The following is a 115,343-nucleotide window of genomic DNA, read 5'->3' on the forward strand; positions in this document are numbered from 1 at the left end:
CACAGACTATAGCGAAGCCACTTGGGAGCATGATGAGCTGTTGCCTGCGCTAGATCCATCCTAGTCACTACCGAGCTTTCCAGCCATTTGTTGTAACTGCATGGCAATAATAGATGAAATCAAAATAACAAATAAGAGACTATATTTGTAAGAAGCACCACCAACCACACTGGTAATCCAGTTCCCAGGATCCATATAACCAACTGACACAAAAGCTCCAGGCCCCAAAAATACTTTTAGATTGTGCCAAAATGATTATTATTCGGAGTTTCAATAGATTGGTTGATCTCAGAAAGAGAGACCTTTTTGTAAGAAGACATCGGAATATTCACTTTCTAATCTTGTCTTTACCTATTTTATTAATGGAGTCTTTGAAAGAAATGTTGAAAATAGTTTCCTATTTCCAATTTAGTCTTATTGCATCACATTTTGGAATGATTCTTCAGGAAAGCATGATAGTTGAAACAAGCAACAGCAGTATTGCAAAAGCCAGCGTCAGAAAACACTGGCTTTAAAAATGTGAAAAAATTTTTCTCAACTAAATCGCTTCTGTGACAAAACTACGGCTTTCCAATACTTTGAGCATGGCGTTAGCTGTATCTAGGGCTGTGAAGAGAGGCACTCCGTGTTCAATAGCTGAACGGCGAATCTGCTCACCATCTTCGTCTGCAGTTCGTTTGGTTCCAACTGTATTAATGATAGCTTGAATTCTTCCTTTGCGAACAAAACTTGGAATATCCTTATCGTCATCACCAATCTTACCAACAGGTTGAGCTTGTAATCCATGACTGGCAAAGAAGCCTGCTGTCCCTTCTGTCGCGAGGATTCCATAGCCAATATTTTGGAAACGACGAGCCAAGTCCAAGGCTTCTTCTTTGGCATCATCAGCGATGGTAAATACAACGTTACCAAAAGTTGGTAAGTGTAAGTAAGAAGCTTCAAAGGCTTTATAGAGAGCTTTTTCCAAAGTCGTATCAGAACCCATAACTTCACCTGTTGACTTCATTTCAGGACCAAGCAAGCTGTCTACCTTAGCTAGTTTGGTAAAGGAGAAGACAGGTGCCTTGATATGAACGCGAGTACTTTCAGGGTAAAGTCCATCTTGGTAGCCCAGTTCTTCAAGTTTTTGACCAAGAATGAGCTTGGTTGCTACTTGAGCCATAGGGATATTGGTCACTTTAGAAAGAAATGGAACCGTACGGCTGGCACGTGGATTGACCTCAATAACGTAGACTTTTTCATTCTTGATAACAAACTGGATGTTCATCATTCCAAGACAGTTAAGGCCGATTGCTAGGCGTTTAGTATAGTCTGCGATGGTTTCCTGAACCTTTTGCGACAAGGTTTGTGGTGGGTAAACGGCCATTGAATCACCTGAGTGGACACCAGCTCGTTCGATATGCTCCATGATACCAGGAATAAGGACATTTTCCCCATCTGAAATGGCATCAACTTCACATTCTTGCCCAACGATGTAAGAGTCAACAAGAACTGGGTGGTCTGGACTAGCCTTAACAGCTGTACGCATGTAAGAACGAAGGTCTTCCTCGTTTTCTACGATTTCCATGGCGCGTCCACCCAAAACATAAGATGGGCGGACAAGAACTGGGAAGCCAATCTTGCGAGCTGCAAGAACTGCTTCTTCTTCATTGGTAGCCGTTTGTCCTGGTGGCTGTGGAATGTCCAAGTCTTTTAGAGCTTGCTCAAAGAGGTCACGGTCTTCGGCACGGTCTAGGTCAGCGACCTGTGTACCAAGGATGGTCACACCTGCTTTTGCCAATGGCTCCGCAAGGTTGATAGCTGTTTGACCACCAAACTGAACGATAACCCCTTTTGGTTGTTCCAAGTCAATGACATTCATAACATCTTCGAGTGTCAATGGCTCAAAGTAAAGCTTATCTGATACAGAGAAGTCTGTTGAAACGGTCTCTGGGTTTGAGTTCATGATAATAGCCTCATAACCAGCAGCTTGAATAGCCTTAACCGAGTGAACAGTTGCGTAGTCAAACTCGACCCCTTGACCGATACGGATTGGACCAGAACCTAGAACAAGTACAGATTCTTTATCAGACTTGATAGACTCATTTTCCCAACCATAAGTTGAATAGAAGTATGGTGTTTCAGAGTCAAACTCTGCCGCACAGGTATCGACCATCTTATAAACTGGAACAATCTTGTTTTCCAAGCGAAGTTGGCGAACTTGGTCTGCAGTCGTTTCCCAAAGTTCCGCAATCTTACGGTCTGAAAATCCATTTAGTTTAGCTGTTTTCAAAACGTCTATATCTTGTGGATGGGCACCTAATTCTTGCTCAATTTCAAAGATATGCAAGAGTTTATCCAGATAGAAGATATCAATCTTGGTCAATTCAGCAATCTCTTCAGGTGTATAACCACGACGAATAGCTTCTGATACATAGAAGAGACGATCGTCTTGGGCTTTCACAACCTTTTCAATCAAGGCATCATCAGAAACTGATGCAAGTTCAGGTATTTCATTGTGATGAACCCCAATTTCAAGGGAACGACAAGCCTTAAGGAGAGATTCCTCGATGTTACGACCGATTGCCATGACTTCTCCAGTCGCCTTCATCTGGGTACCAAGACGGCGTTCACCCTTTTCAAACTTGTCAAATGGGAAACGTGGAATCTTGGCAACCACATAGTCAAGGGCTGGTTCAAACATGGCATAGGTTGAACCTGTAACTGGGTTAATAACCTCATCCAAGGTCAAACCTACTGCAATCTTAGCAGCCAACTTAGCAATTGGGTAACCTGTCGCCTTAGAGGCAAGGGCTGACGAACGCGACACACGAGGGTTTACTTCGATGACATAATACTTGAAACTGTGTGGGTCAAGGGCTAGCTGAACATTACATCCACCTTCAATCTTGAGGGCGCGAATAATGCTCAAGCTCGCGTCACGTAGCATTTGGTTTTCATAGTCTGACATGGTTTGGGCAGGGGCAAATACAATGGAATCCCCTGTGTGAATCCCAACTGGGTCAAAGTTTTCCATGTTACAAACAACCAAAGCATTGTCAGCTGAGTCACGCATCACTTCGTATTCGATTTCCTTGAAACCAGCAATTGAACGCTCAATCAAACATTGGGTCACAGGTGACAATTTCAATCCATTTTCAGCGATTTCACGTAATTCTTCCTCATTGGCACACATACCACCACCAGTACCACCTAGGGTAAAGGCTGGACGAACGATGACTGGGTAGCCGATTTTCGCTGCAAATGCAACTGCTTCTTCTACTGTGTTAACAATTTCAGATTCTGGAATGGGTTGTTCCAATTCTTCCATCAATTGTTTAAAGAGGTCACGGTCCTCGGCTTGGTCAATAGCAGATAATTTAGTTCCCAGAAGTTCAACCCCAAGCTCATCGAGGATACCATTTTTAGACAATTCCATGGCCATATTAAGACCAGTTTGCCCACCGAGAGTAGGCAGCAAGGCATCTGGACGTTCCTTACGAAGAATACGTGTCACAAACTCAAGTGTAATTGGTTCAATATAAACCTTATCAGCAATTTCCTTGTCCGTCATGATGGTAGCAGGGTTTGAGTTAACCAAGACAACCTCATAACCTTCCTCTTTCAAAGACAAGCAGGCCTGGGTCCCAGCGTAGTCAAACTCAGCAGCCTGACCAATAATAATCGGACCAGAACCAATCACCATAATTTTTTGAATATCAGTACGTTTAGGCATTTATAAGATATTAAGGGCATAAAGCGGACAAAGCTAAAATAGGAGTTATGACGCAGAACTATCAGTTCTAGGAATAACTATCTTTTTAGCACAGTCCGTAGCCCGTATTCAGTTCAGCAAATACGGACCCCCCTTCTCCTTTCTATTCGTCGCCTCACAGAGCGACATTAAATAAATTCTCCGACGATTTTTTAGCGAAACGATACTTTTCGGTAAAAAATCTAGTGCAGGGAGTTTTTAGTTCGCCTGATAGCGACTAAAAGAAACGACCTGCCTTTCTATTTGGCAACTCTCGGGTTGCCATTAAATAAGATACAAAGGACAAATAGAAAACGATTGAATTTTAGGAAAACAAGGAAGGAATGACAATCCAAATTGGTTTCTCTAAATTCCGAGCTTTCCGTCCGTGTTCAGTTACATAAATTCTTCGACAAGCTTTTACTCGTTATTAATTTGATTGTTTAAATGCTTCCATCATCTCGATAAACTCGTCAAATAGGTAACTTGCGTCGTGTGGACCAGGGGCTGCGTCTGGGTGGTATTGAACAGAGAAAGCAGGTTGGTATCTGTGACGCACACCTTCAACTGACTTGTCATTGATTTCTTCGTGGGTAATGATCAAGTGCTCTGGTAAATCCTCACGGCTAACTGCATAACCATGGTTCTGGCTAGTAAAGTCTACACGTCCTGTAGCAATCTCACGTACCGCGTGGTTAAAGCCACGGTGACCAAACTTCATCTTGTAAGTCTTTGCCCCGTTTGCCATTGCAAAGAGTTGATGTCCCATACAAATACCAAAGATTGGAATTTTCCCTTGCACACCGCGAATCATGTCGAGTGCTTGTGGAACATCTTCTGGGTTACCTGGCCCATTTGACAACATAACTCCGTCAGGATTAAGATGAAGAATTTCTTCTGCAGTTGTCGTGTATGGAACCACGGTCACATTACAGTTGCGCTTAGAAAGTTCACGTAAGATTGAGTGCTTGAGGCCAAAGTCCACTAACACCACGCTCAAACCAACTCCTGGAGCTGGATAGGATGTTTTAGTAGAAACCTGCTTAATATTGTCTGTCGGCAATACTGTTGCTTGGAGCTGGTCCGTCACATGGTCCATGCTGTCCCCAACATGGGTCAAGGTTGCACGCATGGTACCATGCTTACGGATAATCTTGGTAAGTGCACGCGTATCAATCCCTGAAATACCAGGAATTTTCTTGGCTTTCAAAAATTCATCCAAGGTCATTTGATTACGCCAGTTACTTGCTCTACGCGCTTCTTCGAAAACAACAACTCCCTTACAAGTTGGAATAATGGATTCATAATCATCACGGTTAATTCCATAATTTCCGACCAAAGGATAAGTAAAGGTCAAGATTTGTCCATTATAAGACTGGTCTGTAATGGATTCTTGGTAGCCGGTCATGCCTGTATTAAAGACAATTTCACCAGTTACATCAATATCTGCTCCGAAGGCCTTGCCTTCGAAAATTGTTCCATCTTCTAATACTAGAAGTCTTTTTGTCATATTTTCACCTCTCGTGGACGCTCACTGGCGTCTTTTAACGTCTTGTGTTTTAGTTGGCGTTTCTACTCGCCAATACGGATTCTAAGATTGCCATTCGAACAAAGACACCATTGGTCATTTGTTGGACAATCCGTGATTTTGGTGCTTCAACCAAGTGATCTGCGATTTCTACATCACGATTGACTGGAGCTGGGTGCATAAGGATTGCTGTTTCTTTCAAACGATCGTAACGTTCTTGAGTCAAGCCATGTTGGGCATGGTAGTCTTCTTTTGAAAAGATAGCTCCACTATCATGACGTTCATGTTGCACACGGAGAAACATCATGACATCCACCTGATCAATGATTTCATCAATGGTTACAAACTGTCCATAGTCTGCAAACTCTTGACTTCTCCATTCCTCAGGTCCAGCAAAGTAAAGTTCAGCTCCCAAGCGTTTCAAAATCTGCATATTAGATTTGGCAACGCGTGAGTGGTCCAAGTCACCTGCAATCGCAACCTTGAGCCCCTCAAAGTGACCAAATTCCTCATAAATGGTCATCAAATCAAGCAAGCTCTGGCTAGGATGTTGTCCCGAACCATCTCCACCATTGATGATGGAAGTCGTAATCGTCGGACTAGCAATCAACTCTCTGTAGTAGTCGACCTCTGGGTGGCGAATCACACAGACATCCACTCCTAAAGCAGACAGAGTCAAAATGGTATCATAAAGTGTCTCACCCTTATTGACTGAACTAGTCTTCACATCAAAGTCAAGTCGCTCCAGCCCCAGTTTAATCTCTGCCACTTCAAAGGACTTATGCGTCCGTGTAGAATCCTCAAAGAAAAGATTGGAAACAATCGGATGATTTTCATAAGGAAGCTGAGCTCCGTTTTTAAACTCAATTCCTCGCTTGATCAATTTCATCACTTGATCGACAGTGAGGTATTCCATGGACACCACATGGTTCAATGCTTGTTGATTTTCTGACATGGCTACTCCTTTAGCTTTCTAAGCTTCTTCAGTAATCAGAACTCTATCTTGGCCATCAAGTTCTACCATCTCTACGATGATTTCTTCAGAACGACTGGTTGGGATATTTTTCCCAACATAATCTGGACGGATAGGCAATTCTCTATGTCCACGATCGACTAGAACTGCTAAACTCACGCGCGCAGGACGACCATGACCTACAATATTATCAATAGCAGCGCGGATGGTACGACCTGTATAAAGCACATCATCCACCAAGATAACTTCACGGCCTGTCACATCAACAGAAACCAAAGAAGTATCTTCTCCACTTTTAATATCATCACGGAAAGGTTTCGTATCCAATTCCACAACAGGAACTGAAAGGTTTTCTAGTTGCTCCAAACGTTCTTGGATACGGTGGGCGATAAAGACACCGCGAGTTTTAATACCAGCCAAGACGATTTTATTCAAATCTTTGTTGCGTTCGATAATCTCATAAGTAATACGCGTAATCGCTCGTTTGACGGTCAATTCGTCTACAACTTCTTTTGTCTTCATGACAAACCTCCAAAAAGAAAAGTCTCCTTAAACAAGGAGACTTGAAATGTATAGCTAAGCGAGCCCTACTGCAGATAGTATAGACTTCGCCCTTCTACTTTATCGCGCTCCTTGCCTGCCTCACGGGACAGGTTTAAAGGAATATTTAGTTATCAAATACTATAGCACAAAGAGGGCCTAAAATCAAGCAAAAACTTTTGAGCCCCCATCTTATAAATTGCTAAAATCATATAACTGTGGGTACTGATCACACTCTGGATTTTTAGGGTGACAGATAGCTCTTCCAAAATAAATCATGGCCTGATGGGCAGCTAACCACTGCTCAGGTGGCAAGATATCCATGACACGCTTTTCCACCTCAAGTGGCGTTGCTGATTTTTTGACAATATCGTGGTGTTTACAAATACGCTCCACATGAGTATCAACTGCAAAGGCTGGAATCCCAAATCCTACACTCATGACAACATTAGCTGTCTTGCGACCAACTCCTGCCAGACTCTCCAATTCCTCACGTGTCTGAGGAACTTGACCATCAAAATCATCTAGTAACTGTTGGGCACATTTTTTAAGGAATTTAGCCTTATTCCGATACAGTCCCAGACGAGAAATATGTGAAGCAATCTCACTCTCAGTTGCTACGGACATAGCTTGTGGCGTTGGAAAGGCAGCAAAGAGACCTGGTGTGGCCTTATTGACTGCTGCATCCGTCGTCTGAGCTGATAACATGACCGCAACCAGTAGTTCAAAATGATTGGTAAAATCAAGACTAGGCTTGGCATCTGGGAAGAGGGCAATGATTTCTTCTAGCACCTTTCGTGCGCGTTTTTTTGACAAGACCATTATTCGTCTCCATCAAATAGTCCTTGTAAGCCAGCAAAAGGACTGTTTTCTTCTTTCTTAACTGCTTGTTGGGCTTGATATTCTTCCTCTGTCATGATTTGCCAGTCATTTCCTGACACAAATCCTTGACCAGCTTCTTCTTCAGCCGTCAAGACCTTGATAGGGATATTGAGTAAGATATTATCTGATACACTCTCAGCAAGGTCAAGTTCTCCATTTTCGATAGGCAAGACCAAATCATCATCGAGAACCTCTTGATCTAGCTGGTTGGTTGCGCCTTCCATGAAAACTTCTGTGACTGGATAAGATTCAACTAACTCAACTGGCTCCATACTACGACTTGAAGCAAGGATAATGGTGTAAGACAACTGGTAATCTAAGAAATACATACGGTCTTCATACTGTACTTTCCCAACTGCAAGAATATCTTTCACATCTAAAATTTCTTGATTGCGTGCACGCAGGTCTGCAACTAGATCTAAACTTTGTTCAAAATGCAAGCCCTCAGACTGCTTGCGAATCTCTTGAATATTTAATTTCATACTTCCTCCATAAAGATTTACTCTCTTGATTATACCATGAAAAAGCTACAAATCAGCCCACCAAACTTTGTAATTAAAATTCGATTTTTTAACATGTTTACTATGATATTTTTGTTTTTTAGTACTATACTATAGGCAAGAATACATCAGAGCAAGGAGGATGCTCATATGGAAGACAAAGAACTCATTACTAATGCTTACCACGCGGATTTTAGAGCTTAGAATTGTCAGTTTTCTGTTGACAAAATATCCTGAAAGGTATAGGATAGAAGTACTAATACTCGGAGGTAAGGGAGACATGAACAACTAAGTCTATCAAATAAAGAACCTTTATTTAGTAGATCTTGTTTTTGTCTCTTTTTGTGTGCTCTTTTATGCTCTTTTTCTGGCATTTTAATAGAGTTTTTTTTGACATAGACTTTGGGCTCTACTAGGTAAAGTAGAGCTTTTTGTTATGCACTATTGACATTATAGAAAGGGCAACAATATGATAAAAATCAATCACCTGACCATCACACAAAACAAAGATTTACGGGATCTTGTATCCGACTTAAGCATGACCATCCAAGACGGGGAAAAGGTAGCTATTATTGGTGAAGAAGGAAATGGCAAATCAACCTTACTTAAAACTTTAATGGGGGAATATTTATCTGATTTCACTATCAAGGGAGACATCCAGTCTGACTATCAGTCACTGGCTTACATTCCTCAAAAACTCCCCGAAGAGTTGAAAAAGAAAAGTCTACAGGACTACTTCTTTTTAGATTCTATTGATTTAGACTACAGTATCCTCTATCGTTTGGCTGAGGAATTGCAGTTTGATAGCGATGGTTTCGCTAGCGACCAAGAGATTGGTAGTTTATCAGGGGGCGAAGCTTTGAAAATTCAGCTCATCCATGAGTTAGCCAAACCCTTTGAGATTCTATTTTTAGATGAACCTTCAAATGACCTGGACCTTGAGACGGTTGATTGGCTAAAAGGTCAGATTCGCAAGATTAGGCAAACTGTTATTTTCATTTCACATGATGAGGACTTTCTTTCTCAAACGGCAGACACTATTGTCCACTTGCGACTGGTCAAGCACCGTAAAGAAGCTGAAACGCTAGTCGAGCATTTAGACTATGATCGATACAGTGAGCAGAGAAAGGTTAATTTTGTCAGACAAAGCCAGCAAGCTGCTAACGACCAGAGAGCCTATGACAAAACCATGGAAAAGCATCGCCGAGTCAAGCAAAATGTAGAAACCGCTCTTCGAGCTACCAAAGACAGTACTGCCGGTCGCCTATTGGCTAAAAAGATGAAAACTGTACTCTCTCAAGAAAAACGCTACGAAAAGGTAGCTCAGTCCATGACCCAAAAGCCACTTGAAGAGGAAGAAATCAGACTTTTCTTCTCAGACATCCAACCATTACCGACTTCTAAAATCTTAATCCAGCTGGAAAAAGAAAGTTTGTCCATTGACGACCGTGTTTTGTCTCAGGAACTGCAACTAACTGTCCGTGGCCAAGAAAAAATCGGTATTATCGGGCCGAATGGTGTTGGAAAATCAACTCTGTTAGCCAAGTTACAGCAACTATTAAGTACCAAAAGAGAGATTGCTCTTGGTTTTATGCCACAAGATTACCACCAAAAACTACAATTGGATTTATCACCAATAGCCTATCTCAGCAAAACTGGAGAAAAAGAGGAACTACAGAAAATCCAATCTCACTTAGCCAGTCTCAATTTCAGTTATCCAGAAATGCAGCATCAAATTCGCTCCTTATCTGGCGGACAACAAGGTAAACTCCTGCTTTTGGATTTAGTCTTGCGCAAACCAAACTTTCTCCTGCTAGATGAACCCACACGAAACTTTTCTCCCACTTCTCAACCCCAAATCAGAAAACTCTTTGCTACGTATCCAGGCGGTCTCATCACTGTTTCGCATGACCGTCGTTTCTTAAAAGAGGTCTGTTCAATCATCTATCGCTTAACAGAACATGGTCTGGAGATAGTTAATTTTCAAGATTTATAAATTTGCAACATAGCAGATAGGTGGGGCAAAAACACAATTTCAGGAGAAAAGGAAGCAAATCTCCCCATAATAAAACGCATAATATCAAGTTTTTTCTGTACTGACCCCCAAAAGTTAGATTTTTTCTGTCTAACTTTTGGGGTGCAGTTCATTTCACCTGATATTATGCGTTTTTAAGATTTTAAAGACTTTTTCCCAGCCTACATTTTACATATGTTTCAAACGTTCAATCCGTTCTGAAATAGGTGGGTGGGTATAAAAGAGTTTTTGGAACCCTCCACCTTTCTTGGGATCATTGATATAAAGTGCGCTACTAGCATCATCGACATGGTGATGCATCGGCTCGCTATTGTCCAGCTTACGTAGGGCATTAATCATCCCTTGAGGATTGCGCGTCAACTCGACACTGGAAGCATCAGCTAGGAATTCCCTCTGACGAGAAATAGCTAGTTGCACCAAGGTTGCAGCAAGAGGGGCCAGCACGATAGCTAGTAGGGAAACCACTAGCATAATAATTTCTAAGCCATTTCCTTCTCGGTCATCGTCACTTCGTCTGCGACCTGCGTCACCCCACCACATCATACGACCTGCCATACTAGAAAGCAGGGTAATGGCACTAGCAAGGGCGACAGCAATAGTTGAAATGCGGATATCGTAGTTACGAATATGACTGACTTCATGTCCCATAACAGCTTCTAGTTCTTCACGATTCATGATAGCAAGGAGACCTGACGTCGCAGCAACCGCTGCGTTTTGAGGGTTAGAACCTGTCGCAAAGGCATTTAAGGCTGGATCATCAATGATGAAAACACGGGGCATAGGAATCTGAGCGACCATAGCCATATCTTCCACTACATGGTAGAGGTCTGGTGCCGTTTGTTCATCAACTTCACGAGCGCCATTCATAGACATGACAATCTCTGTTGATTGAAAAATCATGGACAAGGCATAGATAAAGCCGATAATCAGTGCAATAACCAAACCGCCGAGCCCAGACCTCATAAAGAGGTAACCAACCGCATAGCCAACAAGAGCTAAGAGTAGGAAAAATACCAGCAACAAAATCCAGGTTCTTCGTTTATTGCTTGCAATTTGATCAAACAACATCTTAGTCACCTAAACCGCTAAAATCAACTTTAGGAACTGCCTTTTCCTCTTCAGGTGTTTGAAGGAAATCTGCTGCTTTAAAGCCAAACATTCCAGCGATAATATTGCTTGGGAAAGTTTCTAATTTTACATTGTAGTTGCTGACAACACTGTTGTAGAGTTGTCGAGAGTAAGAAATTTTATTTTCTGTATTAGTCAACTCCTCTTGCAATTTAACAAAGTTAGCACTGGCTTTCAAATCTGGATAGCTTTCTGCAACTGCAAAAATACCTGAAACCTGACGAGTGAGGGCATCACTAGCTTTCATAGCTTCTACTGGTGAAGTCGCTGCCGCCACTTGGTTACGAAGTTCTGCCACCTTTTCAAGGGTAGAACCTTCATATTTAGCATAACCTTTTACAGTTTCGATCAAGTTTGGCAAGAGATCGTTTCGACGTTTCAACTGAACATCAATCTGACTCCAAGCCTCCTTTGTTTGCATACGATTCTTAACCAAACCGTTATAGCTAACAATCACAAAAATAACAACAAGAGCGATAACTCCAAGAATAATCCAAGTCATTATATAAGTCCTTTCTACTTTTAGATTAGTACCAGTATATCAAATTTTTAATGATTGTGGTAAAATAAGATGATACTAAAGAAGGAAATAACTATGAAACCAGAAACATTTTACAACTTGCTTGCCGAGCAAAATCTTCCACTTTCGGACCAGCAAAAAAAACAATTTGAACGCTATTTTGAGCTCCTGGTCAAGTGGAATGAAAAGATTAATTTAACAGCCATTACGGACAAGGAAGAAGTTTATCTCAAACATTTTTACGATTCGATTGCACCTATTCTGCAAGGTTTGATTCCCAATGAAACTATCAAACTTCTTGATATCGGGGCTGGGGCAGGATTTCCTAGTCTACCAATGAAAATCCTCTATCCTCAGTTAGATGTAACTATCATTGATTCTCTCAACAAGCGCATCAACTTCCTCCAACTTTTGGCTCAAGAACTGGATTTGGATGGTGTTCATTTCTACCATGGACGTGCAGAAGACTTGGCCCAAGACAAGAACTTCCGTGCTCAATATGATTTTGTAACAGCTCGTGCGGTTGCCCGTATGCAGGTCTTGTCTGAATTGACTATTCCCTACCTTAAAGTTGGCGGAAAACTATTGGCACTCAAGGCTAGCAATGCGCCTGAGGAATTATTAGAAGCTAAGAATGCTCTCAACCTCCTTTTTAGTAAGGTCGGAGACAATCTCAGCTACGCCCTACCGAATGGAGATCCGCGTTATATCACAGTGGTGGAAAAGAAAAAAGAAACACCAAATAAATATCCAAGAAAGGCTGGTATGCCCAACAAACGCCCGCTTTAAATTTTTTAGTAAAAAATATTTACAAAATCAGCCTCGCTCTTTTATTTCTAGGCTCGGGAAAAAATGATTTACAAAATCAGCCTCGCTCCTTTATTTCCATGCTCGGGAAAAAATGATTTACAAAATCATTTTTTTCTGCTATACTATCACAAGCAAAGGTTTTTAATGTCATCCCGTGAGGTGACGAAGACGAAGAAATACTTGAAACTCTTTAAAGTCTAGATTTTAGAGAAGTCTTACTCTGAGGGCCTATTGCTGTAAAATAATGGGCTCTTTTTTGATGCCCAAAAGTGAGGTTTATATGAAACAAGAATCAACTGTTGATTTGTTACTAGACGTTGACCAACGTCCTTCGGCTGGAAAAGGAATTCTCCTTAGTTTCCAACACGTTTTCGCCATGTTCGGTGCGACCATCTTGGTACCATTGATTTTGGGAATGCCTGTATCTGTTGCCCTTTTTGCTTCAGGTGTTGGAACACTCATCTACATGATCGCAACTGGTTTTAGAGTTCCAGTTTATCTAGGATCATCATTCGCCTTTATCACAGCAATGTCACTAGCTATGAAGGAATTAGGAGGGGATGTATCAGCTGCACAAACAGGGGTTATCCTTACAGGTTTTATCTATGTCCTTGTCGCTGCTGGTGTTCGTTTTGCGGGTACAAAATGGATTGATAAACTCTTGCCACCAATCATCATCGGACCTATGATCATCGTTATCGGTCTTGGACTTGCAGGTTCAGCTGTTACCAACGCTGGTCTTGTAGCTGATGGAAACTGGAAAAATGCTCTTGTAGCAGTTGTTACTTTCTTGATTGCTGCCTTTATCAATACTAAAGGAAAGGGCTTCCTACGAATCATTCCTTTCCTATTTGCCATTATCGGTGGTTACCTCTTCGCTCTAGCTCTTGGGCTAGTTGACTTTACACCAGTTCTTAAAGCTGACTGGTTTGAAATTCCTAGTTTCTACTTGCCATTTAGTACTGGTGGTGCCTTTAAAGAGTACAGTCTTTACTTTGGTCCAGAAACCATCGCTATCTTGCCAATCGCTATCGTAACAATTTCTGAACATATCGGAGACCATACTGTTTTGGGTCAAATCTGTGGTCGTCAATTCTTGAAAGAACCAGGCCTTCACCGTACTCTTCTTGGTGACGGTATCGCAACTTCTGTTTCTGCCTTCCTTGGTGGACCAGCCAATACAACTTATGGAGAAAATACAGGGGTTATCGGTATGACTCGTATCGCTTCTGTCTCAGTTATCCGTAACGCTGCCTTCATCGCGATTGCCCTTAGCTTCCTTGGTAAATTCACTGCCTTGATTTCAACCATTCCAAATGCTGTTCTTGGTGGTATGTCAATCCTTCTCTATGGAGTTATCGCCAGCAACGGTTTGAAAGTCTTGATTAAAGAACGTGTTGATTTTGCTCAAATGCGTAACCTAATCATCGCAAGTGCTATGTTGGTTCTTGGACTTGGAGGAGCTATCCTTAAACTTGGTCCAGTTACCCTTTCAGGAACTGCCCTATCAGCCATGACAGGAATCATCTTGAACTTGATCTTGCCATACGAAAATAAAGACTAAGAGTCTAAACGTACCTAATCCACTTAGACAACTGAGTGGATTTTTCGTATACCGCAATAAAAATGTTTTGACAAATTTGTTAAAATCAAAAACGCATAATATCAGGTGTTCATAAACCTTGACACTATGCGTTTGTTTATAATATTTGCTTTATTTAACTCAATCTCTTGTCTTACTTACGTTTCTTCTTCGCTTTCTTCATTTTATTCGCCATGCGTTTCATAGACTGTTTCATGGCAAATTCACCGATTTTACCTTTGAGTCCTCCACCAAACATCTGGCTCATATCTGGCATTCCTGCTCCTCCAAGAGCTGACAAGTCAGGCATACCACCTTGTCCCATCATGCCTTCAAGGGCAGACATATCCATTCCTCCCATATTTGGCATATTTTTAGGAAGGTTATTTGGATTGATACCCATTTGCTTCATCATCTTGTTCATATCGCCAGACATAACACCCTGCATGAGCTGTTTAGCTTGGTTAAAGTCTTTGATGAATTTATTGACTTCGACAAAGGTATTTCCAGAACCTGCAGCAATACGACGGCGACGGCTTGGATTTAACAAATCTGGATTTTCACGCTCTTCAGGTGTCATGGAAGACACAATAGCACGTTTGCGCGCAATCTGACGCTCATCCACCTTCATGTTTTGAAGTGCTGGATTGTTGGCCATACCTGGAATCATCTTGAGCAAGTCTTCCATTGGCCCCATGTTTTGCACCTGATCCAACTGATCAATGAAATCATTGAAATCAAAGGTGTTCTCACGCATCTTCTCAGCCATTTCAAGGGCTTTTTGCTCATCGTATTCTTGAGAAGCTTTCTCAATCAAAGTGAGCATATCCCCCATGCCAAGGATACGACTAGACATACGGTCTGGGTGGAAGGTTTCGATATCTGTAATCTTTTCACCTGTACCAGTGAACTTGATTGGTTTTCCAGTAATGTGACGAACCGATAGAGCCGCACCACCACGAGTATCCCCATCAATCTTAGTAAGGATCACCCCAGTCACTTCCAACTGAGCATTAAACTCACGCGCAACATTGGCTGCTTCTTGACCAATCATAGCATCAACGACGAGCAGAATTTCGTTTGGTTGAGCCAGTGCTTTCACGTCACGAAGCTCATTCATCAGAAGCTCATCAATCTGCAAACGACCTGCCGTATCAATCAAGACATAGTCGTTGTGATTGGCTTGGGCTTGTTCCAGACCTTGACGTACAATCTCAACAGCTGGAACCTCTGTCCCTAGAGCAAAAACTGGTACATCAATCTGTTGCCCCAAAGTCTTAAGCTGGTCAATGGCAGCTGGACGATAGATATCCGCCGCAATCATCAAAGGGCGGGCATTTTCTTCCTTCTTGAGTTTGTTGGCCAGCTTACCAGCAAAGGTTGTTTTACCAGCCCCCTGCAAACCAACCATCATGATGATTGTAGGAATCTTAGGTGACTTGATAATCTCCGCTGTGTCAGAACCTAAAACAGCTGTCAGTTCCTCATCAACGATTTTAATAATCTGTTGCGCAGGATTAAGGGTATCAATGACCTCATGCCCGACTGCACGCTCACGAACTTTCTTGATAAAATCCTTCACAACAGGCAAGGCAACGTCGGCCTCAAGCAAGGCCAAGCGAATTTCTTTGGTTGCCTCTTGGACATCAGCTTCAGAGATTTTTCCTTTTTACGTAGATTTTTAAAGACGTTCTGCAAACGTTCTGTTAAACTTTCAAATGCCATTTTTCTTCCTCTTATTCTCTATTATCAATGCTTGTTAAAATTTCTATCTGCTCCTGCAGAAAGTCATCCTTGGGATAGCGCTCCAAAATCTGGTCAAAAATCTGACTGCGGACAATGTAGTCCGAGTACATGTGCAATTTCATCTCATAATCTTCCAGAATCTTTTCTGTTCGCTTGATATTGTCATAGACAGCCTGACGACTGACACCAAACTCCTCGGCAATTTCAGCAAGGCTGTAATCATCAGCGTAGTAGAGTTCTATATAATTCATTTGCTTATCTGTCAAAAGCGCTGCATAAAATTCAAAGAGCGCATTCATACGATTGGTTTTTTCGATTTCCATAACTTTTATTATACCAAAAATTAGCCTAATCTACCACACTAGAAAGCCAATCCGAGAAGATAGCAAGCTAAACTTGAAAAAGACAAGAGACTAGCCCCAAGTAATTTCCAATTGATAGCTGGCAAAGGGATGTCCCTCTTGGTTTTGTAGTTGATAGTCTAAATAAATCTTTTGTCCATCCACTTGATAACGATTCGTTTGGATAATAAACTCCTGCATGCCCATGGGGGTGGGAATATAGGCCAAACTATCACTATCCTTTAGGAAGCGCATAATGGTCTTGGGATTGGAAAATCGGCTCATCACCAGTTCTTGACCATGAAATTTAATCACTACTTTTTCTTTTTCCTCATTATAGAAAAGCAAATAGCGATAATCTCCCTTTTCATGCACTTCTACATCATAAAGCTGGTCAATCACTTCCAACTGCTCATCAAACTGAATCGTATTTCGCATCCGAATCTTCACATCAGGTCCTCTTTCTTCTCTCTTGTCCTACTATTTTACCAAAAACTCTAGCTTTTTGCTATAATGGTCATATGAACGAAAAAGTATTCCGTGACCCAGTTCACAACTACATCCATGTCAATAATCAGATCATCTATGACTTGATTAATACAAAAGAATTTCAACGTTTGCGCCGTATCAAGCAACTAGGAACTTCCAGTTATACCTTCCACGGTGGAGAACACAGCCGCTTCTCCCACTGTCTAGGAGTCTATGAAATTGCACGACGTATCACGGAGATTTTTGAAGAAAAATATCCTGAAGAATGGAATCCTGCTGAATCGCTCCTCACCATGACTGCTGCGCTCCTACATGACCTTGGACATGGTGCTTACTCCCATACTTTTGAAAATCTCTTTGATACAGACCACGAAGCCATTACTCAGGAGATTATCCAAAATCCTGAGACGGAGATTCACCAAGTCCTGCTACAAGTGGCACCAGATTTTCCAGAAAAGGTAGCCAGTGTCATTGACCATACCTATCCTAACAAGCAGGTCGTGCAACTCATTTCTAGTCAGATTGATGCAGACCGCATGGACTATCTCTTGCGCGACTCCTATTTTACTGGAGCTTCCTATGGAGAATTTGACCTAACTCGCATCCTCCGAGTCATTCGTCCTGTCGAAAACGGTATTGCCTTTCAGCACAATGGCATGCATGCCATCGAAGACTACGTCCTCAGTCGTTACCAGATGTATATGCAGGTTTATTTCCACCCAGCAACACGCGCTATGGAAGTTCTCCTACAAAATCTTCTTAAACGCGCTAAGGAACTATATCCTGCGGACAAGGACTTCTTTGCACGAACTTCCCCACATCTCCTGCCTTTCTTTGAAAAAAATGTGACCTTGTCTGATTATCTGGCTCTAGATGATGGTGTGATGAATACCTACTTCCAGCTCTGGATGACCAGTCCTGACAAGATTCTTGCAGACTTGTCGCAACGCTTTGTCAACCGCAAGGTCTTTAAATCCATTACCTTTTCACAAGAAGATCAAGAACAACTCGCTAGCATGAGAAATTTGGTTGAGGACATTGGCTTTGATCCCGACTACTATACTGCCATTCATAAGAACTTCGACCTCCCTTATGATATCTATCGTCCCGAATCTGAAAATCCACGGACACAGATTGAGATTTTACAAAAAAATGGAGAACTAGCCGAACTCTCTAGCCTGTCTCCTATCGTCCAATCCCTTGCTGGCAGTCGCCACGGCGATAATCGTTTCTATTTCCCAAAAGAAATGTTGGATCAAAACAGCATCTTCGCAAGTATCACCCAGCAATTTTTACACTTGATTGAGAACGATCATTTTACGCCAAATCAAAACTAGAAGAGGAAATTTATGAGTATTAAACTAATCGCCGTCGATATTGACGGAACCCTAGTCAATAGCCAAAAGGAGATCACTCCTGAGGTCTTTTCTGCCATCCAAGATGCCAAAGAAGCTGGTGTCAAAGTCGTGATTGCAACTGGTCGCCCTATCGCAGGTGTTGCCAAACTTCTAGACGACTTGCAGTTGAGAGACGAGGGTGACTATGTGGTAACCTTCAACGGGGCCCTGGTCCAAGAAACTGCTACAGGACATGAGATTATCAGCGAATCCTTGACCTATGAGGATTATCTGGATATGGAATTCCTCAGTCGTAAACTCGGTGTCCACATGCATGCCATTACCAAAGACGGTATCTACACTGCCAATCGCAATATCGGAAAATATACAGTGCACGAATCAACCCTCGTCAGCATGCCCATCTTCTACCGCACACCTGAAGAAATGGCTAACAAGGAAATCGTCAAATGTATGTTCATCGATGAACCAGAAATTCTCGATGCTGCCATTGAAAAAATTCCAGCCGAATTTTACGAACGCTACTCCATCAACAAATCCGCTCCTTTCTACCTCGAACTCCTTAAAAAGAATGTAGAAAAGGGCTCAGCCATCACTCACTTAGCTGAAAAACTAGGATTGACCAAAGATGAAACCATGGCGATTGGTGACGAAGAAAATGACCGCGCCATGCTGGAAGTCGTTGGTAACCCAGTTGTCATGGAAAACGGAAATCCAGAAATCAAAAAAATCGCCAAATACATCACTAAATCTAATGATGAATCTGGCGTTGCCCATGCCATCCGTACATGGGTACTGTAAAATAATTTGAGTGTAGAAAAAGCACTCCAGAAGTTAGAGATAAGGTACTGCCCCCAAAAGTTAGACAGAAAAATCTTACTTTTGGGGTGCAGTTTAAGATTCAGTATTTTTGGTTTCTAGTTCTATCCCCTCAATAATTATTAAATCTGAAAAAGGTAGTACATTATGTAAAACCTTTTTCAATTTTTTATTTTACTACAATTTAATATTATTTTTTCTAATGATAATTGATTCACTAATCTTACTTTATAAATATTGCAGTGCTTTTCTTAATTAGCTTTTTTTCATAACTCTTTATAAGAATAACCAATAAACTACTTAGTAATCCCAAAATAACTAGACTTAATCTCGGGTTTAAAAGCCAATTAAAATAAGCAGCCAGTATCCCTCCAAAAGGAGCAAAAATGGTAGCTATTACAAAAGAACTAGAAAGTATTTTACCAATATTATACTCAGTACTTTCTTGTTGCTGTATTGTTGTAATTGAGACAGAAGCTATTGTAATTAGTCCACTTAAAATTGAGTAACAAATTCCAAAAAAAATCCAATTTTCTACTATTCCGCTTGCCATAATGACAAGTGGGATAGTTGCCATTGATATATTCATTAAGATAAAGGTATCCTTCTTATTTAAAAAAGTAGAAAGAAGGGTTACTGCTATCAAACTACCAAATCCAGCAATGGAGTAAACAATCCCAACAAGACTATTTGATAATTTTAATTACGTCCATTTTTTTCTCTCATTAATTGGACATAGCCCTTTGTTTCTATTTTTGAATTTAAAAACGAGAACTCTCCGCACATTTTATCATAAAAATTACTATAATCTTCTTTTGAAAAATCTCCTAAAATCTCTATCTCAAGATAAAATCCAAGACCATCAATCTTATCTAGATTAATCGTTTTATTTTCTAATTCATCATGATAAGTCTTTCTATATTTACTTATTGTGAAAATATTTGAAAAACCATCTTGCAAGATATTCCTTACAAATTCTAATTTTTCAGATTCTAACTCTATTTCACTTTCACTCCACATTCCTTGTTTTATCGTATCTTTTCTTGTGAAAACACTTGCTCTATTATCATCTTCTTGACGAATTCTGTAGATAAAGCTACCTACCTCATCATTTTCAAATTCTCTTCCTTTTGTTTTAAAATACTCATCAACTTGCTTATTTTCACTCTTAAATTTATAAGATTTTTCTAAATATGAAATAGCATTATTATAATCTCTCTCATCGTTGAGTTCAAATCTCACTTCTAATTCATTCATTAATTTTACCTCTCAATTCTTTAAAGGCTGAAGTCTCTATACATTCACTCAGTCTATAGTAAGTTTCTGTAGATGTTTTATGGACAAAAAGCCTAATATTTTCTTGTACTCATTTTAGCACTTCAATATAATAATGTCAAGAATTTTAATAATGTTTTTTATTTATTTTTATTAAATACATATTTGTATCTTTCTGGATTAAAAAAACGATGCTTAATTGAACATCGTCTTTACTATTCTGTTATATCTGCAATATAATGCTCGATTTTAAGAGCCATTGACATATTGCCCTCAAGCTTATACAGGAAATAAGCCGTTTCAAAGTACTCTTTTACTGCAACTTTAGAAGAAAAATTCTTACTGATATTTCCCATCAATAAATACAAATCAGCCAAAAGATATGTTGTTCTATACGTCTTACATTGCTTTATCGTATCTGTGATTTTAGTAATAGCCTCTTCAGTATTATTCTGCAACCATAGATAGCGACAAACATTATAATTAAATTTAATAGAAAGGTTTAATTCTTCGATGGTGTTTAACTTGAGTTGATTTACTTGACACTCTAACTTTTCTCGAATTTCATTAAAACTCTCTACATCTTCAATATCATAATAAAAATTAAATAGAGTATTTGAAACTTGAAGGTAGATCAGGTCAGTTACATTTAACTGAGACAGTACCTTCTCCAATCTTGCCACACCCTCCTCTTTTTGCCCATAGAGATAAAAATCTATAAGAGATTTTATCCACTCCATATAAAACTTATCTACTAGAGACAAGCGATGTACCTTTACACTCTCTAATTCATATATATATTTCAAAGACTCATAATTTCGATTTGCGATAAATGTCTGGGCTAACTTCTTAAACTCTGATAACTCATCAATCTCCTCTCCAATCTGCTCATTAAAAAAATAATCTATACTAACTTTTAACTTCTTAGACAGAGCATATAAAAAGTCTGCTCCTGGAGTAAATTCTCCATTCTCTAATCGACTAATCTGCCCCTGTTTACATATCCCCTCAGCCAATTCTCGCTGAGACATTTTTAATTCTTTTCGTCTATTTTTTAATCTTGTTGCTAATAGTGTACCCACGTTTGCATTTTCCTTTTCTTTTCTATTCGATTTCAATTTCAATTGTAACATGATTAAATTTTAAATACAAATTAATAAACCAAAAGATACAAATTATATATAAGCAATGACTAGATAGGTTACCTTTGAAAACCTATCCCTTCTTCTTTTGAAATTTTCTTACTCAAGCGATTGATAAAACTATTAACATTAAATGTACTAGATGTTAGACTATCACGTTTAGATTTTGCTATTGATAGATTTAACAGACCAGAAATAGTCTTTTACAACATATCAAATTCAGGAGAATAATAACGATTTTCCCCATTTTTTACACTCTCTAGTTCATAACAATCAATTCATCTTGTCACAAACCTTAGCCCAAAAAATCCACACCAAATCTTTTCGAAAGCTGTTTAAAGCTTTGTACTTACTTTCTGAATTCATAAATCTGAACCTTTACCTCATTTGTCCAATTCCATAATAAAAATAAGGACATTCTAATAAAGGAAGTCCTTATTTTTCCTATTTAATTGGTCAAAATTATTTTATCCTTTTACTAACATTCATTCTCTTACTAAATCATACTTTTTATTAATAACCCTATTTTAGAGTATGTCCGTAAGTTTGAATAATTTGTTGTATATCTTTACGCCTTAGTAATCTTGAAACAGCCTATATATCAACACCTTTTGATAATAAATATGAACCGTAAATATGCCTTCCTGCTGTTGCTATCATGGTTTGACTATCTATCCCAAGTTCGGATAAAAATACTTTCAAGCATTTATTCAATCCATAATTTGTAGAAAGTTTATACCTTCTATCACAAAAGACCAAATCATATTTCTTTAATTCGTCACGATTATAAAGAACCTTATCTTGTTCCTCTTTCAATGCATCCAATACAGATATTAAATCTTTATCAATAAGAATTTCTCTTATGGAAGTATTCGTTTTTTGAGGAACATAATTTGTCGATTTCTAGCAAATCTTTCATACGTCTTTATAGTTTGTCTTTCTGAAAAATAATATTTTCTATTTTATGATTCACCTTCTAATTCTCTTATAATCGAATATAAAGATTCTTTAGTTTTGGGAACAGATTTCTTCAATATAACCTCTACAATTTTAAAATTTAAGTTGGAATAATTATGATAAATAAAATTTCTAAAACCTTTTATCTGAATCCAGTTTATCCTATCTGAATACTTCTATTTTACTTCCTCTGACAATTTGCCTAACGATAACTATTCTCCTACTTATCCCAAATTCATTGCGATAGAATCAACTACCATATCATCATCTAAAGGTAAATTATATCTTCTTGTTTTTTCCAAAACAGCAACAGCCTTATCAAGATATAAAACCATATCCTTCAAATATGCTATATCAGTTTCAAGAGATTGACTTCTCATAAATAACCTCTCTATCATTCAAAAAATTTTTCTTGACTAACTTCCCAATATTTGTTTTTGGAGAAAGTAAATCACTAACCAATAGAATATCTATATTACCATCAAAAATAGTCAAAAGTCTACCATATACATCAAAATAGATCGAATCATCCTCTAACTCCAAAGCAATATCAACATCACTTTTCCCATCAGCTTCGCCCCTAGCATAAGAGCCAAATAGATAAATTTTAGATAAATCATATTGTTTAGCAATAGGAGCAATTTTTTCCTTTATCTGATCTATTGTATAAACCATAGCTTCTATCCTTTTTTTATATTGTCAATACATTACAATCATATCCCTATTAAATAAAGGCTTTAAACTTGTAACTTCTTCTCTAATGCTTGTGCCAAAACTTCTGAATAGTTAATCTTTTCTCGATCAGCAAGACGAACTAGCCATTCAGGAACGGTCACGTTCTTTCTAATCGCCTTGTTACTTCTCACAAAAGGCGCAGGATCTACTTGAATCATTGATACAAAGCCATCTGAAACTTCAATCTTTAAAATATCACTTGGAGTAGGCAACGCCATCCCTTCATCGATATAAGAAGCTAAAACATTTTCAAGCATTTCTCGAGCATTTTTCATCGCTTCTTCGATATTTTTTCCTTCTGTACCACCACCAAATTCTGGAAATTCTACCCAATATCCTGTTCCTTCTTTATGAAATATAGCTGGATACGTTTTTAACATTCTACTACCTCCAACATTCTACTACCTCTGATATAAAAGACTTAGGAAAGTAAAACTTACAATCCTAAATCCTTGAGAATTTTTCTTTCTAATCCCTTTCCCAAATCTTCATTTCCATGAACTGGAATCGTGACAAGATAAGAAAAACCCTCTTTCTTAAAATGATGATGACTTCCTCTTTGACGAACTTCAACCCATCCATTCTCAAGAGCTAGTTTCACCATTTCTTTACCTGTAAGTGGCATATATAGTCGTTACCTCCTTACGCATATCCATTTATCATTATACACATTATGCGTATATTTGTCAAACTAAAACAAATATTTAGCAATAACTACAAAACAAAATAGACCAGCTTCCTGACCTACTTTATTCTATATTCATTGACTTTTGGTCAAATTTTGATCACACTTTGGTCAAAGATTCCAAAAATACTAAGCTATTTTAAAAAACTAAATTGTGATGATTGCCCATAAAAAAACACTTTGAATTTTCTTTGTCTTTCTTTACATTTCAAAAATGCCCCCTGCAGGAATCGAACCTGCAACTACTCCTTAGGAGGGAGTTGTTATATCCATTGAACTAAGGGAGCTAGATAAAAACTCTGCTGAAAAAGCAGAGTTTTTTAGTCGAATTAACGACGGATTTCTTTGATACGAGCGGCTTTACCTTGAAGAGCACGCAAGTAGTACAATTTCGCACGACGTACTTTACCGTAACGAACAACTTCGATTTTTTCAACACGTGGAGTGTGGATTGGGAAGATACGCTCAACACCTACACCGTTAGAGATTTTACGAACTGTGTAGTTTTCTGAGATACCAGCACCTTTACGTGCGATAACAACACCTTCAAAAATCTGGATACGTTCACGGTTACCTTCGACAACTTTCGCGTGTACACGAACAGTGTCACCAGGACGGAATGATGGGATATCTGTACGAAGTTGACCTTCAGTCAAGCTTTGGATTAATGGATTCATTTTATTCTCCTATCTTTGTCAATCTTGAGGAATCTTCCTCAGCGGATAAACTGTATTTTTGTGCGTCCATTACACACAATATACAGTTTACCAAATTTCCACAAAAAAGTAAAGAAATTTATAGCAAAATTCCTAAAAAAATCGCAACCAAACCACCTAGATAGGTCAAAGTCAGGTAAGAATAAAAGACCTTCTTATCACTTAACAGTCTTTGCAGTTCATCATTCAAGGTCGAAAAAGTTGTCAAACCTCCACAAAATCCTGTTGCTAAAATAGCATAGACTTCCTTAGACTCTACATGATTATAGAGTAATCCAATCAAAAAACACCCCAACAGATTTGCAACCAGCGTTCCGAATGGCAATTTAGAAGTTTGATTATAGCGGGAAAAGAAATACCGTACGAGCGCTCCAAGACCACAAGCAATTGCAAGATAGACGATTACCATTTCTTCCTCCCTAAATAGTAAGCCAAAAGTAGGCCTCCACCAATACTCAAAAGCAAATACATGACCAAACTAAGACAACGACCTGTATCAAATAGTTTTACAGCATCTAACATGAGACTAGAAAAGGTTGTCAAACCTCCACAAAATCCTGTACCAAGTGCTAAAACCAAGCCCTTACTGGTTCCCTTATAGACCAGATAGCCCTTGACAAGGTAAATCAAGCAGAAAATGCCTAGATAGTTAACAAGAAGGGTGCCCCAAGGGAAATCTGGACTAGCTGGTAACCAAGTAGAAACAAGGTAGCGCACAAGTCCGCCCAACATAGCAGCTAGAAAAATGCCTAACGGATAAAATTGTTCTTTTTTCATTTGATGTTTTGATCCTGATAATCACGCGAACGTTTGAGTATGTCCGAAAACGTTGCTACAATAGTCTCCTGATAGCGCTTGTCTTCTACACGATTTCTGACCTTTTCAAAAATAACTGCTTCTCTCTTGGTATCTAAAATCGGTTTCCCTGAAGCCTTCTTATAAGCGACAACCCCTTCAACTAAATGCATTCTCTCTTCTAACAGTTTGACAATTTGGTTGTCGATTTGATCAATCTCTTGCCGAATACTCTTTAAATCCATACAATCTCCTCCTTTATTTGAATTATTTTATCAAAAAGCCACCAAATAGGCTAGTAAAATCCCAACTCACGATAAGAAAAATGCACTGATTGATTGCATCAGCGCACATTTATGCTTATCCTACTTTAGCAGCCAATTCTTCTGCGAATTGTTCTAAACGTTCAATGTCTTCTTCCTCAGCAGAGAGATCAACTTTAACACACTCTGAACCTTTTTCTGCTCCTGTTGAAACAAAGACACGATCAAAGTCATCAACAGCTTTACAGAATTCATCGTAGAAAGTATCACCTGAGCCAACCACTCCGTAGATTTTGCCATTCAAGTTGAGGTCTGCTAAGTCTTCGTAGAAGTCCATCATCTCATCTGGCAATTCTCCATCACCATAAGTATAGGTCGCAACGATAGCGATGTCTGCTTCCAAGAAGTCTGAAGCGTCAACAGTTGTACATTCATCAACATCGACATCCAAGCCCAAGTCACGTAATTTGTCTGCTACAATATCTGCAATTTCTTCGGTATTACCGGTCATACTGGCAAATACAATTTTTGCTAATGCCATATCGTCCTCCTCAATTTATCTTTCTCCATTATATCACATCTTTTTCATTTTAAAAATAAAAATTCTTGTGCTACAATGAAATGAGAAAGAATTGAGGTTATTTATGGACATTTGCCATCAAATTTTAGAAAAAATCAAAGAATACGACACGATTATCATTCATCGTCATATGAAACCAGACCCTGATGCCTTGGGAAGTCAAGTGGGCTTGAAAGCCTTGCTAGAATATCATTTCCCTGAAAAAACCATCAAAGCCGTTGGTTATGATGAACCAACTCTAACTTGGATGGCTGAGATGGATCTTGTTGAAGATAGTGTCTACCAAGGGGCACTTGTCATCGTCTGTGATACGGCGAATACTGCTCGAATCGATGATAAGCGCTATAGTCAAGGTGATTTTCTCATTAAGATTGACCACCATCCAAATGATGATGTATATGGTGACCTGTCTTGGGTAGATACTAGTTCAAGCAGCGCTAGCGAGATGATTACCTTATTTGCAGAAACAACTCAAATGGCCTTGTCAGATCGCGCTGCTGAGTTGCTCTTTGCAGGAATTGTTGGTGATACAGGTCGCTTCCTTTATCCTTCTACGACTGCACGGACTCTTCGCCTGGCTGCGTCTCTGAGAGAACAAAACTTTGACTTTGCGGCTCTCACTCGTAAAATGGATACTATGAGCTACAAAATTGCTAAACTTCAAGGCTACATCTACGACCATCTGGAAGTGGATGAAAATGGTGCAGCTCGTGTTATCCTGAGTCAAGAAGTCTTGAAACAATTTAATGTTACCGATGCTGAAACTGCAGCCATTGTCGGTGCACCTGGTCGGATTGACAGCGTCAGTCTCTGGGGAATTTTTGTGGAACAGGCTGATGGCCACTACCGTGTTCGCTTACGAAGTAAAATTCATCCTATCAATGAAATTGCCAAAGAACATGATGGTGGAGGCCACCCTCTAGCAAGTGGTGCTAATTCCTATAGCCTAGAGGAAAACGAAATCATCTACCAAAAGTTAAAAAACTTGCTTAAAAACTGATAAAATACTTGCCAAACTTTTCAGAATCTGATAGACTAGTATGGTAACAATCTATGGCTCGCAAAGAGACCATGGCAGAAAGGAAATATTGCAAAATGAAAAAAGATATCCATCCAGAATATCGCCCAGTTGTCTTCATGGACACAACTACTGGTTACCAATTCCTTAGCGGTTCAACAAAACTCTCTAACGAAACAGTTGAGTTCGAAGGCGAAACTTACCCATTGATCCGTGTGGAAATTTCATCAGACTCACACCCATTCTACACTGGACGTCAAAAGTTCACTCAAGCAGATGGACGCGTGGATCGTTTCAACAAAAAATACGGTCTCAAATAATGATAAAAAGACAGCTTCGGCTGTTCTTTTTTGTTTCTTCAAATCAACTGCTATTTTTATGTTCTAGACTCATACTCTTAGAAAATCTCTTCGGTAATTTAATGTTAGGGGATTTATACTAACAATAGACTTTTAACCCCAAAATTGATAAAATAAAAAAGAAAATAAGATAAAAGGAAACTGTAAATCACCATGATGAACATGCAAAACATGATGCGCCAAGCACAAAAACTTCAAAAACAAATGGAACAAAGCCAAGCTGAACTTGCTGCTATGCAATTTGTTGGCAAATCTGCTCAAGACCTTGTCCAAGCGACCTTAACAGGTGACAAAAAAGTTATCAGCATTGACTTCAATCCAGCTGTCGTTGACCCAGAAGACCTTGAAACTCTTTCTGATATGACCGTTCAAGCCATCAACTCTGCTCTTGAACAAATTGATGAAACTACAAAGAAAAAACTGGGTGCGTTCGCTGGGAAATTGCCATTCTAAGCATTAAAAAAACAAGCATTCAAATGAATACTTGCCTATCGTGGGAGGAACAACTGTTCCTCTTTTTGCTTACTAAAAATTAAAGAATTCCATGGCCTGTTTGAAAAGCAATTCAGTATACTCTGGGTCTTCTTGGGCAATGGTAACTTGATCTTGAATCATTTCCAAATCATCCGTTATCATGCCATCAGCTCCCAAATGAACTGATTTATCAAAGGACTCTGAACTATTGATGGTCCAAACGTACAATTTCTGATCCGTATTCCAAAGCTTGTTGACAAAATTTTCATCTAAAGTTGAATACTCCATGGTGTAACCTGTAGCCTTGGTTCTTGGAAAAATACTATTATAAGGTAGGATGAAATAGACTGGAATTTGAGAATCGTAGGCTAAAACCTGGTCAATCACATGGTAGTCTAAAGATTGCATTTGATGACCATTCTGCTTAAGAACCGTTCCATATTTTTCCATAAATCGTTTCATCATATCTGGGCTATCTTTTCGACTGGTTTTAATCTCAATAAGAAGTTTTTGATGTAATTCATTGGCTTTATTGAGATAGTCATCAAAACTAGACACCTTGCTATGATAACCATTTTCTGAAATATCAAGTTTGGTTAATTCTTTCAAAGTTAGATCCTGTGGATTAGCATTAACACCTGTCAAATTTTTGATATTGGCATCATGCATCATGACAAACTGGCCATCTTTTGTTTCCTGAACATCTGTCTCAACGAAATCTGGAGATAACTGAGCGGTTTTTTCTAGTGATTGAACGGTATTTTGCACACCATTCTTATTAGATACTCCCCTGTGAGAAATGATTAAAGGTTTATTAGCGACTGGAGCTTCTAAATAAACATAACCCTCAAGAGTGAAAAAGATACAAGCACAGCCCATCACTCCCCATCTCATCCAGTGGTCTTTCTTTCTCCTTGGTGTAATTTCTAGTTCTTCTCCTGTTAAGAAGGAAACAAACTTAATGAGAAAGTAAGTCAAGGCTATATAGTGGAAATTCTTAATCAAGACAAAGTTGATAATTCCCAGTACAAGAGATTCCTTATGGGTCAAACCATCCATCAGTGCCTGACTTGCCAAGATTGGAATCAATAAAAGAATGAAAAATAGGTAGGTTTTGACGACAATCCAAAGCAAGTTCCAAGTATAAAACCAGGAGTGCTTTCTTGTCTTCTCTAGACTGTATCTGACTGCTTCTTTGACTGTTTTCTTCTCAAATAAAAGCTGGGGTAAGGCAAACATCAAACGCACTGAAATGTAAAACAGTAGCAAGGCTAGAACAGTGATTACCAAACCGACCAACCAGTACTTATCTTCTACATAGGCTACTATGAATTCCGGAATGACAATTTTATTGAGGTAGTAAATCTTTAAAATCTTTCGAATCAATGGAAAGAGCATCATGACATAAAAGAAGATAAAGGCTATCTTTGAAAGCGTGACTTGTTTCATAAACAAGAAACTTTGGCGAAAGACCTTACGACTGTACTCCAGCAAGGTCCTTTTTTCATGGCATAATAAATGCCGGGCTCCGATAAAGAGAAGTCCTATCTGGTAATAGGCGATCAGTAAATTAACGATTACCAGAATAAATAGAGCAAGACTAACAAATGGCGAACCCGTTATAATGGCAAAAATATTGTTGTAGGATAGAAAGAGATAGCCTGTCTGACGGAGCAAAAGTCCAGCAATCCAAGAATTTGATGGTAACCAGACAAACTCAATCATCATAAAAGTCAAGAAAAATAGAAAGAGTATTTTATCTAGATTAAAGTATATCTGCTTAAAACCTAGATTTTTAGATTTTTCAGGTTTCATAGGCACTCCTAGTCAAATAGTTGAGACAAGTCTAGGCCACCAAAAGGATTGTTTGATAGACTACTTTCTGCCCCTAACAATTCTTTAGCCTGGTCTGACTCTAGAAAGGACTCGTAAACACGCGCCGTCATCCGAGCATCCTCTAGGCTATTATGAGACTGACCTTGAAATCCAAGAAACGAGGCAACGGTTTGCAATTTAAGATTGGCAATACCATGTAGATCCGAACTCCGACGTTCAAAAGCTTCATCATACAAATCCACCTTATACTGTTGGCTATAATCTAAACCATGCTCTGCTAGAATAGGCAAATCACTTTTAGCAGCATTGTAGCCAACCATGGGTAAAGAACCCACAAACTCTTGGAATTCTTTTATGACTTCCTCCACTGTAGGAGCATCTTTTAATGTCTCAGCTGTAATCCCAGTCAAACCATTGATAAAACTTTTTAAAGGTACATTGGTATGAACATAGGAATCATAGGTAGCGATTTCCTGACCATCTCTAAAACGCACTGCCGATACTTGAATCAAGTGTGTTTGCCCTTCATGCTGATTAAATTCTAAGTCAAAAGCAATGTAATCTTCTAATCGTTCCATTCTATACCTCTCCTCTTCTATTGTTTTACTTGAGCAACTATACTATTTAGAAACAAAAGAAGCCATCAGGTTAGCATTTAACCTAAACAGCTCCTTGATTATCCTCCAAATAAACGAGCAAAAAAGCCTTTCTTAGTTGATTGGACTTCTTCTTTTGCTTGGTCCAGCTCTAGCTTAAGATTTTCTTGATCCTTCATGGCTTGAAGGGTCAATTGTTGCTGCTGATCGAGTTGTTTGTCTTTCTCAGCAATCTGACGGTCTTTGATACGCATCTGCTCGTCTTTTTCTGATAACTGACGATCCTTGGCTTTTAATTGTTCATAAAGACGGAGAATTTCTGCATTCTTCTCATCAACTAGAATCTCCATCAGTTCACGTTGCTTGACATCTTCACTGACAGGCTCATCTTCAAAAATCGTTTTTTTATAGATTTCTTCTAGCTTAATCAAGCCACTTCTGGTAACTACCGTTACCCCTTTGTCATTTTTATCTGTGTCTTCTTCTGGTAATTCTTTGACACGGTTATTGATTGCTTGACGAGATAATCCTAAGACCTCTGCAATCTCACTGACGGTCATTTCAATACTCATAATATCCTCTGAAACGTTTTCTAGCTTTTCTTTACTTAAATCTTATCATAAGCTAGAAAAACTGTCAAATTTTCGCTTAAGCTAAGACCTTCAAAAAGGCTAATAAGACTTGAGCAGAGCGACGTCCAGCTTCGATAATAAACTCATCAAAAGAAATGTTTGCTTCATGGTTGGCATTGTCACTCATAGCTCGGATGACTAAGACTGGAAGATTAAGGGCATGAGATGCCTGAGCAATAGCTGCCCCTTCCATCTCAACAGCCAAAACATCTGGGAAATGGGACTTAATCGCTTTTATCTTGTCATTTCCTGCGACAAAACTATCTCCTGTAGCAATCAAACCAAGATGCCAGTTTTGATCCAATTGAGATAAACTCTCTTGGAGTTTGGCAACAAAGGTTTTATCTGATTCGAAATAAAGCGGTTGTTGCGCCATTTGTCCATAAGCATATCCAAAAGCTGTGACATCCACGTCATGATAGGCTAATTTATCAGCAATCACAACATCTCCAACAGCAATACCTTCTGCTACTGCCCCAGCTGATCCCGTATTAATTAGAGCATCCACTTGGAAATGATCAGCCAAAATCGCCACACTCATAGCAGACATGACCTTACCAATTCCACTTTCTACAAGAACGACTTCATGAGAGGCAAGGTTTCCTGTATAATAAGTATTCCCTAAAACAACTTGCTCCTGAGCGTTTTCTAGATGCTGGACCAAATAAGTCAGTTCTTCTGGCATAGCCGCAATAATTCCTATTTTCATTTCAATTCCTTTTCTATTACAAAAGTTTCATTGCTAAGACAAGCAAAATCAAGAGAAAGATGACTGCAAATAAGATTTTATTCAGTTTAGAATTGAAGACATTTCTCTTGGTATTTTCAATGCGACGGCTTTTATGAATAGACGGTTCAACCTGAATCTTCAAGGTTTCCTGGCTAAAACCATGATCCTTAGGATTGGCATAACCAAAACGGGAAGAAGATGTTGGTAAAATCTTAGTCTCCTCATCATCTAGCAAAGGGGGACCTGAAATCTTTTCGCCTCTATTAGCTCTTTCAATCATTTCATCCGTTAATAAAGGTTTACCCATACTGACCTCCTCTATTTTTTGTGCAATTCCCAATACTGAACAGCCATAATTGTCTTGGCATCGCAGATATGACCCGATTGGATCAATTCCTTGGCTTCTTCTAGGCTCACTTCAAGGACTTCCAAGGTTTCATCTTCATCCTGCGGACGTGGATTTTCCACCTTTGTCAAATCTCTTGCTAGGTATAGTTTTAGTTTTTCATTACAGAAGCCAATGGCTGAATAAAAATCGTACAAGAGTTCTAACTTCCCTGTATAGGCTGTTTCTTCCTCTAATTCACGCAGGGCTGCTGCGACAGGGTCTGTATTTTCTCCTACTTCCAGTTTTCCAGCTGGAATTTCGTAAGAGACTGCCTCAATGGCTTTGCGGTACTGCTTGACCAAGATGAGTTTTTGCTCATCTGTCACAGCTAAAACACAGACAGCTCCATTGTGGAAAATCAAATCCCGTTGAGCAGTTCCCTTGCCTTCTGGTAATTCAACCTGATCTTGAACCAGTTTAAAAATTGGTCCTTGATAGATTTCTTTTCGGCTAAGCGTTTTTTCTTCAAATTCCATGATAGGCTCCTACTGATTCTTGGGATGATGAGGAAGGCGAGTTGCATATTCATCTTTATTGACCTGACGACCACGACCAATAGCAATCGCATCTGCTGGCACGTCTTTAGTAATAGTTGAACCAGCCCCAACGAGGGAATTGTCACCTAACTCAACTGGCGCAATAATGGTTGAATTTGAACCAACAAAGACATTGTTACCGATGACTGTTTTATATTTGTTTTTGCCATCGTAGTTGACTGTAATAGTTCCTGCGCCGAAATTAACGTTGCTACCCACTTCACAGTTTCCGATATAAGTCAAATGACCAGCCTTGGTATTCTCACCGATTGAAGAGCCTTTCACTTCAACAAAGTTACCAATATGGACTTGGGCAGCTAGACTTGAACCTGGACGAATGTGGGCGTAAGGTCCGACAGTCACTCCGTCTGCAACACTGCTTTCCTCAATCATAGAGTTAGTAATGACAGCTCCTGCTCCAATAGTGCTATCCACTACATATGTACCATTTGTCAAAACAGTCTCAGCACCAATTTTCGTTTGCCCTTTCAAGGTAACATTGGCTTCGAGTTGAACTTCAGGAGCAATCTCAACATCAATATCGATATAAGTTGCTTCTGGATTAACAAAGCTAACGCCATTAACCATGTGCTGATGATTGATGCGACGACGCATCACTGACTCAGCAGTCGCAAGAGCCACACGGTCGTTTACCCCAAGACTTTCATCAAAATCTTTCAAAGTATAAGCGCCAACTTTTTCACCAGCTTCACGGAAAATGCCAATGACATCTGTAATGTAATATTCGCCTTGAGCATTGTTGGTATTGATATTTTTCAAAGCTTCAAACAAACGCTCGTTATCAAAAACGTAAGTTCCAGTGTTGATTTCCTTGATTTGCTTTTCAAAATCTGTGGCATCCTTCTGCTCCACAATGCGCAGAACTTCAGCATTGTCATTACGAACAATTCGTCCATAGCCGAAAGGATTATCTGTTTCAGCAGTCAAGATAGTGGCCACATTTTTATGATTGATGTGGAAATCAATCAAGTTTTTCAAGCTTTCACCTGTGATTAAAGGAGTATCTCCTGCGATGACCAAGGTGTGACCTGACAAACCTTCTAAGATTGGCTCTGTCATCATAACCGCATGGCCAGTACCCAACTGTTCAGATTGAGTCACAAATTCTGTCTGTCCAGCCAAGACCTCTTCAACCATTTCCGCCTTGTGTCCTACAACTGTTACTGTCTTTTCAGGTTGGATAGCTCCCACACTACGGAAAACATGTTCCAACATAGAAATACCCGCAACCTTATGCAACACTTTTGGCAAATCAGATTTCATGCGAGTCCCTTTACCTGCTGCTAAAATAATGGCATAATTTGACATAATCTTCTCTTTTCTCTAGAAATTCCCTTTTATTATACCATATTTCAAATCATTCCGCGCTCTTGAATGAAAAAATGCTCTAAAGTCCTTTCCTTAACCCATTTTTTGAGTGTTTTTTTTTGATTTTTTTCCATTTTTAAGGTAAAATTATGAGATATGAGAAAGAAAATTAATCCGCTTATTTTATTTGGTTTTTTTGGGATTATAATTTTCATTTTAATCCTGAATCGCCCTCGTTTTGAGGACCATCCTGTAAAAACAAAGTCAAATATTGCGCAAGTAGAAACACAAGCGCTACACAATATAGATAAACCGGTAATTGATGTTTCTGGTTGGCAACGTCCTGAGGAAATTAATTACGATACTCTCTCCCAAAACATTTCTGGAGCTATTGTTCGCGTCCATAGTGGTGCTCAAACGTCCAAAGAGAACGATGCTTCCTATGTTAATGGTGTTGATAAGGCCTTTAAAACCCATATCACGGAGTTTCAAAAACGAAATGTCCCAGTTGGTGTCTATGCCTATGTAGCTGGAAAAAATGTACAGGAAATGGAAAAAGCTGCTGAAGTTTTTTATAACGCTTCATCTCCATACAGCCCTAGCTACTATTGGCTAGATGTGGAAGACAAAACCATGTCCAATATGAACGATGGGGTTGAAGCCTTTCGGGCAAAGCTAGAATCCCTAGGTGCTAAAAACATCGGAATCTACGTTGGGGTCTACTTCATGGAAGAACACAGTATTGATACAGATAAGTTTACCTCTGTTTGGATTCCTTCCTATGGTTCTGACTCAGGATTTTACGAGGCAACTCCTAAGACTGATTTAGATTACGACATTCATCAGTACACTTCTAAAGGAAAAATTGCTGGCTTTGATCACGATTTGGATATCAACGTCATCTCTTCCCTAAAAAACAAAGAAGAAACCTTTAGAAAAATCTTTTTAAAACCTTAAAAGCATTTGTTTAGCATTTGCTTTTTCTTTTTATTATAGATTGTGATACAATATAGTAAGGATTTTTTGAAATAGAAATAGTTGGAGGAAATATATGCTCTCATGGTTAGCGCGCATTGTTAAAGGGATTGTCATTGCTCTTGGATTTATCTTACCGGGAATTTCTGGAGGGGTTCTAGCAGCAATCTTAGGAATTTATGAACGGATGATTGGCTTTCTGGCCCATCCCTTTAAAGACTTTAAAGAAAATGTTTTGTATTTTATACCAGTTGCCATTGGTATGCTTCTGGGAATCGGCTTATTTTCCTACCCGATTGAATACCTGCTTGAAAATTATCAGGTCTTTGTCCTATGGAGCTTTGCGGGCGCCATTATTGGTACAGTTCCTAGCCTCCTTAAAGAATCAACTCGAGAATCTGACCGAGACAAGATTGATTTGGCTTGGTTCTGGACAACCTTTATTATTTCTGGATTAGGACTCTATGCCTTAAATTTTGTCGTTGGAACCTTAAACGCCAGCTTTCTTAATTTCGTCCTAGCAGGAGCACTGCTGGCTCTTGGCGTATTAGTTCCTGGCCTCAGTCCATCAAATCTACTTTTGATTTTGGGACTCTATGCTCCTATGTTGACTGGTTTTAAAACCTTTGACCTCTTGGGAACCTTCTTCCCGATTGGAATCGGGGCAGGTGCAACTCTCATTATTTTTTCAGAATTGATGGATTATGCCTTAAACAACTACCACTCACGCGTCTATCATTTCATCATCGGTATCGTCCTATCAAGTACTCTTTTGATCTTGATTCCAAATGCAGGAAACGCTGAAAGTATCCAATACATGGGACTTTCACATGTCGGTTATGTCATCATCGCCTTCTTCTTTGCGTTGGGAATTTGGCTTGGTATTTGGATGAGCCAATTGGAGGACAAGTATAAATAATGGCAAAAAAAGTTAAAATCAAAAAAACATTGGTAGAACAAATCCTGTCTAAAGCAGCTATCCCACATCAGGGGATTCAACTCAATGCCCTTGAAGGAGAACTTCCTCAAGGTTATGAACGAGATCAGATTTTCAAAACCTTGGCTCTTTTGGGAGATAAGACAGGACCGATTATAGGAATTGTGCCTATCACTCAACACTTGTCTGAAAAGAAACTAGCTAAAATTTCTGGAAATAAAAAAGTGAGCATGATTCCCCAAAAGGACTTGGAAAAAACAACAGGTTATATTCATGGAGCCAATAATCCTGTCGGTATTCGTCAGAAACACAATTACCCCATTTTTATCGATAAGATTGCTCTAGACTTGGATCAAATGATTGTCTCTGCTGGCGAACTTGGTCACAGCATTATCGTCGCACCACAAGACTTGGCTAGCTTTGTAAAAGCTGACTTTGCAGATATCTTGGAGGACAGTAAGTAATGAAACTCTACTTTGTCCGCCACGGCCGTACAGTCTGGAATCAGGAAGGACGTTTTCAAGGTGCTAGTGGCGATTCTCCCCTTCTTCCTGAATCCATTGACACTCTCAAAAAACTCGGCCAGTATCTCAAGGAGATTCCTTTTGATCAGATTTATGCAAGTGATTTACCTCGAGCGGTCAAATCTGCTGAGATTATCCAAAGTCAACTTCAGATGCCTTGTCCTTTAGAAAGTGTTCCTAATCTCCGTGAATGGCAGCTGGGGAAATTAGAAGGATTAAAAATCGCAACCTTGGAAGCTATTTACCCGCAACAAATCAAAGCTTTCCGTACGAATCTTGCTAAATTTGACACTCAAATGTTTGGAGCCGAATCCCTCTATAGCACAACAAAACGGACCATCCAATTTATCAAATCACTCAAAGATAGTCCAGCTGAGCGTATTCTAATTGTCGGCCACGGCGCCAATCTTACTGCCAGTCTTCGTACTCTACTAGGCTATAAAGAACCTCTTCTTCGTAAAGATGGTGGTCTAGCAAATGCCAGCCTAACCATTCTAGAAACCCATGATTTTGAAAGATTCACTCTCGACACTTGGAATGATACCTCTTATCAATAAAGAACTTGATTTTAGTGTCAAGTTCTTTTTAGTTTTTAAATATTATCCGTGAATTTCTTGGCTATTTATGATAAAATGGGAGTATCGCAAAAAATGACTCATCGTATTCAATTTTGAGTAAAACTAGGAGGATCCCATGTCAACAGAACATATGGAAGAACTAAATGACCAGCAGATCGTTCGCCGTGAAAAAATGGCTGCGCTTCGTGAACAAGGAATCGATCCTTTCGGAAAACGCTTTGAACGCACTGCAAATTCACAAGAATTAAAAGATAAATTTGCTGACCTCGATAAAGAACAATTACATGATAAAAACGAAACAGCTACTATCGCAGGACGCTTGGTAACCAAACGTGGTAAAGGTAAAGTAGGTTTTGCCCACCTTCAAGACCGCGAAGGTCAAATCCAGATCTACGTTCGTAAGGATGCTGTCGGTGAAGAAAACTACGAAATCTTCAAAAAAGCAGACCTTGGTGACTTCCTTGGTGTCGAAGGCGAAGTGATGCGTACAGATATGGGAGAACTCTCTATCAAGGCTACTCACATCACACACTTGTCTAAGGCTCTTCGTCCTCTACCAGAGAAATTCCATGGTTTGACAGACGTTGAAACCATTTACCGTAAACGTTACCTTGACTTGATTTCTAACCGTGAAAGCTTTGAGCGCTTTGTCACTCGTTCAAAAATCATTTCTGAAATCCGTCGTTACCTTGACCAAAAAGGTTTCCTTGAAGTGGAAACACCTGTTCTTCACAACGAAGCTGGTGGTGCTGCTGCCCGTCCATTTATCACCCACCACAATGCCCAAAACATTGATATGGTGCTTCGTATCGCGACTGAGCTTCACTTAAAACGCCTTATCGTTGGTGGTATGGAACGTGTCTATGAGATTGGCCGTATCTTCCGTAATGAAGGAATGGATGCTACTCACAACCCTGAGTTTACTTCTATCGAAGTCTACCAAGCTTATGCAGATTTCCAAGACATTATGGACTTGACTGAGGGTATTATCCAACACGCTGCTAAATCAGTCAAAGGCGACGGCCCAGTTAACTATCAAGGTACTGAAATCAAGATTAACGAGCCATTTAAACGTGTTCATATGGTGGATGCTATCAAAGAAATTACTGGTGTCGATTTCTGGCAAGACATTACTTTCGAGGAAGCCAAAGCTATCGCTGCTGAGAAGAAAGTTCCAGTTGAGAAACACTACACTGAAGTTGGTCACATTATCAATGCCTTCTTTGAAGAGTTCGTTGAAGAAACCTTGATTCAACCAACCTTTGTCTATGGACATCCAGTAGCTGTATCTCCACTCGCGAAGAAGAATCCTGAAGACGAACGCTTTACAGACCGTTTCGAGCTCTTCATCATGACTAAGGAGTACGGTAATGCCTTTACTGAGCTCAACGACCCAATCGACCAACTTAGCCGTTTCGAAGCCCAAGCTAAAGCCAAAGAACTTGGTGACGATGAAGCGACAGGTATCGACTACGACTACATCGAAGCTCTTGAATATGGTATGCCACCAACAGGTGGTTTGGGAATCGGTATCGACCGTCTCTGCATGCTCCTCACTGATACAACAACTATCCGTGATGTATTGCTCTTCCCAACAATGAAATAAGCTCTTATCCTCTGGTACTTGCCAGAGGTTTTTTTACAGTAAAAAGAAATAGACTGAAGTTTTCACCTCAGTCTATTTTTCTATCAGACTTCAGAAAAGAAGTTTCTTTCTTAGTCTTCTTTTTTCTTACGAGCTACGAGTCCGAATGCACCCAACATTCCAAGAAGTCCAAGACTAGCTAGACCAGCCTTATCTTCTGTACCAGTATTTGGTAATTCCTTCTTATCATTGGATACGGTTGTTTCAGCTACTTGTTTAGAATCTGTAGAACTTGTCTGAACTGGAGTAGCTACTGGTTTTTCTGGACTTGTAGGAGTCTCTGGAGCACTTGGTTGCTCTTGATTGATTGAATTTGTAACTTTCTTATAGTGATGTAGGGTATTTCCTTTAAAATCAGTTGTTGAATGACTATATTCATATCCTTCCAACTCTATTGGATTGTGTTTTCCTTCTTTATCTGAAGTAATACGGTTTCCGTTTTCATCTAGATATTCCGTTACAATCTGAACAGTTGAATCGCCATTTTGAGAAATGACTCCTCCACCATTTTGTGATTTAGGTGTTACTGTTACAGGAACTTCCACTGTAATCACTTTGCCATTTGGCAACTCTACTGTTACCTTAACTGGATCTTTCTTACCTGGCGTTGTTAAGTCTGGAATGTTTGCAACATTCGTTACTTTACCACCTTCTGGAATCTTAATTCCTTTTGTGTAATCCTCTGGGGTTAACGGTGTTGTAGTTACTGGTGTTTCAATTTCCTTAACTGGAGTAACAGTTACTGGAACGTCCACTGTAATCACTTTGCCATTTGGCAACTCTACTGTTACCTTAACTGGATCTTTCTTACCTGGCGTTGTTAAGTCTGGAATGTTTGCAACATTCGTTACTTTACCACCTTCTGGAATCTTAATTCCTTTTGTGTAATCCTCTGGGGTTAACGGTGTTGTGGTTACTGGGGTTTCAATTTCCTTAACTGGAGTAACAGTTACTGGAACGTCCACTGTAATCACTTTGCCATTTGGCAATTCAATCGTTACCTTAACTGGATCTTTCTTACCTGGAGTTGTTAAGTCGGGAATGTTTGCAACATTCGTTACTTTACCACCTTCTGGAATCTTAATTCCTTTTGTGTAATCCTCTGGGGTTAACGGTGTTGTGGTTACTGGGGTTTCAATTTCCTTAACTGGAGTAACAGTTACTGGAACGTCCACTTTAATCACTTTGCCATTTGGCAATTCAATCGTTACCTTAACTGGATCTTTCTTACCTGGAGTTGTTAAGTCGGGAATGTTTGCAACATTCTTTACTTTACCGCCTTCTGGAATCTTAATTCCTTTTGTGTAATCCTCTGGGGTTAACGGTGTTGTGGTTACTGGTGTTTCAATCGGTGTTGGTTTTGTTTCAACTACTTTAATAGTAGCTGGAACTTCAACTAACACTTTTCCATCTTTATCTTTTACAACTACTGTAACTGGTTTATCCCCTGGAGTTGTTCCATCATATGGAGTTGTTTGTCCTTCTGGAACTTTGTATTCGAATGTTGAACCTTCTGGATAGTCACTTGGTGTGATACTATCTTCAGCTTTAGGTTTATCTTTATCTTCAGCATTTACTGGAGTTAATTGTTCTTTGCCTTGAACGACTTTAATCTTCGCAGGTACTTCTACAATTGTATCTCCATCTGAATCTTTCACGACTACAGTAACATCTTTTTCGCCTGGTGTAGTCGTATCTACTGGAGTTTTGTACTCAAATGTTGTGCCATCTGGGTATTGTTCTGGATCAATACTCTTAGATGTATCTGGTTGTGGTTTGCTTGGATCTGCTACTACGTATTGTGTCTTAGGTTCTACAACAACAATCTTAGCTGGAATTTCTGTAATTGGTTGCCCGTCTAATTTCGCTACTACCGTTACAGGTTTTTCACCTGGTGTTGTTGTATCTACTGGTGTATTGTCTTTGTATTCAAATGTTGTTCCAGTTGGGAAGTCATTCGGATTAATGTTATCTTTTGGATTTGGTTGTTTCTTAGTTGGATCTACTGGGACATATTTAGGATAACTTTCTACTACACGTACTGTAGATGGCACTTCAACTAATACCTTATCCCCTTGTTTCACAACAACAGTAACTTTCTTATCACCTGGTGTAGATGTATCTACTTCTTCTTTGTACTCAAATGTTGCATCATCTGGGTAATCATTCGGATCAATACTATCTTCAGGAGATGGTTGTTTCTTACCTTCATCCACTGGAACGATTTGTGGATTTCCTTGGACAACCTTCACTTTTGTTGGTACTTCTACAAGTTTGTCTTCTCCATTTTTAGCAACAACAATCACATCTTTTTCACCTGGTGTTGTTGTGTCTACTGGAGTCTTGTACTCAAATGTTGTTCCTTCTGGATATTGTTCTGGATCAATGCTCTTAGATGCATCTGGTTGTGGTTTGCTTGGATCTGCTACTACATATTGTGTCTTAGGCTCTACAACTACTACTTTTGCAGGAACTTCTGCAATTGGTTGACCATTTAGCTTAGCTACTACCGTTACAGGTTTCTCACCTGGTGTTGTTGTATCTACTGGTGTCTTGTACTCAAATGTTGTTCCTTCTGGATAGTCTCCTGGAGTAACACTGTTTTTCGCTTCTGGTTGTTTCTTAGCTGGATCTGCTACTACAAATTGTGGTGTGCTACCTACAACACGTACAGTTGCTGGAACTTCAACAAGTACCTTATTCCCTTGTTTCACAACAACAGTAACTTTCTTATCACCTGGTGTAGATGTATCTACTTCTTCTTTATACTCAAATGTTGCATCTTCTGGGTAGTCATTAGAATCAATACTATCTTTTGCAGATGGTTGTTTCTTACCTTCATCCACTGGTACAATTTGAGGTACACTCTCAACTACTGTAACTGGTACTTTAACTGTCGTTGTTTTTTCTTGACCATCTACTGTATATTTAACAGTTACATCTACTTCAGTATCTTCTGTTAAGTCTGGAACTGTTACTGTAGCTGTCTCATCAATAGCAACTGTTGCACCTTGAGGTAATTTTCCTTTAAATGTTGCGTCTTCGATTGCTTTTTTCGTTTGAGCAAGTACTTTTTCTTTTGCTTTTTCTTTGTCGCCATTTTTAGGAACAATAATTGCATCTGCTTCTGGTTTTGGTAATACTGTTACTGTAACTTTCACTGTTTCAGTTACCTTACCATTGTCGTATGTCACAGGCACATCAACTTTTACATCTTTAGCTCCTGCTTTACCTGTTGTTTCTGGTAATGTTGTTGGTTCACCTTTTGTACCATCTGTCCCTGGTGTTACAGCTGCTTTCGCTTGTTCAGCTGTTGGTTTTTCACCTTCGAATACGACAATTTTACTTGGAGTTGAGCTTACTACTGTAACTGGGACTAAAATAGTATCTTCTGCTACTACTGTACCTGTTGCGTCTTTGTATTGTACTTTTACTGGTACATTATCTTTATCACCATTTGAATCTGTTGCTGGAACAGTATAATCTTGATTTGGATCTAATTCTACTGTAACTCCTGTTGGTAATCTTAGTTTACCTAGGGCAGCTTGTGCTTTTTCTTTCACTGCTGTTTTCAAGTTATCACTAGTTGTATCTTTTAATGTTGTTACTTTTTCTGGGGTTGCTTTCGGCAATACTTCTACTGGAACGTTTACAGTTTCTGTTCCACTTGGATATGTGACTGTTGTTGGTACAGTTACATCTGTTGCTCCTGCTTTACCTGTTGTTTCTGGTAAAGCAGTTTCTGTTGGTGTTCCTACTGTTCCTCCAGTACCTGGTGTTACTGCATTCTTAATTTTCTCAGCATCTGGTTTTGTTCCTTCTACAGTGTAGACTGTTTTTGGTTCTGAGCCTGCTACGTTAATAGTTACTGGTACTGTTGTAGTGTATGTTTTTCCATCTACTGTATAAGTTACTGGAACATTTACAACGCCCTTGTTTGTACCTTTTTCATTTGTTAGAGTTTCTGCAACAGCTTCTGTTATATCCCCAACTGTTACTGTCGCTCCTGTTGGTAATTTCCCTTTAAAGTCTGCTGATTCCGTTAAAGTTTTAGCTTTTGCTTTAGCTACTTCTTTTACTTTATCTACGGTTGAACCTTTTGGTACTTCTACCTCACCAGTTGCTGTTGGTAAAACTATTACTGGAACACTTACTGTTTCTGTCAACTTACCATTATCATATGTTACTGGTACGTCTACTTTAACATCAGTCGCTCCAGCTTTACCTGCTGTTTCTGGTAAAGCAGTTTCTGCTGGTGTTCCCACTGTACCTCCAGTAACTGGAGGTACTGCTCCCTTCGCTTGCTCTGCTGTTGGTTTTTCACCTTCGAATACGACAATTTTACTTGGAGTTGAGCTTACTACTGTAACTGGGACTAAAATAGTATCTTCTGCTACTACTGTACCTGTGCTGTCTTTGTATTGTACTTTTACTGGTACTGCTGTTTTATCACCATTAGAATCTGTTGCTGGTACAGTATAATCTTGATTTGGTACTAATTCTGCTGTAACTCCTGATGGTAATGCTAGTTTACCTACTGCAGCTTGTGCTTTTTCTTTCACTGCTGTTGTTAAGTTTTCACCAGTTGTATCTTTTAATGTTGTTACTTTTTCTGGTGTTGCTTTTGGCAATACTTCTACTGGAACGTTTACAGTTTCTGTTCCATTTGAGTATGTTACTGTTGTAGTTGCAGTTACATCCTTAGCTCCAGCTTTACCTGTTGTTTCTGGTAAAGCAGTTTCTGTTGGTGTTCCTACAGTTCCTCCAGTACCTGGTGTTACGGCATTTTTAACTTTCTCAGCATCTGGTTTTGTGCCTTCTACAGTGTAGACTGTTTTTGGTTCTGAACCTAATACATTAACCGTAATTTCTGCATCTTTTGTATAAGTTGTTCCATCTACTGTGTATGTTACTGGAACTTTAACGATTCCTTTGTTCGTTCCTTTTTCTGCGGTGATTGTTGCTAAAACTTCTTCTGTAATCTCACCAACCACTACATCTTTAGAACCTTCTGGTAATTTAGCTTTGAAGTCAGCTGATGTTGCTACTTCTGTCGCTTTTGCTTTCGCTACTTCTTTTACTTTATCAACAGTTGCACCTTTAATTACTTCTACATTACCTGTTGCTTTTGGTAAGACCAACACAGGAACTGTTACTGTTTCAGGAAGTACAACATTTCCCTTCGTATAAGATACTGTTGTTTCAACATTAATGATTTGTCCAGCTTTACCAGTTGTTGTAGGCATATTTTGAACATTATTGATTGTAGCTGTATACCCAGGAATTGTAGCAGGAGTTATTTTCCCCTTAATATCATCATTTTGAATAGTATCTCCTTCAAAAACAACTTTCTGTTGCTTAGTAGATGCCACTACATTCACATTAATGTCTATTTGATTATTAAAATTCTTACTTCCGATAGTATGAATAACTGGCACTTTTAGAGTTCCACTATTTTCTTTTACAGCAGCTGTAGAATAACCTTGTACCATTGCAATTGAACTTGTTTCACTTAAGTTTAGGGCAGCAGTAGCTTTTAATGTTGCTAATTTTTCTCTATAAGCTTCTGAATTTAGTAATTCTTCAGCACTTACTGTTGCTGCTTCTTTTGCTTTTTCAAAAGTTGTTCCAACTGGTACAGTTATAGTGCTATTTCCTGTCATAGAATCAATATAAATACTACGATTATATTTATAGTCAGGATTATCGGAAGTTTCTAAACTATTAGCATTTACATTCACTGGAATATTATATCTATCCGCACCAACTATTCCATACGGTAAGATCATATTTCCTAATTTATCTTTTCCTCCAAATCCATTTTTCCCTACTACCTCAAATGTTGCTTCCCCGACAAAATCAGGCGTTACTTCAAATGGGATCGTAACAGTGTTGGATTTACCACTTGTTGGATTAATATCTCGTTTTGGTAAATCAATTTTAAAAGTAAGTTCTCGTGTATCTTTGTTATATTTAAAGTCATAAGTATAACTTGGAGCAAATAAACTTTTGCCATTTACTTCATTTAAGTCTGTCCCTTGTAATGTACCTAACTTAACACCTTTAGGAACTTTCAATGTAACTTCATACTTAGTCTGATATACTACTCCTACTCCACCATTATTACTTAGCGTTACATTAAACGTTCCTTTTTGAGCATTTTTATAAATAGAGTCCTCTGTATAACCATATGCTTCTTTATCTCTACCTGAAACAACTGTCGTCGTTAAAGTCAGTGCTGGTCCTGGAGTTAATCCTAGTCCTGCAACTATATATCCATCTTCAACCTTATGACCATTCAAGTAGCCAGAAGTTGTTGGCTGATCTCCTGCTTCTACAAATACACGTACCTTAGTCGTCCCTTCAGGCACTTTTACTACACGCCATAATGCAGCAAAACCATCCGAATCTGATCCAGGTTTTCCAATAAATTCTGTATCTGAAGCTTTTCCATCTTTTCTAGTTAATTCTGATAGCGGTTGGCCAGTATAGGCATCCACTATTCTCATTTTTATTTTTTCACCTTCAGATGAAAGACCCATTTCTCCATACGCACTAGAAAAGACAAGATTAGCATACAAATGAGAGTTAGGGTTTACGTCGAAATCTTTATAGATAGTTGTTCCTTGTTTTTTTAATTCTACATAATAATCTTTATTAACTTTTCCTATACTTCCATTTCCCAAACGATCAGTACTAATCATATATCTTAGTACTCCACCACCAGCGTTTGCTCTACCTTGACCACCAGTAGCAGTAACATGACCGTTATTATCATAAACTTTTGCTGGTTTTGGTGCATATGTGGTTGCTGATTGTCCTTCTTTATATTCTATATCAGTAGGTGCTTCTGGTTTAACAATATTTACGGTGTTTGCACCTTCTTTATCAACAATCTTCCAGCCGCCCAAAGCTCCTGCTTTGGCTTCATCAACCGTTATTTCTTTTTGTTTCCAATGATAAGTTGCTGAACCCAAATTAATAGCACCACGTATACCAGAAGCTTGATTTTCTGCACGTTTTGTATGTGATGTAGCATTTGAAAAGTCAGGCGTTCCAAAAGTATCATTTAAATTACTAATTACTGCATCAGATGGATTATTCCCATAATTTGCTAAGTGATTATTGGCAGGTGCTCCCCAATCCAATTTTTTAGCTTGGTATAGTTTCAATAAATCTACTTTATCTTTTAACTCTTGTAAAAGTGCATGCTTTTCTTTTTCTGTTGTTGGGATGTTGTTCCCTTTATTTCTAACAGCTTGTGCAGACTCTTTTACCTGTGTTAGTATTCCTACGAACTCTTTATCTGTTTGCCCTTCTCCTTTAGCATTTTCAGCTGAGATTAAAGATTCAACTTTTGCGATTTCCGCCTCTAATTCAGAAGCTTTTTGTGTAATATCATTTGTATTTACAGCAACAGGATTTTCAGTACCATCTGCAACCGTACCTGTATCTCTAAACCCACTTTCTCCTTTTCCAGGAATGGCTTGTCCATTTCTTGGATTTTGGTTTTTGTTTACTTTTGTTGCTTCTGATTTGATACTGTTTAAAATGACAAGGTTACTTGAAAGTTGTTTAGCCAATGCATTAACTTTTGCCTGTGTTTTTGTATCATCATTTAAAAGCTCTTTTGCTTTGTTAACCAAATTTTTAGCATCATCAATGACTGATTTTGTTTTCTTGCCTTCGGTTAATTGACTCAATCTACTTTCAACTTTAGCAACTAAATCTTCTAATGCTGCGGTATTAATAGCAACTTTTTCTGTCACTACATTTGGAGTTTCAACTGGACTTGCTTGTGTGTTAGTCGCAGACTCTTTAGCAGAACTAGTTTGTTGTCCATCGGTCGCTTTATCAGTAGCAGATGCTTGTCCAACAACTTCCTTAGAGGGTTCCGGGGACTTATCATTTAGATTTTGAGGATTTTGAACTTCTCTAGTTTCTGGATTAGTTGCTTGTTCAGCCGCTTGAACACTTCCTCCACCAAGGAAAAACAATCCAGTAGCTACAGCTACACTAGCCGCACCGAAACTAACCTTACGAATACTGTAACGTGTGAATTTCTCCACTTGCGATTGGCGAACATGACGCCCTTTGGGTTTAAACATTCCCTTACTCCTTTTTTCTGACAAATGTCAGTTAATATATATAGGAAGGCTAAAAACAACAAGCCCCCCCTCAAATATATTTGTATATTTAAAGGTTCTTATTAAAATTATACCCTTTAATCCTTTATAAATCAAGTATTTCGGTTTTCTAAAAGATAATATATTAATCCCATCAGATTGTTAGTTATAATATATTTAAAATATAAATAATATCTATATTGTTGATGTTTTTTATAAAAAAAGCCTAGTTTAAAATGGTAAAACTAGACTTTTTTATATATTTTATTTTTCTTCCTTCACTTCTTTGGTTGCTACATCATCACCAAACCATTTTTTGCTAATTTCTTGGAACTTACCATCCTTATAAAGATTAGAAAATCCTTCATTTATCTTTTTAACCAGAGTTGTATCTTCCTTACGTGCTCCAACCGCAAAATCTTCTGTTTCTAGTCCAACTGTAAAGACATTATAATCGTTTAAAACGCCTTCTGCTTCTAAATAATAGTTTGCATAGACACGATCAATTAATAGACCATCAATTCGATCGTTTTTCAAATCAATCAAGGCTTCATTAAAGGTTTGGTATTGATTCGCTTTATTATTAGCAACAATATCCTTCAAAATCGCTGGATTTGCTTCAAAGTCCTCATAACCAGATGAACCAGCTTGAGCTCCTAATGTCTTTCCAGCCATATCCTTTGCAGTCGTGATACCTGAAGATTTCTTAGTCACCAATACCTGCTCATTCTTCATATATGAGTTACTGAATGCTACCTTTTCACGGCGTTCGTCTGTAGCGGAATAGCCATTCCAAATCAGATCAATCGTTCCTTTTGTCAATTCAGCTTCTTTCAAATCCCAATCAATCGGTTGCCAATTTACCGTAATGCCATATTTTTCAAAAACAGCTGTAGCTAAATCAATATCAAATCCTGCATAGGAACCATCTTTCTGAGCAAATCCCATTGGAACAAAAGTACTATCAAATCCAATAGTAATAGACTTGTTAGACTTGTACTTAGACCAATTATCTCCACTAGTTTCACTAGCATTTTTCCCACAAGCTACTAAGAACAAAGCAGTCATTAGACTGACTAATATAAGCATCAATTTTTTCATCACTTTTTCCTCCTATTTAGGTTCTACTTTTAATAATACATCTGCAATATTTTCCGCAAACTGTAAATCATGGGTAACCACAATCTGGGTCATGCCAAGTTCTCTATTTTGCAAGATTAGTTTTTCCACTTCCAAGCGTAATTCTGGATCCAGGGCCGAAGTTGGTTCATCGTAGCCAATGATTTCTGGGTCAATCATCATAGCACGCGCCAAGGCCACCCGCTGTTTTTGCCCACCTGATAGTGAGAATGGATAAGCATCTGCGTGCCCTGCTAACCCTAACTGTTCCAAGAGTCCACGCGCCTTCTGTTCAGCCTCATCCTGCTTCATTCCCATTGTTTTCACAGGCGATAAGGTCAAATTGTCTAAAACTGACAAATGAGGGAAAAGTTGAAAATCTTGGAATACAAATCCCAGTAGATTTTGCTTCTCCAATTCATCCAATTCTAAGGGTTCTCCATTATAAAAGATTTGACCTGAATCAATGGTTTCAAGACCTGCAAGCATACGTAAGAGAGTCGTCTTACCTCCACCAGAAGGCCCAACGATAGCTAGGATTTGCTTTTCAGGAATATTTAGACTGAAATCAGACAGGATTCGTTTGTCTCCGAATTTCTTATTGATATTTCGTAATTCTAACATGTCAACCTCCTATCTATAATAACTGTACTTCTTCTCAACTTTTTTGGAAATGATTGTCACAATACCAATCAAAATCAAGTAAATGGCTCCTGCCAAGAACATGGGAACAAGGCTGGCATCACGGTTGGCAGCTGTTCGGCTTGCTAAGATAAGGTCTGAAATTCCTAGAGCGTAGACTAGAGACGTATCCTTGACCAAACTCATAACCTCATTAAATACACTAGGGAGAACAATCTTGGTCACCTGAGGCAAGATAATATAGCGCACTGTGTCAAAAGGACTAAACTTCAAGACCTTAGCAGCCTCGTATTGGCCTTTGGGAATCGTATCGATCCCCCCACGGAAGATTTCAGCAAAGTAAGCCGCATAATTGAGAACAAAGGCAATAATAGCTGCAGGAAGACGGTCCAAACGAATCCCAATGCCTGGGAGCACATAATAGATAAAGATCAATTGCAAGAGCAAGGGTGTCCCCCGCATAATCCAAATATAAATGTTAATCAGATGATGGAGGAGCTTCCAATGGACTTGCAAGGCAAAGGCAATCAAAACGCCCAAGGGAATAGAAAAAATCAAGACCAGTGCAAAAACCTGTAAAGTCATGCTTGCACCGCTCAATAAACTCGGTAATATCTCAAATAAATAAGACATACTGACACCTCCTTAAAATAATTGTCCCTATTATAGCATACATAAACTAAATTACAACTATTTTTATAAAAAAATTACATTGTTAACAAAAATAAAAACTATATCTTTCAAAATTGATAAGATATAGCTTTAAATCATTTTATTCCTAAAGTCTTTCATACAGTTCTTGCATTTGTACATCATCTGGAACCAGTTTTAAGTAAGCTTGGGCATTGACTTTTGCTTCCTCAAAGTAGCCCAATTCATGCAAGAGATAGATATAGTGTTCCAGAAATTCTGGATTGTCCTTCAAATCTCCTGCCAACTCTTGGTAATGCTCATAGGCGGTATCCAAATCGTCCATTTCTTGATAAGAGCGAGCAATCATCCACTTGGTCAAGAGATTTTCTGGCTCCTCACTTTGTAAGTCTAAAATATCCTCATAACGCTCTTGTTCTAGATAAATAGTAGCTAGACGGAGTAAGATTTCTTCCGTATCCTCAGCGTCTTCTTTTGCAGTAAGGAGATAATTTTCTGCACCACTAGCATCATGCAGTTCATAAGAAAATTGTGAAGCAGCTAGCAAGAGACGAGTTTCAAAGGGATTTTTCTCCAAGCCTTGCTTAGCGATAAGCAGGGCTTCTTGAGCTTGGTGTTCCTTATGTAAGGCCTGACTATACCCATACTCATAACCTTCAAAGTCAGGAGAAATGGTATCAATCTGCTTAAAGTAGAAGACAGCTTTTTGGTATTCTTCTTGATCAAAGTAAAGACTAGCTAACTCAAAAGCTGTTAAATCATCGTATTCTAACTCCAGGGCTTTTTCTAAAAATTCTGTAGCTGTTTCAAATTTCCCTAACTGGGCATAGGCAAATCCAATCCGTTGATAGGTAGAAATGCCCGTTTGCTCATAAATCGAACGATTATCTAACTGGGCATATCCTTGAATAGCCTCTTGGTAATTTTCCAACTCACTATCCAACTCTGCCAAGCCCAATATCAAGAGAGGGTCCTCTGAGTAAGTTAATGCTTCTAACAATTTCTCACGCGCCACATCTGTCAAACCTTCCATCTGGTAAAGGTCTGCCTTAAGGGCCAAAGCCGATATATACCAGTCACTGTCAGCTTGGATTTCCTCTAGATAGGCAAAGGCTTCTTCTATTTGACCATCTTCGCTAGCAATAGTTGCTAGATTAAGATGAACCTCTGGAAAGTCCTCTACGATTTTCAGGTAAATTTCCTTGGCCTGAGGATAAAAACCAATCCCTTCTAGATAGGTAGCTAACTCATACAGAAGGTCACTTGGATCATTTTCTAAAGCTTTGACGAAATAGTGCTCAGCCTTGGTTAAATCTTGCTCCTCCAAAGCCTGTAACATCTGTTGACTATTGTTCACTCTTTACTTCCTCTCCTTCTAGTTCATATAGGCCACTAACTACCTTATACCATTCAAAAATAGCTGAAATGACAACCTTAGCAGAGGCATAAACTGGAATACCGAGCAAGACTCCCCAGATACCAAACATGGATCCTGAAGTTAACAAGACAAAAAGAACATTAATAGGATGGATGTTTAATTGACTTCCCAAAATCAGTGGAGAGACAAAACGGCCTTCAATAGTTTGTTCCACGATAAAGATAATCACCACTTTTAACAGCATGACTGGCCCTGCAATCAAGCCCAGAACTAAGGCAGGAAGCATGGCCAAGAAGCTACCAAGATAAGGAACCAGATTTAAAATACCAGCAGTAACACCCAGCGTAACCGCATAGCGTAGACCGATAATCTTGAAAAAGATGATAAACATTACTGCTACAATAATAGCCACTGTTACTTGCCCTCGAACATAGTTGGACAACTGTTGATTCACATCTGACAGAACCTGTCCTACAGGCTCCTTCAATTTCATCGGCATGAATTGAGTCAAATAGTTACGCAAGCCTTTCCCATCACGCAAGAGATAAAAGAGCATGAAAGGAACGATAATCAAGGCAACAATCACTTGAGATGCCCCGCTAATAAAGGCACTCACCCAGTTGACTGCCTGAGAAGAAACCTTGCTTGCCCAAACTGTAGCCTGGCTAGAAAAATTGGTCAAAACTTGCTCTAGCTGGGGCCTGAAATCATCTGGCAAACGCTTGGTTACCAAATCATTAATAACTCTGTCTGCATCTTCGAGATAGATTGGTACATTTCTTGCAAATGTTAAGACCTGACGCTGCAGATTTGGAATAGCTACTGCCAATCCCCAAATGATAAAGAGGGCGATAATCACAAAAACAATACTGATGGCTATAACGCGATTGACTTTGTGTTTTTCCATCCAATCAACAATAGGATTTAACAAATAATATAGCAGTCCAGATAGAATGACTGGCAACATCACAACCGCCAAAAAGTCTAAAACAGGTGAAAATAAAAAACTAATCTTACTTAAAATAAAAAGATTGAGTCCCAATAATAAGGTTACCAAAAATACCGTAATGGCCTTGTTATCCAAAAACCACTTGAAAAACCAAGATAGGCTAAAATGTTTCTCTTTTTGTTCCATAAATACTTCCTTTCTATCGTTCTCTCATTATATCATTTTTAGGAAAAAATAACTCTTTTTTAAAGTGCTTACATGGAGACAGCGACATAAAAAATCCCCTCAAAAGAGGAGATTCAATTAGTCTTGAATATGACGGTCTAAGTTCTTCTGATAATCTGCGTTTGATTTGGCTTTTTCTTCAGCAAATTTCTTGCGGAACTCATCCATTTCTTTAGTAGTGACAATCTTATCCTGAAGTTTAAGATATTTATAGCTAAGTTCACCAGTCTTATCACCTACCCAGCCATATGCACCAGTACCTAGAACTTTCTTCGTTACGAGCATTTGGGCACCGTCTGACTGTGCAGGAATAACCAAGGCACTGTCTGTTAACCAAGCTTGAGCTTTAGCATATTTGGTATAGCGTTTTTCAAGATCTGTTTTCTCACTATTAGCATCCGTGATTAACTCTTTAAACTTATCTAACCCAACCGCTTTGATTGCTGAACTGTCTTTACCTGGTACTACACCTAGGGAACCAAGAAGATTTGGTCCAGATGTTGGATCAAATATATCTAGATAAGTTGATGGATCTGCGTAATCAGGCCCCCATCCACTATTTGCATTAATATCCCAGTCAGTATTGGTATTAGAAGTAGCTAGAACCGTCATACTTGCCAATTCATCATCAGAAACTTGTTGAATATCAACTATAACATTATCTGATCCAAGAGCTTCCTCGATAGATTGTTTATAAGATTGATATTGACGCACAAACTGTGGACGAGTAGAAGATACTGGAATATCTAAATGAATAGGGAACTGTACTCCATCAGCTTGAAGAGTTTTCTTGGCAGCTTCCAATTTAGCTTTAGCCTTATCTACATTATGAAGTGAATCCTGGGCATCATCAAGACTGACATCTTTCCATACACCATCTAACTTATCCAATTCTGCCTTAGCTACTTGCCCAAATGACTGCTCTCCTACTTGTACAAATGTTGGAGGTGTTAAACTTGTACGTAATTTACGCGGTGCTACTTCGTCCCCAAATACTTGAGAGATTCCTGCTTTACGATCTGTAGCAAAAGCCAAAGCTTGACGGAAATCTTTGTTCAGCAAAGCCTTCTTAGTAGATGATTTTTCTGCATCACTTGTTTTAGCAGTGTGATTGTAGGCAACACGGTCAATATTGGTCGAAATATAGAAAGTAGTTCCTTGTTGTTGACTATAAATAATGTTATCTTTATATTTTTCTTTTAGCCGTTCATAGTTAGCAGAGTTTTTAAAGAGAGGTGCTGCAGGATAATTTCCTTCATCAAAACCACGTCCAAGAGAGTCTGCATCCTGACCATCAAAGTAAGACAACTTAATATCATCAATAAAGACATTTTGTTTATCCCAATAGTTTTGGTTTTTGGTCATTTCAATAGAAGATTTAGATGTAAGACCTGTGAGAAGATAAGCCCCATTGTATAGAATGCTTGTTACATCAGTCGCCTTACCAAAGTCATCTCCTTTAGAAGCTAAAAAGTCTTCGCTAACAGGAGCAAGAACTCCCATTGTTGTTTTCGAATTCCAGAAAGATTCTGGATGGTTTAAAGTATAGACTACAGTATAATCGTCTGTTGCTTTTACACCAACAGTAGAAAAATCCGTTGTTTTCCCATTTACATAGTCATCTAATCCTTTAATAGAATCCTGTACAAGATAAAGTCCTTCTGATTTCTTGTCAGCTGCGTGTTTTAGACCAGTCACAAAATCCTGAGCCTTAACTTCTCCATATTCTTCGCCTTCATTGGTATACCACTTGATACCCTTACGAATTTTATAGGTATAAGTCAAACCATCTTTGGAAACCGTCCAATCTTCTGCAACTGATGGTACTAGATTCCCATATTGATCATTTTCCAGTAGTCCATCAATGACATTACCAGTAATCTGTTTTGTAGACTTTTGCCCAGCAACTGTATAATCCAGACTCGCAGGATCTGATGAAAATACATAGGCATAAGTAACTGGTTTAGTTGCTTCCTTATTCCCATTACCAGATGAACAAGCTGCTAGAACAGCTGCTGAGAGTACAGCAACTCCAGCTGCTAAGAAGACACGTTTTTTCATAAAAAACTCCTTTGCAATTTATATAGGATTATTATAGCACTTTTCAAAAGGAAATCAACACAAAACTAAGTCAAATTTAATATTTTGTTATATTTTTTATGTCTTATATAGAGTTCCTCCAACTACCGTTTTTGTGATATAATAGTCTTATCTTTATAAAGAGGTATAGTCATGAAAGAAACTGTTTATTTTGGAACTTATACACGTCGTATTTCCCAAGGAATTTACAAGGCAGACTTTGATACAGAAACTGGGCAGCTTTCAAATCTAGGACTTTTTGCTCCTGAACCAAGTCCAACCTATCTTGCTTTTGATCAGCACCAACATCTATACACTGTTGGTAGTCAGGATGACAAGGGAGGCATTGCAGCCTATCAAACTGACGGGACTTTATTAAATCATGTCGTGGAAGAAGGAGCTCCCCACTGTTATGTTGCTGTTGATGAAAAGCGTGATTTGGTTTACGCAGCCAACTACCACAAGGGACAGGTTCTTGTTTATAAACGTCAGGGAGATGGTAGTCTTCTACTTAGTGATGTGGATCAACACAGTGGCCAAGGTCCACATGAGAATCAAGCTTCTCCCCATGTTCACTTTACAGACTTAACACCTGACCACTATCTAGTGACATGCGACTTAGGAACTGACCAAGTCATCACTTATGACCTTGATCAAGAAGGGAAATTATCTAAACTCTATACCTATCACAGTCAGCCAGGAGCAGGCTCACGTCATATCATTTTCCATAATCACTATAAAATCGCTTATCTGATTTGTGAACTCAATAGCACTGTCGAAGTTTTAATCTACGATGGTGTTGGCGAATTTGAACGCATGCAAGTTATTTCAACTCTACCAGAAGGTTACGAAGGTTTTAATGGAACTGCTGCTATTCGTCTCTCTAAAGATGGTAAATACCTCTACGCTTCTAACCGTGGCCATGATTCTATCGCAGTATATACAATTCTTGCAGACGGTAGCTTAGAGTTATTAGAAATCGTTCCTACTCATGGTCAGACTCCACGTGATTTTGATTTGACACCAGACCAAGAATTTGTCATTGCTGTCCATCAAGACTCTGACAATGCAACCGTCTTTAAACGCAATCCTGAAACTGGTCGTCTAGCAGAACTTTCTAACGACTTCCATGTACCAGAAGCAGTCTGCATCAGTTTTGCTCCTTAAGAAAACATAAAAAAATGAACTTGGTAACTCAAGTTCATTTTTTCTTATAGTCTTTTTCCGACATTAATACGATTAATAGCACGTTGCAAAGCAATCTTAGCACGACGCTCTTGATCAATCAAGTGTTTTTCGTGAGCTTCTTCGATTTCACGCTCCGCACGAAGCTTTGCACGTTCTGCACGGCTAACATCGATATCACGAGCACGTTCTGCAGAATCCGCAACGATTGTAATGATATCATTGGCAATTTCAATAACGCCTCCGTTTACTGCAATCCAGTTCACGTGATCTTCATCATCAATACGTTTCACCTTTACTTCATCAACTGCTAAAACCGCAATCATATTTTCATGTCGTGGCAAGATCCCCATCTCACCATCCAGAGTTCGAACTGATACATAGCTGGCATGGTGATCATAGACGAGACCATCTGGTGTCACGATCTGGACAGTTAACTGAGCCATAGATCACCTCTTAAAATCCCATTTTTTCAGCTTTTGCAATCACGTCTTCGATAGAACCTACACCACGGAAGGCATCTTCTGGTAACTGATCATGTTTACCATCAAGGATTTCCTTAAAGCCACGAACAGTTTCAGCAACTGGGACATAAGATCCTGGCTGACCAGTGAATTGTTCCGCAACGTTGAAGTTTTGTGACAAGAAGAACTGGATACGACGGGCACGAGCCACCAAGGTCTTTTCTTCATCAGAAAGCTCATCCATACCAAGGATAGCAATGATATCTTGCAATTCATGGTAACGTTGAAGAACACGTTTTACTTCAGCAGCAACTGCATAGTGCTCTTCTCCAACGATTTCAGGTGCCAAGGCACGTGAGCTTGAAGCAAGTGGGTCAACGGCTGGGTAGATACCCAATTGTACCAACTTACGTTCCAAGTTAGTTGTTGAATCCAAGTGAGCAAATGCTGTAGCTGGCGCTGGGTCTGTATAGTCATCCGCAGGTACGTAGATAGCCTGAATAGAGGTTACAGAACCCTTCTTAGTTGATGTGATACGCTCTTGCAATTGACCCATTTCCGTAGCAAGTGTTGGTTGATAACCAACGGCTGATGGCATACGACCCAAAAGGGCAGATACTTCTGAACCAGCCTGAGTGAAACGGAAGATATTATCGATAAAGAGAAGCACGTCTTGGCCTTCCACATCACGGAAGTATTCAGCAATTGTCAAACCAGTAAGGGCAACACGCATACGTGCTCCTGGTGGCTCATTCATCTGACCAAATACCATGGCCGTTTTCTCGATAACGCCTGATTCTTTCATTTCCCAGTAAAGGTCATTCCCCTCACGAGTACGTTCCCCAACACCAGTAAATACTGAGATACCACCGTGTTCTTGGGCAATGTTGTGAATCAACTCTTGGATCAAAACGGTTTTACCAACTCCGGCACCACCGAAAAGTCCAACCTTACCACCTTTTAGGTAAGGGGCAAGAAGGTCGATAACCTTAATCCCTGTTTCAAGGATTTCAGAAGAGGTAGACAATTCATCAAAAGTTGGAGCTTTCTTATGAATTGGCTGACGCTCTGCGTCTTCTGTGAAAGGAGCTTCCAAGTCAATGGTATCTCCCAAAACATTGAAGACACGTCCCAAAGTTTCTTTACCTACTGGTACAGAGATTGGACGACCTGTGTCCAATACTTCCATTCCACGAGTCAACCCATCTGTTGATTCCATGGCGATAGTACGGACCATACCATCTCCCAACTCCAAGGCTACTTCAAGGACGATTTTTGTTTTTCTTTCGTCATTTTTGTAGACGACAAGTGCATTGTTAATCTCAGGAAGTTTTTCCCCTGCTGCAAACAAAACGTCTACAACGGGACCGATAACCTGAGCAATTTTACCTGAACTCATCTCCTTCTCCTATTCTATATAAGATACTGTCGGTTCCTAGCTCAACTAGGTCCTAAGTTCATTTCATACGAGCTGGACTAAAGCCTATTCTAAGGCACTAGCTCCTGCTACGATTTCTGTAATTTCTTGTGTAATCGCCGCCTGTCTGGCACGGTTATACTGAATTGTCAAATCATTGATGACTTTCTTAGCATTATCTGTCGCTGTTTGCATGGCTGTCATACCAGCAGCATTTTCAGCTGTCTTGGCATCGATAATAGCACCGTAAATCATACTTTCTGCAAACTGAGGCAATAGCTGCTCCAAAATTTCTTCTCGGCTGGTTTCCAATTCAAAAGTCAAGCTGTACTCTTCATCCGCTTCATTTGGATCCAAGTCAACAATCGGAAGCATTTGTTCCACACGCATTTGACTGGTTAGTGTATTGACATGGTGGTTATAGCAGACATAGAGTTCATCAAAAAGTTCATTTTGATACATTTCAACAGTTTTTGAAATAATCTTACGAACTTCATCAAAGCTAGGCTGATCCGCCAAGCCACGTAGTTCATAAAGTGGTTGAATACCACGAGCCTTAAAGAAATCGGCTCCCATTCCACCGATACAGATCATTTCAAAGCCTTTACCGTCTGGATGGTATTCTTCTTTCAACTCCATAACGGCTTTCAAAATAGAAGAATTGTACCCTCCAACCAAACCGCGATCTGAAGTAATAACGATATAGCCTGTCTTCTTAACTGGACGACTAATCAACATGGGATTGGTTGAACCACCAGCTCCATTTCCATGTAAAATATCCGTTAAAAGTTTACGAACTTTTTGGGCATATACTTGGAAGTTACGAGCTGCTTCTTCAGAGCGACCTAGCTTAGCAGCCGATACCATTTGCATGGCATTTGTGATTTGACTCGTATTTTTTGTTGAGGCGATTTTTGTTTTAATATCATTTAGAGATACTGCCATCTGACACCTCTATTCTTATTGGAAGCTGGTTTGATTGAGAAACTCTGTAATCGCAGCATCCAAGACTGCTTCTTCTGGCAAGTCTTTTGTATCACGAATGGTTTCCAAAATCTCTGGATGTTGAGCGTCAAAGAAGGCATGGAACTCTTCCTCAAAACGAACAATTTCATCTACTGGAACAGTATCCAAGAAACCATGTGTCAAAGCATAGAGAATAGTTACTTGTTTCTCAACAGGTAATGGTTTGTGAACAGGTTGTTTCAAAACTTCAACTGTACGACGTCCACGGTTCAACTTAGCCTGTGTTGCCGCATCCAAGTCAGAACCAAACTTAGTGAAGGCTTCCAACTCACGGTATGAAGCAAGGTCGATACGAAGTGTACCAGCAACCTTTTTCATGGCTTTAATTTGTGCAGAACCACCTACACGTGATACAGATGAACCCGCATCAATGGCTGGACGAATACCCGCATTGAAGAGACCATCACCAAGGAAGATTTGTCCATCAGTGATAGAAATCACATTGGTTGCGATATAGGCAGAGATATCTCCTGCTTGTGTCTCGATAAATGGTAGGGCTGTAATTGATCCACCACCAAGCTCATCAGAAACTTTAGCTGAACGCTCAAGCAAACGACTGTGAAGGTAGAAAACATCCCCTGGAAAGGCTTCACGACCTGGAGGACGACGAAGCAAGAGTGACAGTTCACGATAAGCTACCGCTTGTTTTGAAAGATCATCATAAACGATCAAAACATGCTTCCCTTGGTACATAAATTCTTCTGCCATGGCAACCCCAGCATAAGGAGCTAGAAAGAGCAATGGAGATGGTTGTGAAGCAGAAGCAGTCACAACGATTGTGTAGTCCAAGGCACCGTACTGACGAAGTGTTTCTACTTGCGTACGAACTGTTGATTCTTTTTGTCCAATCGCGACATAGATACAGATCATATCTTGACCTTTTTGGTTCAAGATTGTATCAATCGCAATAGTTGTTTTCCCTGTCTGACGGTCACCGATAATCAACTCACGTTGACCACGACCAATCGGTACAAGGGCGTCAATAGCTTTCAAACCAGTCTGCAATGGTTCTGATACAGACTTACGTTGCATAACACCAGGGGCTGGCGCTTCTACTGGACGAGTTTTATCTGTGTGGATTTCTCCAAGACCGTCAACTGGACGACCAAGTGGGTCCACAACACGACCAATCAGACTCTCACCTACTGGAACTTCCATGATTTTTCCTGTACGGCGGATTGTATCGCCTTCACGGATATCTGTAAAGTCACCAAGGATGATAATACCAACGTCTGTTGACTCCAAGTTTTGAGCCATACCATAAGAGCCGTTTTCAAAAATCAACAACTCTCCACTCATGGCATTTTCAAGGCCGTGAGCACGCGCGATACCATCCCCGATATAGGTTACAACACCTGTTTCAGTCACATCAAAATTGGGTTTGAAATTTTCAATTTGTTGCTTAATTAAAGCGCTGATTTCTTGTGCGTTAATTGCCAAAAGAACACCACTTTCTATTTCAAATTTTCTTTAACAACTTTAAGTTGTTGTTTAATACTCACATCAATTGTCTTGTGATTGGCAAAAATGACAAAACCACCAATGAGACTTTCATCGATTTGTTCTTTTACACTCCTTACTTTCAGAGACATTTTTTTCTCAATCAAAGGGAGCAAGCGACTCTTCTGTTCATCAGTTAGAGGATGAGCAGACGTAATCGTCACTTCAAATCGATTTGTTTCTTTTTCAAGTCGGTTCAAGCAATCTACAAGCACATCATAAAAAAGATTTGCTCTGTGATTGTATGCTAGAACCTGGATCAAGTTTTGCAATAAAGGTGACACAGAGTCTTGGAAGAAAGCAATCGTTTTTTCCTTGTCAGACTCGTCTACTGCCACTTTTTTTAAAAAAGAAGGTAAACCTGTTTCTTCAGCAACTTGCTTGATTTGAGTCAAGTCTGAAAAGATACGGTCTTCTTCTCCTTTTTCAAGTACCAATTGGACAAAAGGCATGCTGTATTTTTCAATTACCTTTACTGTTTTCTTGTCCATTAAGCTTCTCCTAGCTGATCGATATACTGATCAATGAGTTCTTTATGGGCATGACCGTCAAGGTTTTGTGAGATGATTTTACCAGCCAAGCTGATTGTCAAATCTGCAACCTCACCCTTAACGCTTTGTAAAGCTTCAGCTTTGTTTTGAGCAATTTCTTGGTTTGCTTTTTCTTTTAAGCGTCCTGCTTCTAGTTTAGCATCTGCTAAAATACTAGCCTTACTTTTCTCAGCTGTTTCTTTCGCATTCTCAATGATTGTCTTAGCTTCTTTACGGCTACCAGCCAATTCATCTTCGCGTTTTTGAGCCAATACTTCCGCTTTTTGACGTGCTTCTTCGGCTCTGTCAATATCTGAAGCAATTTTTTCAGCTCTTTCTTCGAAAATGCTTGTAATATTAGACCATGCAAATTTTTTAATCAAGACTAGCAAAAGGATAAAAGAGCCAGCGATTAAAATAAAATTACCAATTAATTCACCTACTGTTACGTGCATCAGTTACTCCTTTCTACTCTTCATCATTAATTTTATTTCCTAGGTACATAGAGGATAATAGTGTAAAGACATAGGCCTGTACACAAGAAATGAACACGGAAAATGCAGTCCAAACTAAGTTTGTCCCAAACGCGATTGGATACCAAAAAATAGCCTGATGTGAAAGTAAGAGAAGCAAGCTTGTCATTACTTCACCTGCAAAGATATTCCCAAAAATCCGCAAAGCCAGAGAAAGGAAATTCGTGACCTCTTCAAGTAGATTCATCGGTGTCATAAATGCCGGAGTTACAAAACCTTTGAGGTATTGTTTAATCCCACGACGACGAATCCCCTCAATGTGCGCCATCACAATAATACAGAAAGACAAGACAAGGTCAAATGAAAGATTTGCAGTTGGCGATGTCCAAAGGTTTGTTCCATCTGTTGTTTGAATTTTAGCCATCAAACCAAGGTTATTGGCGATGACCATAAAAAGAAATAAACATAAGTAAAAGAGTGAGTAATCTTTCACGTAGTGGGAACCAAGGTTAGGTTCTGTAAATCCAATTACAAAATCATAGAGATACTCTAGTACATTTTGTTTACCTTTGGGTTTCAAGGTCATATTACGACTTGCCCAATAGATAAATGCAAAAATCAGAAACACAGACAGCAAAGTCAAGGCTGTCAAAGTTAAATCAAAGGTAACAGGACCAATATTGATGGTTGGATTGATACTTTCTTCCATCTAACATTCTCCCTTCTCCAATTTATATTTCGTTATTTAATAATAAATGAGAAGACAAGAGTTACGAAGAAAGTTCCTTCAATAAAGGCAACCCCTAAAAACATCAAACTACGAAACTCAGCGATAATATCTGGTTGGCGAGCTACTGATTTCAACAAACCATTCATCAACATACCCTCACCAAGAGATACACCCATACAGGCAAGACATAGACCGAAAAATGTTAAATTCATGACGAATTCTCCTTTTAATTAAAATTTACTTACTTAGTTTAGTCCTAAAAATTGGATTTGTCAACTTTTTTATAACGTTGAAAGCGTTTAATGAAAATTATTTACAATTTTACATTTTTTGAGTCTATTATATAGAAAACTTTGTAAAAAACTTGTAATAAATCCAACCATTATCTAGGTCTTTCTGAAAAATACTGCAAAGATGCTGGGCAAAAAGGCTTGAAAATCAAAAAACTGTATAGTATAAAGTATTGAAAAACTTGATACTATACGGTTTATTATAGGAATATTTACTTCATTTCCTCTTGGAGTTGTGTCTTCGGCTCCTTCAAAACTAGATGATTGGCTATTTAAAATAGCGTTCCTTATGATTTTGGCAACCTGGATTAAAGCGAGAAAAACAAAAGGGGCAACTTAAGCTTTCTTTATATTGCTTATATGTTAGTAGTTTTAAACAAACACCACATAAAATAGGCTTATCCTGTATCAAAGATAAGGGATACGGTTCAAAAGGGTGATTTTCTAATGAATCATGACACTGATAACAAGCATAGTACTTTTTACAGTCATAGCATTGTAAAGCAATAATATCAAGCTTGCTATGGTAATGAATACATCTTGTTTGCTTATCCACTAAGAAACCCTGTGCCTCTATCATTTCCTTTTCCTTTCTTAAGCACGTACTGTGACGCTGGTTCCATCTTCCTTATAAAGATTGATGAGACCCTCTTTGAGGGCGCGAACCATGTCTCCTGCTTGAACAGGTTGAGGCACCTTAATAGTCAACAGTTCCATTGGATTTGGAGCGCGATCGATCTTATTTCCTTTGGCATCATGTAAATCTTCGATATACGTTTCAAAATGACGGAAACCTGGTCCATAAAACTCTACTTGGTCTCCTTCATTAATGACGTTACGTTGACGAATAGTTGCTGTTTGTGTCGCATCATCATAAGAAACCACTTCAGCGACAAACTTGTACTCAGGAATTTTACGGCGAGCACCAAACAACTGCTCATTTTCAGATGGTGTACCGTAGTAGAAACCTGTTGCCAATTCACGTTGAGCAACCTTCCACATTTCGTCCACCAAGTCTTGTTTGATAGCTTCAAACTTTTCAGGACTTTCAAGATAGGCATCAACAGCCGCCTTGTAGCAGTTGGTTACTGTTGATACGTAGTGAATAGACTTCATACGTCCTTCAATCTTAAGACTGTCCACACCATTTTCAATCATATCTGGGATATGGTCAATCATAGACATGTCAACGGCTGACATTGAAAATTCTTCTGGAATTTCGCCCTTCAAGCTCTTACGTTCTTTCCCGAATGGCATATCGTAAAGATCATACTTCCAACGGCAAGACTGAGAGCAACCACCACGGTTAGCATCACGCATACTCATGTGGTTTGAAAGAGTACAACGACCAGAGTAAGAAATACACATGGCTCCGTGAACAAAAGCTTCAATCTCAACGTCTGTACGTTTGCGAATTTCAGCTAATTCTTCCATTGAAACCTCACGCGCCAAAACAACACGTGTTAAACCCAGTTCTTTCCAGAACTCAAGTGTTTCATAGTTAGTGGCACTTGCTTGGGTAGAGAGGTGAATTTCAAGACCTGGTGCTTCAGTCGCTGCAATCATAATCAAGGCTGGGTCAGATACGATAACTGCTGCAATACCGATATCACGCAGTTTACGGAACCACTCACCAGCTCCCTCTTCGTTCCCTTCGTGCATAACCATGTTAGCAGCTACATAGACCTTAGCTCCGTATTTGGCAGCAAACTGGACTCCTTCTTCCATCTGTTCAAAGGTAAAGTTTCCAGCACGGCTACGAAGACCATAGGCCTGACCACCGATAAAGACAGCATCTGCCCCATACTGAACAGCTACTTTTAGCTTCTCTAAAGTCCCTGCAGGTGATAAAACCTCAGGACGTTTTAATATTTTTATCATATTTTCTCCTATTTGCAATATAAAAGTTTGACGTTTTTCCTTCTCATTTTATAGTAAATAAAGGATAAAATCAAGCCTAGCCGGATTGTTTTGACAATTCTAATCTTTTAAGCTGTGCATCATGACTGATAAACTGTCGAAAATTAACCCAGTTTTAACAGATAGTCAAAAAGTCTAGAAAAGTAAAAACCAGTATCCAAAGATACTGGCTAGTGAAAATACATAAATGAGCCCTTAAATGACTATTCCCACTCAACGGTTGCAGGTGGTTTACTTGTGATATCGTAGACGATACGGTTAACATGGTCTACTTCGTTTACGATACGTACCGAGATTTTTTGAAGGACTTCCCAAGGAATTTTGGCAAAGTCAGCAGTCATGCCATCGATAGAGGTAATAGCACGGATTGCAATCGTGTAGTCATATGTACGACCGTCACCCATAACACCAACTGAACGAACGCCTGTGTTAACAGTAAAGTATTGCCAGATGTCACGGTCAAGGCCAGCTTTAGCAATTTCTTCACGGAGGATAGCGTCTGACTCACGAACTGTTTCTAGCTTTTCTTCAGTGATTTCACCCATAACACGGATAGCAAGACCTGGTCCTGGGAATGGTTGGCGCCATACGATATGGTCTGGCATACCAAGCTCTGTACCAAGGGCACGAACTTCGTCTTTATAAAGAGTGTTGAGTGGTTCAATCAATTCAAACTGCATGTCTTCTGGAAGACCACCCACGTTGTGGTGTGACTTGATAGTCTGAGCAGTATCCGTACCAGACTCAATTACGTCTGTATACAAGGTACCTTGAGCAAGGAATTTCACATCTTTGAGCTTACTTGCTTCGTCATCAAAGACATAGACAAATTCGTTACCGATGATTTTACGTTTTTGTTCTGGGTCAGAAACGCCAGCAAGTTTGTCAAGGAAACGTTTAGCAGCATCTGCTTTGACAATATTCAAACCAAACTTACCACCAAGCATGTCCATAACTTGGTCCGCTTCTCCTTTACGAAGAAGACCATGATCCACGAAGATACAGATTAATTGATCGCCAATAGCCTTTTGGAGAAGAACTCCAACGACAGATGAGTCAACTCCACCTGATAAACCAAGAAGGACACGTTTATCACCGACAGTCTCACGGATTTTTTGGATCTGCATGTCGATGAAGTTATCCATTGACCAGTCTCCTTTAGCTTTACAGATGTTAAGGGCAAAGTTACGAAGGATGTCATTACCGTATACAGAATGACGAACTTCTGGGTGGAATTGGATACCGTAAATGTGTTTATCTGGGTTTTCGATGGCTGCGTATGGGCAGTCAGCTGATGTACCTGTACGAACAAAGTCAGCAGGAATTTCAGTAACCGCATCACCATGGCTCATCAAAACAGTCTGTTCATCAGGTGTTGATTCAAAAAGAGCTGATGGTGTGTGTGTAAGAGTTGATTGACCGTATTCACGATTTCCAGCGTCACCTGCAGGGACAACTTTTCCTCCAAGTTTATGGGTCAACAACTGCATACCGTAACAAATTCCCAAAATAGGAATTCCGAGTTCGAAGATTTCTGGGTCAATATCGAATGAACCATCTTCATATACAGAGTTTGGACCACCTGAAAGGATGATTCCTACAGGATTGATTTCACGAACTTCAGCAGCTGAAATTTTATGGCTCTTTAGTTCTGAAAAAACACCAATCTCACGGATACGGCGTGAAATCAGCTGGTTGTATTGGCTACCATAATCCAATACGATGATTTTTTCTACATCTTGCAAATCAGTTGAAATGTTGCTCATCTTTTTCCTTTCTCAAAAGAAATATCTTTTTCCAATATTCTATCACAAATAAGGGCGAATTACCAACTAAACAAGGCGAAGATTGACTTTTTCTAGTTTATTGGGGTACAATAGAGAAAAGATAGAAATGAAGTGAAAACATGCTACCAGCTTATATGAAAATCCATGATCAGATTAAAAAGGATATTGACGATCATCGTTGGGCTATTGGGGAGAGGCTTCCCAGTGAAAGAGATTTAGCAGAGCAGTTTGCGGTCAGTCGCATGACCCTCCGCCAAGCCGTATCTCTATTAGTTGAAGAAGGTGTTCTGGAGCGCAGAGTTGGAAGCGGTACCTTTGTATCCAGTACTCGGGTACAAGAAAAGATGCGAGGGACAACCAGTTTTACTGAAATTGTTAAGTCCCAAGGTAAAGTACCCTCTAGCCAGCTCATTTCCTACAGAAAAACTATTCCTAATGAGCAGGAAGTTGCCAAGCTAGGAATTTCTCCAACGGAGAATATTATCCGAATGGAGCGGGTACGCTATGCTGACCAAATTCCTCTGGTTTATGAGGTTGCTTCTATTCCTGAAAAATTCATTAAAAAGTTTAAAAAAGAAGAAATCACCAGTCATTTCTTCCAAACCTTGCAAAAACACGGCTATCGTATTGGTAAATCACAGCAGACTATTTATGCTCGTCTTGCTAAGGAAAAAATTGCCCACTACTTAGAGGTTGAAAAAGGACACGCTATTCTTGGGCTGACTCAGGTTTCCTACCTAGAAGATGGAACTGCATTTGAATACGTAAAAAGTCAGTATGTAGGCGAACGTTTTGAATTTTATCTTGAAAACAATTAATACTCTTCGAAAATCTCTTCAAACCGTGTCAACGTCGTCTTGCCGTATATATGTTACTGACTTCGTCAGTTTCATCTGCAACCTCAAAACAGTGTTTTGAGCTGACTTCGTCAGTTCTATCTACAACCTCAAAGCAGTGCTTTGAGCAACCTGCGGCTAGTTTCCTAGTTTGCTCTTTGATTTTCATTGAGTATAAAATACTACGCAAAAACTCTCTGTCACGGACAAAGAGTCTTTTTTTATTTTTCTAAGAGTAAATCTTTCAAAGAAATCAGAGTTACTGCAATTAAAATCATTGCCATGCCAAGAAAATCAATGGGATAAAATTGTTCATTCATGATTAGAAAGGCAAAGAAAACCGCCGAGATTGGTTCAATTGAAGCCAATAAACTTGACTTAACCGGTCCAATCAGACTTGCTCCTTTTAAAAAGGCTATATAGGCAAAGACAGTCCCGATAAGGATAATGCCTGCAAACGCAAGGAGAAAATCAAGACTAGTCGGAATATCGGCCTGTAGAACTCCTGTAAAAGGAAGGGCGACCAAACCTGCTATGACCATTCCCACACCAATGACCAAACTGCTTCCCCACTTCTTAATCAAGGCTATGGGCAAAATGATATAAAGTGCGTAAGTCAGAGCAGAAAAGAGTCCCCAGAACAGACCTGCAGGTGTCATAGATAACTGGTCCAACTGCCCATGAGTGGCGATCAGGAAGGTCCCTCCAATGGCTAATATGATAGAAACAATCTCTGCCAGAGTCGGCGCCACCTTATCCTTGATACAGCTATAAATCAAAATCCCTACAGGACAAACATATTGAAGCACTGTTGCGGTACCTGCATTGGTTTCCTGAATAGCAGTTAGATAGGCAAATTGGTTGAGAAAGAGACCAATCAGAGCAAAAATAAGAAGAGACAGCAAACTCTTTCTATCCTTTAAAAAGGCCAGCATTTTATCCCTTGCAGTAGCATAAGCTAAGAGCATGAGAATTCCACCGGCAATTAAAAGTCGTAAGTTAGTTAAAACCAGAGATGAAATTCCATGTGCCATCAGGTATTGGCCACTCGTTCCTGACAAGCCCCAAGCAATCCCAGCCACAACTGTTAATAGAGTCCCTTTTAAACTGTTTGACATGTCTCTCCTTACTCTTCTTTACGAATCAAGTCCATCACTTGATTACGATCTACAATCCATTGAGCCCTCTCATCCTTTTCATAGGTACGATTCGATAGGAAAATGACCGCTTCTTGCTTCTGACGATTCCACATGATAAAGGTACCTGTATAGCCCGTATGGTCTAGCCAATCTCCTTCTAAATTCCATGCCAAAGAACGTTCCTTGTCATCCAAAGGAGAAAAATTTTGACTCAAATCTCTAGCAAAATCGTCCTCTAAATAGTGCTGCAAAAAGATTTGTAAATCCTTTACAGTCGAAAACAAACCAGCACTACCAGCATGTCTGCCCAAGAGACGAGCCTTGGGATCATGTACTAGACCTGCCTCTACACCTCTAACCGTTGGAACAGCATACTCAACAGGCCCAAACTGGGTTTCATTCATTCCCCAAGGTTTCCAGACTTGCTCCTGTATAATCACATCCAAGTCTTGATCGAAGATTCTTTCCAAAATAAAGCCCAACAGCAAAAAATGGACATCCGAATAAAGAAAGGCTGGCTGACTTCGTCTGTTGAGATGAAACATGGCTTCCTTTAATTCTGAAGCTGTTAAAAGATCACGGTTAGGAATAAAAGGATCAAGATCTGTTGCGTGAGTCAAGAGTTGACGAATAGTGATATCTGGATAATCACTTTCAGGTAAAAAATCGGTTACTGGTCTGTCAATATCTAATTGACCGTTTTCCCACAAGAAGGTAAAAATGGTGCCAACCCCAACAACCTTGCTGACACTGGCTAGGTCATAAACTAGTCCTGCCTCAGTATCCAAGCCATGTTCTGGATTACTCTGGCCTAAATAGAACTCCGTCCATTGATTGTCCTTAAAATACGCAAAAGAGGCTCCGGGATAAATCCCTGCCTCGATTTGTTCTTCTATTTTTTTAATAATCTTGGTCCACTTCATACTTCTTCAAACCACAATTCAACATTATTTCTATCTTTACCAAGGAAGAATTTTTCAGACTTAGGAATAAAATATTCGGTAGACTCAAATTTCTGGCGCAGACTTGCTATATCTAATTCATTGACCAAGAACTTGAGCATAGATAAGTCCCAGGTAACCGTATTATCCACAGTCAAATCCTGCCCCTGAGCTGGGATAAAATCAAGTGAAGCCCCAACTTCAGATACTTTCAAGAAACTTTCAATATCAGTTGGGAGATGTAATTCCATAGAAATCTCAAATTTACTTAAAGAAATTGATTCCAAATCTGTTTGAAATTCAGGTTCTTCTCCTACTTCTACTAGACTTGCTCTATCATCTTCCGCATGAATCAAAATCAAATCATCTTCTGGAGAGTAAATTTCAAAAGCGTATCCATTCTGCCCCTTATATAATTTATGAATCGAATTCGTTTTAGATAAGAGTCCTTCGATTTCCAAGGGATTTTCCACCTTGACGATCAATCTAGCCAGCTTTTTTCTCCCCTCTACCTTACGAGTACGCATGCTGGGAGCTTCTTCTAAAACCAGCTTTTCGAGGCCTGTTTGATCCCCTAGTGATAGAAAGGCTGATTCTTCTAACAAGGCCTTCATACCAAGGGTTTCAATATAAAATGTTTCATTTAATTTTCTATTATTAACTTTTAAAGTAGGAATAATCCGTACAATTTGATTTACATTCATAAATTCCTCCAACTCTTTTATTTTAAAGGATTTTAGAATTTTTTACAAGATATTATGCTCAAATTTACCGATTTTCGTAAAAATTTCATCTAAAAAACCGAGGCTTTCCTCGGTTTCAATTTCTTATAGGTAAAGGAATTTGAAGATAGCTACTGCTGCAATTGCTGCTGCAATAGGTGCTACTACTGGTACCCAAGAATACCACCATTTTGAATCCCCTTTGTGCTCACCAAGAACTGATTTTGGAAGGAAAGCATGAAGGAGGCGTGGGCCAAAGTCACGCGCAGGGTTCAAGGCAGGTCCTGTAGGTCCACCAAGTGATGTTACCAAGGCCATAACGAGGAAACCAAGTGCCAAGTGAGCAATTCCAAGACCAGATGTCATAAATGGTGCTACTTGTTCTTTAGCTTGGTCAAGTGCTGCTGTTACTTGTTCTTGAGGAATAGTTTGACCTTGAGTAGTTGCTTGTGTAACTTGAGCATTAATAGCCGCTTGTGCTTTTGATACTAATTCAGCACCAAAGAAGTTTTTAGTCAAACCAAGGGCTGCAAAGAAAAGAACAAATGAACCGATAAACTCGTTTACAAAACCATTAACAGTTGCTGCAAAACGTGATTCTTTTGTACCATTATCCAAACTTGAAATTGTTGAGAAAGTACCCAAGATGTTGTTTGGATTTTCAGTTTTCAAGTAGTATGGGCGGTGTGTTGCCACAACCAAGGCTTGACCAAAGATAGCACCCAAAACTTGTGCAATGATGTAAGGCGCAACTTGTGCCCAAGGGAAGAGACCGCTTACTGCAAGTCCAAGAGTGAAGGCTGGGTTGATGTGGTTTCCAGATACGTTACCAAACATCAAGGCAGGAATCATAACCCCCATACCGTAACCAACAGCGATAACGATCCAGCCACTTTGGTGACCTTTCGTACCTTTAAGTTCAACGTTGGCAACTGCACCATTTCCAAGAATGATCAAAAGAGCAGTAGCCAAAAATTCAGTGGCATATTTAATTGCCCATGTGAAATCCATTTGATAGATTCTCCTTAAAATTTTTTAGACAATCCTTATTCTATCAATTTTTATTTCTTTTAGCAACAGGTTTTCAAAAAGATTATATGAGAAAGCGGTTTTATTATGTGACTATTAGTCACATAATAAAGAAAGGACGAAATTCGTCCTTTCTCATTCTTAGCTTTTCTTCAACCTACTACAGTAGATAAACATACTGAATAGCTACTGTCTTGACTCATTTAATTCTTAAAAATTGATAGAGTTGACAAATGGTAGAAAAAAGCCCTTTTTACTAAGTTAAGTATCAACTACAGTTACGATTAGCATTCGTTACTTAACCCACTCACCATTATAGTTTACGTAGTAACCATCTACTGAGGTATTAACAGCTAGAGCACCTGAACCATACGCATAGTACCATTTACCATTGATTTGGAACCAGCCTGTTTTCATATCTCCATTACTTGCATTTAGATAGTACCATATTGAACCATCTTTCACCCAACCTGTGGACATTGCACCTGATGATCGAAGATAGTACCATTTATTACCAACATTGACCCAACCTGTCTTCATATCACCGTTTTGAGCATCTAGATAATACCACATTGAACCATCTTGATACCAGCTAGTCGCCATCGCTCCTGATGAACGGAGATAGTACCATTTATTACCAACATTGGCCCAACCAGTTTGCATGATTCCAGTTTTTGGATCCAAGTAGTACCATGGAGCAGGTTTGCTTCTATCAATGTCAATAGTAACATGAAAATCTTGAGTCCAACCCTTAGCAACTTCACCAATTGGTAGTGGATTGTAAGAATCATCGCCAAAATTTCCTAGCTTATTTAAATAATACCAATTGCCGTCTTCATAAATCCAGCCTGTCTTTACAGCATAATGATTATCAAAATAATAAGTTCTCTTTTCAGCAGATAGAGGATATTGTTCACCGTATACTTTTCCTGTATTTTCAGACGTTTTTGCCTCTAGTACTTGTTTATCTGTTTGTTCTAGCAAAGCACCATCTTGTCCAAAATAGTACCACTTCTCCTGAAGGCCAATTTCGAAGACTGGACGATTATCAAATAAATCATCACGATAACCGGTTCCAGGAATTTCTAAGTATTGCCATCCAACTACCATTTCTCCTTTATCACCAAAATAGTAAGTTTTACCGTCTATTTTATGCCAATAGATTGCTTTATGATCATCTTTTACATAATATTTTCTATTATCCTTATCAACAAATCGGCCACCTGTGGTATTCGCAAATACAGTATTTGTAGTTAGCAAACCAAAGAAAAGTGCTGTTAGCCCAACTTGCATAGTTTTTTTCAAAAGTTTCATTTATATATTCCTCCAATATTAGATCCACTCACCAGATGAAGCGAAATTATAAACTTTACCATTTGTCTATTCTTCTGAACAAACTGTTGATAGGGAATTGTATTGCCAAATGCAAGAACACTTAGTAATACAAATATAACTATTTTTTTAATTCCACGATTTCTCCTCATCTTATATTGTGAACCTCCTTTCTTTCTGCTTAATTCTAACACACATATGAAAATCAGTCAAATTTTTATATTTATTTTGACTTTTTTTTATATTAATTACACATAAACATTTTTTATTACAAATTTGCTATTTTTAACTAAAAGAAATATAATTAAGTTAAGTAGAAAGGAATAATATTTTTTATGAATATACTCGCTGAGAAATTCAGAGTAAAGAGAAAAGAGTTAGGTCTATCTCAACAAACTCTTGCAGAAGGAATTTGTGAACAAAGCCAGATTAGTAAAATTGAGAGAGGGCATTTCATTCCCTCCGCAGACCTTTTGTTCAAACTCTCACAACGACTCGAAGTGCCATTAGATTATTTTTTTAATGAACAAATTGAAATTAAATCTAACCTCTCTAATTTCAAGCAATTATCTGCTCGACTATTAAATGATAGAAATTATGACAATTTGGAATATATTTATAGAATAGAGATTGAACGAAGTACTTTTCTAACACTAGAAGACCGAACTTACCTTGAATGGATTAAAGCTATTATTGACTTCTATCAATATGACAGTAAGTGTGAGGCAATTTCTTCATTGGAAAATATATTATTAAAAGTCTCCTCAGATACTCTGATTTATTTAAAGGCATTGAATACTCTATCTAACTTCTATTCCCTTGTTGGTCGTGAAGAAGATTATGAAGCAAACTACTTTCATTTAATGGAGTTATATCAGACAAAAAATTTTGAGCATCAAGAGTTTTTATTTGGCTACATCAGAGTTCGTTACAACTACGCTCACTACCTAGTATCAAATGAAAAATATAATGAAGCCATCCAAGAAGCTCTTGAGACGATTGAACTCTGTAAACAAAGACAGACAAGCTACCAACTGGCTCCTCTACTTATTCTTGTAGGAAATGCTGGAGCCAAATTTCTAGACAAAGAACAAGTCAAAAATTATTATATAGAAGCAAGAGAGTTATGTAAGATTTATAACAATCCTTTAATGTTGATGAAGATAGAAAATTATTTGAAAGAATTAGATACTGTTTAGTTAATCTTGATATTATAGTTTTTCTGAAACGTTAAATAACCTGTAAGGCTGATAGTGAAATTAATACTATCAGTCTTATTATTATGTGACTAATAGTCACATAATTTAAAAAACTAAACAAATTGATTAGGAAACTCAAACTAAGTTCCAACAATGCTTTAGGAACTACAGTCTACTACTTCAGATTCAGTTCACTATAATTTCCAAGCGAATCTTATGATAGCTACTTTGTTAGGATGCTCTTATTTTTTATCAGACAAAACAAAAGGATTAAGAAAGTTATTCTCCTTAATCCTATAGTCTCTTAAGACTGACGTTGTCCGAAATCTGCAATCATCTGATCCATTTCTTGTCGACTCGGAGTTGTCAGCATATAAAGGTAATCTCCTTGAAGTTCCGCGAAGGCAGCTGGCATGATTTTTTTAACCTTGAACTGCTGGCTATATTTAGCAAGCAGTTCCTCTTCTGAATAAACATAATGAGCATTTGCACGTCGAGAAGTAGCCAAACAATACTGAGGTTCAAACTCTGAAACTGGGAACTCTTCTCCTGCGATAATAGCTGCATAGCCACGATAAAGATCCAAAGAGTGAGCAAAGTTATAAACATCAATGGTAAAACCACCTGCAGGACGATTATTGTACTCGATGGCAATGTAGTCGTCCCCTTCACGGAAGAACTCAATATGGAAGAACCGTTCTTTCATACCAAATTCTTTAACGATGTCCTCACCATATTTACGTAATTTAGGATCCATATCCTTAAGAACATAGTAGGAATTGTCCATCTTATAAATCATGAGATCAAGCGGTGTATAGGCGTAGTCAAAGGTTGTTGAAAAGACGATGTTGCCATCCTTGTCCACAAGACCGTCAAAGGTACAAATTTCACTGGAGGTGACAAATTTTTCAAAGAAATAAAGGGTTGAATGGTCCCATTCTTGTTTGAAGTGATTGATATCATCTTCTGTCTCAAGTTTAAAGGTTGCGGCTGCGCCCACTCCATTGTCAGGTTTGGCAATCATTGGAAGACCGATTTCTTTCACTGCTTGATCAACATCTGCTTCCATCTTGATAACAGCTCCAGGTACCACAGGGACACCTGCTTTTTTGAAGAGTTTCTTCATCTCAGACTTAAATTTCGTCTTTTTGAGATCCTCTGGTTTGGCACCAAAAACATTGAATTGCTCTCTGAGTGCTGCATCCAACTCTAACCAATATTCATTGTGGGACTCGATACGGTCAATTGGGCCATGTTTATAAAAGAGAAAAGCAACTGCACGTTTGACTTCGTCTATGTTTTCAAGATTGTCAACACGGAAATACTCTGTTAGGCTATTGCGTAAAGGCTCATCCAATTGCTCGTATGGTTCTTGGCCAATTCCCAAGACTGTGATGCCTTTATTAGCTAATTCGATGGTAAACTGTTGAAAATTTTGTGGATAGTAGGGAGAAATAACAAGGTAATTCATAGGTAACTCCTTTTATAAATAGAGATTTCCAAGGAAATAAGGCATTTGTTTGCGCCACCATTCCCAGTCGTGGGCGACATCGTGTCCCCATTCAGCAAACCAGGCTGGAATTTGTTTCTGGTCAAAGGCTTCTTTGAGCTTATAGAAAGATGGCAAGCCATCTTGTTCCCAGGCACCAAGACCCGTACACAGCACAATCTCTGCCTGACGGTAACGATCAATAAACCAGCCGTCGTTCTGATTCCAGATATAATCTACTGGCGAGTTTTGGTAAATGGCATCGTCATTGTAGTAATCGCCGACAAAGAAACGTGCATCGTAAACACCACTAAGAGCAATCACCTTGGTAAAGACATCTGGATGCTGGAGGAAGAAATTGAGTGCATGGTAGGCGCCCATGGAGCAACCTGTCGTCATCATGCCGTCAAACCAACCTGTCTTATGCTTGATGAAGGGAATGGCTTCCTCAATCACGTAGCGTTCATAGGCACGGTGCATCTCTGCTTGGTCATGACCATTTTTCCAAGTGGCTAACCAGCTCTCACTGTCAACACTGGATAGGGTGAAGAACTGGACACGGCCTTCCTCGATAAAGGAAGCACAGGCATCAATCATGCCAAAATCATAGTATTCATTATGGCTACCACCTGATGAAGCAAATACCACAACTGGAATCCCAGCATGACCATAACGGTTAAGGTACATTTCACGGTTAAGATTGCCACTCCAATGGCTAAGATGTTCAATATGCATATTTTCTCCTTTCTTACTTTACCAGTTTTCTGCAAAAAATCTCAGACAGTCTGGTAAATTCTCCGACCATGGGATTTCACTATGGATGGCACCAGACTGAACTTTCAAGACAAGATTGTCCAAATGAACTCCCCCTGCTATCAAATCATGGTAATAGCGAAGCGACGAGTCGATGTAGGCTTGCTTGATATTACCAGCCATCAGGGTCTTGTCTGTATCATCCGCTTCTTCCGTTCCTACATAGATGAAGATGCGCTGGTCAGGCGACAGTTTATGGCGCTCGATATAGCGGTTAAAAGCTTCTTGGTGAAGCCAGTTAGCAGATGAAAAGACCCCTAGACAACCAATTTGGTCTTGGTATTCCAAACCGATAAACTGGGTAATATTGCCTCCTAGTGAGGAACCAATCATAGCCGTATGCTGGCGATCAGCTTTTGTACGGTATGTCTCATCGATAAAAGGCTTGACCACCTCCATGACAAACTCGGCGTACTCCACACCTTTACCGCCAAACTGCTGCCCAGGAATAGGAGATTCTTGGAACTTCCAAGCCGCATACTCATTCATCCGCCCCATACCATCATTATCAATAGCAACGACAATCATGCGACTGATATCAGGATTTCGCTTGATGGCTGGGATAATCTTCCACGAGTGACCAATGAAAGATTCTTTACTATAAAAGACATTTTGCCCATCATGAAAGTAAACAACAGGATAGGAACGGTCAGTATCTTTCTCATAATCTTTAGGAAGAAGAACACGTACACGGCGCTCCTTACCAGTATAAGGAACCTTAAGTTTGTGTTCTTTCATTTTTAAATAAAAGTAGGATTGATTCATTGTCAGAAAACTCTCTATATTCAAAATTTTATCTCATTATATCACAATTATAGAAAAAAAGTTAGTTTTGCTTCCATATTTGGATTAAAAACCAACTTTTTTATTTATTTTTTCTAAATTATTTTGGATTTTCTGATTAGAGGAGATTGTCAATCAAGTCATCGACTTCATCTTTTGCGGCCTGAGGCGTAATCTCAGTGATCATAATCCCTGCCACAGCTCGCTCAACTAAGCCCTTAACATCCATTCGTTTTTCATACTGCTCTGCATTTTTAATCTTAGGATTGGTCTTAGGACGGTCAGGTGCAAAAATCGTACAGCAGTCTTCAAAAGGCTGGATAGAAATATCAAAGGTATCGATTGCTTGGGCGATGTCAATGATTTCTAACTTATCCATAGTCACCACAGGACGAATAACTGGAGTGCTGGTCACAGCGTTGATAGTCTGCATGCTTTCCAAGGTCTGGCTAGCTACTTGACCAAGACTTTCCCCATTGATGATAACCAAACCATTTCGTACCTCACGGATACGATCAGTAATTCTCATCATAAAACGGCGTGTCAAGGTCATGAGGTAGGCTTCTGGTGCTTTAGCCTTGATTTCCTCTTGAATCTCTGTGAAAGGCACTTCGATAAACTGGATATTGCCCCCAAACTTGGTCAATTTACGGGTCAAATCTTGGGCTTTTTTAAGAGCCCCTGGACTAGTATATGGTGGGCTGGCAAAGTGAACCGCCTCAATATCTACCCCTCTTTTAAGAGCTAGATAACCCGCCACAGGTGAGTCAATTCCTCCTGATAACATGAGCATACCTTTACCAGAACTTCCCACAGGTAATCCTCCTGCTCCACGAAAGGTTTCATAGGAAATATAAGCCGCTTCCTCACGAATCTCAACCTGAAGATTAATATCTGGATTTTTCATCTGAGCTTTCACGTTTGGAATAACCTTGAAAACAGCACTACCAAGAGTTTGATTAAGTTCACGACTATCAAGTTCAAAGGTGTGGTCGCTACGCTTACCAGTGATTTTAAAGGTCATCCCTTCCTTGTAAGTTTCTTTCATAATCTCTTGGACAGCAGATTTAAGAACATCCACGGACTTTTCGACTTTATAAACGGGAGAAAAGTTTTGAATTCCAAAGACTTGCTTGAGGGATTCTGCTACTGCTGTATAATCAGCTCCATTGAGGTAAGCGTGGGCACGGTCGCGATCTGCGGTTACCTTAACTTGGGGATAGATAGACAAAACGTCTGAAATATTATTACGAAGTTTATTGATGAAACGCATACGATTTTTGTGCTTGGTTGACAATTCTCCGTAGCGAATCATAATTTCTGAATACTGCATAAATGATCCTATCTTACTTTTCTAGTTTGATTATAAATTAATTTTAGCTTGGTCAAAAACTGCTCGACCTGACTCATATCATTTTCAAGGTCTAGGCTAAGACGTACAGCTGACTGAGCCTTATCCTTGTCCACTCCCATGGCTATCAAGGTGCCTGCAGGTTTCCCTGCCTTGGATGAACAAGCAGAGGTCGTTGAGATGAAAATATCATAGTCTTCAAAAGCGTGAACAATGACTTCTCCACGAACACCTTTGATTCCAAAAGTCAGGATATGAGGGGCGAAGCCTTCCTCATCTGAGAAGACAAACATATCTGGATAGTCCAGAAGAGCTTGGCGAATAACAGTTTTCATCTGCCCAGTCTTGCTCGTAAAGATATCTAGCTTTTCCATAGACAAGCGGAGGGCCTTGGCTGTCGCTGCAATCCCTGCTACATTTTCAGTTGTCGAACGATAATCACGCTCCTGACCACCACCTGTTAAAAGGGGCGTAATCTTCTTGCCAGACTTGATATAGACAAAACCAACACCTCGGACACCATGAAACTTATGACTAGAGAAGGTCGCAAAATCCACTCGTTCTGTTAGATATTTTTCAGTCGGAATCTTAGAAAGTGCCTGAACCGCATCAACATGGAAGGAAATAGTCGGCTTGTCTGCCAAGAGTTCTGAAATAGCCTCAATAGGTTGGATAGAGCCGATTTCATTGTTCACAGCCATGACAGAAATTAGGATTGTATCAGGCCGTATCAAACCTGCTAGAGCTTCAACATCCACAAATCCTTGCTCATCAACTGGAGCAAAATCTACTTCAAAACCTTGAGATTTTAACCAGAGGGCTGATTCCTTAACTGCTGGATGTTCAATGACTGAGACGATGATGTGCTTGCCAAACTGAACTTTTTCAAAGGCCACACCCTTGATAACCCAGTTATCCCCTTCTGTTCCACCAGAAGTAAAGAAGATTTCATCACTTTTCTTGCCAATCAAATCTGCAATTTGCTGACGAGAAGCATCTAAAATTCGTGTTGCCTGGTCTCCCAAACGATGGAGACTAGATGGATTTCCTAAAATTTTTGAAGCCACCTGCATATAGGTTTCAAGGGCTTCAGGATAGGACTTGGTCGTCGCCGAATTATCAAAGTAAATCATGTATTCTCACGCTTTCTAAAATCACTCCTTCTATTGTATCATGAAATGGAGCTTGCGACAAGAAAGGGCAATTCCCCTTTTTTTAAGATTTTTTTAAAGAAATGCGGTATAATAAGTTTTAATTAAAGGAGAGAATGTATGTCTAATTATCGTAGAACTTCAAAACCAAAAACAGAACACATCAAAAAAGGCTTTACGGTCTTTCAAAAAACCGTTGCGACTATCGGTAGTATCCTTGGTTTGATTACCGCAAGTATCACGATTATGAATGCCCTAGATAATAATAAAAATACTAAAAAAGAACCTACGACAAGCCAGACGACAACCATTGTCAAAGAAATTCAAAAGGAATCCCCTCAGGAAAACACTAGTCCCAATAAAGAAACTAACACTAGTCAAGAAAAAACACAACCAGAAGAAACGCCAAAATCTAGCGTCAAGGAAGAGAAAAAAGAAGAGCAGAAAACAGCAACTCAGGATTCTTCTACTCCTGCTCCTACTCCAAGTAAACCTGCCACTAAAAATGAAAAACAGTCCAATACCCCAACTTCAGAAAACAAAAGTAATCAATAGCCAGTAAAATAGCTTCCCTCCAAACTTGGAAAGAAGCTATTTTTTATTGTTGCAACACTTTTCTTGGTTTGGTACCTTCAGCTGGACCAATGACACCTGCCATTTCAAGTTCTTCCATGAGACGGGTCGCACGGTTAAATCCAACTGACAAACGACGCTGAATCATAGAAGCACTGGCTTTCTGGGTTTCGATAACCAAAGCCTTGGCTTCTTCAAAAAGCGGATCTCCACCAGCATCTCCATCTGAAAATTCTCCTTCATTTTCAGAAACCTCTCCTGGCTCAAAACTCTCATCGTAGTCTGCATCTGCCTGAGCCTTGATGAAGTTTACGATGCGTTCGACATCGTCATCCGAGATAAAGGAGCCTTGGAGACGAACTGGGTGATTTTCATCAATCGGTTTAAAGAGCATGTCACCTCGACCAAGCAGTTTTTCTGCTCCATTTTCATCCAAGATGGTGCGCGAGTCTGTCCCTGATGAAACCGCAAACGCCACACGAGATGGGACATTGGCCTTAATCAGACCAGAGATGACATCAACGGATGGACGTTGGGTTGCAAGAATCATGTGGATACCTGCAGCCCGCGCCTTCTGTCCAAGTCGGATAATGGCATCTTCTACTTCCTTGCTGGCCACCATCATGAGGTCAGCCAACTCATCCACAATCACAACAATAAGTGGCAGCGGAACCTGCTTGTACTCAGACTGGGCATTAAACTCTTCTACCTTGGCATTAAAGCCTGCAATATTCCGAACCCCCACCTTGGCAAAGAGTTCATAACGGTTTTCCATTTCATCCACAACCTTTTGCAGGGCCTTGCTGGCCTTGCGTGGATTGGTCACAACTGGAATCAAGAGATGAGGAATATCATTGTATACAGACAACTCAACCATCTTGGGATCGACCATCATAAATTTAACCTGATCTGGTCTCGCCTTCATGAGAATGCTAGCGATAATGCCGTTAACTACTACTGACTTCCCTGAACCTGTTGAACCCGCGACTAGCAAGTGGGGCATTTTAGAAAGGTCAAAAGCTCTTGCTGTGCCATTAACCGCCTTCCCTAGAGGAATTTCCAAGAGATTTTCTGCTTTCGTTTGAGATTGTTCCCATAGTTCGCGGAAGGACACAGTCGCAATCTCGGAGTTAGGCACTTCGATTCCGACTAGGGATTTCCCAGGAATTGGTGCTTCAATCCGAACATCCTTAGCGGCCAGTGCCAGTGCTAAGTCATCTGCTAAATTAGAAATGCGGTTAACCCGTACTCCAACTGCTGGTTTGACTTCATACTTGGTCACTGATGGCCCAATTTCAGCCCGTTCCACCGTCACCTTGATACCAAAGCTAGCAAATGTTTCTTCTAGAATTTTGATATTCTCTCGGACAATTTTCTTCTCTTTAGACTGGTCTTTGGGTTTATCTGGTGCGAATAGTTGTAAACTAGGAAGTTTGTATTCAAGAGCCTCCTTGGCTGAAAAATCAACCTGAACATCTTCATCATCAAAGATTTCTTCTTGATTGGGGAATTCATGTTCAGCTTGAGGCAGGATGATTTCTGGTTCCACCCACTCTTCTTCAGGCATAAGTGGAAGATCCTGAACATCTTCCTCTGTCAAAATTTCACCTGTTTCCATATCAACAGGAGGCAAATCGAGTAAGGCTTTCTCAACCGCTTCTTTTGCTAATTTAGCCTCTTCCTCAGCCTTTTGGCGAGCTTTTTCTTCTTGTTTGACAAAGCGTTCCTCTTTTCGACGCTCATGCCCTTCCCGCCATTTTGCAAAACCTCTACTAAAAAATTCCGCAATATCGTAAACAGACCAAGGACTGATCAGAAGAGAACCCACTAAAATCAAGATTGAACCAATAAAGTAAGTACCGATATTTGAGAAGAGAAAGGCAATTGGCATATAAAGAGCGACCCCAATCAAGCCCCCTCCAGCAAAACTGGTCGTTCGAAAACCAGTCAAATCCGTCACAACCTGAGCCATGGTTCCTTTTAAGATCGAATTGTCCAAACCATATTGCCAAACTAAATAGGCCTCAAAAATTAAGAGCAAACCAGCAAATATGGTGAAAAAGCCAGATAAGAGTCCTTCTTGTTTTCGTATCCACTTGAAAAAGAAGAGGTAGAGCAGGATACCAAATATTGCTAGATAGGCTAGGCTACCCACCAGCAAGCGAATTAAATTATAGAGGGTTATACCTGCAGCCCCTAATTTGAAGGCTGCGAAAATCAATAAAATCGCTATTCCCAACGAAATCAACATCCGTTGAATCGCTTCTTGTCTTTCGAGTTCTGCTTTAGACGGTCTCCGTCTTGTTTTACTTGTATTCTTGTTTGCCATTCTTCTATTATACCATATTTCACAGGTATTTCGGAAAGAGAAAAAGACTGCACCAATCGGTACAATCTTTTCATATTATATCTAATTTTTATGCTTGTGGTTTGCGTAGGTAACCATAGACCACACCACTTACGATTGCTCCTACCAAGACAGCAACGAGGTAAAGGAGAGCATTTGAAGTAAGGGCGATAACGAAGATTCCTCCGTGTGGCGCCATGAGTTTGATACCAGTAAGACCAACAAGTCCACCTGCTACTGCTGAACCAAGGATGAAGCTTGGAATCGCACGAGCTGGGTCAGCGGCACCAAATGGAATCGCTCCCTCAGTAATAAATGATAAGCCCATGATGATATTTGTCAAACCAGAATTGCGTTCTTCCTTAGTAAATTTATCTTTGAAAAGAAGAGTTGCGACAAAGATTGCAAGTGGTGGCACCATTCCTCCAGCCATAACTGCTGCCATAGCTACAGAACCACCTGAAGAAACAGTCGCTGCAAGCGTACCTGTACCAAAGACATAAGCTGCTTTATTGACTGGTCCCCCCATATCAACAGCCATCATTCCACCAAGAACGATACCGAGAAGGACAGCTGAACCGCCTCCAAGACCGCCAAGGAAGTCATTCATAGCAGTGTTGATTGCTGCCATTGGGATGTTCACAGCTAGCATGACAAATCCAGTCAAGATTGTTCCAAGAAGTGGCAAGAGAAGGATTGATTTAGCACCTTCAAGGGAACGAGGAACTTTAACGTATTTCTTGATAGCAAGAACTAAAGCACCTGCGATAAATCCACCAACAAGGGCACCTAGGAAACCAGATGAGACACCTGCAAGAGTTGAAGTTGCTTCACCACCTGCTGCATAAGGGATTTTACCAAAGGCAAAACCTTCTTTAGCAATAGCACCAGCCACAAAACCTGCTACTAAACCTGGTTTTTCAGCAATAGAGTAGGCAACATAACCTGCAAAGACTGGAAGCATCAAACCAAAGGCAGCTCCCCCAATTTTCATGAACATAGAAGCTAGTTCATGGTAGGAACCAAGATTTCCAAGATTTTCATTTGGAACTCCCAAAGCACCGTCAATCAAGAAGGCAAGGGCAATCATGATACCTCCACCGATAACGAATGGCAACATTTGAGATACACCACTCATCAAGTGTTTGTAGAAGGCACCACCAAGGCCTTGTTTTTCGTTAGAGGCTGTTGCAGCTTTTGCCCCATTGGCAGCACGGTAGACTTCAGCATCTCCTGAAAGAGCCAAGTTGATCAATTCTTCTGTCTTACGGATACCGTCAGCAACTGGACGATTGATCAATGGTTTGCCATCAAAACGATCCATTTCAACTGCCTTGTCTGCTGCGATGATAACAGCTTTAGCCTTACAAATGTCTTCCGCAGTTAGTTGGTTACCAACACCACTAGCACCGTTGGTTTCGACCTTAATTCCAACACCCATTTCAGCAGCCACTTTTTGAAGGGCTTCTTGAGCCATGTAAGTGTGGGCAATACCTGTCGTACAAGCTGTAACAGCTACGATAAAGTCAGCAGAGTCATTGGCAGGTGCTTGAACAGTTTCTTCAGTTTTTTCTGAAGCTTGGTCAAAAAGTTCGATAACTTGGTCAGCTGATGTTGCTTGACGAAGCTTGTCAGCAAAACCGTCTTTCATCAAGTATTGAGACAATTCTGCCAAGGCTGCTAAGTGAGTATCATTGGCGCCTTCTGGAGCCGCAATCATGAAGAAGAGGTCTGTTGGTTGCCCATCCAAGCTCTCATAGTCAACACTCTTGTTTGACTTAGCAAAGAGAACAGTCGCTTCTTTTACAGCAGCGTTTTTGCTGTGAGGCATAGCGATTCCATCACCCAAACCTGTAGAAGTCAAAGCTTCACGCGCCAAAATGCCTTCTTTAAAGGTTTCAAAATCTGTTACATAACCGTGGTCTGTCAAACTTTTAATCATCTCGTCGATGACAGCTGTTTTTTCAGTTGCTTGCAAATCTAGCAACATGACTTCTTTTCTCAATAGGTCTTGAATTTTCATCGTTTTTCTACCTCAACTTTTTCATATGTTTCTTTAATAAATTCCGCTGTTGCCAAGTCATCCGAGAAGGTAGTTGCCGTTCCGCAAGCCACTCCCCATTTGAAGGCTTCTACTGCATCTTTTGATTTGACAAATTCACCGGTAAATCCAGCAACCATAGAGTCACCAGCTCCCACTGAATTTTTGACTGTTCCCTTGATAGGTTTTGCGAAGTAAGATCCCTCAGATGTGACAAGAAGGGCACCGTCACCAGCCATAGAGATAATAACGTTTTGGGCACCTTTAGTCAGTAACTCACGAGCATATTTCTCGATTTCATCTAAACTTTCGAGTTTAACCCCAAAGATCGCTCCCAGTTCATGATTGTTTGGTTTGACCAAAAGCGGCTGGTAGTCCAAACTATCAATCAAGGTCTGTCCTTCAAAGTCACAAACCACTTGCGCACCCGTCTGACGTGTCAAGGCAATCAAATCCTTGTAGATGACATTGCCTAGATTTTTAGCACTTGAACCCGCAAATACAACCGTGTCTTCTGAAGTCAAACTAGACAAAAAAGCTTTCAATTCTTCTAACTGGGCTGGTTCGACAGTTGGACCCCTTCCGTTGATTTCTGTTTCTTGGTTTGCTTTAATCTTGACATTGATGCGAGTATCTTCTGCTACTTGGACAAAACGTGTCTCGATTTCTTCCTCTGCCAGAGTATCTGTGATAAATTTACCAGTAAAACCACCGATAAATCCAGTTGCTGTATTGGGAACATCCAAGCGTTTCAAGACACGACTAACATTGATTCCTTTCCCACCAGCAAACTTATCATCACTGTCCATACGATTGACACTACCGACTTGGACTTGGTCCAAGCGAACGATATAGTCAATAGATGGATTGAGTGTGACTGTATAAATCATACTTCTATTACCTCCGTTTTCTCCTTAATAACCTGCAAGAGCTCATGCCCTTGACTTGTGATAACAATTGCTCGTTTAAGTGGTGCTACCTTGGCAAAGCAAGTTTGTCCAATTTTTGACGAATCCACCAAGACATAAGTCTGTTTAGCATTCTCCAAAATGGCTCGCTTCACAGCTCCCTCCTCCATATCAGGAGTCGTATAATAACCATCGTCCACACCATTCATCCCGATAAAGGCACGATCAAAGTGCAATTGGTTAATCTGGTTAAGAGCAACGCCCCCGATGCTCGCATCTGTCGCCATCTTGACACTTCCTCCAACCATGACCGTTGGAATCTGCTTTTCAACCAACTGTGCTGCATGGTGAATGGAGTTGGTCACGACTGTAACATTCTTATTAACCAATTCATGAATCAAAAAGGCTGTAGTTGTTCCAGCATCGATAAAGATGACATCTTGTTCCTTGATGAGAGAGGCTGCTTTCTGAGCCAGCAACCTCTTCTCTTGAAGGTTTTTGACAGATTTTTCTTGAATGGTTTCTTCTTCCTGCAAGGAGTGGGGTAATTCTGCTCCACCATGCACGCGACGAAGCTTGTTTTCTGCTTCCAACTCATCCAAGTCTCTTCGAACCGTTGATTCTGACGTTTCTAGCAAACTAACTAATTTTTCTAGAGAAACTACATGGTGTTGATTTAGCTCCTCTAAAATCAGTTGCTTCCGCTCTGTTTTTAACACCGAACCACCTCCTGTTATCGTTTACACTATTCATTCTATCACACTTTCTTTCAAAGTCAAGCACTTTTTGTCATTTTCTTTCAAAATCTATCATTTTTTCTTATTTCCAGAATTTTTATTGCAAGATAAGAGCCTTTATGGTAGACTATTTTAGTAAGTATTGGAAGATTACTCAAGAGGCTTAAGAGGCCGTGTTGGAAACGCGGTAGGCGTGTAACAGCGTGCGTGGGTTCGAATCCCATGTCTTCCGTAGAAAAGAAAAATTATTTCTAGGATGCAACAAATGTTGTATCCTTTTTTATCACTTTTTTAAAAAATAGGATCTGTTTTAGGGTCTGTTTGTGACTCCTTTGTTGTATCCTTTTTCTGCAAAAGAATACCAAGGAATACCAAAGACAAAAATAAAAAACGTTGATTTTGAACTGCATCCCAAAAGTTAGACAAAAAAATCTAACTTTTGGGGTCAGTACAGTACAGAAACTAGCGTCTTTCATATCGCTTGACATTAAGCTATTTCTAGCTAACACTTCAAACGTGTTACTCAAGATAGACGAGATATAAACCTATTCGATTTTTTGCAGTTACTCTCGTTCCATATCTTCACGCTTATACTCAGGGCAAAACGTAGTCTTACACGGTTCTTTCCGATTGGTAGCTCTAACTGGTTCTTTAAATGTCCACATGAAGCAAGAATGTTTCTGACAAATCTCTTTCTCATTCACATAATGGCGCGGTTCAAATCCTAATCTCTACATCTTATCCCCTCCTAGAATAGTAACTCGCCATGATATTCTTGACGCACTGCTCTAGCACCACCAGAATATGCAGGTTGTCGCTTCGGTTTCTGTCTATTCTCTACTAACTCAGCAGTAACCATATCCTTCTGCTTACAATCTCTTAAAATGCTACTGTGATACTTAAAGTACGGCTTGCCGTTTCCAACACATTCCTTGATTGCTAACTTGATAACTTCTTTCTTATGGTCTTCCAAAAATGCTTTCAAATCCTCAATATCAAACGATGTCGGTTGTCTTCCAAACCCTGGATAAATCCAATCGTAGACAATTCCCAAGTCATTTTCAGCAGGGCGTCCTCTATATTATATAAAGAGTCAGTACCAGCACCCTCTGGTTCACTCAGTCTTGATTGACTGTACTTTTTCCAGTCCTTGACCTATATTTTTTCCAGTACCATAAATATAAAGACGATTAGGTTGGTTAACTCCTTGCTGAACTTCCTTTAGTAATCCAAAATCTTGTAAATCTCTTTTTGCTTTAATTACATTTTTTTCGTCATAATTAAGTAAACTCATAAGCTGTTTATTTGTGAAGTAAACAAATACATCTCCATTTTTATCATTCCATTTATTTTGAATAGATAATGTTCGTCTATCAAAAATAAACATGTACACTACTTTTACTCTCAGATTCAATCTCTTGTATTCTTCATCCAGTAACCATTGTGGAAACTGATAGAAAGCGTTGTTCTTTACTTCGCTTATTTTCAATCATTCTTTCTCCTTTCTAATTTCATCCAAACTGACTTCTAGTACGTCAGCGACTTTGCAGATATTCGTCCACGACATCTCTTTTAATCTTCCAGCTTTTAGGTTAGAAAAATTAGAATGATGGACATTTGATTCTTTGGCTAATCTGTACATTGACCAGCCTTTTAATTTTAATTATTGTTCAATTTTATCCCACATCTAAAACACCATATGTTGTGTTTTTCAAGCACATTATATCATTTCTTATACTATATGTTGACAATCAAATATATTTGAGTTATAATATATCTTGACTAAGACCTCTCACGTTTTAGTCAAAATTCCAATAGAAAGGAGAAAATTATGGATTTCAATCAAATTGCAATAACTTTTTTAACTTCATGTGTCCCTGCATTTCTTGTTTATCTCACTAATAAACATCAAACAAACGCCAAAATAAAAGAATTAAAAACACAAGCTGAAAGTGAGTTACAGAGACTTGAAAAAGAACATGAATTGAAACTGGATGCCTTGAAACAAAGCCAACAAGTGGATATCACTTCAAAATTTTTCACAGGTGAACTTGATGTCAATAAACTTACTCAAGCAGTTAACGGAATCGCAGAACTTCAAAAAGTTGTAAATAAGCTATCAAAATAATTCGATGAAAGTGGAGAACTTACTCTGCTTTTTTTAAAATTTTCAAAAGTATTGAAAGCCCACTAGCTAACCCAGCTAGATACCCTCGTCCGTAGTCTGTCGATAAGAATTTCAATAATTCAATTGTTTCTTCTTCAATCATCTTCTACTCCTATTAGTGAATTTTTTTATTAGCAATTTCATCTATTGTATCTAAAACAAGTTTTCGCATCTCTTCTCGTGCTTGCAATTCATTGCGAAAGAAAGAATCAAGCATTTCGGTCAATCTATTCGAATATCCTCGCAATAGCATTACCGTTATCAAAAACGAAGTAATTACTGAGACGAGAACCGCTGAAAAAACACTTTCCATTTTCCTACTCCTTATCTTTTTTATCACATCGGTACTTCACTATCTGACGGATAGTAAAAGACACAATCACAAATCCTGCTAGGATTATCAATCCAGTTTCTTCACTCATTGCTTTTCACGGCAAATGATGGTACACTATCAAGTAGAGGTTGGGGCTTCTGCCCCTTTCTCTACTTTTTGTTTTGAAGCTTACGTTTGTGTTCTAAGATTTGTTTGTGCCACAAACGTGCTTCTCTGGTTAAGCCTAGTACCAAGATGACGGTTGCAGTGTCCTTGGTTGCTAGGCTTTTTATGATGTGTTCCATCATTTGCCTTACCTCCTTTTCCTTAAGCTTGATTTAATTACAATATGATTTTTTCGTATTATCAATAGTTTTTGTCAAAAAATAGGATTTTTTCGTATTTTTTGATTGTTTATCAATCAAAAATGATATATAATGTAATTATAAAAAATACGAGGTAATCGTAAATGGATGAAAAAAAACGAATGCAAATTATTGCTGAAAACATTACACACTTTAGAAAGCAACGTGGCATCACCCAAAAGGAGTTGGCTAAAGAAGTTGGAATTACAGCAAGTACTATGACAGACTATATGAAGTTAAGAAGCGCTCCTTCTTTTGGTGTTATCCAAAAACTGGCTGATTATTTCGGTGTTAAAAAATCAGATATAGATACTACTTTTAAAGAAGAATCTATCAATTCCTTATCAGATGCTCCAGATTTACTCACACAGCAAATCACAAACACCGCTCGAAAATTATCTCCTGAAAATAAAAAAATCGTTCTACGAACGTCTGAGGATCTTCTGAAAGAGCAGAAAAACGAAGAAGAAACGAAGAAGAAACGAAGATAAACGAAGATAAACGAAGTATCGGAGGTTATCAGCTTGTACCAAGTTGAGGTAGTATCTGAGACGGCAGCAGCTTCTGGATTTAACTATGGATTCGGTTACGATGATACAGACAGAGAAACTATAGAGGTTGACGAACAACCACCACGCCACGATATTGCTACCAAGGTCAGCGGAGACTCCATGCAACCTGACTACCAAGACGGAGACATTCTCTATTTAGTAGACAAAGGACTGACTACCTACAACGGCGATTTAGCAGTTATCGTATACGGAGACCGTTCTTACTTCAAGAAGATATATACCGAAAACGGACGCTTACGCCTAGTGTCCCTCAATGACAAGTATGAAGATATCATCCTAGACTTCCCACCAGCCGAAGACACACACATCAATATTTATGCAGTTGTCGGGGTGTATAGGGGGGGAATAAAAAAATTATTTTTTAAAAATATTAAAAAAACAGTTGACTTTAAAAAAAAATCATTTAGAATGAATTCATTAGAAAAAAGCGTCGGGATCTCTACGGGGACCGATACGGGAAAACTCCTTCATTCTAAATTAGAATGGGGGAGTTTTTTTGAAGCCATTTAAAACAATCGAGGAACAAATCGCAACACTAAAAATCAGAGGGTTATCCATTACAGATGAATCTAAAGCAGCTAAGTACCTGCTAAGTAACAATTACTACAATATTATCAATGGATACAGTAAGTTTTTTCAACACCCTGGTACTGACACTTATATTGACAGCGTCACATTTGACGAAGTTTCAAGTCTCTATACATTTGACAAAGATGTAAAACGAGCCATTTTGCAAGCTATTCTTGAAGCTGAACACCATATTAAGTCAATCACTGCTCACAGATTCGCCGAAGCTTACCCCAGTCAAAAATACGCTTATTTAAACACCAATTCTTATGCAGATAATAAAATATTAGACGTGGGATTTATTGTATCAAAACTATCCAAAATCATAAACACAAACAAGCGATACAGAGGAAATTCAATTCACCACTACGCACATACTCATTCAGATGTCCCAATCTGGGTACTAACTGATTATCTAGAGTTTGGAGATTTGCGCACGATTATTGAAAACCTGCCGAATTCACTCCAAAATGAAATCGCACGGGATTTAGTAAGTTTTATAAGCACAAACATACCTGACTTTAACGATGTTTTCCCACCAGAAACCTTGATATCTTTTCTAAAAAATATTAACGAGGTACGAAACAAATGCGCTCACAATAATCGCTTATTAAACTTCAGATGTCGTTCTAATAGTACGTTTTGGGAAACGATTCATAACGAAGAGATCTTGATGGGAGATGACAGTAGAAAAACTGTATATTCAACAATTATTAGCCTTCAATGCTTTATTAGTAAAGCAGAATTCAACATTTTGTGGAATACTCTTAGAAAGAAAGTTATCAAACTAGAGAAAAAGCTGCCTTCTATAGACATCAATGTAATCAACCAGTCTTTAGGTTTTCCTAATGATTGGCACCGTAATGAACCAAGAGTATAAATTAAAACCAACTGTTTCCATTTAGGAAATAACTGCTTGACAGAAATTAAAAAAAGAAATACACTAAGAATGTAAAAAAGCCTTGTTCGTCAAGGATAAACTCGTCTGGTGTACTTCTAAGAGGTACGCCTTATTTTATTATCTGACGAGCTGCCAACTGTTTCCATTTTGGAAACAACTCAAAAAATCCCCACACTCAAATTTTGGTTGAGGAGAGTGTGAGAATCAGCTAGTATAGTAAAAGGCATTAAAAAGCCCTTTTTACTATACCCATTTTATCAAGAAATGAGGTGAAAATCAATGGAAATTAGATCTTATAAAAAGAAAAACGGAGAAACAGCTTATATGTTTCGTGCGTATATCGGTAAAGTGAACGGATATAGTCAATATGCTACCCGCCGAGGTTTTGCTACAAAAGCTAAAGCAAGAGCAGCACTACTTCAACTTCAAGATGATATTGAGAGTGGCGAGCAAACTAAGAAAGAAATAACGGTTGAGGAAATTTCTAAAAAATGGCTTAAAGATTATTCTGAGACAGTCCAAGAGAGCACTTATATCAAGATCTCTAGGAATTTTAAGAATCACATTTATCCAGCTTTCGGCAAACGAAAGATAGCAACAATCACACCTCTTCAAATGCAAGAACAAGCCAACGAGTGGTCTAAGAAATTAGTCTATGGTCGTAAGATGAAAGGTTTGATGAATAATGTATTCAAATACGCTATAAGGCATGGATACCTTGAAACCAATCCAGTTGATAGTGTGATTACCTCAACAAGAAAGAAATCAGATAACAAGAGCGATTTTTACAGCAAAGATGAGCTTCAAAAATTCCTGAAACTTGTTGCCAAAACAAAGGATCTAAAAAAGATAACTCTATTTCGTCTTCTAGCCTTCACAGGGGCACGAAAAGGGGAGATTTTAGCCCTGGAATGGAGCGACTGGAACGATAATACTCTGGACATAAACAAGGCCATTACAAGAGGTTTTTCAGGGGAAGAGATAGGCAATACTAAAACAGTCAGCAGTAATCGACTAATCAGCTTGGACAAGAAAACAAAAAGTATTTTAAAAAAATGGAGAAGGCAAAACCCAAATACCAAATACATTTTTGAGAATGATTTAAAAAAGCCAATTCCCAGCACTCTTCCCAGAAAATGGCTTATCAAAATTGTAGAAGGTAGCGACCTGCGTCCAATTAAAATCCACGGATTCAGGCACACACATGCCAGTCTATGTTTCGATGCAGGTATGACTTTGAAACAGGTCCAACATCGTCTCGGACACTCTGACTTAAAAACGACCATGAATGTTTATACTCACATAACCAAGCAAGCAAAGGACGACATCGGAGAACGCTTTGCGAGTTATATTGATTTTTAAGGAGGTTCACCCTCCTTTTTGTGACTCCTTTTGTGACTCCCTTTTTTGCAAAAGAATACCAAGGAATACCAAAGACAAAAATAAAAAACGTTGATTTAACAACGTTTTACCAAGGAATGCAAAGGAATAATGGAGCCGGTGGGAGTCGAACCCACGTCCAAACACCTGCCAACATATTTGTCTACAACCATAGGTTATGTATTAGTTTAACAGTTCCTCGACACATAACTCAAGCCTAGAAACTGCGAGTCTATCAATCTCTTATCAAGCCACTAGACAAGACTCAATCGTATCTCGCTAATAATAAGACCTGTCATTGAACACGAGCAATCCAAATCGGGTCACGCCTGCTGGTTTTTAGGCAGCTAGAGCGTAAGAAGTGTTATTTTTTGCAGTTATATTTAACTGAGCGTTTACGTCGCCACACGAGTCGCAAAATATGCCTCATAATGCCTGTCGAATCCGTAACGACCCCAAAAGACAACAAAACCATTATACCTTATCTAACTCAAAAATGCAAAAAGGAAATCAACTAACTACAAAAGATAGTCTTTCAAAGCTTTGGTCAAAACTTGATAACCAGTAACACTAAGATGCAGCCCATCAGTTGTATATTCTTTTTTGAGTTGGCCTGCTTGGTCTGTCAAACTATCAAAAACTGGCACAAATTCTACCTGCATATAGGCAGAGGCAAGTTCTTTATAGGCTTGATTCCACTCCTGTATCTTTTCATTCGTTCGGATATAGACTGTCTGCTTGTACTCCTCTCCCTCATTGACTGGCAAAATGGAAAGCAGTTTCATCTCTGTCAATGGATAATCACGAGCAATGGATTGAATGATAACTTCGAGATTATTGAGAGCCTCATTAACAGGTACATCTTTTCCGATATCATTTGTCCCAATTAAAAGGACAATTTTATCTACCGCCCCACCGTACAGATGCGCATCTAGATTTTCTAATAACAGCCCTGTCTGATAACCTCGAATGCCTCGATTGACAATCGTCTTTGCAGTCCCAAATAGCTCCTGCAGAGGATAATATTCGACAATGGAATCCCCAATAAAGAGAACATCTGGTTTTACAACAGAAACTTGATTTAAGTGGCAATACTTGGTTTGGATTTTTTCTTGTTCCTTTAGTAACCAATTTTCTAATAACTGTACTGCCACTTCATTCTCCTTTTTCTAACCAGTTTTCCAAGACTTGATAAACTCCTCCTTGGCTGTTGGCTGGCGCTAGAGCAGTCGCCACAGCTTTGGCCTTGTCATCAGCATTTCCCATCGCATAGGCAATCCCAGCCATTTCAAGCATTTCAACATCATTTTCACTGTCACCAAAAGCCATGATTTGGTGAGGGTTCAAGTCCCAGCGCTTGAGTAATTCCTCCAAGCCCCATGCTTTATGAATCCCAGCTTGGAGGATATCAATGCAACCATAGCCACTCGAGACAGCCCGAACACGGCCATCAAAGAGCCCATTGATTTCTTCCAAGACTGAACTCAAACGTTCCTCACCAACAACCATACTCATCTTGAGCACACCACCAAAGAGGTCGGATGTTAACTCATCTACAAAATGCATCCGTTGGTAAAATTTTTCAATCATTTCTGGAGTCATAAAACTTTCAAGTTCTGTAAAAATCGTACCTTCTTTGACAAAACCACCCTTCATCCCCGTTACAACAAATTGGTCCTGGCACGCTCGACCCTCGAAATGAGCCAAGGCCTTATCGACAATGGCATCATCCCAAGTCTGAGCCTGAATCAGTTCATTGTTTTCAAAAATACGAGCGCCATTGGCAACAACCAGAACAACTCGATCCACCAAGTGCTCCAGTAGTTGCCTCATACGGTGAATTTCATTGCCCGTTGCAATGACAAAATGAATGCCTCTTTGATCCAACTGATCTAAAATCTTTTCCAAGCGTGGGAGATCCAGCTGGCCTCTAGCATCCAGCAAGGTCCCATCCATATCTGTCGCAATTACCTTAATAGTCATTTACTTTCCTCTAGAATCAAGCTAATCCCACTTCAATCCCACATGTTCATTCATTTCTTTATAGGCTGTATCAATTCGTTCCTTAGTCGCTTCATCTAACTGATCACGATGACTGCCACCCTCGATGAAATCTTCTAAGATATAGGTTTGGTAAAGGAAGAGTGGATAACCTTCTGGTGAATAAGTGCCTTTTGGAGTTCGATTTACCCAAGAAGGATGCGCTTTGGCAGTTTCAATTGTCGTCTTACCTGCTTTTTTCTTAATGGTCACATCCATAAGCACGCCACGCTCTGTCCACTTAGCATTCTCTTCATCTTGCATAGTTTCAATTCGTTGATTGGAAATGAAGTTCCCCATTGAATAGATAATGAGTTTCTTATCCCCATCTTTTTCTACTGTTTCAGATGGTTCTACAACGTGAGGGTGCCCTCCAAAGATAATATCCGCTCCCCAATCGATCATCTTGTGATAAAGAGCCTTTTGTTCTTCAGTTGGTTCCAAGCGATACTCGACACCCATCTGAGGCATGATAATGGTGATATCCGCTTCCTTCTCTGCTCGTTCAATTTCAGCCTTCATCTTGTCTTCATTTAAGTCTGAAAGATAGCGGTTATAATCCTCTTGAGAAATACTTTGCTCAATTCCATTAAAACCATAAGAATAGGCCAAAAGTGCCACCTTGATACCGTTCACTTCCTTGATAACGAGAGGAGCTTGATCACGTGACTCATGCGTATACACTCCAATAGGTGTCATTCCTGCCTTTTCAATAGCATCTGCTGTTGAGACCACACCTTCTATTTGTGAATCTAGGATATGGTTATGCGCCAAGTCTAGCACTTGATAACCGGCATCCTTGATGGCATCCATGACTTCGCCAGGTGCATTAAAAAGAGGATAACCAGCCAAATAGTGGTCCTTGTTTACCGTACCTTCAAAGTCGCCTATAATCAGGTCTGCTTGTTTGAGCCATGGTTTCACATAATCAAAATTTTCATGAAAATCATAGGTTCCATCTTCTTTTAAGGCAGAACGATAGATAGGAATGTGATAGAGGAGGTCCCCGTTAGCCATAATTCTTGCAGTTTTTTCCTCGTCCTGATCTTTAGCATTTTGATTGGTCTTATTTGCTTCTTGAGAAATGGTATCCTTTTTTTGACTGATCAAGGGGATTCCTTGGAAACTTTCAAACAACAAGACCAAGCCCATTGACAAAGCAACTGCTAGCAAGAGTATGGTCACAAATCCCTTATTGCTCCACTTGCGATAACTCCTAAAAAAGTTTACCAAGCCCATCATAAAACGAAAAGCTGAACCACGTTTATGTCTTTCCTGTCTTCTTTGCATCTTTATTCTCCCAACTTTCTAATGCAAGCCTTTTCTTTTTATTATATCACAGATACATAATTCTTTCACAATTGAATCGAACCTACTAGACATTTTCTATAAAAGCTCGATGCCGTAATACTTTCAATCCTTGTCATTTTGTGATATCATGTAGAGGTAATGAAAGGAGAGAAAATGTCTGCTATAGAACGTATTACAAAAGCTGCTCACTTAATTGATATGAAAGATATTATTCGCGAGGGGAACCCAACTCTACGCGCGGTTGCTGAGGAAGTCACTTTCCCCCTATCTGACCAGGAAATCATCCTTGGCGAAAAGATGATGCAATTCCTCAAACATTCCCAAGATCCTGTCATGGCTGAAAAGATGGGGCTACGCGGTGGTGTTGGACTTGCTGCTCCTCAATTGGATATCTCAAAACGCATTATCGCTGTTTTGGTGCCAAATATTGTTGAAGAAGGCGAAACTCCAGAGGAAGCCTACGACTTACAAGCCATTATGTACAATCCAAAAATCGTCTCTCACTCTGTTCAGGACGCTGCTCTTGGTGAAGGAGAAGGCTGCCTGTCTGTTGACCGCAACGTGCCTGGCTATGTTGTTCGCCATGCCCGCGTTACTGTTGACTACTTTGACAAGGACGGCGAAAAACACCGTATCAAACTTAAAGGTTATAACTCCATTGTTGTTCAGCATGAAATTGACCACATTAACGGTATCATGTTTTACGATCGTATCAATGAAAAAGACCCATTTGCAGTTAAAGATGGTTTACTGATTCTAGAATAAAGAAAATCCCGTTGCAAGACGGGGTTTTGTGTTATAATAGAGGCATGAAAACAAATGATATTGTCTATGGCGTCCACGCCGTTACCGAAGCCCTCCTTGCAAACACAGGAAACAAACTTTACCTCCAAGAAGATCTCCGAGGTAAGAACGTTGAGAAAGTCAAGGAACTGGCTACAGAAAAGAAGGTGTCCATTTCTTGGACTTCAAAAAAATCCCTCTCCGAGATGACTGAAGGTGCCGTTCATCAAGGTTTTGTTCTACGAGTGTCCGAATTTGCCTATAGTGAGCTGGATCACATCCTAGCCAAAACACGCCAAGAAGAAAATCCACTTCTATTGATTCTAGATGGCTTAACTGATCCCCATAATCTAGGCTCCATCCTGAGAACAGCCGATGCGACCAATGTTTCAGGTGTCATCATTCCCAAGCACCGTGCTGTCGGAGTAACTCCTGTCGTTGCCAAAACGGCCACAGGTGCTATTGAACACGTTCCAATTGCCCGAGTAACCAATCTGAGTCAAACTCTAGACAAACTCAAGGATGAAGGTTTCTGGACCTTTGGAACAGATATGAATGGTACTCCTTGCCACAAGTGGAATACAAAAGGGAAAATCGCCCTCATCATCGGAAATGAAGGAAAAGGCATCTCTAGCAACATCAAAAAACAGGTCGATGAGATGATTACCATTCCCATGAATGGACATGTTCAAAGTCTCAATGCCAGTGTGGCTGCAGCCATTCTCATGTACGAAGTTTTCCGAAATAGACTATAAAAAAGTTTCCAGTCGTATGATTGGAAACTTTTTTATGATTATACTCAATGAAAATCAAAGAGCAAACTAGGAAGCTAGCTGTAGACAGCTCAAAGCACTGCTTTGAGGTTGTAGATAAGACTGACGAAGTCAGCTCAAAACACTGTTTTGAGGTTGCAGATAGAACTGACGAAGTCAGTAACATATATACGGCAAAGCGAAGCTGATGTGGTTTGAAGAGATTTTCGAAGTGTATTAACTATGTTCGGTGATAAACTTATAAGCTTCCTGACCTGCGATAGCACCATCTCCAACTGCTGTTGTTACTTGGCGAAGGTCTTTCAAGCGAACATCTCCAACTGCAAAGATACCATCAACTGCAGTCTTCATGTGGTTGTCTGTCACAATCCAGCCAGCCTGATCTTGGATATTCAATTCTTTAACAAAATTGCTAAGAGGGTCCAAGCCAACATAGATAAAGACACCACCGAAGGCTTGCTCTGTCACTTGACCTGTTTTCACATTTTCAAATACGACAGATTCTACTCGGTTTTCACCCTTGATTTCCTTCACTACAGAATCCCAGATAAAGCTGACTTTCTCATTAGCGAAAGCGCGGTCTTGTAACACTTTTTGTGCACGAAGTTGGTCACGACGATGAACAATGGTAACAGTTTTGGCAAAACGAGTCAAGAAGAGGGCTTCTTCAACAGCTGAATCTCCCCCACCAACTACCAGCAAATCTTGGTCACGGAAGAAAGCACCATCACAAACGGCACAGTAAGATACACCACGACTGTTCAGTTCTTCTTCTCCAGGCACTCCCAAAGGACGGTGTTTCGAACCAGTCGCTACGATAACTGTACGTGTTTCATATGTTTGGTCATCGGTCATCACTTTCTTAAAATCACCATGGTCTTCGACATTTTCAACATAACCATAAATGTGCTCAACACCAAGATTTTCAAGCGGTTCAAACATCTTTTCTGCCAATTCTGGTCCACTGATATTAGCGTATCCTGGGTAATTTTCGATATCCGATGTATTGTTCATCTGACCACCTGGTAAACCACCTTCAATCAAGGCTACTTTCAGATTGCTTCGAGCAGCGTATAAGGCTGCAGTCATCCCTGCAGGTCCAGCACCAATAATAATAGTATCGTACATATAAATTCCTTCTTTCTTGTTGTAACTATCTTTATTCTAACTCTTTCTTGTTAATCATGCAAGGATTATGCCTTAAAAACAAGAATTAAACTCATAACCGCAAAGGATAATACTGGAACAACCAAGACCCCTATCATAATCATATCATAGAGATGGGCTTGGCGAGCCTTGGCTGTCTTATCCACTCCCGACATTGCTCTCAGTCCAATCCAAATCCCTAAAAAAATCAGGACGAGGATGGTGGTCAAGATCAAACTCTCGAAATATAAAGAAAATAGTTGCAGTAGCATGATTTCTCTCATTTCTATCTTTTTTAAAGAGTAAACTCAGCTAGTCCAGCTAACTGAGTTTTTCTTTATCTATTATATCAAATATAAGTCCGTTTGTAACTAGCGAAGAATTCTTTTGTCCGCTCTTCTTTAGGATGGTGGATAATCTCATCTGGTGTGCCAGACTCGATGATTTTCCCCTTATCTAAGAAGAGAATTTTATCAGCCACTTGGGCTACAAAGGACATGTCATGACTGACCAAAATCATGGTTTGACCTGACTTAGCAGCATCTGCAATAGATTTTTCTACTTCACCAACCAATTCTGGGTCAAGGGCTGAAGTTGGTTCGTCTAAGAGCAAGACATCCGGTTTCATAGCAAGGGCACGCGCCAAGGCAACCCGTTGCTTCTGTCCACCTGATAAATGACGAGGATAATGATTCTCACGATCAGAAAGCCCAACCTTAGCCAACTCTTCCTTGGCAATCTTAGTTGCTTCTTGGTCAGATAATTTCTTAACCACAACCAAGCCTTCTTTCACATTATCAAGTGCTGTGCGGCGTTCAAACAAATTAAATTGTTGGAAAACCATTGACAGCTTGCGACGCAGGGCCAGGATTTCTTCTTGCGTGATTTTAGAAAAATCAACTGAGAAATCATCAATCTGAATAGAGCCACTGTCAGGTGTTTCAAGATAATTGAGACTGCGAAGGAAGGTTGATTTTCCAGCTCCTGAAGAACCAATCAAGGCTACGACTTCCCCTTTTTTGATATCCAAGTCCAGATGATCCAAGACAGTCTGTCCTGAAAAGGATTTGCTTAAATTCGAAATCTTAATCATTAACGAAGGTCTCCTTTCACATCTGTTTGCACGGTATCAGGTGCAGAAATAGCCATTTTTCTCTCGATGAAACGACCGAGGCTTTCAATTCCGATATTGACTACCCAATAAACAAGGGCAACGGAGATAAAGCGTTCAAAATAGCGGTAATCAGCTCCACCTAAAATCTGAGCTTGGGCAAAGACTTCAACAACACCCGCACTAAATGCTAGGGAAGTTCCCTTGGTCAAGCCAATGAGGGAATTGATTAAAGTTGGAGTCGCCACAACGGCCGCATTTGGAATAATCACTCGTCGATAAACTTGTGCTCGGGTCATCCCCAGACTGCGTGCCGCCTCAATCTCACCAGGATTGACTGAGAGAATGGCTGCACGAATGGTTTCACTGGCATAAGCTGCCTCATTAAAGGCAAAGGCTACAATCGCAAAAGCAGCAGCTGGAATTGCATTGATATTGAGACCAGTTCCCCATTGCTGATTGAGAGCTTTCAAAGCCAAAGGGATTCCGTAGTAGGTCAACATGAGTTGCACCAAAATCGGTGTCCCTTTTAAGAAACTAACGAAGAAGGCCTGCAAGGGGTATAAAATCTTGACACGATTGATTTTCACAATAGCAAAAAGAAGTGCTAAAACCAAGCCAAAAAGGGCACCACCAATTGTCAACATAATCGTTGTTGGAAGTTGTTGGACAATTCTAGGGATTCCATCAAAGACCGAACGTAGGCTAAAAAGCTTTCCATCCGGAATCAATTGCATCAAGTTTTGGTACCAATCTGATGCTAAAATCGTTGTAACATTCATAAAAACATCCTCTCCTGATAATGATTCATTCTACCATACTTCTGCCGTCAATGAAATTATTTGCTACGGTCAGATACAGACTTTGTCTACCTACTAGTTTATCATACTTTGAAACAGAGAGGTTATATATTTTATCTATCAAAGAGATAAGTAAAAACTATTTCAATCCCAATTCTTCATAAGGTTTTCGATAACCGATTTGCTTAACAGTTCCATTTTCTACTAAAATTGGACGTTTTAACAACATACCGTCGCTTGCTAGCAACTCGGCTGCTTCTTGATTTGACAGACTTCCTATCTTATCTTTCAGCCCCAATTCACGGTATTTGATCCCACTGGTGTTGAAAAATTGCTTCAACTCAAAACCTGAGGTTTCTATCCAGTTTAAAATAACTTCTTGGCTGGGTGTTTCTTCCACGATATGGACGGTTTTGTAGTCCACACCGAGTTGGTTTAATTCTTGTTTTGCTTTTTTACAAGTTGAACATTTTGGGTATTCGATAAATTCTAACATGTGTTTCTCCTTCTATTTGTTTGTATCTTTAAAATCTGCGCATTCATGCTCCAAGAGCCAGGCCTTCTTTTCCACTCCTGCAGCATAACCTGTCAGACGCTTGCCTACTCCCAGCACACGGTGACAAGGTACTAGGATAGACCAAGGATTGCGTCCCACTGCTCCACCAATTGCTTGAGCAGAAGCCACTTGCAGGTCTTGGGCTATTTGTCCATAGGTCACTGTCTGACCATAAGGAATTCCCTGTAAATAGGACCAAACTCGCTTTTCAAAATCCGTACCGATTGGAGCCAAAGGTAAGTTGGATAAATCCTGCGACTTGCCTTTAAAGTAATCATCTAAGCAAGCAAAAACTGGGTCTAAAATAGGATGACTAACAACTTCTTCTATCGTTTTATCTCCTATTCCTCTCTCAAAATGCTTCTGCTCCTGCACCCAAATTCCATATAAATAATGCTCATCAGCTACGAGAGATAGAATACCAATTGGCGAAGAGTAGAACATTTTTGCATACTTCTTTTGCATTATTTCTTTAATTTTTGATAGGCCAAGCGTTCCCCATCTACTGGCACCTTACCGACCTGTTTAAAACCGAGTTTTTCAAAAATATGTTGCATGGCCTTATTTTCTGCATGTGTATCCGAGCGAAAATCTAGATAATCAAAACCTTCAATCAAGCCCTCTAAGAAGGTTTGAGCAACCCCCTGTCCCTGCACATCTGCTGCCACAGCAATACGGTGAAAGACTAGGTACTCTGACTCAACAGCTTGCCAGTTTCCCTCATAAATAGCTTCATAGGCCTCCTCTGGACTCTTGGTCACAGCAGCATAGGCTAGTAGTTCTCCCTCTTCCAAGGCTACATAGGCTTGACCCGAGATAATATCATCGATAATAATGTCTGTATTTGGATAGCCATTTTGCCACTGGTCACTACCAGCATCTGCTAAACATTTCTTGGCTTCCTCAATTACCTGCATAATGGCATCTACTTCATTTGGAAAAGCTAAACGAATCTCCATCTTTTGTCCTCTTTTCTGACTAATTTCTCTCATCATAGCATAATTTAAGCCTTTTCACAAGCAGTTAAAACTTGATTTTCTGTTTTTGTTATTTTATAATCTAGTTATTAAAACTAGATAAAAAGGAGTTGAAAATGAAAACTACCTTTTCCTACCCTAAATGGGCAGAAATTCCAAACATTGACCTCTATCTGGACCAGGTTTTACTCTATGTCAATCAGGTCTGCGCCCCTATCTCTCTTGATAAAGACAAGGGCCTAACAGCATCCATGGTCAATAACTATGTCAAACATGGTTATCTGATAAAGCCTGACAAGAAAAAATACCAACGCCAACAGATTGCCCGTTTGATTGCTATCACAAGCCTCAAGTCTGTCTTTTCTATTCAAGAAATAGCTCATACCCTCAATACTCTCCAAAGTCAAGCCAGCTCAGACCAGCTATACGACGCTTTTGTGAACTACATGAACAATGGGATTGATCCAGAAAATCCTATTATCCAAAGTAGCTGCCAAACCGTTAAACTCTATCATCAAACTTTAGCCTTAATCCATCATACTGAAGAGGAGGAAATCTAATGAATACTAGTCTTAAACTCAGCAAACAACTTAGCTTTGGAGAGGAGATTGCTAATAGCGTGACCCATGCTGTGGGTGCAGTCATCATGCTCATCTTACTGCCTATTTCATCCACCTATAGTTATGAAACACACGGATTTTTATCCTCTATCGGTGTTTCCATTTTCGTTATCAGTCTATTTCTCATGTTCCTCTCGTCAACCATTTACCACTCTATGGCCTATGGTTCGACCCACAAATATGTCTTGAGAATCATCGACCATTCTATGATTTATGTGGCTATCGCAGGTTCTTATACGCCAGTCGTCTTGACCTTGATGAATAACTGGTTTGGCTATCTCATTATTGCCATTCAGTGGGGAACGACCATCTTTGGCATCCTCTATAAAATCTTTGCTAAAAAGGTTAATGAGAAATTCAGCCTTGCTCTTTACCTGATTATGGGCTGGTTGGTTCTGTCTATCATTCCTGCCATTATCAGTCAAACAACGCCAATTTTCTGGAGCCTCATGGTAACTGGCGGACTCTGTTATACAGTTGGAGCTGGATTTTACGCCAAGAAAAAACCTTATTTCCACATGATTTGGCATCTCTTTATCCTAGCCGCGTCCGCACTCCAATACATCGCTATTGTTTATTACATGTAAAACTCTAAGCAGGCTCTGCCTGCTTAGAGTTTTACAATCGAATTTCCTAAAGAGGAAGCAAGATGAAAGCCGTCATTGCTTGTGCTCATAAGATTCTCAGAATCATTTACAAACTACTCTCCACTAACTAGACTTATCAAAAAGAAAAGGCGCTAGAACTGAGAAAACAGTTCTAACACCCAAATTAAAAAAATTTCAATTACAGTATAGCACAGGAAGTGATTTTTTGAGCTTTTTTACTGTCTTTTTTCTTTACACATATTGATAAAGTACTGGTGCAAGCGAACATCATCAGTCAATTCTGGATGAAAAGAAGTTACCAGCATATTTTTTTCTTGGGCTGCAACGATTTGATTATCAACTGTTGCTAGAATTTCTACACCCTCTCCAACACTACTGATAATTGGACCACGGATAAAGGTCATTGGAATCTGACCAACTCCCTTACATTCTGCTTCCGTGTAGAAACTTCCTAATTGGCGCCCATAGGCATTGCGCTCAACTACTATATCCATAGTTCCTAGATGACTCTCTTCTTGAGAAGTGATTTCCTTAGCCAGCAAAATTAAGCCCGCACAGGTTCCAAAGGCTGGTAAACCAGAGAGAATGGCTTCTCGAATGGGGATCAGCATGTCCTGGTCTCGTAAGAGCTTGCCCATGGTTGTAGACTCACCACCAGGCAAAATCAAACCAGACAAGTCACTCTGATGTTGATGAAAATCCTCTAAATTTCTGATTTCAACACTCTCAACACCTAATTTATCTAGTACTTTTTCATGTTCTGCAAAGGCACCTTGCAAGGCCAATATTCCGACTTTCATCTATTTTCCTCGCTCTGCCATGAGAATTTGGATTTCATTTTCATTGATACCAACCATAGCTTCTCCTAAATCTTCAGAGATTTGAGCTAGGATTTGAGGATTACGGAAGTTAGTCACAGCCTTAACAATAGCACTCGCTCGTTTAACAGGATCTCCTGATTTGAAAATACCTGAACCGACAAATACACCTTCTGCCCCTAATTGCATCATCAACGCAGCATCTGCTGGCGTTGCAACACCTCCAGCCGCAAAGTTTACAACTGGCAATTTTCCATGCTCATGGACATATTGAACCAATTCTACAGGGACTTGCAAGTCCTTGGCAGCAACATAAAGTTCGTCCTCACGTAGGTTTTGAATGCGGCGAATTTCCTGATTCATCATACGCATATGGCGAACAGCTTGGACAATATCCCCTGTCCCTGGTTCTCCTTTTGTACGAATCATGGAAGCACCTTCAGCGATACGACGTAAGGCTTCACCCAAGTCCTTGGCACCACAAACAAAAGGAACTTGAAATTCTTTTTTGTCCACATGGAAACGGTCATCAGCTGGAGATAAAACTTCACTCTCATCAATATAGTCAATCTCAATAGCCTCTAAAATCTGAGCTTCAACAAAATGCCCAATTCTGACCTTAGCCATCACTGGAATGCTAACCGCTTCTTGGATTTCCTTAATCATCTTTGGATCACTCATACGAGAAACCCCACCAGCTGCACGAATATCTGCTGGAATCCGCTCCAAGGCCATGACAGCTGCCGCACCAGCAGCTTCTGCAATACGAGCCTGTTCAGGATTTTGAACGTCCATGATAACTCCGCCCTTAAGCATCTGTGCCAAGTTTTTATTTAATTCATATCTATTTTCAGTCATTTGTTGTATCCTCATCATTTGTATTGGTAGCTACCATTTCATTTTAAGTCAGAAAAGGATGAACCACAAGATAAAAAAATCATAATTGTATGGGTACACATTGACTTAAAAAACTATCTGACCTTAACTTAAGGCCAGATAGCTCATTTATTTTTATTTTTCAGCTGTAAGGGCAGCCATTGTGATGTAGTTGTATGGTTTGTTGAAGTGTGGCAAGAAGAAGAGGTCTGTCAATGCCAATTTATCAATTGTTACATGCTCTTGGATAGCAAGTGAGAACATATGGATTCCCATGCTGATTGAAATATCATGTGAAACCATTTGGGCACCAAGAATTTCACGGCTATCTTTGTCAAAGACAATCTTAATCGCTACTTCATGGTTATCATGTTTCATGAATTCTGGTTTTTGAAGATCGTTAAAGCCAGTTTCAGTTGCATTGTAACCTGCTGCTTTCGCTTTTTCAAGTGTCAAACCAGTTGAAACCATGTGAAGACCGTAGATAGAGATACCGTTTGAACCTTGAACACCGATTCCTTCCAATTCATGGCCACAAGCATTGTAGGCACCAACGATACCAGTACGTACAGCGTTTGAAGCAAGAGCAATGTAGCTAGTGTCTTTACGAGCATTGTCATAAACAGTCGCACAGTCACCAACTGCAAATACACCAGGAAGTGAAGTTTCTTGTTTCTTATCTACAAGGAAGGCACCGTTGCGGAAGAGTTCAATCTTACCATCGGCAAGGGCTGTGTTTGGACGGAAACCAACTGCAAGGATAACCATATCCACATCGAAAGTTTCTTTATCAGTAATCAAGCGTTCAACTTTACCGTCACCTTCGATTGCTTTAACAGTTTGACCAAGAGCCAAACGGATGTTGTGGTCTTCCAAGTTCTTCGCCATCATTTGTGTGAAGTCTTTGTCATAGTAACCGTTCAAGACAGTATCAACGATATCAACAAGGACAACTTCTTTTCCAAGACGTTCAAAGGCTTCAGCAAGTTCAACACCGATGTAACCACCACCAACAACGGCAATACGGTCAAGGTGTTGGCTCTTATCAGCAAGTTTATTGATCACTTCTTCAGCATTTTGGTACAATTTCACAAATTGTACGTTTTCAAGAGTTGCTTTAAATTCGCGGTTTCCTTTAACAATTTCAACACCTTCGATTGGTGGCAAGATTGGTGTAGAACCTGTAGCGAAAATCAATTTCTCGTATGATTCTTTGTGCTCTTTTCCTTCAACTTCTGCAGTAACTACTTTGTTATCATAGTCAATTGAAAGAACAGGTGAGTTCATGTAAACTTTAGCACCTTTTGCTTCCAATTTTTCTTTATCAGAATAGAACAAGCCTTCAGCACCGTCAATTTGTTCACCAATCCAAAGGGCCATTCCACATCCTAGGAAAGAGATGTTAGAGTTTTGGTCAAATACAACGATCTCATTCTCATTACCAAAATTATCCAACATGGTATTAATACATGCTGTACCAGCGTGGTTAGCACCAACTACAACGATTTTACTCATAGAAAAATTCCTACCTTCAATTTTAAATTTACCCTTCTAGTATAACATTTACTGTTAGCGTTTACAAGAGTTTAACTAATTTTCCCGATTTTTTTGTAAAAAATTGTAAACAATCTGTATCTTAACACGGATTCTTCCAATTTTTCTTCATTCCGTGAGCATATTTCTTGACATCTTTACAAATTTTATTTGTGAAAACGCTGACTTTATGGTATGCTAGTATCATGGAAAGAAAATGTAAGGGATTAAATTTAATATTAATTCACTATGTTTTACCTTCTTTTCATAAGAGAAAGGAGTTGATAGCTTGCCTCTTAGTTCACATTCCGAACGGCTAATGGGGACTACTATCACTATTTCATTAGTAGATGAGCAAGCCGATATCTTGCTTCAAAAATCCTTTGATTTACTCAGAGAGCTAGAATACCGCTTCAATGCCAATAGCCAAGAATCTGAGTTGATGGAAATCAATCATCAAGCTGGAATAGCCCCCGTCAAGGTTCATCCGGATCTGTTTGAGCTGATTTCACTTGGTTTAGAGCATAGCCTAGCGCCCTCTAGTCATCTCAACATCAGCATTGGTCCCTTGATTCAAACCTGGCGTATCGGTTTTTCAGATGCCAAAGTTGCACAACCTCAAGAAATTAAAGAGGTGCTCCCTTTAATCAATCCTCATTATATCGAGTTAGAATCTACTACTTCCACTGTGTTCTTGAAACAGAAAGGAATGAAGATCGATCTTGGTTGTTTAGCCAAGGGGTATAGTGCGGATAAGGTTGCCCAATTTCTTAGAGAAGAGGGAGTGACATCTGCCTTGATCAATCTGGGAGGGAATATCCTGACCATTGGAAAAAATCAGGCAAGAGGGAATCAAGCTTGGCAAATAGGGATTCAAGACCCAGCCAATCCGAGGGGTAATCATTTAATGACTATCCCTGTTGTCAATCAATCTGTCGTGACTTCGGGCATTTATGAACGTCACCTGACAGTTGATGGAAAAGATTACCATCATATTTTTGACAGTCAAACAGGATATCCTATTGAAACGGAACTAGCTAGTCTGACAATCATCTCTGATAAATCAGTCGATGGTGAAATATGGACAACTCGTCTATTTGGAGAAAGACCCGCTTCTATCCTTTGGCAAGTCGAAAGTTTGGAGGGCATAGAAGCCATCCTCATCGATAAGGAAGGTCACCTAAGCTGTTCTTCAGGAATTCCTACTCTATAGAAACAGATGTTTCAATGGAGTTTTAAAATCGTATTATGTAAAAAGAGAAAGGAAATCTCATGTTAAAACTTATTGCTATTGTTGGAACAAATTCAAAACGTTCTACAAACCGTCAATTGCTTCAATACATGCAAAAACACTTTGCTGAAAAAGCTGAAATTGAACTTGTTGAAATTAAAGACATTCCTGTCTTCAATAAACCAGCTGACAAGCAAGTACCTGCTGAAATTCTAGAAATCGCTACTAAAATTGAAGAGGCAGATGGTGTTATTATCGGTACTCCTGAGTATGATCACTCTATCCCAGCTGTTTTGATGAGCGCTCTTGCTTGGTTGTCTTATGGTATCTATCCACTTTTGAACAAACCAATCATGATTACAGGTGCTTCTTACGGCACACTTGGTTCATCACGCGCCCAATTACAACTTCGTCAAATCTTAAACGCACCAGAAATTAAAGCAAGTGTCCTTCCAGATGAATTCTTGCTTTCACATTCTCTTCAAGCCTTCACCCCAAGTGGAGACCTAGTGGATCTTGATGTTATCAAAAAACTGGATGCTACTTTTGACGACTTCCGTATCTTTGTAAAAATTACTGAAAAATTACGTAACGCACAAGAACTACTTCGCAAAGATGCTGAAGACTTTGACTGGGAAAATTTGTAAGATAGGAGACCAAAAAGAATGAAATTTGTTGGACTTGTAGGATCAAACTACGATCAATCATATAACCGTAAACTCTTGGAATTCATCCGTCGTCACTTCAAACTTAAATTTGAATTAGAAGTTCTTGAAATTGACGAAGTTCCAATGTTTAACCAAGACGAAAAATGGGACGAAAGTTTCCAATTACGTTATTTATATAACAAAATTACTCGTGCTGATGGTGTTATCATCGCTACTCCTGAGCACAACCACACAATCTCAGCTTCCCTAAAATCTGTTCTTGAATGGCTTTCATACGAAGTTCATCCATTTGAAAACAAACCAGTCATGATTGTGGGAGCATCTTACTACGACCAAGGTACTTCTCGTGCCCAAGTTCACCTTCGTAAGATTCTTGACGCTCCAGGTGTCAATGCCTACACACTTCCTGGAAACGAATTCCTTCTTGGTAAAGCTAAGGAAGCCTTTGATGTTGATGGGAATATTACAAATGACGGAACAGTTAAATTCCTCGAAACTTGCTTGGATAATTTTGTAAAATATGTAGGAGTTGTTTCAAAATTGAAAAAACCAAAACCAATTGAACCAGAAGATTTGGATTGTGGCAGACCAATTGCTACCACAATCACAGAAGTTGATCCCGATGATCCAGAATGGGTTGAAAAAGTTGCTGAAATTACTGGTGCGGTTTCAGGTGATACCTATGTCAAACTAGATCATGGTATCTTAACTGTTAACCAAATCGATATGTTCTTGAAAGCAATGCCATTTGAGTTGACCTATGCAGATGATAACAACCAATTCTTATACTACAATAATGTTCACCAAGATCCAAACACCATGTTTGCTAAACGTGTACCATCTCAATCTGGTAACCGTCTCTCAACTGTCCATAACTCACTTCCCGGTGGACGTATGAAAAATGTTGAATGGGTTGTCGGTGTACTGCGTAATGGTGATCAAGAATATGTTCGTACAATCGTTCCTGGCTCTCCTGCAGGGGTTATCAATACTCACAACTATCAAGCTATGTACTATCCTGATGGATCATACGCTGGTATCAATGAAATAGTCTTCAACTTCCAACCATGGCTTGATTGGTACCTCAATACAACTGGTCAACGTCTAGTTGGTGGAAATGCTGCAGCTCCTACTGGCGGACATGGTCACGGTGATGCAGATGCTACATCTGGAGCTTCTGATGCAGGTGATGCTGGAGGCCACGGTGGTGGTGCAGACGCTACATCTGGAGCAAGTAACTAATAATAGTTTTAGGAACCAAATTGGTTCCTTTTTTAGCAAAAAAAGACTAGCAAACACAAACTGCTAGTCTTTTGGTATTATTTTATCTATCTTTGTTAAAAGAAAGAATATTTATTATGAATTTGGATCATCGAGACTACGGCCATGTAAACCTTTTTCACGTTGGACTTGACGTAGTTTCTCTGGTGTAACATCGTTTCCTTCTTCGTCCACAATTTTGATCCCTTCGATGTGGTGACGAACAGTGCGACGATAACCTTCGATGTACTCCTCACGTAGTTTGGCTTGTTCAACTTTTTCTTCTGGTGTCAAGCCTTCTGTTTTTTTCTTTTTGGCAAGCTCGTTAATACGATCAATTTTTTTAGGATCCATGTTTCTCTCCTTTATAATAAGATTTAATCCGTTTAACAGATTTTATTTGGTATTGATTTGGTTAAAACGAGCAAGTTTGGCTGCTTTTTTAGTTAAATGAGACAAGATTGCCAAACGATTTTGACGGACTGCCTCGTCTTCAGCCATAACCATGGTATTCTCAAAGAATGCATCAATGACTGGGCTAAGAGCAAAGAGCTGTTTCAATTGCTGACTGGCAGTCCCTGACAAAACGAGTGATTCTACTGCTTCTGCCAAGGCTTTCTCTTCTTCATTCTCAAAGAGAGCTGAATCAACTGTAGCTACTCCTTCTGCCTTCTCAGCCAAGTTAAAGGCACGAGAAAGTGATTCAACAGATGGTTTGAAATCTTCTTCCTTACTTGCTTCTACGAGAGCACTTGCTGCTTCCAACATATCTGCCACAACAAAGTTCGAACTTGCAAGTACTGCTTCCTTAATATCTTTTGGAGTAGAGCCCATCATCTTATCAACACGAGCCTTGATAAAGTCCATAACCTCTGTCTTATTTTCATAAGTTAAGCTGTCAAATTTCAAAGCATAAAGGCTATCAATCAACTCATCCATAGCAATGTGCCAACCAAAGGCATCCAAGATACGAACCACACCTTGCGTCGCGCGACGAAGGGCATACGGGTCATTAGAACCTGATGGAATCAAGCCTACTGAGAAGAAACTCAAAATCGTATCTAATTTGTCTGCAATAGCAAGCACTGCACCGACCTTACTCTCTGGAAGTTCTCCTTCAGCTGATGTAGGCATGTAGTGTTCACGAATAGCAGCTGCTACCGCTGGAGTTTCCCCAGCAAGAAGGGCATATTTTTCACCCATAATTCCTTGGAGCTCGTCAAATTCACCAACCATCCCAGTCAACAAGTCAAACTTGTAAATGGCTGCTGCACGGGCTAGGTCAATCGTTTCATCCGCTGACAAGCCTGCTTTTTCTGCCAAGAGAATAGCAATCTGACCAGTACGAATCATGTGTTCACGAAGGGAACCAATCTTCTCATGGAAGGTTACATTGTTTAATTTTTCAACAAGGTCAGAAATAACCAATTTTTGGTCTTCACGCCAGAAGAATTCTCCGTCTTCTAAGCGAGCGACCAAGACTTTTTCATTTCCTTTGATAACATTTTCCAAATGCTCTGCGTTTCCATTACGAACAGAAATGAAGTTTGGCAAGAGTTTACCATCTTGATCACGGACAACAAAATAACGTTGGTGTTCCTTCATCGAAGTCACCAAGACTTCTTCTGGAACGTCAAGGTATTTGGAATCAAAACTTCCCATAAAGGCAGTTGGGTATTCAACCAAGTTCAAGACTTCATTCAGCAAATCAGCATCAATCTCGATGCGTACACAATGTTCAACTTCGATTGCTTTGATTTGGTCAACAATCATTTGCTCACGTTCACGAGGATCCGCTATTACAAACTGCTTACGAAGATCTTCTTCATAGCTCAATGCTGACTGAATCTTAGTTTCTTGTCCCAAGAAACGATGACCACGGCTCACACGCCCCCCCTTGATATCAAGGAAATCCAAGTCAAATTCTTCTTCATCTAAAAGAACAGTCAAAGTGTGAACAGGACGAATGTATTCAAAACTATTTCCAGCCCAGTGCATGCTGACTGGGAAAGTCAGTGACTTCAAGACATCTACAACACCAGGAACAATAACTTCAACTACTTGTCCAACTTCTTCCTTAGTGACATAGACATATTCTTCACCCTTGATTTCACGAAATTCGATATCTTCAACCGTCAAGCCTTTTCCACGGACAAATCCTTGAGCTGCTTTGGTGAAGTTCCCATCACTATCCAAGGCAATTTTCTTTGCTGGACCCTTGAAATCTTCTGTCAAATCAGACTGCTTGTCTGCCAAACCAGTAACTCGAACAGCCAAACGACGTGGTGTTGAGAAGGTTTGAATGGTTTCAAAAGACAGGCGGTTTTCCTTGAGGAAGACTGCCATTTTTTCACCTAATTGTTTTTCACTTGGTGTGACAACATAGGCTGGTAATTCTTCAAGACCGAGTTCTACTAATAAGTTTTTTGTCATGTTTTTTCCTTTACATTTTCTTCAATCTTTTTTGATATGCACCTTAGGTACTGGGGACGTCGCTAACTAACTTTGTGAGTCTGTATGGAAATCCAATGCTAAATTGATCAAGATTTCCAACAGTCTCATCAAAGTGGATTTAGCTGACTGATTTTTGAACCTAATACTCAATGAAAATCAAAGAGCAAACTAGGAAGCTAGCCGTAGGCTGTACTTGAGTACGACAAGGTTAAGCTGACGTGGTTTGAATTTGATTTTCGAAGAGTATAAGGTTTCAAAAATCCCCACATAAAAGTACAGCGGTGCATATCCCTCTAGCAAGTCTTCGACTTGCCTCTAACGATTTTAGAGCACAGTATTACTCACTATTCTGCGTCTTCTGCTAAGAGTTTAGCTCGTGTTGCTTCATCCAAAAGTGGGTAGCCTAGGCGTTTTCGTTCTGCGATAAAGGTTTTGGCTACGACACGGGCCAAGTTACGGATACGAGCAATATAGCCTGCACGCTCTGTTACAGATACAGCACCACGCGCGTCAAGCAGGTTAAAGGTGTGTGAACATTTGAGAACATAGTCATAGGCAGGGTGAACCAAGCCTTCTTCCAAAGCACGACCAGCTTCTTTTTCAAACTTATCAAAGTTTTCAAGCAACATTTCTTGGTCCGAAATTTCAAATGAATATTTTGAGTGCTCGTACTCAGGCTGGATAAAGATTTCTCCGTATTTTACACCATCGGTCCACTCGATATCATAGACAGAATCAACTTCTTGAATGTAAGAAGCCAAACGCTCCAAACCATAGGTCACTTCCGCAGTCACAGGGCCAGTTGCCAATCCACCAACTTGTTGGAAATAAGTGAATTGAGTAATTTCCATCCCATCAAGCCAAACTTCCCAACCAAGACCAGCCGAACCAGTAGATGGATTTTCCCAGTTGTCCTCAACAAAACGAATATCGTGTTCCAAAGGATTGATTCCTAATTTTTCTAAAGACTCAAGGTAAAGTTCTTGGATATTTGATGGAGAAGGTTTCATAACCACTTGGAATTGGTGGTGTTGGTAAAGACGGTTAGGGTTTTCCCCATAACGACCATCAGCAGGACGACGTGATGGTTCTACATAAGCCGCATTCCATGGCTCAGGTCCGATAGCACGAAGGAAAGTGTAAGGACTCATTGTTCCCGCACCTTTTTCGTTGTCATAAGCCTGCATAAGCATACAACCTTGGTCATTCCAAAATTGTTGCAAAGTAAGGATGATTTCCTGGAAAGTCAATTTTTTAGACATTGTTTACTCCTTTTTCTATAAATTACTTGCGACACGAGTCTGCCTCGTCGATCATACGAGGCAAGACGAGTTAGTACTGCGTCTAGCTCAGGCACTCTAGTGCTGAGCGTGGGGCAGCCCGACTGTAAGGAGGTCTCTGCCACTGACGCAGTGGAAAGTCAATTTTTTAGACATTGTTTCCTCCTTTAATTTATATTATCTTCTTAGATTTATTTATCAAGCAACCAAGAAAAGGCTGGGTCCTGAAAAATATGACGTTTGGGAACAGTTTGTAAATTCTGATCGCATTCATCTATTGTACCTAATTTCAAAGCACAGACTTCTGGTATATTTTCTTGAACAGTGAAAATTTGACTATGACAGTTCTGGCAGTAATAACGCTGTTTTCCTGAAGAAGAACTATAGGAAACAAGCTTTTCTTTTCCATGCAATACTAGCTTTTCACTGCTAACTTTAGCATTAACTGTATAGGCAGACGCAGTTGCTTTCCGACAAAATGAGCAATGACAAAAAACTAATTCCGATAATTCCTCATCTAGAGTGTAGGTCACTGCTTTACATAAACAAGATCCTTTAAGCATTATGCTCCTTTCTACTTAGGCATTAGACGAATTCAAAAAGAACCGAATTTCAACACCCGAGCCTTGCGACTAGGGGCGTCAGAAACGCGGTTCCACCCTAATTTATTACTTCATTGTTTTTGAAAATACTACAGAAAGCGCCAGTTCTTTATTTTGCCCTACTTGGCTCCCACTATCCCAAGCTCGCTTGAAGAACGCCATAAGACTTTCTTTCCTGCTGACTATTATATCAGAATTGTAACATACTGTAAATCAAAAACTATAGAAAGATGTATAGTATTCTCTACTCACTTTTTGAAAAAGTTGCAAGTCCAATAACTGACAATAAGAGAGAAATTCCTGAAATACTTAGAATAATAGAAATCATGTTATTCTCACCAGTGACTGGTAATTGTTTTCCTTCTTTGTTGACTGTAGCTAAAAGCACTTGTTGACCACTTCCAGCTAGTGTTTTATTCTCATGATTAGCTTCTATAATTGATGGAGTTTTCTCAATTTTATCATTGCTAATTGAAGGCTTAATAGTTGAGACTTGTCTATTGTGACTGACTAATTTAACAGGTTGCACTTGAGAAACTGGCTTAATCGATGCAACTTGTTTAGCTGGATTAACTGCCTTAACTGGTACAACTGGTTTAGCTGGATTAACTGCCTTAACTGGTACAACTGGTTTAGCTGGATTAACTGCCTTAACTGGTACAACTGGTTTAATTGGATTAGATGGTTTAATCGTTACAACTGGTTTAGTTGGATTAGATGGTTTAATCGTTACAACCGGTTTAGCTGGATTAACTGCCTTAACTGGTACAACTGGTTTAATTGGATTAGCTAGTTTAATCGTTACAACTGGTTTAGTTGGATTAACTGCCTTAACTGGTACAACTGGTTTAGTTGGATTAGATGGTTTAATCGTTACAACTGGTTTAGTTAGATTAGCTGGTTTAATCGTTACAACCGGTTTAGCTGGAATAACTGGATTAATCGTTACAACTGGTTTAGTTGGATTAACTGGATTAATTGTTACAACTGGTTTAGTTGGATTAGATGGTTTAATCGTTACAACCGGTTTAGCTGGATTAACTGGCTTAACTGGTGCAACTTCTTTAGTTGAATCAACCGGCTTAACTGGTGCAACTTCTTTAGTTGAATCAACCGGCTTAACTGGTGCAACTTCTTTAGTTGAATCAACCGGCTTAACTGGTGCAACTGGTTTGGTTGGAATCTCTACTTTATTAGCCTTCAGTTTTACAGTCGTCTCTTTTAGAGCATTGATTGCTGCATTAATTTCTTCTTGACTAGCTTCTGAATTTTCTAAAAGTAGCTTAGCTTTCCTGAAAATAAGATTATATGCATCCTTCTCCTCTTTGCTAGCTGTCAAAAATCTTGGATCTTTGTCTTGGAACTTCACTTCATCCACGATAACATTTTTTAGGCTCATGAAATCTGTTTCTTTCCCATTCAGCTGTTCTTGTGCTTTCAAGAAAGTGGTCAATAGACGATCGATTTCATCTTGAGTTATCAAATCTTTTGTAATTAATAATGCTAAGAGTTTAAATTCACGATCATATTGACCTTTGCGTTCTTGATCAGAATTTATATATTTACCTTTTTTAACTGTCTCAGCATATGCTTTAATGGCATTCTTCAATGATGTGATATCAGATTCCTTACCATCCAATGTTTGCATAGCAGACTCTAAAGCCTTAACAATTTGGTCAATTTTATCTTGGTTAAGTTTACTTCCCAATGCTAGTTGCGCATCTTTGACACTTTGGTCAAACATCTCTTTTAAATTCTGTTTTGTATTATAATATCTTGGAGTTTTAACTACTTCCATTTGTTTATTTAAAGCTGCAATCAAGGCTAACTTAGAAACAACTGAAAGTGACAAAACATTATTTTGACCAAACAGAACTTTAAATGGTTGAAGATTATCAAGTAATTCATAACCGTTTGACAGATTTACAAGAACCTTATATTCACCAGGAACCACTTTCTTACCATAAGAATTTTTACCATATGTTTCAGATGGCAAGACTTGACTCTGACCGTCTTCACCTACCAAAGTAATCGTTGTAGTTCCAGGAACAGCTTGATTAAAGCCAACCGTTACTGGGGCATATTTCATTTTGTTAGCCAAGAAGGTAATAGTTTGAAAACTATTTTCTTTCGTTAAATCAAATTCCTTAGATAAGGCACTCACAAATTTCAACTCTGTACGGTCATAGCTAAAAATTTCTGCAACATAATGTCCAAATTTCAAGAAATTAATATCTTTTGATTTATCAACAGTTACATATTGGCCTTCACTATTTTTAATGCGATAAACATAAGTCGTATCAATCTCACTCTTTGTTTTATTATTTAATATAGCAATTTTTACACGGCCACTATTTTCTTCACCTACAAGATTTTTTAGAGATATAAAGTCTACATTTCCCGCAAAGTCTTCCACATAATAGAAGATTTTCGATTTATCAATGTTCTTAGGAAGTGTATAACTACCATCTTCATTTTGTTTGATAATTTGATACTGTTCGATTTCTGAATCTGTTGATTCTCTATTTTCAGAAGGACGAATATAAAAGACTTTTTCTAAAAGAATTCCCCCATTTCCTACATCCTGAGGTTTACGAGCTATAAATTGTTCTTGATCTTTTTGAGAACGAATATATCCCGAAGTAATCAGAGGTTTTTGTGTATCGATTTGAATTTTAAATGTTGTGTATTGTTCTTCAGCTCCAGGGACATCTGGCTTATAACTAATAACATAGTCATAAATTCCATCAGAGACTCGATTTCCGTTAGAATCTTTTCCTCCCCAAGCTGTTTTATCTAGAACGTAACTTCTTGGATTTCTAGTATCGCCATCAAAATAATTTTTTACAAGGTCTGTTGGACGACTTTTCCAAATAGGGTTACTATGTGTTGTATCTGAAGAATCATAAACTGTTGCACGAAGATTTACCAAGTTTCTATAAACAAGAGTTTTAAATTGAACAGAATCTTTATTACCATCATCGTTTGGTGAGATAGCAAGGCGGATGTTCCCCTTTTCATCTAATTGAAGATGGTATTTTCCTTCGGCATCTTGTTTCACTC

114 protein-coding genes, 2 tRNA genes, 1 other RNA gene and 4 pseudogenes (2 of these 121 cut by a window edge) are annotated in these 115,343 nt (G+C 39.4%); 29 read left to right on the top strand and 92 right to left on the bottom strand.

The window, feature by feature from the left end; all coding sequences use genetic code 11:
* The 7 genes and pseudogenes from SK629_RS04530 to SK629_RS04560 all read right to left on the bottom strand — a co-directional run.
* A pseudogene (locus SK629_RS04530) lies at positions 1 to 320 on the bottom strand (Nramp family divalent metal transporter); it reaches 1,003 nt to the left of the window's first position.
* A gap of 218 nt (positions 321 to 538) precedes the next feature.
* Positions 539 to 3,715 carry a carbamoyl-phosphate synthase large subunit gene (carB, locus tag SK629_RS04535; RefSeq protein ID WP_042900784.1) on the bottom strand — a complete coding sequence of 1,059 codons (3,177 nt, stop codon included), beginning with the start codon at positions 3,713 to 3,715 and terminating at the stop codon, positions 539 to 541.
* Between the two features lie 448 nt (positions 3,716 to 4,163).
* On the bottom strand, positions 4,164 to 5,243 hold the full coding sequence (locus SK629_RS04540; protein ID WP_000166837.1) for a carbamoyl phosphate synthase small subunit: 1,080 nt from the start codon (positions 5,241 to 5,243) through the stop codon (positions 4,164 to 4,166).
* A 49-nt stretch (positions 5,244 to 5,292) separates the two neighbouring features.
* On the bottom strand, positions 5,293 to 6,216 hold the full coding sequence (locus tag SK629_RS04545; protein WP_042900785.1) for an aspartate carbamoyltransferase catalytic subunit: 924 nt from the start codon (positions 6,214 to 6,216) through the stop codon (positions 5,293 to 5,295).
* An 18-nt stretch (positions 6,217 to 6,234) separates the two neighbouring features.
* Positions 6,235 to 6,756 carry a bifunctional pyr operon transcriptional regulator/uracil phosphoribosyltransferase PyrR gene (pyrR, locus tag SK629_RS04550; protein WP_042900786.1) on the bottom strand — a complete coding sequence of 174 codons (522 nt, stop codon included), beginning with the start codon at positions 6,754 to 6,756 and terminating at the stop codon, positions 6,235 to 6,237.
* A gap of 210 nt (positions 6,757 to 6,966) precedes the next feature.
* Positions 6,967 to 7,596 (bottom strand): endonuclease III, encoded by a 630-nt coding sequence (gene nth / locus SK629_RS04555; RefSeq protein ID WP_000244443.1) that lies wholly within the window; start codon positions 7,594 to 7,596, stop codon positions 6,967 to 6,969.
* On the bottom strand, positions 7,596 to 8,138 hold the full coding sequence (locus SK629_RS04560; protein WP_042900787.1) for a YceD family protein: 543 nt from the start codon (positions 8,136 to 8,138) through the stop codon (positions 7,596 to 7,598). The genes nth and SK629_RS04560 overlap by 1 nt, the downstream gene beginning before the upstream one ends.
* A gap of 487 nt (positions 8,139 to 8,625) precedes the next feature.
* On the opposite strand from SK629_RS04560, the gene SK629_RS04565 reads away from it, so the two are divergent.
* Positions 8,626 to 10,152 carry an ATP-binding cassette domain-containing protein gene (locus tag SK629_RS04565; protein WP_042900788.1) on the top strand — a complete coding sequence of 509 codons (1,527 nt, stop codon included), beginning with the start codon at positions 8,626 to 8,628 and terminating at the stop codon, positions 10,150 to 10,152.
* Between the two features lie 207 nt (positions 10,153 to 10,359).
* On the opposite strand, the gene htpX is transcribed toward SK629_RS04565, so the two are convergent.
* Both htpX and SK629_RS04575 read right to left on the bottom strand, forming a co-directional pair.
* Positions 10,360 to 11,259 (bottom strand): zinc metalloprotease HtpX, encoded by a 900-nt coding sequence (gene htpX / locus SK629_RS04570; protein WP_042900789.1) that lies wholly within the window; start codon positions 11,257 to 11,259, stop codon positions 10,360 to 10,362.
* A 1-nt stretch (position 11,260) separates the two neighbouring features.
* Positions 11,261 to 11,821 (bottom strand): LemA family protein, encoded by a 561-nt coding sequence (locus SK629_RS04575; RefSeq protein ID WP_042900790.1) that lies wholly within the window; start codon positions 11,819 to 11,821, stop codon positions 11,261 to 11,263.
* Positions 11,822 to 11,914: 93 nt separating this feature from the next.
* Between SK629_RS04575 and rsmG the strand changes: the two genes are divergently transcribed.
* Both rsmG and SK629_RS04585 read left to right on the top strand, forming a co-directional pair.
* Positions 11,915 to 12,628, top strand: a complete 714-nt coding sequence (gene rsmG / locus SK629_RS04580; protein WP_042900791.1) for a 16S rRNA (guanine(527)-N(7))-methyltransferase RsmG — start codon at positions 11,915 to 11,917, stop codon at positions 12,626 to 12,628.
* A 301-nt stretch (positions 12,629 to 12,929) separates the two neighbouring features.
* Positions 12,930 to 14,213: a uracil-xanthine permease family protein gene (locus tag SK629_RS04585; protein WP_042900792.1), complete on the top strand. Its 1,284-nt coding sequence runs from the start codon at positions 12,930 to 12,932 to the stop codon at positions 14,211 to 14,213.
* A 172-nt stretch (positions 14,214 to 14,385) separates the two neighbouring features.
* Here SK629_RS04585 and ffh read toward each other — a convergent pair.
* From ffh to SK629_RS04600, 3 genes and pseudogenes are all read right to left on the bottom strand, one after another.
* Positions 14,386 to 15,956: pseudogene (gene ffh, locus SK629_RS04590) on the bottom strand (signal recognition particle protein).
* A gap of 11 nt (positions 15,957 to 15,967) precedes the next feature.
* A complete protein-coding gene (locus tag SK629_RS04595; protein ID WP_000402066.1) occupies positions 15,968 to 16,300 on the bottom strand; it encodes a putative DNA-binding protein in 333 nt (110 codons plus the stop codon).
* 90 nt (positions 16,301 to 16,390) lie between these two features.
* Positions 16,391 to 16,768, bottom strand: coding sequence for a DUF1934 domain-containing protein (locus SK629_RS04600; protein WP_080710208.1), 378 nt, complete (start codon positions 16,766 to 16,768; stop codon positions 16,391 to 16,393).
* A gap of 71 nt (positions 16,769 to 16,839) precedes the next feature.
* Here SK629_RS04600 and SK629_RS04605 point away from each other — a divergent pair, with 71 nt between their 5' ends.
* Together SK629_RS04605 and yidA are read left to right on the top strand one after the other, a co-directional pair.
* Positions 16,840 to 18,144 (top strand): HD domain-containing protein, encoded by a 1,305-nt coding sequence (locus SK629_RS04605; protein WP_042900796.1) that lies wholly within the window; start codon positions 16,840 to 16,842, stop codon positions 18,142 to 18,144.
* 12 nt (positions 18,145 to 18,156) lie between these two features.
* A complete protein-coding gene (yidA, locus tag SK629_RS04610; RefSeq protein ID WP_042900797.1) occupies positions 18,157 to 18,963 on the top strand; it encodes a sugar-phosphatase in 807 nt (268 codons plus the stop codon).
* Between the two features lie 241 nt (positions 18,964 to 19,204).
* On the opposite strand, the gene SK629_RS04615 is transcribed toward yidA, so the two are convergent.
* The 15 genes and pseudogenes from SK629_RS04615 to SK629_RS04680 form a co-directional block, all read right to left on the bottom strand.
* A complete protein-coding gene (locus tag SK629_RS04615; RefSeq protein WP_235219606.1) occupies positions 19,205 to 19,558 on the bottom strand; it encodes a hypothetical protein in 354 nt (117 codons plus the stop codon).
* A 122-nt stretch (positions 19,559 to 19,680) separates the two neighbouring features.
* A complete protein-coding gene (locus tag SK629_RS04620; RefSeq protein ID WP_042900798.1) occupies positions 19,681 to 20,238 on the bottom strand; it encodes a CYTH domain-containing protein in 558 nt (185 codons plus the stop codon).
* A gap of 233 nt (positions 20,239 to 20,471) precedes the next feature.
* The gene (locus SK629_RS04625; RefSeq protein WP_042900799.1) at positions 20,472 to 21,338 is read right to left on the bottom strand and encodes a helix-turn-helix domain-containing protein; all 867 of its coding nucleotides are present in this window, start codon (positions 21,336 to 21,338) and stop codon (positions 20,472 to 20,474) included.
* Between the two features lie 545 nt (positions 21,339 to 21,883).
* Positions 21,884 to 22,339: pseudogene (locus SK629_RS12940) on the bottom strand (tyrosine-type recombinase/integrase); the annotation flags it as partial.
* 21 nt (positions 22,340 to 22,360) lie between these two features.
* Positions 22,361 to 22,516, bottom strand: coding sequence for a HepT-like ribonuclease domain-containing protein (locus tag SK629_RS12820; protein ID WP_350353751.1), 156 nt, complete (start codon positions 22,514 to 22,516; stop codon positions 22,361 to 22,363).
* Positions 22,517 to 22,579: 63 nt separating this feature from the next.
* Complete coding sequence (locus tag SK629_RS12610) at positions 22,580 to 22,735, bottom strand: hypothetical protein (RefSeq protein WP_235219608.1); 156 nt, start codon at positions 22,733 to 22,735, stop codon at positions 22,580 to 22,582.
* Positions 22,716 to 23,030, bottom strand: a complete 315-nt coding sequence (locus tag SK629_RS04640) for a nucleotidyltransferase family protein (RefSeq protein WP_042900800.1) — start codon at positions 23,028 to 23,030, stop codon at positions 22,716 to 22,718. Before SK629_RS04640 ends, SK629_RS12610 begins: the two co-directional genes overlap by 20 nt.
* A gap of 62 nt (positions 23,031 to 23,092) precedes the next feature.
* Positions 23,093 to 23,470, bottom strand: a complete 378-nt coding sequence (locus tag SK629_RS04645; RefSeq protein WP_000921490.1) for a type II toxin-antitoxin system HicB family antitoxin — start codon at positions 23,468 to 23,470, stop codon at positions 23,093 to 23,095.
* Positions 23,471 to 23,526: 56 nt separating this feature from the next.
* Positions 23,527 to 23,715: a type II toxin-antitoxin system HicA family toxin gene (locus tag SK629_RS04650; protein ID WP_001131503.1), complete on the bottom strand. Its 189-nt coding sequence runs from the start codon at positions 23,713 to 23,715 to the stop codon at positions 23,527 to 23,529.
* 275 nt (positions 23,716 to 23,990) lie between these two features.
* Positions 23,991 to 24,062: transfer RNA gene (locus SK629_RS04655), tRNA-Arg, on the bottom strand.
* Positions 24,063 to 24,104: 42 nt separating this feature from the next.
* Positions 24,105 to 24,452, bottom strand: coding sequence for a 50S ribosomal protein L19 (gene rplS, locus SK629_RS04660; protein WP_001068669.1), 348 nt, complete (start codon positions 24,450 to 24,452; stop codon positions 24,105 to 24,107).
* Between the two features lie 118 nt (positions 24,453 to 24,570).
* Positions 24,571 to 24,900, bottom strand: coding sequence for a fluoride efflux transporter CrcB (gene crcB, locus SK629_RS04665; RefSeq protein ID WP_042900801.1), 330 nt, complete (start codon positions 24,898 to 24,900; stop codon positions 24,571 to 24,573).
* Positions 24,894 to 25,268, bottom strand: coding sequence for a fluoride efflux transporter CrcB (crcB, locus tag SK629_RS04670; RefSeq protein ID WP_042900802.1), 375 nt, complete (start codon positions 25,266 to 25,268; stop codon positions 24,894 to 24,896). The genes crcB (SK629_RS04665) and crcB (SK629_RS04670) overlap by 7 nt, the downstream gene beginning before the upstream one ends.
* Positions 25,265 to 25,531: a chorismate mutase gene (locus SK629_RS04675; protein ID WP_042900803.1), complete on the bottom strand. Its 267-nt coding sequence runs from the start codon at positions 25,529 to 25,531 to the stop codon at positions 25,265 to 25,267. The genes crcB (SK629_RS04670) and SK629_RS04675 overlap by 4 nt, the downstream gene beginning before the upstream one ends.
* Positions 25,532 to 25,646: 115 nt before the next feature.
* Complete coding sequence (locus SK629_RS04680; RefSeq protein WP_001162128.1) at positions 25,647 to 26,090, bottom strand: flavodoxin; 444 nt, start codon at positions 26,088 to 26,090, stop codon at positions 25,647 to 25,649.
* 103 nt (positions 26,091 to 26,193) lie between these two features.
* On the opposite strand from SK629_RS04680, the gene SK629_RS04685 reads away from it, so the two are divergent.
* The 3 genes from SK629_RS04685 to SK629_RS04695 all read left to right on the top strand — a co-directional run bounded on the left by SK629_RS04685 (position 26,194) and on the right by SK629_RS04695 (position 27,959).
* Positions 26,194 to 27,129 carry a DHH family phosphoesterase gene (locus tag SK629_RS04685; protein ID WP_042900804.1) on the top strand — a complete coding sequence of 312 codons (936 nt, stop codon included), beginning with the start codon at positions 26,194 to 26,196 and terminating at the stop codon, positions 27,127 to 27,129.
* Positions 27,130 to 27,224: 95 nt separating this feature from the next.
* Positions 27,225 to 27,467, top strand: a complete 243-nt coding sequence (locus SK629_RS04690; RefSeq protein WP_042900805.1) for a type B 50S ribosomal protein L31 — start codon at positions 27,225 to 27,227, stop codon at positions 27,465 to 27,467.
* A gap of 192 nt (positions 27,468 to 27,659) precedes the next feature.
* The gene (locus SK629_RS04695; RefSeq protein ID WP_042900806.1) at positions 27,660 to 27,959 is read left to right on the top strand and encodes a YbaB/EbfC family nucleoid-associated protein; all 300 of its coding nucleotides are present in this window, start codon (positions 27,660 to 27,662) and stop codon (positions 27,957 to 27,959) included.
* Between the two features lie 72 nt (positions 27,960 to 28,031).
* Here SK629_RS04695 and SK629_RS04700 read toward each other — a convergent pair whose 3' ends face one another.
* From SK629_RS04700 to glmU, 7 genes are all read right to left on the bottom strand, one after another.
* Positions 28,032 to 29,795 (bottom strand): glycerophosphoryl diester phosphodiesterase membrane domain-containing protein, encoded by a 1,764-nt coding sequence (locus SK629_RS04700; protein ID WP_042900807.1) that lies wholly within the window; start codon positions 29,793 to 29,795, stop codon positions 28,032 to 28,034.
* An 8-nt stretch (positions 29,796 to 29,803) separates the two neighbouring features.
* Positions 29,804 to 30,394 (bottom strand): 3'-5' exonuclease, encoded by a 591-nt coding sequence (locus tag SK629_RS04705; protein WP_042900808.1) that lies wholly within the window; start codon positions 30,392 to 30,394, stop codon positions 29,804 to 29,806.
* A 98-nt stretch (positions 30,395 to 30,492) separates the two neighbouring features.
* Positions 30,493 to 30,984 carry a chromosome segregation protein RocS gene (gene rocS / locus SK629_RS04710; protein ID WP_000021242.1) on the bottom strand — a complete coding sequence of 164 codons (492 nt, stop codon included), beginning with the start codon at positions 30,982 to 30,984 and terminating at the stop codon, positions 30,493 to 30,495.
* Positions 30,985 to 31,060: 76 nt separating this feature from the next.
* Positions 31,061 to 31,753 carry a 5'-methylthioadenosine/adenosylhomocysteine nucleosidase gene (locus SK629_RS04715; protein ID WP_042900810.1) on the bottom strand — a complete coding sequence of 231 codons (693 nt, stop codon included), beginning with the start codon at positions 31,751 to 31,753 and terminating at the stop codon, positions 31,061 to 31,063.
* Between the two features lie 16 nt (positions 31,754 to 31,769).
* Entirely contained in the window at positions 31,770 to 32,081 is a 312-nt protein-coding gene (gene macP, locus SK629_RS04720; RefSeq protein ID WP_000517861.1) for a cell wall synthase accessory phosphoprotein MacP, read from the bottom strand.
* A gap of 11 nt (positions 32,082 to 32,092) precedes the next feature.
* Positions 32,093 to 32,638, bottom strand: coding sequence for an NUDIX hydrolase (locus SK629_RS04725; protein ID WP_042900811.1), 546 nt, complete (start codon positions 32,636 to 32,638; stop codon positions 32,093 to 32,095).
* Positions 32,639 to 32,647: 9 nt separating this feature from the next.
* Positions 32,648 to 34,027, bottom strand: a complete 1,380-nt coding sequence (gene glmU, locus SK629_RS04730; RefSeq protein WP_042900812.1) for a bifunctional UDP-N-acetylglucosamine diphosphorylase/glucosamine-1-phosphate N-acetyltransferase GlmU — start codon at positions 34,025 to 34,027, stop codon at positions 32,648 to 32,650.
* A 156-nt stretch (positions 34,028 to 34,183) separates the two neighbouring features.
* On the opposite strand from glmU, the gene SK629_RS04735 reads away from it, so the two are divergent.
* From SK629_RS04735 to lysS, 5 genes are all read left to right on the top strand, one after another.
* Positions 34,184 to 34,984, top strand: a complete 801-nt coding sequence (locus tag SK629_RS04735; RefSeq protein WP_042900813.1) for a GH25 family lysozyme — start codon at positions 34,184 to 34,186, stop codon at positions 34,982 to 34,984.
* A 94-nt stretch (positions 34,985 to 35,078) separates the two neighbouring features.
* On the top strand, positions 35,079 to 35,921 hold the full coding sequence (locus SK629_RS04740) for a DUF368 domain-containing protein (protein ID WP_042900814.1): 843 nt from the start codon (positions 35,079 to 35,081) through the stop codon (positions 35,919 to 35,921).
* Entirely contained in the window at positions 35,921 to 36,403 is a 483-nt protein-coding gene (locus SK629_RS04745) for an aminoacyl-tRNA deacylase (protein WP_042900815.1), read from the top strand. Before SK629_RS04740 ends, SK629_RS04745 begins: the two co-directional genes overlap by 1 nt.
* Positions 36,403 to 37,020 carry a histidine phosphatase family protein gene (locus SK629_RS04750; protein ID WP_042900816.1) on the top strand — a complete coding sequence of 206 codons (618 nt, stop codon included), beginning with the start codon at positions 36,403 to 36,405 and terminating at the stop codon, positions 37,018 to 37,020. Before SK629_RS04745 ends, SK629_RS04750 begins: the two co-directional genes overlap by 1 nt.
* A gap of 136 nt (positions 37,021 to 37,156) precedes the next feature.
* Entirely contained in the window at positions 37,157 to 38,647 is a 1,491-nt protein-coding gene (gene lysS / locus SK629_RS04755; RefSeq protein WP_042900817.1) for a lysine--tRNA ligase, read from the top strand.
* A gap of 110 nt (positions 38,648 to 38,757) precedes the next feature.
* On the opposite strand, the gene SK629_RS04760 is transcribed toward lysS, so the two are convergent.
* The 7 genes from SK629_RS04760 to SK629_RS04790 all read right to left on the bottom strand — a co-directional run bounded on the left by SK629_RS04760 (position 38,758) and on the right by SK629_RS04790 (position 53,837).
* A complete protein-coding gene (locus SK629_RS04760; protein WP_042900818.1) occupies positions 38,758 to 46,794 on the bottom strand; it encodes a YSIRK signal domain/LPXTG anchor domain surface protein in 8,037 nt (2,678 codons plus the stop codon).
* A gap of 282 nt (positions 46,795 to 47,076) precedes the next feature.
* A complete protein-coding gene (locus tag SK629_RS04765; protein WP_042900819.1) occupies positions 47,077 to 47,913 on the bottom strand; it encodes an amino acid ABC transporter substrate-binding protein in 837 nt (278 codons plus the stop codon).
* A 12-nt stretch (positions 47,914 to 47,925) separates the two neighbouring features.
* On the bottom strand, positions 47,926 to 48,555 hold the full coding sequence (locus SK629_RS04770; protein ID WP_042900820.1) for an amino acid ABC transporter ATP-binding protein: 630 nt from the start codon (positions 48,553 to 48,555) through the stop codon (positions 47,926 to 47,928).
* 9 nt (positions 48,556 to 48,564) lie between these two features.
* Entirely contained in the window at positions 48,565 to 49,206 is a 642-nt protein-coding gene (locus SK629_RS04775; RefSeq protein ID WP_042900821.1) for an amino acid ABC transporter permease, read from the bottom strand.
* A 145-nt stretch (positions 49,207 to 49,351) separates the two neighbouring features.
* Positions 49,352 to 50,581, bottom strand: coding sequence for a tetratricopeptide repeat protein (locus tag SK629_RS04780; RefSeq protein ID WP_042900823.1), 1,230 nt, complete (start codon positions 50,579 to 50,581; stop codon positions 49,352 to 49,354).
* Complete coding sequence (locus tag SK629_RS04785; RefSeq protein ID WP_042900824.1) at positions 50,571 to 51,737, bottom strand: AI-2E family transporter; 1,167 nt, start codon at positions 51,735 to 51,737, stop codon at positions 50,571 to 50,573. The genes SK629_RS04780 and SK629_RS04785 overlap by 11 nt, the downstream gene beginning before the upstream one ends.
* Before the next feature lie 117 nt (positions 51,738 to 51,854).
* Entirely contained in the window at positions 51,855 to 53,837 is a 1,983-nt protein-coding gene (locus SK629_RS04790) for a peptide ABC transporter substrate-binding protein (RefSeq protein WP_042900825.1), read from the bottom strand.
* Positions 53,838 to 54,008: 171 nt separating this feature from the next.
* Between SK629_RS04790 and SK629_RS04795 the strand changes: the two genes are divergently transcribed.
* On the top strand, positions 54,009 to 55,022 hold the full coding sequence (locus SK629_RS04795) for a lactonase family protein (RefSeq protein ID WP_042900826.1): 1,014 nt from the start codon (positions 54,009 to 54,011) through the stop codon (positions 55,020 to 55,022).
* 44 nt (positions 55,023 to 55,066) lie between these two features.
* Here the strand turns inward: SK629_RS04795 and SK629_RS04800 are convergent, their stop codons facing one another.
* The 11 genes from SK629_RS04800 to guaA all read right to left on the bottom strand — a co-directional run bounded on the left by SK629_RS04800 (position 55,067) and on the right by guaA (position 65,156).
* Complete coding sequence (locus SK629_RS04800; RefSeq protein ID WP_042900827.1) at positions 55,067 to 55,486, bottom strand: F0F1 ATP synthase subunit epsilon; 420 nt, start codon at positions 55,484 to 55,486, stop codon at positions 55,067 to 55,069.
* A gap of 10 nt (positions 55,487 to 55,496) precedes the next feature.
* Complete coding sequence (gene atpD, locus SK629_RS04805; RefSeq protein ID WP_000094358.1) at positions 55,497 to 56,903, bottom strand: F0F1 ATP synthase subunit beta; 1,407 nt, start codon at positions 56,901 to 56,903, stop codon at positions 55,497 to 55,499.
* Between the two features lie 84 nt (positions 56,904 to 56,987).
* Positions 56,988 to 57,866: a F0F1 ATP synthase subunit gamma gene (locus SK629_RS04810; RefSeq protein WP_000301217.1), complete on the bottom strand. Its 879-nt coding sequence runs from the start codon at positions 57,864 to 57,866 to the stop codon at positions 56,988 to 56,990.
* A gap of 15 nt (positions 57,867 to 57,881) precedes the next feature.
* Positions 57,882 to 59,387 carry a F0F1 ATP synthase subunit alpha gene (gene atpA, locus SK629_RS04815; RefSeq protein ID WP_042900828.1) on the bottom strand — a complete coding sequence of 502 codons (1,506 nt, stop codon included), beginning with the start codon at positions 59,385 to 59,387 and terminating at the stop codon, positions 57,882 to 57,884.
* Positions 59,388 to 59,401: 14 nt separating this feature from the next.
* Positions 59,402 to 59,938: a F0F1 ATP synthase subunit delta gene (locus SK629_RS04820; RefSeq protein WP_000359034.1), complete on the bottom strand. Its 537-nt coding sequence runs from the start codon at positions 59,936 to 59,938 to the stop codon at positions 59,402 to 59,404.
* Positions 59,938 to 60,432, bottom strand: coding sequence for a F0F1 ATP synthase subunit B (atpF, locus tag SK629_RS04825; RefSeq protein ID WP_000558550.1), 495 nt, complete (start codon positions 60,430 to 60,432; stop codon positions 59,938 to 59,940). The genes SK629_RS04820 and atpF overlap by 1 nt, the downstream gene beginning before the upstream one ends.
* 13 nt (positions 60,433 to 60,445) lie before the next feature.
* Positions 60,446 to 61,159: a F0F1 ATP synthase subunit A gene (gene atpB / locus SK629_RS04830; RefSeq protein WP_042900829.1), complete on the bottom strand. Its 714-nt coding sequence runs from the start codon at positions 61,157 to 61,159 to the stop codon at positions 60,446 to 60,448.
* A 32-nt stretch (positions 61,160 to 61,191) separates the two neighbouring features.
* Positions 61,192 to 61,392: a F0F1 ATP synthase subunit C gene (locus SK629_RS04835; protein ID WP_001054559.1), complete on the bottom strand. Its 201-nt coding sequence runs from the start codon at positions 61,390 to 61,392 to the stop codon at positions 61,192 to 61,194.
* Between the two features lie 346 nt (positions 61,393 to 61,738).
* Positions 61,739 to 62,050 (bottom strand): CHY zinc finger protein, encoded by a 312-nt coding sequence (locus SK629_RS04845; RefSeq protein WP_042900831.1) that lies wholly within the window; start codon positions 62,048 to 62,050, stop codon positions 61,739 to 61,741.
* A 14-nt stretch (positions 62,051 to 62,064) separates the two neighbouring features.
* On the bottom strand, positions 62,065 to 63,351 hold the full coding sequence (locus SK629_RS04850; RefSeq protein ID WP_042900832.1) for a peptidase U32 family protein: 1,287 nt from the start codon (positions 63,349 to 63,351) through the stop codon (positions 62,065 to 62,067).
* 242 nt (positions 63,352 to 63,593) lie between these two features.
* Complete coding sequence (gene guaA / locus SK629_RS04855) at positions 63,594 to 65,156, bottom strand: glutamine-hydrolyzing GMP synthase (protein WP_000065712.1); 1,563 nt, start codon at positions 65,154 to 65,156, stop codon at positions 63,594 to 63,596.
* 140 nt (positions 65,157 to 65,296) lie between these two features.
* Between guaA and SK629_RS04860 the strand changes: the two genes are divergently transcribed.
* Positions 65,297 to 65,995, top strand: coding sequence for a GntR family transcriptional regulator (locus tag SK629_RS04860; protein ID WP_042900834.1), 699 nt, complete (start codon positions 65,297 to 65,299; stop codon positions 65,993 to 65,995).
* A 239-nt stretch (positions 65,996 to 66,234) separates the two neighbouring features.
* Here the strand turns inward: SK629_RS04860 and SK629_RS04865 are convergent, their stop codons facing one another.
* From SK629_RS04865 to SK629_RS13000, 6 genes are all read right to left on the bottom strand, one after another.
* Complete coding sequence (locus SK629_RS04865) at positions 66,235 to 67,131, bottom strand: DMT family transporter (RefSeq protein WP_042900835.1); 897 nt, start codon at positions 67,129 to 67,131, stop codon at positions 66,235 to 66,237.
* A gap of 8 nt (positions 67,132 to 67,139) precedes the next feature.
* Complete coding sequence (locus tag SK629_RS04870; protein ID WP_042900836.1) at positions 67,140 to 68,075, bottom strand: serine hydrolase domain-containing protein; 936 nt, start codon at positions 68,073 to 68,075, stop codon at positions 67,140 to 67,142.
* Positions 68,072 to 68,797 carry a CppA N-terminal domain-containing protein gene (locus SK629_RS04875; protein WP_042900837.1) on the bottom strand — a complete coding sequence of 242 codons (726 nt, stop codon included), beginning with the start codon at positions 68,795 to 68,797 and terminating at the stop codon, positions 68,072 to 68,074. Before SK629_RS04875 ends, SK629_RS04870 begins: the two co-directional genes overlap by 4 nt.
* A gap of 123 nt (positions 68,798 to 68,920) precedes the next feature.
* Positions 68,921 to 69,826, bottom strand: a complete 906-nt coding sequence (gene gla, locus SK629_RS04880; RefSeq protein WP_042900838.1) for an aquaglyceroporin Gla — start codon at positions 69,824 to 69,826, stop codon at positions 68,921 to 68,923.
* A gap of 312 nt (positions 69,827 to 70,138) precedes the next feature.
* On the bottom strand, positions 70,139 to 71,158 hold the full coding sequence (cbpC, locus tag SK629_RS04885) for a choline-binding protein CbpC (protein WP_042900839.1): 1,020 nt from the start codon (positions 71,156 to 71,158) through the stop codon (positions 70,139 to 70,141).
* Positions 71,155 to 71,328, bottom strand: coding sequence for a PhrA family quorum-sensing system peptide (locus SK629_RS13000; RefSeq protein ID WP_042900840.1), 174 nt, complete (start codon positions 71,326 to 71,328; stop codon positions 71,155 to 71,157). Before SK629_RS13000 ends, cbpC begins: the two co-directional genes overlap by 4 nt.
* Before the next feature lie 183 nt (positions 71,329 to 71,511).
* On the opposite strand from SK629_RS13000, the gene SK629_RS04895 reads away from it, so the two are divergent.
* The gene (locus SK629_RS04895) at positions 71,512 to 72,375 is read left to right on the top strand and encodes a helix-turn-helix domain-containing protein (RefSeq protein WP_042900841.1); all 864 of its coding nucleotides are present in this window, start codon (positions 71,512 to 71,514) and stop codon (positions 72,373 to 72,375) included.
* A gap of 304 nt (positions 72,376 to 72,679) precedes the next feature.
* Here the strand turns inward: SK629_RS04895 and SK629_RS04900 are convergent, their stop codons facing one another.
* The 5 genes from SK629_RS04900 to SK629_RS04920 all read right to left on the bottom strand — a co-directional run bounded on the left by SK629_RS04900 (position 72,680) and on the right by SK629_RS04920 (position 77,944).
* Positions 72,680 to 73,846, bottom strand: a complete 1,167-nt coding sequence (locus tag SK629_RS04900) for an ATP-grasp domain-containing protein (protein ID WP_042900842.1) — start codon at positions 73,844 to 73,846, stop codon at positions 72,680 to 72,682.
* A 12-nt stretch (positions 73,847 to 73,858) separates the two neighbouring features.
* Positions 73,859 to 74,599 (bottom strand): esterase family protein, encoded by a 741-nt coding sequence (locus SK629_RS04905; RefSeq protein WP_033683867.1) that lies wholly within the window; start codon positions 74,597 to 74,599, stop codon positions 73,859 to 73,861.
* An 18-nt stretch (positions 74,600 to 74,617) separates the two neighbouring features.
* Positions 74,618 to 75,442, bottom strand: coding sequence for an alpha/beta hydrolase (locus SK629_RS04910; RefSeq protein ID WP_042900843.1), 825 nt, complete (start codon positions 75,440 to 75,442; stop codon positions 74,618 to 74,620).
* 136 nt (positions 75,443 to 75,578) lie between these two features.
* Complete coding sequence (gene thiI, locus SK629_RS04915; protein WP_042900844.1) at positions 75,579 to 76,793, bottom strand: tRNA uracil 4-sulfurtransferase ThiI; 1,215 nt, start codon at positions 76,791 to 76,793, stop codon at positions 75,579 to 75,581.
* An 8-nt stretch (positions 76,794 to 76,801) separates the two neighbouring features.
* Positions 76,802 to 77,944, bottom strand: a complete 1,143-nt coding sequence (locus tag SK629_RS04920; RefSeq protein WP_042900845.1) for a cysteine desulfurase family protein — start codon at positions 77,942 to 77,944, stop codon at positions 76,802 to 76,804.
* Between the two features lie 138 nt (positions 77,945 to 78,082).
* On the opposite strand from SK629_RS04920, the gene SK629_RS04925 reads away from it, so the two are divergent.
* Positions 78,083 to 78,517 carry a DUF6556 family protein gene (locus tag SK629_RS04925; RefSeq protein ID WP_042900846.1) on the top strand — a complete coding sequence of 145 codons (435 nt, stop codon included), beginning with the start codon at positions 78,083 to 78,085 and terminating at the stop codon, positions 78,515 to 78,517.
* Between the two features lie 43 nt (positions 78,518 to 78,560).
* Here the strand turns inward: SK629_RS04925 and SK629_RS04930 are convergent, their stop codons facing one another.
* From SK629_RS04930 to SK629_RS04945, 4 genes are all read right to left on the bottom strand, one after another.
* Positions 78,561 to 80,864, bottom strand: a complete 2,304-nt coding sequence (locus tag SK629_RS04930) for a DNA translocase FtsK (RefSeq protein ID WP_080710210.1) — start codon at positions 80,862 to 80,864, stop codon at positions 78,561 to 78,563.
* An 88-nt stretch (positions 80,865 to 80,952) separates the two neighbouring features.
* Positions 80,953 to 82,905 (bottom strand): PTS fructose transporter subunit IIABC, encoded by a 1,953-nt coding sequence (locus SK629_RS04935; RefSeq protein WP_042900848.1) that lies wholly within the window; start codon positions 82,903 to 82,905, stop codon positions 80,953 to 80,955.
* Positions 82,902 to 83,813 (bottom strand): 1-phosphofructokinase, encoded by a 912-nt coding sequence (gene pfkB / locus SK629_RS04940; RefSeq protein ID WP_042900849.1) that lies wholly within the window; start codon positions 83,811 to 83,813, stop codon positions 82,902 to 82,904. The genes SK629_RS04935 and pfkB overlap by 4 nt, the downstream gene beginning before the upstream one ends.
* The gene (locus tag SK629_RS04945) at positions 83,810 to 84,550 is read right to left on the bottom strand and encodes a DeoR/GlpR family DNA-binding transcription regulator (RefSeq protein WP_042900850.1); all 741 of its coding nucleotides are present in this window, start codon (positions 84,548 to 84,550) and stop codon (positions 83,810 to 83,812) included. The genes pfkB and SK629_RS04945 overlap by 4 nt, the downstream gene beginning before the upstream one ends.
* Before the next feature lie 162 nt (positions 84,551 to 84,712).
* On the opposite strand from SK629_RS04945, the gene SK629_RS04950 reads away from it, so the two are divergent.
* Positions 84,713 to 84,800: transfer RNA gene (locus SK629_RS04950), tRNA-Ser, on the top strand.
* Between the two features lie 516 nt (positions 84,801 to 85,316).
* Here the strand turns inward: SK629_RS04950 and SK629_RS11445 are convergent.
* Genes SK629_RS11445 through SK629_RS04965 form a run of 3 tightly spaced genes read right to left on the bottom strand, consistent with a single transcriptional unit; the run spans position 85,317 to position 86,210 of the window.
* Positions 85,317 to 85,622: a DnaD domain protein gene (locus SK629_RS11445; RefSeq protein ID WP_235219609.1), complete on the bottom strand. Its 306-nt coding sequence runs from the start codon at positions 85,620 to 85,622 to the stop codon at positions 85,317 to 85,319.
* 60 nt (positions 85,623 to 85,682) lie between these two features.
* Positions 85,683 to 86,057 (bottom strand): replication initiator protein A, encoded by a 375-nt coding sequence (locus tag SK629_RS11450; protein ID WP_080710211.1) that lies wholly within the window; start codon positions 86,055 to 86,057, stop codon positions 85,683 to 85,685.
* A complete protein-coding gene (locus tag SK629_RS04965; RefSeq protein ID WP_235219610.1) occupies positions 86,058 to 86,210 on the bottom strand; it encodes a helix-turn-helix domain-containing protein in 153 nt (50 codons plus the stop codon). It lies immediately after the preceding gene.
* Positions 86,211 to 86,399: 189 nt separating this feature from the next.
* On the opposite strand from SK629_RS04965, the gene SK629_RS04970 reads away from it, so the two are divergent.
* A complete protein-coding gene (locus SK629_RS04970) occupies positions 86,400 to 86,696 on the top strand; it encodes a hypothetical protein (RefSeq protein ID WP_042900851.1) in 297 nt (98 codons plus the stop codon).
* A 19-nt stretch (positions 86,697 to 86,715) separates the two neighbouring features.
* Here SK629_RS04970 and SK629_RS12830 read toward each other — a convergent pair whose 3' ends face one another.
* From SK629_RS12830 to SK629_RS11455, 3 genes are all read right to left on the bottom strand, one after another.
* On the bottom strand, positions 86,716 to 86,838 hold the full coding sequence (locus SK629_RS12830) for a hypothetical protein (RefSeq protein ID WP_265182584.1): 123 nt from the start codon (positions 86,836 to 86,838) through the stop codon (positions 86,716 to 86,718).
* 12 nt (positions 86,839 to 86,850) lie between these two features.
* Positions 86,851 to 87,048: a hypothetical protein gene (locus SK629_RS04975; protein WP_042900852.1), complete on the bottom strand. Its 198-nt coding sequence runs from the start codon at positions 87,046 to 87,048 to the stop codon at positions 86,851 to 86,853.
* Positions 87,049 to 87,218: 170 nt separating this feature from the next.
* Entirely contained in the window at positions 87,219 to 87,356 is a 138-nt protein-coding gene (locus tag SK629_RS11455) for a hypothetical protein (protein ID WP_000969962.1), read from the bottom strand.
* A gap of 161 nt (positions 87,357 to 87,517) precedes the next feature.
* On the opposite strand from SK629_RS11455, the pseudogene SK629_RS04980 reads away from it, so the two are divergent.
* The 3 genes and pseudogenes from SK629_RS04980 to SK629_RS04990 form a co-directional block, all read left to right on the top strand.
* A pseudogene (locus tag SK629_RS04980) lies at positions 87,518 to 88,327 on the top strand (XRE family transcriptional regulator); the annotation flags it as partial.
* Positions 88,328 to 88,481: 154 nt separating this feature from the next.
* A complete protein-coding gene (locus SK629_RS04985; RefSeq protein WP_042900853.1) occupies positions 88,482 to 89,432 on the top strand; it encodes an Abi family protein in 951 nt (316 codons plus the stop codon).
* A 300-nt stretch (positions 89,433 to 89,732) separates the two neighbouring features.
* Positions 89,733 to 90,815, top strand: a complete 1,083-nt coding sequence (locus tag SK629_RS04990; RefSeq protein WP_042900854.1) for a tyrosine-type recombinase/integrase — start codon at positions 89,733 to 89,735, stop codon at positions 90,813 to 90,815.
* Positions 90,816 to 90,942: 127 nt separating this feature from the next.
* Here the strand turns inward: SK629_RS04990 and ssrA are convergent.
* From ssrA to SK629_RS11465, 4 genes are all read right to left on the bottom strand, one after another.
* Positions 90,943 to 91,290, bottom strand: a transfer-messenger RNA (tmRNA) gene (gene ssrA / locus SK629_RS11460).
* Positions 91,291 to 91,351: 61 nt separating this feature from the next.
* The gene (locus SK629_RS05000) at positions 91,352 to 91,987 is read right to left on the bottom strand and encodes an SGNH/GDSL hydrolase family protein (RefSeq protein ID WP_042900856.1); all 636 of its coding nucleotides are present in this window, start codon (positions 91,985 to 91,987) and stop codon (positions 91,352 to 91,354) included.
* A 1-nt stretch (position 91,988) separates the two neighbouring features.
* Positions 91,989 to 92,816, bottom strand: coding sequence for an HAD family hydrolase (locus SK629_RS05005; RefSeq protein ID WP_042900857.1), 828 nt, complete (start codon positions 92,814 to 92,816; stop codon positions 91,989 to 91,991).
* Between the two features lie 21 nt (positions 92,817 to 92,837).
* The gene (locus tag SK629_RS11465) at positions 92,838 to 94,163 is read right to left on the bottom strand and encodes a CapA family protein (protein ID WP_080710212.1); all 1,326 of its coding nucleotides are present in this window, start codon (positions 94,161 to 94,163) and stop codon (positions 92,838 to 92,840) included.
* Positions 94,164 to 94,337: 174 nt separating this feature from the next.
* On the opposite strand from SK629_RS11465, the gene def reads away from it, so the two are divergent.
* Together def and rlmB are read left to right on the top strand one after the other, a co-directional pair.
* A complete protein-coding gene (gene def, locus SK629_RS05020) occupies positions 94,338 to 94,949 on the top strand; it encodes a peptide deformylase (RefSeq protein ID WP_001272936.1) in 612 nt (203 codons plus the stop codon).
* A gap of 44 nt (positions 94,950 to 94,993) precedes the next feature.
* Positions 94,994 to 95,722, top strand: a complete 729-nt coding sequence (gene rlmB / locus SK629_RS05025) for a 23S rRNA (guanosine(2251)-2'-O)-methyltransferase RlmB (protein ID WP_000855742.1) — start codon at positions 94,994 to 94,996, stop codon at positions 95,720 to 95,722.
* A 234-nt stretch (positions 95,723 to 95,956) separates the two neighbouring features.
* On the opposite strand, the gene trxB is transcribed toward rlmB, so the two are convergent.
* From trxB to SK629_RS05060, 7 genes are all read right to left on the bottom strand, one after another.
* On the bottom strand, positions 95,957 to 96,868 hold the full coding sequence (gene trxB, locus SK629_RS05030) for a thioredoxin-disulfide reductase (RefSeq protein WP_042900858.1): 912 nt from the start codon (positions 96,866 to 96,868) through the stop codon (positions 95,957 to 95,959).
* A 65-nt stretch (positions 96,869 to 96,933) separates the two neighbouring features.
* Positions 96,934 to 97,158 carry a DUF4059 family protein gene (locus SK629_RS05035; protein WP_000926599.1) on the bottom strand — a complete coding sequence of 75 codons (225 nt, stop codon included), beginning with the start codon at positions 97,156 to 97,158 and terminating at the stop codon, positions 96,934 to 96,936.
* A 77-nt stretch (positions 97,159 to 97,235) separates the two neighbouring features.
* Positions 97,236 to 97,979, bottom strand: coding sequence for an amino acid ABC transporter ATP-binding protein (locus SK629_RS05040; protein ID WP_042900859.1), 744 nt, complete (start codon positions 97,977 to 97,979; stop codon positions 97,236 to 97,238).
* Positions 97,979 to 98,779, bottom strand: a complete 801-nt coding sequence (locus SK629_RS05045) for an amino acid ABC transporter permease (protein ID WP_001103449.1) — start codon at positions 98,777 to 98,779, stop codon at positions 97,979 to 97,981. Before SK629_RS05045 ends, SK629_RS05040 begins: the two co-directional genes overlap by 1 nt.
* Before the next feature lie 157 nt (positions 98,780 to 98,936).
* The gene (locus SK629_RS05050; RefSeq protein WP_042900860.1) at positions 98,937 to 99,293 is read right to left on the bottom strand and encodes an arsenate reductase family protein; all 357 of its coding nucleotides are present in this window, start codon (positions 99,291 to 99,293) and stop codon (positions 98,937 to 98,939) included.
* 12 nt (positions 99,294 to 99,305) lie between these two features.
* Positions 99,306 to 99,818: a methylated-DNA--[protein]-cysteine S-methyltransferase gene (locus tag SK629_RS05055; RefSeq protein WP_042900861.1), complete on the bottom strand. Its 513-nt coding sequence runs from the start codon at positions 99,816 to 99,818 to the stop codon at positions 99,306 to 99,308.
* Positions 99,818 to 100,312: a GNAT family N-acetyltransferase gene (locus tag SK629_RS05060; protein WP_042900862.1), complete on the bottom strand. Its 495-nt coding sequence runs from the start codon at positions 100,310 to 100,312 to the stop codon at positions 99,818 to 99,820. The genes SK629_RS05055 and SK629_RS05060 overlap by 1 nt, the downstream gene beginning before the upstream one ends.
* 134 nt (positions 100,313 to 100,446) lie before the next feature.
* On the opposite strand from SK629_RS05060, the gene SK629_RS05065 reads away from it, so the two are divergent.
* Positions 100,447 to 100,890 (top strand): DUF1836 domain-containing protein, encoded by a 444-nt coding sequence (locus tag SK629_RS05065; protein WP_042900863.1) that lies wholly within the window; start codon positions 100,447 to 100,449, stop codon positions 100,888 to 100,890.
* Positions 100,890 to 101,537: a PAQR family membrane homeostasis protein TrhA gene (trhA, locus tag SK629_RS05070; RefSeq protein WP_042900864.1), complete on the top strand. Its 648-nt coding sequence runs from the start codon at positions 100,890 to 100,892 to the stop codon at positions 101,535 to 101,537. Before SK629_RS05065 ends, trhA begins: the two co-directional genes overlap by 1 nt.
* A gap of 236 nt (positions 101,538 to 101,773) precedes the next feature.
* On the opposite strand, the gene pdxT is transcribed toward trhA, so the two are convergent.
* The 3 genes from pdxT to nox form a co-directional block, all read right to left on the bottom strand.
* Entirely contained in the window at positions 101,774 to 102,358 is a 585-nt protein-coding gene (pdxT, locus tag SK629_RS05075; protein ID WP_042900865.1) for a pyridoxal 5'-phosphate synthase glutaminase subunit PdxT, read from the bottom strand.
* A complete protein-coding gene (gene pdxS, locus SK629_RS05080) occupies positions 102,359 to 103,234 on the bottom strand; it encodes a pyridoxal 5'-phosphate synthase lyase subunit PdxS (RefSeq protein ID WP_000138517.1) in 876 nt (291 codons plus the stop codon). It abuts the gene before it with no gap.
* A 153-nt stretch (positions 103,235 to 103,387) separates the two neighbouring features.
* The gene (gene nox, locus SK629_RS05085; protein WP_042900866.1) at positions 103,388 to 104,767 is read right to left on the bottom strand and encodes a H2O-forming NADH oxidase; all 1,380 of its coding nucleotides are present in this window, start codon (positions 104,765 to 104,767) and stop codon (positions 103,388 to 103,390) included.
* A 307-nt stretch (positions 104,768 to 105,074) separates the two neighbouring features.
* Between nox and SK629_RS05090 the strand changes: the two genes are divergently transcribed.
* From SK629_RS05090 to SK629_RS05100, 3 genes are read left to right on the top strand one after another with little or no spacing between them, the layout of a single operon-like run.
* Positions 105,075 to 105,998 (top strand): FAD:protein FMN transferase, encoded by a 924-nt coding sequence (locus tag SK629_RS05090; protein ID WP_042900867.1) that lies wholly within the window; start codon positions 105,075 to 105,077, stop codon positions 105,996 to 105,998.
* Positions 105,999 to 106,057: 59 nt separating this feature from the next.
* Complete coding sequence (locus SK629_RS05095; RefSeq protein WP_042900868.1) at positions 106,058 to 106,663, top strand: NADPH-dependent FMN reductase; 606 nt, start codon at positions 106,058 to 106,060, stop codon at positions 106,661 to 106,663.
* An 18-nt stretch (positions 106,664 to 106,681) separates the two neighbouring features.
* Positions 106,682 to 107,926, top strand: coding sequence for an NAD(P)H-dependent oxidoreductase (locus SK629_RS05100; RefSeq protein ID WP_042900869.1), 1,245 nt, complete (start codon positions 106,682 to 106,684; stop codon positions 107,924 to 107,926).
* Positions 107,927 to 108,040: 114 nt separating this feature from the next.
* On the opposite strand, the gene SK629_RS05105 is transcribed toward SK629_RS05100, so the two are convergent.
* The 5 genes from SK629_RS05105 to SK629_RS05125 form a co-directional block, all read right to left on the bottom strand.
* Positions 108,041 to 108,298: a DUF896 family protein gene (locus SK629_RS05105; RefSeq protein ID WP_000371299.1), complete on the bottom strand. Its 258-nt coding sequence runs from the start codon at positions 108,296 to 108,298 to the stop codon at positions 108,041 to 108,043.
* A 42-nt stretch (positions 108,299 to 108,340) separates the two neighbouring features.
* Positions 108,341 to 110,377, bottom strand: coding sequence for a glycine--tRNA ligase subunit beta (gene glyS / locus SK629_RS05110; RefSeq protein ID WP_042900870.1), 2,037 nt, complete (start codon positions 110,375 to 110,377; stop codon positions 108,341 to 108,343).
* A 365-nt stretch (positions 110,378 to 110,742) separates the two neighbouring features.
* Entirely contained in the window at positions 110,743 to 111,660 is a 918-nt protein-coding gene (gene glyQ / locus SK629_RS05115) for a glycine--tRNA ligase subunit alpha (protein WP_042900872.1), read from the bottom strand.
* A gap of 209 nt (positions 111,661 to 111,869) precedes the next feature.
* Positions 111,870 to 112,241 (bottom strand): GFA family protein, encoded by a 372-nt coding sequence (locus tag SK629_RS05120; RefSeq protein ID WP_042900873.1) that lies wholly within the window; start codon positions 112,239 to 112,241, stop codon positions 111,870 to 111,872.
* A gap of 283 nt (positions 112,242 to 112,524) precedes the next feature.
* A protein-coding gene (locus tag SK629_RS05125; RefSeq protein WP_050492353.1) for a S8 family serine peptidase crosses the window boundary here: on the bottom strand, positions 112,525 to 115,343 show its 3' portion. The gene runs 2,497 nt beyond the window's last position; 2,819 of the gene's 5,316 nt are visible here — the last part of the coding sequence; the start codon falls outside the window, past its right edge; it ends in the stop codon at positions 112,525 to 112,527.

The sequence above is a fragment of the Streptococcus mitis genome (genome assembly GCF_000722695.1).
GTDB lineage: Bacteria > Bacillota > Bacilli > Lactobacillales > Streptococcaceae > Streptococcus > Streptococcus mitis_O.

What these genes read in the sequence shown, in the direction of transcription:
- nth (WP_000244443.1), bottom strand. Translation starts at nt 7,596, where the DNA reads ATGGTCTTGTCAAAAAAACGCGCACGAAAGGTGCTAGAAGAAATCATT.
- yidA (WP_042900797.1), top strand. Translation starts at nt 18,157, where the DNA reads ATGAGTATTAAACTAATCGCCGTCGATATTGACGGAACCCTAGTCAAT.
- SK629_RS04850 (WP_042900832.1), bottom strand. Translation starts at nt 63,351, where the DNA reads ATGATAAAAATATTAAAACGTCCTGAGGTTTTATCACCTGCAGGGACT.
- SK629_RS04920 (WP_042900845.1), bottom strand. Translation starts at nt 77,944, where the DNA reads ATGATTTACTTTGATAATTCGGCGACGACCAAGTCCTATCCTGAAGCC.
- lysS (WP_042900817.1), top strand. Translation starts at nt 37,157, where the DNA reads ATGTCAACAGAACATATGGAAGAACTAAATGACCAGCAGATCGTTCGC.
- SK629_RS04775 (WP_042900821.1), bottom strand. Translation starts at nt 49,206, where the DNA reads ATGTCTTATTTATTTGAGATATTACCGAGTTTATTGAGCGGTGCAAGC.
- pyrR (WP_042900786.1), bottom strand. Translation starts at nt 6,756, where the DNA reads ATGAAGACAAAAGAAGTTGTAGACGAATTGACCGTCAAACGAGCGATT.
- def (WP_001272936.1), top strand. Translation starts at nt 94,338, where the DNA reads ATGTCTGCTATAGAACGTATTACAAAAGCTGCTCACTTAATTGATATG.
- SK629_RS11465 (WP_080710212.1), bottom strand. Translation starts at nt 94,163, where the DNA reads ATGCAAAGAAGACAGGAAAGACATAAACGTGGTTCAGCTTTTCGTTTT.
- SK629_RS04675 (WP_042900803.1), bottom strand. Translation starts at nt 25,531, where the DNA reads ATGGATTTAAAGAGTATTCGGCAAGAGATTGATCAAATCGACAACCAA.
- SK629_RS04690 (WP_042900805.1), top strand. Translation starts at nt 27,225, where the DNA reads ATGAAAAAAGATATCCATCCAGAATATCGCCCAGTTGTCTTCATGGAC.
- SK629_RS04545 (WP_042900785.1), bottom strand. Translation starts at nt 6,216, where the DNA reads ATGTCAGAAAATCAACAAGCATTGAACCATGTGGTGTCCATGGAATAC.
- SK629_RS04820 (WP_000359034.1), bottom strand. Translation starts at nt 59,938, where the DNA reads ATGGACAAGAAAACAGTAAAGGTAATTGAAAAATACAGCATGCCTTTT.
- SK629_RS04935 (WP_042900848.1), bottom strand. Translation starts at nt 82,905, where the DNA reads ATGAAAATTCAAGACCTATTGAGAAAAGAAGTCATGTTGCTAGATTTG.
- SK629_RS04620 (WP_042900798.1), bottom strand. Translation starts at nt 20,238, where the DNA reads ATGAATGAATTAGAAGTGAGATTTGAACTCAACGATGAGAGAGATTAT.
- SK629_RS12830 (WP_265182584.1), bottom strand. Translation starts at nt 86,838, where the DNA reads ATGATTGAAGAAGAAACAATTGAATTATTGAAATTCTTATCGACAGAC.
- rplS (WP_001068669.1), bottom strand. Translation starts at nt 24,452, where the DNA reads ATGAATCCATTAATCCAAAGCTTGACTGAAGGTCAACTTCGTACAGAT.
- SK629_RS04910 (WP_042900843.1), bottom strand. Translation starts at nt 75,442, where the DNA reads ATGAATCAATCCTACTTTTATTTAAAAATGAAAGAACACAAACTTAAG.
- thiI (WP_042900844.1), bottom strand. Translation starts at nt 76,793, where the DNA reads ATGCAGTATTCAGAAATTATGATTCGCTACGGAGAATTGTCAACCAAG.
- crcB (WP_042900801.1), bottom strand. Translation starts at nt 24,900, where the DNA reads ATGGTAATCGTCTATCTTGCAATTGCTTGTGGTCTTGGAGCGCTCGTA.
- SK629_RS05120 (WP_042900873.1), bottom strand. Translation starts at nt 112,241, where the DNA reads ATGCTTAAAGGATCTTGTTTATGTAAAGCAGTGACCTACACTCTAGAT.
- SK629_RS04930 (WP_080710210.1), bottom strand. Translation starts at nt 80,864, where the DNA reads ATGGCAAACAAGAATACAAGTAAAACAAGACGGAGACCGTCTAAAGCA.
- SK629_RS05035 (WP_000926599.1), bottom strand. Translation starts at nt 97,158, where the DNA reads ATGCTACTGCAACTATTTTCTTTATATTTCGAGAGTTTGATCTTGACC.
- SK629_RS04835 (WP_001054559.1), bottom strand. Translation starts at nt 61,392, where the DNA reads ATGAATTTAACATTTTTCGGTCTATGTCTTGCCTGTATGGGTGTATCT.
- SK629_RS05100 (WP_042900869.1), top strand. Translation starts at nt 106,682, where the DNA reads ATGAAATTTGTTGGACTTGTAGGATCAAACTACGATCAATCATATAAC.
- SK629_RS05055 (WP_042900861.1), bottom strand. Translation starts at nt 99,818, where the DNA reads ATGCAAAAGAAGTATGCAAAAATGTTCTACTCTTCGCCAATTGGTATT.
- glyQ (WP_042900872.1), bottom strand. Translation starts at nt 111,660, where the DNA reads ATGTCTAAAAAATTGACTTTCCAGGAAATCATCCTTACTTTGCAACAA.
- SK629_RS04760 (WP_042900818.1), bottom strand. Translation starts at nt 46,794, where the DNA reads ATGTTTAAACCCAAAGGGCGTCATGTTCGCCAATCGCAAGTGGAGAAA.
- nox (WP_042900866.1), bottom strand. Translation starts at nt 104,767, where the DNA reads ATGAGTAAAATCGTTGTAGTTGGTGCTAACCACGCTGGTACAGCATGT.
- SK629_RS04845 (WP_042900831.1), bottom strand. Translation starts at nt 62,050, where the DNA reads ATGATAGAGGCACAGGGTTTCTTAGTGGATAAGCAAACAAGATGTATT.
- SK629_RS04905 (WP_033683867.1), bottom strand. Translation starts at nt 74,599, where the DNA reads ATGCATATTGAACATCTTAGCCATTGGAGTGGCAATCTTAACCGTGAA.
- SK629_RS12610 (WP_235219608.1), bottom strand. Translation starts at nt 22,735, where the DNA reads ATGAGAAGTCAATCTCTTGAAACTGATATAGCATATTTGAAGGATATG.
- SK629_RS04810 (WP_000301217.1), bottom strand. Translation starts at nt 57,866, where the DNA reads ATGGCAGTATCTCTAAATGATATTAAAACAAAAATCGCCTCAACAAAA.
- gla (WP_042900838.1), bottom strand. Translation starts at nt 69,826, where the DNA reads ATGGATTTCACATGGGCAATTAAATATGCCACTGAATTTTTGGCTACT.
- SK629_RS05060 (WP_042900862.1), bottom strand. Translation starts at nt 100,312, where the DNA reads ATGGAGATTCGTTTAGCTTTTCCAAATGAAGTAGATGCCATTATGCAG.
- SK629_RS04640 (WP_042900800.1), bottom strand. Translation starts at nt 23,030, where the DNA reads ATGGTTTATACAATAGATCAGATAAAGGAAAAAATTGCTCCTATTGCT.
- pfkB (WP_042900849.1), bottom strand. Translation starts at nt 83,813, where the DNA reads ATGATTTATACAGTCACACTCAATCCATCTATTGACTATATCGTTCGC.
- SK629_RS04750 (WP_042900816.1), top strand. Translation starts at nt 36,403, where the DNA reads ATGAAACTCTACTTTGTCCGCCACGGCCGTACAGTCTGGAATCAGGAA.
- SK629_RS04990 (WP_042900854.1), top strand. Translation starts at nt 89,733, where the DNA reads ATGGAAATTAGATCTTATAAAAAGAAAAACGGAGAAACAGCTTATATG.
- SK629_RS04875 (WP_042900837.1), bottom strand. Translation starts at nt 68,797, where the DNA reads ATGAATGTAAATCAAATTGTACGGATTATTCCTACTTTAAAAGTTAAT.
- SK629_RS04865 (WP_042900835.1), bottom strand. Translation starts at nt 67,131, where the DNA reads ATGTCAAACAGTTTAAAAGGGACTCTATTAACAGTTGTGGCTGGGATT.
- pdxS (WP_000138517.1), bottom strand. Translation starts at nt 103,234, where the DNA reads ATGACTGAAAATAGATATGAATTAAATAAAAACTTGGCACAGATGCTT.
- SK629_RS11455 (WP_000969962.1), bottom strand. Translation starts at nt 87,356, where the DNA reads ATGATGGAACACATCATAAAAAGCCTAGCAACCAAGGACACTGCAACC.
- SK629_RS05095 (WP_042900868.1), top strand. Translation starts at nt 106,058, where the DNA reads ATGTTAAAACTTATTGCTATTGTTGGAACAAATTCAAAACGTTCTACA.
- SK629_RS04745 (WP_042900815.1), top strand. Translation starts at nt 35,921, where the DNA reads ATGGCAAAAAAAGTTAAAATCAAAAAAACATTGGTAGAACAAATCCTG.
- SK629_RS04740 (WP_042900814.1), top strand. Translation starts at nt 35,079, where the DNA reads ATGCTCTCATGGTTAGCGCGCATTGTTAAAGGGATTGTCATTGCTCTT.
- SK629_RS04970 (WP_042900851.1), top strand. Translation starts at nt 86,400, where the DNA reads ATGGATTTCAATCAAATTGCAATAACTTTTTTAACTTCATGTGTCCCT.
- trhA (WP_042900864.1), top strand. Translation starts at nt 100,890, where the DNA reads ATGAATACTAGTCTTAAACTCAGCAAACAACTTAGCTTTGGAGAGGAG.
- SK629_RS04975 (WP_042900852.1), bottom strand. Translation starts at nt 87,048, where the DNA reads ATGGAAAGTGTTTTTTCAGCGGTTCTCGTCTCAGTAATTACTTCGTTT.
- glmU (WP_042900812.1), bottom strand. Translation starts at nt 34,027, where the DNA reads ATGTCAAATTATGCCATTATTTTAGCAGCAGGTAAAGGGACTCGCATG.
- SK629_RS04800 (WP_042900827.1), bottom strand. Translation starts at nt 55,486, where the DNA reads ATGGCTCAGTTAACTGTCCAGATCGTGACACCAGATGGTCTCGTCTAT.
- SK629_RS04735 (WP_042900813.1), top strand. Translation starts at nt 34,184, where the DNA reads ATGAGAAAGAAAATTAATCCGCTTATTTTATTTGGTTTTTTTGGGATT.
- SK629_RS04560 (WP_042900787.1), bottom strand. Translation starts at nt 8,138, where the DNA reads ATGAAATTAAATATTCAAGAGATTCGCAAGCAGTCTGAGGGCTTGCAT.
- atpD (WP_000094358.1), bottom strand. Translation starts at nt 56,903, where the DNA reads ATGAGTTCAGGTAAAATTGCTCAGGTTATCGGTCCCGTTGTAGACGTT.
- atpB (WP_042900829.1), bottom strand. Translation starts at nt 61,159, where the DNA reads ATGGAAGAAAGTATCAATCCAACCATCAATATTGGTCCTGTTACCTTT.
- SK629_RS04900 (WP_042900842.1), bottom strand. Translation starts at nt 73,846, where the DNA reads ATGAATTACCTTGTTATTTCTCCCTACTATCCACAAAATTTTCAACAG.
- rlmB (WP_000855742.1), top strand. Translation starts at nt 94,994, where the DNA reads ATGAAAACAAATGATATTGTCTATGGCGTCCACGCCGTTACCGAAGCC.
- SK629_RS04695 (WP_042900806.1), top strand. Translation starts at nt 27,660, where the DNA reads ATGATGAACATGCAAAACATGATGCGCCAAGCACAAAAACTTCAAAAA.
- guaA (WP_000065712.1), bottom strand. Translation starts at nt 65,156, where the DNA reads ATGAGCAACATTTCAACTGATTTGCAAGATGTAGAAAAAATCATCGTA.
- SK629_RS04770 (WP_042900820.1), bottom strand. Translation starts at nt 48,555, where the DNA reads ATGTTAGAATTACGAAATATCAATAAGAAATTCGGAGACAAACGAATC.
- SK629_RS04870 (WP_042900836.1), bottom strand. Translation starts at nt 68,075, where the DNA reads ATGAAGTGGACCAAGATTATTAAAAAAATAGAAGAACAAATCGAGGCA.
- SK629_RS04705 (WP_042900808.1), bottom strand. Translation starts at nt 30,394, where the DNA reads ATGGAACGATTAGAAGATTACATTGCTTTTGACTTAGAATTTAATCAG.
- rocS (WP_000021242.1), bottom strand. Translation starts at nt 30,984, where the DNA reads ATGAGTATTGAAATGACCGTCAGTGAGATTGCAGAGGTCTTAGGATTA.
- SK629_RS04965 (WP_235219610.1), bottom strand. Translation starts at nt 86,210, where the DNA reads ATGTACAGATTAGCCAAAGAATCAAATGTCCATCATTCTAATTTTTCT.
- cbpC (WP_042900839.1), bottom strand. Translation starts at nt 71,158, where the DNA reads ATGAAACTTTTGAAAAAAACTATGCAAGTTGGGCTAACAGCACTTTTC.
- pdxT (WP_042900865.1), bottom strand. Translation starts at nt 102,358, where the DNA reads ATGAAAGTCGGAATATTGGCCTTGCAAGGTGCCTTTGCAGAACATGAA.
- SK629_RS04795 (WP_042900826.1), top strand. Translation starts at nt 54,009, where the DNA reads ATGAAAGAAACTGTTTATTTTGGAACTTATACACGTCGTATTTCCCAA.
- SK629_RS05005 (WP_042900857.1), bottom strand. Translation starts at nt 92,816, where the DNA reads ATGACTATTAAGGTAATTGCGACAGATATGGATGGGACCTTGCTGGAT.
- SK629_RS04785 (WP_042900824.1), bottom strand. Translation starts at nt 51,737, where the DNA reads ATGGAACAAAAAGAGAAACATTTTAGCCTATCTTGGTTTTTCAAGTGG.
- SK629_RS04715 (WP_042900810.1), bottom strand. Translation starts at nt 31,753, where the DNA reads ATGAAAATAGGAATTATTGCGGCTATGCCAGAAGAACTGACTTATTTG.
- trxB (WP_042900858.1), bottom strand. Translation starts at nt 96,868, where the DNA reads ATGTACGATACTATTATTATTGGTGCTGGACCTGCAGGGATGACTGCA.
- SK629_RS04595 (WP_000402066.1), bottom strand. Translation starts at nt 16,300, where the DNA reads ATGGAAATCGAAAAAACCAATCGTATGAATGCGCTCTTTGAATTTTAT.
- rsmG (WP_042900791.1), top strand. Translation starts at nt 11,915, where the DNA reads ATGAAACCAGAAACATTTTACAACTTGCTTGCCGAGCAAAATCTTCCA.
- SK629_RS04700 (WP_042900807.1), bottom strand. Translation starts at nt 29,795, where the DNA reads ATGAAACCTGAAAAATCTAAAAATCTAGGTTTTAAGCAGATATACTTT.
- SK629_RS04925 (WP_042900846.1), top strand. Translation starts at nt 78,083, where the DNA reads ATGTCTAATTATCGTAGAACTTCAAAACCAAAAACAGAACACATCAAA.
- SK629_RS04575 (WP_042900790.1), bottom strand. Translation starts at nt 11,821, where the DNA reads ATGACTTGGATTATTCTTGGAGTTATCGCTCTTGTTGTTATTTTTGTG.
- SK629_RS04860 (WP_042900834.1), top strand. Translation starts at nt 65,297, where the DNA reads ATGCTACCAGCTTATATGAAAATCCATGATCAGATTAAAAAGGATATT.
- SK629_RS05105 (WP_000371299.1), bottom strand. Translation starts at nt 108,298, where the DNA reads ATGGATCCTAAAAAAATTGATCGTATTAACGAGCTTGCCAAAAAGAAA.
- SK629_RS13000 (WP_042900840.1), bottom strand. Translation starts at nt 71,328, where the DNA reads ATGAGGAGAAATCGTGGAATTAAAAAAATAGTTATATTTGTATTACTA.
- SK629_RS04645 (WP_000921490.1), bottom strand. Translation starts at nt 23,470, where the DNA reads ATGTTAAAAACGTATCCAGCTATATTTCATAAAGAAGGAACAGGATAT.
- SK629_RS05045 (WP_001103449.1), bottom strand. Translation starts at nt 98,779, where the DNA reads ATGAATGTTACAACGATTTTAGCATCAGATTGGTACCAAAACTTGATG.
- SK629_RS04605 (WP_042900796.1), top strand. Translation starts at nt 16,840, where the DNA reads ATGAACGAAAAAGTATTCCGTGACCCAGTTCACAACTACATCCATGTC.
- SK629_RS04585 (WP_042900792.1), top strand. Translation starts at nt 12,930, where the DNA reads ATGAAACAAGAATCAACTGTTGATTTGTTACTAGACGTTGACCAACGT.
- htpX (WP_042900789.1), bottom strand. Translation starts at nt 11,259, where the DNA reads ATGTTGTTTGATCAAATTGCAAGCAATAAACGAAGAACCTGGATTTTG.
- SK629_RS05040 (WP_042900859.1), bottom strand. Translation starts at nt 97,979, where the DNA reads ATGATTAAGATTTCGAATTTAAGCAAATCCTTTTCAGGACAGACTGTC.
- SK629_RS04765 (WP_042900819.1), bottom strand. Translation starts at nt 47,913, where the DNA reads ATGAAAAAATTGATGCTTATATTAGTCAGTCTAATGACTGCTTTGTTC.
- SK629_RS04540 (WP_000166837.1), bottom strand. Translation starts at nt 5,243, where the DNA reads ATGACAAAAAGACTTCTAGTATTAGAAGATGGAACAATTTTCGAAGGC.
- SK629_RS04895 (WP_042900841.1), top strand. Translation starts at nt 71,512, where the DNA reads ATGAATATACTCGCTGAGAAATTCAGAGTAAAGAGAAAAGAGTTAGGT.
- atpF (WP_000558550.1), bottom strand. Translation starts at nt 60,432, where the DNA reads ATGCACGTAACAGTAGGTGAATTAATTGGTAATTTTATTTTAATCGCT.
- macP (WP_000517861.1), bottom strand. Translation starts at nt 32,081, where the DNA reads ATGGGTAAACCTTTATTAACGGATGAAATGATTGAAAGAGCTAATAGA.
- carB (WP_042900784.1), bottom strand. Translation starts at nt 3,715, where the DNA reads ATGCCTAAACGTACTGATATTCAAAAAATTATGGTGATTGGTTCTGGT.
- glyS (WP_042900870.1), bottom strand. Translation starts at nt 110,377, where the DNA reads ATGACAAAAAACTTATTAGTAGAACTCGGTCTTGAAGAATTACCAGCC.
- SK629_RS05050 (WP_042900860.1), bottom strand. Translation starts at nt 99,293, where the DNA reads ATGTTAGAATTTATCGAATACCCAAAATGTTCAACTTGTAAAAAAGCA.
- SK629_RS04565 (WP_042900788.1), top strand. Translation starts at nt 8,626, where the DNA reads ATGATAAAAATCAATCACCTGACCATCACACAAAACAAAGATTTACGG.
- SK629_RS04725 (WP_042900811.1), bottom strand. Translation starts at nt 32,638, where the DNA reads ATGGAATTTGAAGAAAAAACGCTTAGCCGAAAAGAAATCTATCAAGGA.
- crcB (WP_042900802.1), bottom strand. Translation starts at nt 25,268, where the DNA reads ATGAAAAAAGAACAATTTTATCCGTTAGGCATTTTTCTAGCTGCTATG.
- SK629_RS04790 (WP_042900825.1), bottom strand. Translation starts at nt 53,837, where the DNA reads ATGAAAAAACGTGTCTTCTTAGCAGCTGGAGTTGCTGTACTCTCAGCA.
- SK629_RS04615 (WP_235219606.1), bottom strand. Translation starts at nt 19,558, where the DNA reads ATGGCAACTATCCCACTTGTCATTATGGCAAGCGGAATAGTAGAAAAT.
- SK629_RS04685 (WP_042900804.1), top strand. Translation starts at nt 26,194, where the DNA reads ATGGACATTTGCCATCAAATTTTAGAAAAAATCAAAGAATACGACACG.
- SK629_RS04680 (WP_001162128.1), bottom strand. Translation starts at nt 26,090, where the DNA reads ATGGCATTAGCAAAAATTGTATTTGCCAGTATGACCGGTAATACCGAA.
- SK629_RS05065 (WP_042900863.1), top strand. Translation starts at nt 100,447, where the DNA reads ATGAAAACTACCTTTTCCTACCCTAAATGGGCAGAAATTCCAAACATT.
- SK629_RS04650 (WP_001131503.1), bottom strand. Translation starts at nt 23,715, where the DNA reads ATGCCACTTACAGGTAAAGAAATGGTGAAACTAGCTCTTGAGAATGGA.